Origin of the sequence: Paenibacillus sp. V4I5 (assembly GCF_030817255.1) — a bacterium.
Taxonomy (GTDB): Bacteria; Bacillota; Bacilli; order Paenibacillales; family NBRC-103111; genus Paenibacillus_E.
In genome coordinates this window covers 4985344-5100686 of the sequence record NZ_JAUSZB010000002.1, presented here as the reverse complement: position 1 = coordinate 5100686, position 115343 = coordinate 4985344, and the positions used below count along the sequence as shown (strand labels likewise).

The following is a 115343-nucleotide window of genomic DNA, read 5'->3' as shown; positions in this document are numbered from 1 at the left end:
CTTCGGAAAGCTCTTGACGAGTGGGATGAGAACATGCAGGAGACTCTTTCTTCTGTATCCGACTCCCAAGTGAAGGCATTACTGAGTGATAAAACCATACTTAAAACAGACTTCTTCATCGATACCGATAAACAGATTCGCAAAGTAAATGCAGAGCTTACACTCCCCATCACAGATGTTAGTGCTGGAGTCAGTGCGCTTAAATTTACTTACACCAGTGAAATATGGAATATCAATAAGCCTGTTACAGCTAGTGTAATTGATACCTCTGGCGGGGTATTGAACCTAAGTGAGGAACCAGCCAACACCGATTCCTTCTTAACCTATTTCAACAAAGATTCTAAGTTCTATTCATTTCTGAGAGAAGATTTGAAAATAGCCAAAAAAGACATTCACTTGCTGATGAATCAGGATAGCGATGACGAATACGAGTTCGATTCCTCCCATCCTTTTATCAATGAGGATCAAGTATCTATGGTGCCAGTTCGATTCATTTCGGAGAGGCTAGGCGCGGAAGTGAAGTGGAACGCAGCCTCAGAGCAAATCACTGTGAAAGACGAACTTAACGACAAGACGATTATTCTGACCCTTAACAGTAAAACAACGAGCGTTAACGGATCCCCTGTTCAATTGGACAGCGCCCCGATCCTGAAGAATGGCTCCACTTTCGTACCGCTTCGTTTTATCGCCGAGCAGCTTGGCTGTAAGGTTGGTTTCGATAATAAAACTGGTAGTGTAACCATTACAAGAGAATAGCCCTGCTCCTAAGCCAAAAGCTCGCTCTCATTCGGTCTATAAGACCGGTGCGGAGCGAGCTTTTCTCATTGCTGAATGAATCTTTCGAACGAATCCTGACATTCTCTCGCTAATTTCTCCTCGTCAGATGCAACTAGTTTGCCGTTCTCGACGACAACCTTCCCATTCACAATCGTATAATCAACCGGACGTTTGAGCCCTACCGTCCCTAGCCACGACTTCGGATCAGTCTGAGTCCCCACAGCGTCAATTTGATCTACACGTACCATGAACAGGTCAGCTGCTTTACCAACCTCCAGCGAACCAATGTCGCTTCTTCCTAATATTTCTGCGCCGCCTCTGGTTGCTACCTTCAAGAGATCATATCCGGTCGGCGCCTGACTGCTAGACTGAAGTCTGTGCAAGAGATACGAGACTCTGAGTTCCTCTAGCAGATTCGAGCCATCGTTTGATGCGCTGCCATCAACAGCTAAGCCCACGGGAATCCCCATCGCAAGCATCTCGGGAACCCTGGCTATGCCGGACGACAGCTTCATGTTCGAAATCGGGCAATGCGCGACTCCTGTTTTGGTATGTGCAAGCAGCTTCATTTCGTCATCGTTAAAATGTATCCCATGCGCATACCACACATCGGAGCCTAACCAGCCCAGACTCTCCATGTAGGCCAAAGGCCTCATCCCGAAACGTTCGAGCGTGTAGGCTTCCTCGTTCTTCGTCTCAGCTAGATGCGTGTGCAGCCGCACACCCTTCGACCTGGCGAGCATCGCCGATTCAAGCATGATATCCGCTGATACGCTGAACGGTGAACACGGAGCAAGCACTACCTGCCGCATTGAGCCTGTGCTGGCATCGTGGTAGAGATCAATTAGCCTCTCACTATCGGCTAGAATCGTATCTATGTCCTGAACAACGCTCATGGGAGGCAGCCCTCCCTGATCCTTGCCCAGCGTCATGGATCCTCTCGAAGCAACGAATCGGATACCAAGACGCTCCGCGGCTTCAAACTGTTTATCTACAAAATGGGCACTATTTTGCTGTGGAAACACATAGTGATGGTCGAAAACGGTCGTACAACCGTTTTTCATCAGATCCGCAATCCCCGTAAGTGAGCTATGATACACGGCGTCCGGCGTAATTCCTTTCCAAATTTCGTAGAGATAACGCAGCCAGTCGAATAACTCCAGCTTCTGCACCTGCGGCAGATTGCGCGTGAACGTTTGATACAAATGATGATGCACGTTAATGAGACCGGGATACACGAACATCTGAGACGCATCAATAACCTGATCTGCCTCATACAGGTCCTTCCCCATCTTCACGATCCGATTGTCTTCAATCAGGATATTCGCCTGTTCCAGCACACGATCCTCCTCATCCACCGTTACAATTGCTTTTGCATTGCAAATCAACAATGAACCCATCCTTTTCTTCCTCCTCAACGTAAATGAGGAAACCAAAAAAATCCTAACAACAAACACAATATATGAGCATATATTGTGTTCGTAGTTAGGATTTAGGTTCCCAGTAGAGCCCCCGAACCGAATTATCGAGGTTATACGAACTATGAAGTTGTGTCTTGCGGCTTATAATTAGCCCCAGTATAGAGCAGAGAATGGCGGCACGTCAATACTTATTGACGCAACGACTTTGTGATAAATTTTTCGATAAATGAATTTTTAGTAAAAATGGAATAAGCTCCCCTATAAATGGATATATTATCAAAGCTGCGTTAACAAGCTATCGGGATCTACGTGATCTTCGGAAACAGGAGCGCAGGCACAAATTATTTTTGGAGGTTTTTGTATACATGGAAACAGGCACGGTTAAATGGTTTAATGCAGAAAAAGGTTTTGGTTTCATTGAAATGGAAGGCGGCAAAGATGTCTTCGTTCACTTCAGCGCTATTACTGGGGAAGGCTTCAAAAGCTTGGATGAAGGCCAAAGCGTACAGTTTGAAGTTGTTCAAGGTAACCGCGGACCGCAAGCTGAAAATGTAGTCAAGCTGTAGTCCTTCACCACATATTGCTTTAACTGCTTGCGAGTCTGAGTCTATTATGACAAGGAGGAGTTCGATTGTACTTTTCAAAGAAATCGTTGGAACCTGTCCCCGAGGAGCAAACCAGCATCTGGACCTGCAGCACAGAACAGTGCTCATGCTGGATGAGAGATAATTTTTCATTCGCTGATAGTCCTGCATGTCCAATTTGCAATTCATCCATGGTCAAGGATTTAAAGATGCTCCCAACCTTATCGAACACAAGCAGCAGGCGATGAATGCAAGAAGGTAGCAATTGATTTCACAAGAAACCCTTGCGTCTCCGAATGGAGGCGTTCAGGGTTTTTGTTTTTATTTTTGCATGAGGCAAGGATAAACGACTCCGTCGTCCTTAGGGACGAGCGCGTTTGTCAAGGTAGATGCGATGCAAAAGTATAAAACTTATACTTTCTTATCTACACAGAAAAGAGACTCCTTGAAGGAGTCCCCTTTTTAACGTTTTCTTATAAAATAGTGCGTTGAAAATCTGCGCCGTCATAGTCTCTAACTTCCGTTGAAGGGGTAGCCAGAACAAGGATTTTCCCTTTATCCAGCTCGCCTTCCAAACGACCTGCCTCCACGTCAGGCACACCGAGCGCTCTCATCTTCGCCCGCAGCTCATCGCCGCGAGAACGGAACAGATTAGCGATCGACGTCAGCACACCCTCCTCCGCCATGGTGATCTGCTCAGCGCCCGTATAGTTAGCGACGAAATCAGTACCCTCAGCACTATGAGTCAGCACATAAATATGCTCTCGCTCAAAGCCTTCTCTGTACAATTGCTGCACTTTATTCTGTGCCTCTTGAAGATTCGATGTCACACTCACTCTGGTATAAGTATTCATGGTAATCCTCCTCTTTGGCTATTATTTATTGGGTTAGTGCATGATTAAACTTTTGCTAAAAGCCTCTTCGTCTTGAGAAAATCAAGGATACGACGAACATAATCAGGAATACGAAGAATAAGACTTTGGCAATCCCTACCGCTGCCGAGACAATCCCAAAAAATCCAAAAACACCGGCTACAAGTGCAATGATTAGAAACATAATTGCCCAACCTAACATAGGAAACACCCTTTCTTATCATCGAATATTGGTTGTTCTTGCTATGTCATCTATTAACCACATCGCCTAGTAATGAAACACATTTCAGCTGAAAAATATGAATTCATCCCTTGGCATCCCCTTGCTCAAGTTGCCGCGTTAAGCCCTGCTGTTCCATTCTTTCCAGCCTTTTATCCAGACGTTCGAGCATTGCCTTTAGCTCCATATTCTCTTGTTCGGCTCGGTAATTGATCGCGAAATCAAGGATCGCCTCCTGCTTATCTCGCGCCGCTTGACGATTCTGACTCATCAGAATGACCGGAGCCTGCAAGGCCGAAATACAAGATAGAATCAAATTAAGCAGGATGAATGGCGGTTTATCAAATGCGAAGCTCATCAGATTAATGATCATCCAAACCCCCAAAAACGAACAAAACAACACAATAAACGTCCAACTCCCGCCAAAAGAGGCAATATGATCAGCAAGGCGATCAGCCCTTGAAGACTTCTTTTCCTGCTGTTCAATCAAATGGGACTTAATATTCCCTTGATATTCATTCACCATGGCCGTTATGCGATCTAACTGGTCATTATCTAGTTTGGCACTCGGATCGTTGTCCAGTTCCTGAAACAACTTCTCAGGTGTACAATCGCCTGTAGATTTCTTTTCATCGATATCTTCTTCCATTGGCTTCCCTTCTTTCTGCGTCAAAGTACAATCTACTTTATATTTAAACATTCCACGCTGAGGATGAAACAACCCTTATTTTCACAACTTTAAATCCATAATTAGCATTGTGGGTTGGGTTGGGCTACTCGCCGCCTCCTCCCATATTCAAAACAAAAAAAACACTCTCCAAGGGAAAGTGTCCAGCAAAATTATCTCTTACGATAAATTCGTTCCAGTGGTACGAAATCATCATATTGCACCCCTTCGGGCACGAAAAGAATGGATTCTTTTTTTCCTAAGCCTAGATACCCACCTGGAATTAAACTGCCATGAAATAGGCTGTGCACTTTCTGCTGCAGCTTCGTATCGAAATAGATCATGACATTGCGGCATAGGATGACATGGAATTCATTAAAGGAGCCGTCCGTTACGAGGTTGTGCTGCGCAAACATCAGATTTTCTTTCATCAGCGGCTGAAAATAAGCATATTGATGGTCTGTTGTATAGTACTCGGAGAAGGCTTTGGTCCCGCCAGATTCCAAGTAGTTCTTCGTATAGACTTGCATCTGCTTCAGTGGGAAAGCGCCTTTTTGCGCGCTCTCAATCGCTTTCTCATTCATATCCGTCGCATATATCTTCGTTCTTTCGGCCAAGCCTTCTTCCTGCATCAGGATCGCCATCGCGTACACTTCTTCTCCGGTGGCACAGCCTGCATGCCAAATCCGTATCTCAGGATACTTCCTAAGCTCGGGAACTACCTGACTTCGAAAAGCGCTGAAAAAGCTTGGATCTCTGAACATTTCTGTCACTCGGATCGACATGTCGTTCAATAATTGTTCCACGAAGCCAGGTTTATGCAGGACTTTCTCTAGCAGCGCTGTGATGGATGGCAATTTCTCTGCTTTCATGCGATTGAGAATTCTCCTGCGTAAGGATGAACGCACATAATGGCGGAAATCGAAACCATACATTTGATATAAGCCTTCCAAGAGCAGATTAATCTCGATATTTTGCAGCTCATCGTGGGGCAGTTCTTCTAATTCGGTGTAATGATCCAAGGACTGGCGAATCAATGTTTCTTCACCTGCTTCGTCAACCATACCCGCATAAGGGAGAATAGTTGATCCATATTCAGCGGCTTGGTGATATAGTCGGAAGCGCCGGACTCCAGACATTTCTCTTTCTCACTCTTCATTGCTTTCGCCGTTAGTGCAATGATGGGTAAATCGTGCAGCTGCAGCTGACCGCGAATCGCTTTCATCGCATCATAGCCCCCCATGACCGGCATCATAATGTCCATTAACACAAGGTCGTAATCGGAATCTACGGATAAAAGCTCCAGGGCATGCTTGCCATGATCAGCAATCTCCACGGTAACTCCCTTCGTCTCAAGTGCTGTGACTAGTGCGAAAACATTACGCGCATCATCGTCTACGAGAAGCACCCTTTTACCGTGAAACAATTGCGAATCTGAGCTTATGGGCTCAGCCATTTGCTGCTCCGCTATCAAGGAACTAGGTTCCGTCGAAACGGTTACCATGGTATCGAGTTTCAATTCCTCGCTAGCTGCTGCAATTTCCCCTCGCGGATAATCGTTCTCTTGAACCTCAGGCTCAGATTCACACGCATTAGGCACATAGAGGGTGAACGTGCTGCCCTTATGAAGCTCGCTTTTCACGACAATGGACCCACCAAGCAAACGCGTAAACTCGCGGCATATCGATAAACCAAGTCCTGTTCCGCCGTATTGCCGGTTCGTTGTACCATCCACCTGCTGGAATGCTTCGAAAATAACCTGCTGCTTATCGATTGGGATACCTATTCCGGTATCTGTAATCGAAATAGCCAGTACGATTTCTTCCGGATCTCTATGAAGCAGCTCTTTGACTCGAGAAGGGTCAGCGAGCGCAATTTTCATGGTTACAGAGCCTTGCTCGGTAAATTTAAAAGCGTTAGATAACAGATTCTTCACGATTTGCTGCAGGCGTTGGCCATCCGTCAGAATCACATTAGGCACATTAGGCTCCAAAATGACCTCGAAATCCAGCCACTTCTTATCCGCTACAGGATCAAACATCAGCTTCATTTGTTGCGGAATTTCGGTCACGTTGACCTCATCCGTCATAATTTCTATTTTACCCGCTTCGACTTTGGATAAATCAAGAATATCGTCAATCAGCGCGAGCAGATCATTGCCTGCAGCATAAACGACACGTGAATAATCCACGACCTCCGACATTTGCATTTCCCCGTTATTTTCCGCAAGCATTTGCGACAAAATCATAATGCTATTGAGCGGTGTTCGCAGCTCATGGGACATATTTGCAAGAAAATCTGATTTGTACCTCGAACTTGTCTGAAGCTTAAGCGAGAACTCTTCCAGCTCATCTTTCGCTTTCTTTAACTCTAACGCTTTCTGCTCCGCGAAATGGTTCTGTTCCTCTAGGAACTCATTCGTCATCCGCAGCTGCTCTTGCTGCATCTGGAGCTCTTCTGACTGTGTTTGCAGTTCTTCCGATTGTGACTGCAGCTCTTCCGTCAACATCTGTGACTCCGAAAGCAGACGCTCTACTTCCATTCGGCTTCGCACACTCGTAATCGCCGTTCCGAATTTCTCTTGCAGCAAATCAACCAACGTAAGATGCCTCGATTGGAAGGGCTGAAGAGAAGCTAACTCAATAACTGCCTCGGCTTTGCCCTCCACAATGATAGGAGCAACCAGTAGGCTTTGAGGTGTGGAGACGCCTAAGCCTGACATTACTTTAATATGGTTCTCCGGGAGATTGTCCATCAGGAAAATCCGCTTATCTACGGCACATTGACCGACTAAGCCTTCCCCTAGTTGAAAGCTAGCAGATGAGGGATCTACCCCGGATGCCGCATATCCTGCTATTTTCACATACCGAGTCTCGCCCCCAACGTTATTACGGAGGTATACAACACCATAGACGGCATCCAGCATAGGAGCTAGCTTACTCACAAAGGTTTCACTCAATTCAGTGATATCGTTAATCCCCTGATACAAGATCGAAACTTCAGTTATATTGGTTTGAATCCAGTTTTGCTTATCTAAGCTTGCCAGCAAATCATTCGTTGCTTCCACCAACACTCTAATCTCGTCATTGGTTGTCACTTCGATTCTAGCATCTAGATTTCCTTCAGAAGCTGTAATATCTCGAATTGTCTTAATGACTCGATTGATCGTGCTAGTTATCGAATTGGACAAAAATAAAGCCACCAGAACGGAGAAAATGGAAGTAATACCCAAAACAATAAAAAGAACAACTCTAAGATTATAGTTGCTTTTCGCTAGTTGATCGACTCTTGCAGCCGTTAACTGCTGTTCAACCCTAAGAAAGGAATCAAACTGCGTACGCAGCTGATCCATCCATTTTCTTCCTGAATTTTGTTTAAATAAATCATTAATGGCTGCTGTATTGTTTTCTTTTTTCAACTTAACAACGTTTTCGCCAGCATTCTGGATCCAGTTCTGAATCGTTGGTTTAATCTGCTCCAAGCTTTTCTGTTGTGCAGGATTTTCACTTATTAAAAGATGAAGCTTATTATAATTATCGAGCCATGCTCGGCTTCCGGCCTCATAGGGATCCAAGTACTGCTCATCCCCTGTAATGACGTAGCCTCGCATCCCCGTTTCCATATCGATCATATTTTTCTGTATAACGTTTAGGAGATCGCGTACTTCAATGTCATGCGTGGATATGAAGTCTACTTCCTTCTGAAGAGAGGTTATTCGATCACTCACAACTAAAAGGGCTGCCCCTAAACATAGAATAATACAGACATATCCTAAAGTAATTTTAGCCTTTATGCTGACAGGAATAGATTTAAACATGTTTGCCTCCTAGTACAGTTCGTAGCGAATGTTATGTTAACATTCTACTATTCTCACTATACCACATTAAGAGAGCTAGAGAGATAGTTTGCGCTTGCTTCTATAATTGATCCAGCAACTGATCGAGCTCCGGATCGGATTCCGGATAAGCTAAATTCATGCTTTCCAACGCTTCTACAGCAATTTGTAGAACGGCCCAATCTCGGTACCAGCGATGATTAGCAGGCACGACATACCACGGAGCAGAAGACGAGCTGCACTGCTTAAACACATCTTCATAAGCCTTCTGGTATTCGTCCCAAGATTCTCGCTCCACGAGATCATTCTTGTCGAATTTCCAACGTTTGGTTGGATCCGTTAGCCGATTCCGCAACTTTGCAAGTTGGAAATCCTTCGAGATATGCAGGAAAATCTTAACGATTTTCACACCGCTGCTCTCCAGCAATTTCTCAAATCGGTTAATGTGCTTAAATCGACTCTTCGCTTCTGAATCGGTAATCGAGTTGTGTACTCGGGTTATCAGTACATCCTCATAATAAGACCGAATGAAAGCCCCGATCATTCCTTTCGCAGGCACAACCTTATGAGCGCGCCACAAGAAATCATGAGCGGCTTCCTCTTCGGTAGGCGTTCTGAAGCTGCTTACTTGAAAGCCCTGTGGATGCAGTCTTCCGAGCGCACGCTTAACGACGCCATCTTTGCCGCTGCAATCCATGCCCTGAATCACAAAAAGAACAGACTGCTTCTTCTCGGCGTACAGGATATTTTGCAAGGTTTCTAATCGCTCACTCAGAAACTCGATAGTCGGTTCGGCCTCTTCCCGATCGTGAAGGGCTCCAGTTTCATTAGTATCAATGCTTTCTAAGCGTACTTTCTTCCCGTATTCCAATTGAAAATGGTTGCCCGGCATCCGGTAGCCCCCTTACGTGCTCTGGTTTAAGACAGTCTTCAGCTTATCAATCGCCCGCTTTTGAATCCGGGATACACTCATCTGAGAAATCCCTAATTGGTCAGCAATGTGCCGTTGCGATTGTCCTTCATGATAGATAAGACCAATAACAGTGCGTTCTTCCTCTTTCAAACAAGTCATCGCCTCTTCAAGATCCATACGTCTCTCGAGGGTTTGATAGTCATCCGTTGGACCAGCGATCATATCGCCAATCGTCGCACTATCCCCATCACTCGTGAGCGGAGTATCCAGTGAAGTGTAATTATAATAATCGCGGCCTGCCAGAATCTCAATCGTTTCTTCCGGACTCAGCTCCAAATAAGCCGCAATCTCATCGATACTCGGCGAACGTTCAAACTTCATAGTTAGCTCATCCAGGGCACGCTGGACAAGCGAACCTTTCTCCTTAATTCGTCTTGGAACCTGTATGTACCATGACTTGTCACGCAAATAATTTTTCAGATGACCAATTAAGCTTTTCATGGCATAGGCTTCAAACGGAATCTCCATGGTGCTGTCATACTGTACAAAAAGCCGCAGCATCGACATCTGTCCAACTTGAAATAAATCCTCATATAAATCAGGACGGCTCCGCGACATCTTGCCTACGGCCATACGAACAATGGGTTCATAATGCAGTAGCAGCGCCGTAGCCGTCTCTTGACAAGCGGTTTCCTTATAGATCTTCATTTTCGAGTACATTTCATATAACGGTTTCGAGGATGATGCATTCGCATTCATACCATTTCCTCTTTTCTATTCAGCTGGCTTGCCAGTTGCTTCGTCAGAATAACCTCGGTTCCTTTACCGTTATGCGTCAGTACTTGTACATCATCCATTAAAGCTTGCATCAGGAACAAACCTAGTCCCCCCACCGTCGCTTCACTGATGGATTTATGGTGCAGCGAGGCTGCGTCGGCATCTGTTTGAACATAATTAAAGCTATTGCCTTCATCCTTCACAGAAATCCTCAAAAATCCGCTGCTGTGTTCAAATTGAACCTCCACGGTTCCTGACTGGTCATGAGAGTAAGCATGCAGGATCGCATTATTGCAAGCTTCTGCCACAGCAACCTTCATATCTTCAATATCTTCGAAGGAAAAGCCCGCTTTGGTGGCAACGCCATATAAAGTGAGTCGAACAATATCTAGATATTCTGCCTTTGCCGGTATCGTAAGGCCAATGTATGGGCTCATATGATTTCTTCTTTCCTTTCTGTTACACCTTTGTTTTGACTTTGGTCTTCACGACCTACCAAATAGCGGGCTATGCCAGTTAGTTCGAATAGTCGCTGGATTTTGGCAGGGATGTGATGTATACGGAAGGCTGCCTTCATCGCAGCTCTCACTTTAAGCACGGAAACAATCATACCAATTCCGGTACTGTCAATATAACGCAACTCTTTTAAATCTAACGTTAGAATCTCATTTCCTTTATGAACGACCGAGTCAAGCGCTGTGGCCAGCTCCGATGCAGCAGATAAATCGAGTTCTCCACTTAAGTATATGATATTTTCTTTCCCATTCGATTGTTTGTAGACAGTAAATTTACGTATAGCGTTCACAAGATGACCCCTCTCTATTTCGTAACACCGGTTTGCGGTGATTTCTTGGCTTTCATTTTTTGCAACATCTCATACGAGATGGCAACTCCTTGCAAGATCGTCTTCCATTTCGTACTAAGCGGCTGAGTTTGTTGGGTTAAATTCGTTTGTTTAACGGCTGAGATTAAACTCGTGGCTGATTGTTTCACCGACGATGTTAACTCGTGAATCACTTGTCCTACATCGTTAACCGAGCTGAACAGATGATTAAGCTTCGACAGCTTCACACGCACATCTATGGCCATCTCATTGGTATTGAGAATAACGTCCTGTACTTCCGAACTGATCTGTGTGACTTCATCCTTCATTTGGCCCATCGTTAATGTGATCTCATCTAATGAGTTTTTCAGTGATTTCAAAGTTTGAATCAAATAGAAGACAAGGAATACAAACGCAACGGCTGCAATGATCGCACTAATTTGTACTAACATTTCAATCACCCCTATCTGCTTAATTACTTATTGCTTACCCCCGTTCTTGGCATCTGAAACAATGTATGCTGAAATTTTCGATTTACTTTCCTTTCTGTTTCAAGCGGAATATGACAGGGTACTTATACGTAAGCACAACCATACTAATTAAGTGGAGGGATTTCATAATGGTCAAAACCGCAACGAAAGCAAGTCCGATTACGGAGATTCTTGACAAGCAGGTCGCTAACTTTTCGATTCTCTATATGAAGCTGCATAACTATCATTGGTATGTGAAAGGTGAGAATTTCTTTACCCTACATATCAAATTCGAAGAATTATATACAGAGGCTGCCTTGCATCTAGACGTCATCGCGGAGAGAATGCTATCACTTCGTACCATTCCGACAGCTACCTTGCAGGAACATTTGGCCACAGCGTCCATTAAGGAAGCTAAGAATGAGGATACGGCTGAGCAAATGGTGAAGCAGCTGGTGAGTGACTTTACCCGCATTTGCTCGGAGCTGACAGAGGGAATTGAACTTGCTGAAGAGCAAAAAGATCAACCGACAGCCGATCTGCTCATCGGAATTCGCTCATCGCTCGAGAAGCACAGCTGGATGCTGGATGCGTACCTTGGCAAATAGTTTGTAAAAGCACTCTTACGCCGTCCTTGCTCGAGAGAGTTGGTAACGGTTGGTGCCGCAAGTTATGCTGCCCAACACGTAATTGTTCTTCATTCGTTTGCTACCCGCGTACTTGTTGTACTTTGTACAACATTAAGCAAGCTAATCCGCGTTTCCAAGCGATTGTTGCAACAAATACAACAATTCCAGCCTAAAGTAGCTAAATAGCTTATAAAAGGGCTAAATTGTTGTATAACATACAACATCCTGAGTTTTTTAAGAAGAAATCAAGGGAATTGTTGTACGCTGTACAACTTGCTTTTCTAATTGTCCATTTCCCAAAAACCGGAAAACAAAAATGTAGGTGAACATAGTCTCTTACTGAGAGACTTCTTACTGAGAGATTGTACTTGTATATACAACCTCACTTCGCTTAGCAAAAAACCACGGATCGGCGGTTTCCCGTCAATCCGTGGTTTTGTTTTGGACATATTTGACGAGCGTGACTTCGGTTCCTCGGTCTATTTTCACGATAACTTCATCCATCAGCGCTTGCATGAGATAAATGCCAAGGCCTCCAGACTGTAGTTCACTTGGCGAAGCCCCAGACAAAGGCACCGTATGCTCGGGGCGTTCTTGATAATTAAAACCTGTGCCATCATCTTTCACTTTCACAGTCAACCTGTCGTCTCCGGGCTCATAGCTAATTTCAATTTGCCCACTGCCACTCTGCGGTTCCCCGTGAAGTACAGCATTGTTGCAAGCCTCCGAAACCGCTACCTTCATATCCTCGATATCTTCATAAGTGAAACCTAACTTGGTAGCAACCCCATAGAGACTGAGCCTTACAATATCCAAGTATTCCGCTGCCGCGGGTATCTGTAAACGAATCACATTCATGCGCTTCCTTCGATCCCTTCGTTCAGGAATCCTGAGATTCCCGTAAGATCAAACAACCTCTTAATGCCGTCCGGGATATTACTGACCGTGAACGGCGCTTTCAACTCATCCCGAATTTTCAAGGCTGAGACCATAATGCCAATCCCCGTGCTATCAATATACCTCAACTGCCCGACATCGAGGATTAACGCCTTATCCGCCCGATGAACAACCGCTTCGAGCGCATGACGGAACGTTAAGGCCGCAGCCAAATCGAGCTCCCCACTGATACGAAGCTGTATAGATTTCTCCAATTCTTCTTGATCAACTTGGAACTTCTCTGTTGACATTAGCCACACACACTCCCTTACGTTATTCTTTCTCTAAATAGTAACAAGCCTCTACCTTTTACACAAGCTTTGTCTAAAATAGGAAGATATCCCTACACAAGCCTTCAAGCTGACCACAGAGGCCAGCTGAAGACATTAGGTGCTTGAAAGATGATAATAATCGATGGATATCAGTTCTTGTGTCTCTGATTCAATAAAAAGCTTAATCAGTGCTTCTCTCCGCTGAAAGACGATACCATCCTCCGCTGCGTAATCGGGTTCCCCTAGCAGCCGCTTCACATCTGTTATCGTCAATGGAATCCGTTGATCATTGATTTGAACGTGCCCAGCCTTGACTGGAATTTGAACAAAAGTCACGATATCATCTTGGAAACCAATATTCATATCCGGATATTCATACGTAAGGGCTCCAATAAAGCGGGGATCTTGGACAATCGTTAGTGGATACCCTTTCTTAGCAATGACTGACTCTGTATCATCGTATAGTGATATTCCCTCTAAGCTATGTAGTATAAGCACCAAAGAATTAGCCTCAGCTGCCTGCATACTAGTACTAATATCATTGCTAGTCTCCGCTTGGGCAGCGGCAAGAGTAGGCGGCAGAACGGGTAGGAAAGTGTCATCTGATCCTTCCGGATTCAGACTGATGATCTCCGGTGAAAGGATGATCTCCGGTTCACCGATTTGTTCTGAAGTTGTCCATCTGACGACAATTATCGCTAGAATAAAGACTAAAAAGAACAAAGCTAGCTTATAGACACGGCTGCGGTAACCCGTTATGTGTGTTAGCAGCTTAGCACCTTTGTCACGTAACATTACGTTCATAACCGATCCTCCTACTCTCGCACCTTTGGATTAGATTACTTCACTTTTCTCAGCCACAAAAGGATGTGCGTACTGACCGCATAACACGGCCCCTTGCTCTACAACGACCTGCTTGTCCAAAATAACACGGTCCAAATACACGCTTGCTTCAATTGCACAATCATGCATGATGACACTATTCTTAACACTGGCACCTTTACTTACCGTCACACCTGGAAACAAGATGCTGTTCTCCACATAGCCTTCAATCCGGCAGCCATGAGCGACGAACGAATTACGGATCAGCGCGTCATGGTTACAGGCCGTTGCTTGTTCTACCTCTTTTCGCGTATAGACAAACTCTTGATTAATCATGAATTGCTTCCAACCTTGCGGTTGCAGGAGATCCATGCTGTGCACATAGTAACTGTCCACGGAATCCATAATCGCCATATACCCATGATTGGCATAGCCTTGTACATGAATATCGGCCAGATGAGCCCAGATGACCTCTTTCAGATAGATCTCGCTCCCGCGCTTCAAGCTCTTCTCAATGAGATCGATCAGTAGCTTCCGTTCCATAACCATCGTATCCAAATCGATATTTTGCGGTGTTAAGCTCGGCAGTGCGTGATAAGTCTGAGAGGCGCTAATCACGCGGCCTTGATCATTCATCTCCAAGTTGTAAGCGCGACCAATATGAGCATGACGGTCAATCTCTGTCAAATGTTTAAAAAGTACCGTAATTTCCGCATCACTGCTGAGGTGAAAATCGACCATATTTTCGAAATTAGAACGATAAATAACGCTGCTAGGCGCAAGCAAAATATAGGTTTCGGTGCACGACCTTAAATAATCGAGATGACTGTAGAGATGAAGGAGATCGCCATGGTCGAGATCTCGTGTATCACTCGCGGGATCTATCCACAGGGAGAAAGGCGGGAGAATAGAGAACCCTCCTGTATCCGAAGCATCTAACCCCCAGTGATGCCCGTCACCCACATGTTCAAGCAGTGAATCCGCCTTCGAATTAGCCAAAACGACGACTTTCTGAATGCCCGAATTGCTCATATTAGAAAGCGCAAAATCTACTAGTCGGTACTGACCCGCAAAAGGCACAGCAGCGACACAACGATTTCGGGTTAGCGTTGATAAATCATCCTGTTCATTCATGAGATTGATCATGCCAAGAACATCTTTCATCATACACTCCTCCTTAGAGCTTTGCTTCAGCAAAGCTATCTTCGTAAGCATTTACTACCTCAATTAACCGAAATTCAGCCTCGTATCCGTCAGCTTAGCAGGTATCTTAGCTGGATAATGACGTCCTACCACTGTTTTCTCACCTACTGCAATAATCTCTGCACCACCTGGCTTACCAACAATAGCTCCATCTTTGATAATGGATCCTTCTCCAATAACAGCATTAAGAATAAGTGCATTTTTTCCAATCTGTACACCTGGCATAATGACACTGTTCAGCACTCTACTATTTTCTCCAACTCTAACACCATCAAATAGAACAGAATGATTCACATGACCATGAATGGTTGCGCCGTCTCCTATCACTGCATTGTTCACTCTAGCACCTAGGGCGACATGGCTTTTCGGAAGATCACGCTCTTGGGTCAGTACAGGCCATGTATCATGATCCAAATGCAGCCTTGGCGTATAACCAAGTAAATCCATATGGGATTCCCATAGGCTTTCGATCGTACCGACATCTTTCCAATACCCTTTAAATGGATAAGCGGATAAATAGGCACCTGCCGCCAACAGTCCAGGAATAATATCATGACCAAAATCATGACTCGATGTCATATCTTTCGCATCTTGTTCCAGGCATGCCTTCAGCACTTCCCAATTAAATATATAAACGCCCATGGAAGCCAGATTGCTAACAGGTTTGAGTGGTTTCTCAGCAAATCCGGTAATCCGGTGATGCTCGTCCGTATTCATAATGCCGAATCGGCTCGCTTCTTCCCATCTCACTGGAATAACCGAAAGCGTTGCATCGGCACCAGAAGCTTTATGATGCTCGAGTATAGCTCTGTAATCCATATGATAAATATGATCACCAGAAATAATTAACACGTAGCTTGGATCATGTGCACGAAGGTAGGATATATTTTGATAGATGGCATCCGCTGTTCCCGAATAAGCATTCGGAGCGCTAACCTGCCTTTCCAGAATAGAGATGCCGCCGCTTTCATTCACCATGCCCCAGACTTCCCCTTTGCCAATATGGGCATGCAAAACAGCTGGCTTGTACTGCGTCAGCACACCGACCGTATCCATACCGGAATTACGGCAATTGCTCAAGGTAAAGTCGATAATTCTATATTTTCCGCCAAAATGAACAGCCGGCTTAGCGACATTTTTAGTTAAAGGACCCAATCTAGTTCCTTCACCGCCAGCTAATAACATGGCTACACATTCCCGCTTTTTCATAGTCATCTCATCCTTCCGAAGGAATATATTTGAGTACGATTGCTGCCAGGGGAGGTATCGATACCGTTATGCTGTGCGGACAATCCTGGCATGTCCACTCTTCGGAGACTAGCGTTCTGTCATTCGTCACGCCCGATCCACCGAATTCTTGCTTATCACTATTAAAGACCTCCTGATAACGCCCGGGCCTCATCACCCCTAGTCGATATCCCTCATGAGCCTCAGGCTTAAAATTACAGATGATGACGAGCTGTTCATTGCCGTTTTCCGAGTTTCGAATGAAAGACACAAGTCCATCGCTTTTATCCTCAGCGTTAATCGGTTCGAAGCCGATCGGTTCATAATCCAACTCCCATAAGGCTCTCTCCGCTATGTAGAAGTGATTCATATTTTTCACAAAATGCTCAAATTGCTGATGTTCTTCGAATTTCAATAAATCCCATTCCAGCGAAGCTTCCGAATTCCAATCATCGATCTGACCGAATTCATTCCCCATAAAAAGCAGCTTTTTGCCCGGATGACCCATCATATAGGTGTACAGCACTCGCAGATTAGCGAAACGCTGCCAGTTATCGTCACCTGACATTTTACCGAGAAGGGATTTGTTGGAATGAACCACTTCATCATGCGCATAGGGGAGAATATAATTTTCATCCCAAGCATTTAGCAGCGAATTCGTCAATTGATCTTCCTGACTTCTGCGTTCTTCCTGATTTTTCTTCATATACGTAAGCGTGTTCCACGTAAAGCCTAAGTTCCATTTGTAATTAAAGCCTAGTCCGCCATTCTCGACGGGAGCGGTTACGCCTGGATAAGAGCTCGTATCCTCTGCCATCATCAGTGCATTGGGATACCTGGAGAATACGACGGCATTCAGTTTCTGGAGGAAGGCAATTCCTTCGAGATTCTCATCGCCGCCCTTTTCATTCACAATACGCTCCTCTTCTTCTCGATCGAAATTCAGCGTTAGTATGCTATAAACCGCATCCACTCTTAACCCATCAATATGATAGACATCCATCCAAAATAGGGCATTAGAGATTAGGAAACTAAGAACTTCCGGCTTTGCGTAATCGAATACCTGCGTCCCCCAAGTAGGATGTTCACCTTTTCGGCTGTCTGCATATTCATAAAGCGGTGTCCCATCGAATCGGGTCAAGCCGTGAGCGTCCTTGCAAAAATGTGCGGGCACCCAATCCATAATGACCCCAATTCCCTTCTGGTGGCAGCGGTCTACGAAGTACATGAAGTCCTTCGGTGATCCAAATCGGCTAGTCACTGAGAAGTAGCTGGTTACCTGATAGCCCCAAGACGCATCCAGAGGATGTTCCTCTAACGGCATCAGCTCAATATGGGTATAGCCCCGTTCATGCACATAATCGACTAGCCCATCAGCTAATTCCACATAACTGTAGAATCCGCCGTCCTCCTTGCGCTTCCAACTGCCCAAATGCACCTCGTAGATAAGGAGCGGCTGTTGTAGGAATTGGTTTGACGTGTTGTTCGCCAACCACGCCTCGTCCTGCCATTCATAACCTTCCAGTGAGGTCACAATAGAAGCCGTTCCGGGTCGAAGCTCGGAATGAAACGCATAAGGATCTGACTTTAGATAGCATTCATCGTCCAAAGTGACGATTTCATATTTATATAGTGTGCCTTCACCTAGTTCCGGAATGAACAGCGTCCATACGCCATCTGCTAGCGACATCTCGTGATTGCTGCCATTCCATCCATTGAAGCTGCCTGAAACGTTAACCTGTTTGGCATTTGGCGCCCAAACTGCGAAGTTAACCCCCATCTGACCACTGCGCTCTTCCACATGGGAACCCAGAAAATGATAACTTTGATACTGCGTCCCCTCATGTAATAAATACAAAGCGTCTGAACTGGCTTCCGATGCCAATGTCGTCATCCCAATTCCTCCCAACGTGTTGGACTAATACTCCTTATTACACGCCTTCGGGTCTATTGAAACAAAAAAAGCACAAGTTTTATTCCCCATTTGGGATAAAACTTGTGCGTCCGTGACGTTTATAAACCACTTTCGCCAATCTGCTATCGGAGACGATATTTTTCGCCGCTAACTACTACGTTGTTATCATAACCAAGCACATATCGTCTTGCGGAGAACCCGTTTTGGCATAAGGATAAATGCGCTCAACCAAGCCGTCTGGATCGTGCGTCGTCGTCTCCTTCAAGCTTCCCATGATTTTGGTGATGCCGTCCTCTTGTTCATCATCTAGCCACTCCGACAGACCGTCAGTGAACAAGACAATTCGGGCTTCCTTCTCATAGGGAATAACACCTTTGGTAATCTCAATCCCCTCAAAAAAGCCGAGGGCACAACAGCCTTCTGTCAGCAATTTCACTTCACCGTCTAGAAGCGCGATGCCTGCGGGATGTCCGGCATTCACATACTCTATCGTGCGCCGTTCCGTATCCAGGACCATATAAATCGCTGTAAAATAGTAATTAATCAGGTTATCTGATTGATGCAGCTGATTCATCCGCCCATTCAGCTCACGCATCACGCCTTCCGGATCACAGATGTTCGTGATGGTATCCTTCAAAGCGGAATAAATATACATGCAAACAAGCGAAGACGAAATGCCATGCCCCATCATATCCAGTAAAATGATCCCATGCTGATTCGGCCCGATCGAATACCAGGCATAGAAGTCACCCGCAAGCTCAGAGGAAGGCTTATAGACCGCTGAGATCTGGATATGCTCATCCTTAAGGGGGCTGCTCAGCACACTAAGCTGGACTTGCTTGGCCAAATCAAGCTCATACTTAATCCGCTTGTCCCGCTCTTTGTGCCAATCCTTCTCATATTTCAAGCGGAGCGTAGAACGAATACGCGCAAGCAGCTCCACCTTATTGATCGGCTTCATCACATAATCGAGTGCCCCGGCATCCAGCGCTTCAGCCAGTTTATTGGAATCCCCCATCGCCGTCACGAAAATAATCGGAATATCCCGGAACCTTTCGTCGGCTTGAACTGTTCGACAAGCTTCCACCCCATCAATTTCCGGCATCATCATATCCATCAAAATCAAATCAACCGGTACTTCAACCGTACTTGGTGAATCCATATCCAATAATTGATACAGCTCTCTGGCAGAAGACACCATAACCAAATCGGTGTAACCGGCTTTAAGCAGGATTTTTTCAATAATAAGTAAATTCGTCGCGTTGTCGTCTACTATCACAATACTCATGCTCGAACCCCTTTCGGGTAAAAGATAACGGAAACCCTCATCGTAGTTTAACATAATTTATTATCAAACATGTTGATCGTTTATTTTATCTACTACCCATTTGAAAAAAATTCAATCACAATGCTGCTCGGGCTTCCTCGCTTCTATAATGAAACGGAAATAAAAATGGGTTTTTATGTTTCAAAAAAAAGAAAGAAGGTTACATTCTAGTATAAAGCATGGCAACACCACAACACCCAAACTAAAGGAGAGATGACTCATGAGTGAAGCAGTCGGAACAAACAAAGGCGGACTATTGTTAGGTTTAGTAATCGGCGGCGCTGTAGGCGCGGTAACCTCATTGTTATTAGCCCCTAAAGCCGGGTCGGAGCTGCGTGAAGACTTGTCGAATACGTATCGCACGTTCAATGATAAAACAAGCCAATTGGCTTCCGCTGTAGGTCAGAAAACACAGGATATTGTCTCAACCGTAAGTGACAAAACACAAGATATCGCATCAGCTGTTAGTGAGAAGACGCAGGAAGTTGCTTCAGCAGTTAGTGAGAAAACAAAGGATATGGCCAGCTCCGTTAGCCATCAAGCTTCAGAAGCCGCTGATAAGGCCAAAGAAAGCAAACAGCTTGCAGCTGAGTCTTTACAGGCTGCCAAAACGAATTACCAAAATAATCAACATTAAGTATCACATAGATTCGCAAGGACGGTGTACGCTTTTGACGTATGCTTGAATGGAGGAATTACAATGGATAAAGGCACTCTGCATCAACAGTTAACCGATCTGGGGTTAGATCGTATCGAATACACGGAGAAATCGGTCTATAAATTCGATATTTATCACGATGCCACATCAGCCGCCTACCCACTTACGTTAACCACATTCACCTCTGAGCACGGGAATACAACCGTTCATTTCCATGAAGCCGACTTTCAAGAAAACGAATTCGTTCCTCTGCAAGTTCGCCGGACGGCACTGGATAAATTAATTGAATTAGAGCGGATCTGTAACGGCTCAGCCGGCAAATCCATGGAAGCCAACAATGGCTCCATGGCGCAGGATATGGATGAGATGAAGAAGCTGGGTAATGAAATGAAACATATGAAAACGAATAGCGAACTGCTGGAAAAGAATATGATTCCTGATCCGATTCAGTAGCTCAAGGATAAACCGAAAGAGCCTCAATTCCATGAAGATGGAATTGAGGCTCTTTCGTGCTGTTTCACTTACCACTCGGCTACTGTACCATCGGCTTGACGCCAAACTGGATTTTTCCAGTTATGACCAATTGCAGCCATTTCTCTTACTTTATCTTCATTGATCTCGATGCCAAGACCTGGAGCTGTTAGATTGGCTACGAAGCCTTCTTCATACTTAAACACAGAAGGATCTTTCAAATAATCGAGTAAATCACTGCCTTGATTGTAGTGAATGCCGAGACTTTGCTCCTGAATGAAGGCATTCGGAGAGCACGTATCCAACTGCAGGCATGCTGCCAAGGCGATAGGGCCTAACGGACAGTGCGGCGCAATTGCAATATCGTAGGCTTCCGCCATCGCGGCGATTTTACGTGTTTCCAAGATGCCTCCAGCATGGGAAAGATCGGGTTGGATAATGTCCACGATTCCTTGGGCCAACAGCTCTTTGAAGCCCCAGCGCGTATACATCCGCTCTCCCGTGGCAATCGGACACGAGGTGTAACGAGCGATCTCTTTAAGCGCTTCATTATTTTCAGGCAAAACAGGCTCTTCAATGAACATTGGCCGGTACGGCTCTAGTTCCTTGACGATGATTTTGGCCATCGACTTGTGCACGCGGCCGTGGAAATCGATGCCGATGCCAACGTCCTTGCCGACGGCTTCGCGTACCGCGGCAATGCGCGCAATAGCTTCATCCACTTTGCTGATGGAGTCAATGTAGTGCATTTCCTCGGTGGCATTCATTTTCACCGCCGTAAATCCAGCAGCGACCTGCAGTTTGGCCGCTTGACCTACGTCGCTCGGGCGGTCCCCGCCGATCCACGAATAGACACGCGTCTTGTCGCGGCAAGCACCGCCAAGCAGATCATAGACGGGCGCATTATAGAACTTGCCCTTAATGTCCCAGAGTGCTTGCTCAATGCCTGAGATTGCACTGGTCAAGATGGGTCCTCCGCGGTAGAAGCCGCCGCGGTACAGCACTTGGAACATATCCTCAATCCGCATCGGATCCTTGCCAATGATCTGATCGCTCATTTCCATCACCGCTGCTGCAACAGTATCCGCCTTGCCCTCTACGACGGGCTCTCCCCATCCCGTAATGCCCTCATCCGTCTCGATTTTCAGAAATAACCATCTTGGCGGCACCTTAAACAGTTCCAACTTCGTAATTTTCATGATTATCGTCCTCCTCTATCCCTTGTTGAAATTCGCTGGGCAAGTCCAAATTCCTCTCACCAATCCGCACGATTTGTTCGCTACGAATATTGATCTCGGTACTCTTGCGGAGTCATGCCATAATGCTTCTTGAACGCATGATTAAAGGAATGTGGGCGTTGATAGCCAAGCTGTGTGGCGATTTCATAAATCTTATCCTGACCATTCTTCAGCAAATACGCAGCTTTATCCATCCGGGCATGATTGATGTAGTCGCTTAAATTTTCACCCGTTTCAAGTTTATAGATCTTCGATATATAAACCGGATGCATGTACACATGATCGGCAATCGATTGTAAGGAGACGTCGCTAGCCAGATGCTGATCGATGAAAGACCTAATATCCTTGATCAGCGTTGCACGGCTGTCCTGCCTTTCTTGATCCATATCCTCCTTCATGCGTTGTAAAGAACGAATCGACCATTCACGCAGCTGATTCACCGTACGAAAAGGTATACCTTCCATCATTCGTTCGTAATCACCGCCAATGAGCTGATGCAGCTGTCGGCCATTCTTATGCGCAATATAAGCAAAAGCGGATGCGATCGAGAAATAAACTTCTAATAGATGTTCCTGAGATTCAGAAAATCTAACTTCCATTTCATCAAAAATCAGGGACAGCTTCTCCTCTGTATCTTCCCATCTTGCTGCTTCCAATAGATGATTGAGCGTTGGCGGCTCATATAGCCGTTGCAAGGCTGACAGTTCGGTCTGAACAGACTCATCGCCAAGTCGCATGAACAGCTCGTGCTCACTCCCGATACGTTTGCGAAAAGCGCTAAGCGAGCTATTGTACAGCGCATTTATTTCGGCCGGGAACTCGCCCCAACTGCTCAGAAGGATGGAGATTTTGCCTTTCAAATAATTGCTCACGGCCGATTGGAGATCAGCAGCCGTACGTTCCAGCCAAGCAGCATCTTCCTTGTCGGGTGTTTCCTGCTTATGCTTCATCACAAATACCAAATAATCGTGAGCATCCTTCGTATGCCAGCTATCGAATTTCTCCGCAAATAATTCGTCGGCCATGTTGCTAATGGCATATTCTATTAACGATAAATGTCCGGTATCATATTCCAGAAAATCCGATTCCAACCGGACCATCATCAAAACGCAAGCATGCTCGTGGTAATCAGGGAGCTCTAGAATCTGCATTTTTTCTCGAAGTGAATGCTCCGATATTTTATGACCTTGAAGTAAATCATTCAATAAATTCCCCCTAAGCAAAGGGAGATTTTCCTTGAGAGTATACGTTAAACGCTGCGTAGAGATGACGGTCTCCCATTCCTTCTGCAGCTTCTCCATCACCCGGCTGACCGTAGCTAATAAAGCTTGTTCCGTGACGGGCTTGAGCAAATAATCCTCCGAACCCTGTAGAATCGCTTCTTTGGCATAGTTGAAGTCCGAGTATCCAGATAAGAGAATACATTTGGTCTTCGCCCAGCGACGGTTGATCTCAGCAATTAATTGCAAACCGGAGATACCGGGCATCTGAATGTCCGTAATCACGATATTAATCGACATTTGTTCGAGCAGCTCAAGCGCTTCTTTACCGGAATAAGCCTTAAACACCTGCTCAATCCCGATAGATGCCCAGTCAATCGTAGACTGAAGCCGATCCACGACATGCGCTTCATCATCGACAATCAATAGTTGAATCATCGTTTTATCACCTCGGTGGCTAGATCACTCTCCTGGGAGTTGTGTTTCCAAGTTAGCACTGCCCTTAAACCACCGTCATTTACTCGCTCAAAAGTAAGTCCGGAGCCTTCCCCGAACTGATAATACAAACGGTGGTGGACATTCCATGTTCCACAGCCAATCTCATCGGACATTGGAGCCTCCAGCTGTTTAAGCAGCTTATCTAATCCTGCTTCATCCAGCCCTCCGCCGTTATCTTCAACAATCAGTCGATTCCACCCATCTTGCTGCTCACCCGTGATCGTGATTCGATCACCCTCTGCGCTACGCTCAATCCCATGGACAATGGCATTCTCTACTAGCGGCTGCAAAATAAGTCGGGGAACCCGCTCATCTAACATCTCATCTGGCACAGATATCTCGTACTTTAACCGGTGTATGCGGAGATTCTGAATCGTTAAATAATGACCTACCAAATCCAGTTCTTCCTGCAACCGCACACTTTGTTTTTCCACTCTAGTGGTGTAGCGATAAAACTCGGCTAAATTCTGCGACATGGCCACGACTGATTCTTTATCTTCCATCTCTGCTGAATTGATAATGAAGAACAAGGAGTTATACAGAAAATGCGGGTGAATCTGCGATTGCAGCTGTTTCAAGGTTGCTTCACGTGAGCGTATTTTCTCCGCATAAACATCCTCTACAAGCACTTGAATTTGCTCGGCCATCTCATTAAATCGCTGGATGAGGAAATCAAATTCATTTTTGGCTCTATACGCGATCCGAGCCGATAAATCGCCTCGCTTCACTTGCTGCACACTTTGAATCATCTTGCCAATCGGAATTTGCACGTTGCGATACAGCAAGAAAGAAGCCAGAATGCTCATCCCAAGCAGCAGAGCAATAGAAACGTAAAACAATTTACGCGTCATCGTAATAGGAGAAAGTATCTTCTCCACAGGCACATAATCAACTAAGTACCAACCCAACTGTTCCGACTTCACAAAGCTGATCAAATACTGTTGATTTGCAATTTCAAATTGAACTTGGCCGGTAAGCGGTAAACCTTGACCAGCCAATCTTTCATGAATTGTATGCGTAATCGACGGATTCGACGAGCTGTTGAAAATCGCCCTATTTTGCCCATCAACCAAAAAAGGATCACTTCGTTTATCTTGCTTGTACACATCAAGCAGTTGAATCATATTCTGCACGCTGAACCTTACTTGATACAGCACATTAGCTTGACCGGCAACCTGGGCACGTATAGGCTCACTAATTTCCCTACTGAACGACCCTATCCCATTGTCACCCTTGCGTTCCTCATACGTCCACGTTCGCTTAATCGGGCTATCCCAAGGCCACGCATCCGTTCCGTTGACAAATATACTAGAGGACAGCACTTGCTTCCCTTTCGGTATGGCAATCGTCAGCTCATTGACCCATCCGCTGGAGACACTTTGAAGGCTAAGCTTCTGTATAATTCGCGACTGTTCTTTCAGCATGTCATAATCGGGCGACTCATTCCTGTCGATAAATTCCCTTATGTAAGGATCGCTGCCGAGAATGACCGGAGACATCGCTAATCGCTCCACGTCCGCATCCAATTGATGCATGAAGAAAGACAGCTGGTTTAAATTCGATGACTGAATCTGGTCTTGAACAACATTATTCGTTATCCGATTCGTATAGCTGTAGAGCAGTACAATAGGGATAAGGAGTAGAACTAATAGAACGAGAATTTTGCTGAAAATATTAAGTTTATACGGCACGCTGGGTTCACCTTCCATGCTTCTGCTAAGCTTTCTAACTTAGAATTAACGTTTGCGAGAGAAGTCATCCAAAGAAAAGGCGACGACTACCCTCGTATTCGTTATGTCTTCATTATTAGCCTTTCACTGCACCAGCAGAAAGTCCGCTTACCACGTACCGTTGAGACACTAAAGCAATGATGAGAACCGGAAGTGTAATGATGCAGGCAGCAGCCATCAGCGCGCCCCAGTTGATTTCGGAATAGGACATAAAGTTAAACACAGCGATCGGTAACGTTTTTGTTTTGTCCCCTGCCAAGATAACCGAGAACATAAAATTGTTCCACGAAAATATGAAGGAGAGTAACGAAGCTGTAATAACACCTGGTCCTGAGATCGGCAAAATAATGCGCAGAAACACTTGATGATGCGTACATCCATCGATAAGTCCAGACTCTTCGATTTCCGTTGGAAGTGCCTCGAAAAAGGAAATCATTATCCAAATAATAAACGGTAATCCAACAAGCATATGACTTAGAATTAACGCTGTATACGTGTCTACCAAATGGATCTTGGAGAACAGGATGAACCAAGGAATCAAGAATGTGATTCCCGGAATAATTCTCGCGACTAAGATAAGAAGCCCAAGCTTGTGAAGGTGATGCCTTGCAATGGCATAAGCTGCCGGAAGCCCTAAAACAAGGGACAAAAGCGTCGAACCAGCTGCTACAAGGAAACTATTCCAAATAAACTTCAGGAAGTCGTATTCTTTGAACACACTGACATAGTTATGAAAAGTTGGTTTGAAGATGAACATATCACCTGTCGATAAAATCTGTGACTGTGTCTTGAAAGAAGCCAGTAACATCCAAACAAATGGAAAACCAAAGGCGATTAGGACTAGGAACGTTAGCAGCATTTGTATAAATCTTAAGCCCTTCTTTGGCTTCATGATGAGGTTCCCTCCAATCGTTTACGCATCCATATCATAAATAAAGTCAGTCCCATCACCAGAGCAAAGAAGATAACAAGTAACGATGAAGCCATACCTAGCTTAAAGTATTGGAAACCAAGCACATACCCATACAAGTTCAATGTCTCTGAAGCAAAATTAGGTCCGCCTTGTGTTGTCGCATAAATAATATCGAACGTCTTCAACACATCGATTAAGCGCAGCATCGCCGCTACAATGATCGTTGGTTTCAGCAAGGGCAGCGTAATGGAAACGAATTTTCTCCATGCCGTTGCACCGTCTACATCCGCCGCCTCATAAGGATCGGTTGGGAGTGTAGCTAAGCCTGCCATAATAATCAGAGCAATCATCGGTGTCCATTGCCAGACGTCTACGATAACCAATGACGGTATAACCTGATTTGGCGAAGCTAGCCATAACAAAGGCTGCAAGCCCATCGATTTGAGCATCATATTCGCTACCCCAATCGTTGGCTCGTAGATAAGCATCCACACCAAGCCCATGGCTACCGGTGTTGCTACCATGGGCAGCAGGAATACCGTTTTTACGATGTTTTTTCCTTTGAATTCCCTCGACAGCAGCAAGGCAATCGCGATCCCCAGGATAACTTCAAGCCCAAGGGCCATGATCGTGAAGTAGAACGTTGAACCTGTTGCATGCCAAAAGCGCTCATCTTTGAATAAGGCGATATAATTCGACAACCCTACAAAAAGTGGCGGTGTTGTCGCGGACATGCTCCACTCATAAAAGCTGATTCGGAATGTATAAATGATTGGAAACAGCATCATCAACAGGACGAAGATGACCGCCGGAAGCGTATAAATCCATTTTAAATTGCGGTTAAACCAACTGTATTGCATGACTTCATTCACCCTTCCTGATGAAATTGTACCCTTATGCAAAGGGTGAAGAGGGCCACTTGAGATGACCCTCATTTGTTGCAATCGCGCTGTATTTATTTCGTTTTATCTTTATCCATAATCGCTTGCAGAGCTGCATTCGCTTTATCTGCTACCGGCTGAATGTTTGTTTCACCAGTCATCCATTTTTGTACGATTTCACCAACGGCATCACGAGCTTCACCTACGCTAATTACCGTTGGACGGTCGTGGTCTACACCGTTTTTAGAACTCTCTTTAATAATAGGAACGAGATCCGCTGGGAAGCCTGTCGTACCTTCTGGTTTATCCCAAACCGATGCGCGCGCGCCCGGGTTCCCTTTTTGCTGTGTTTTCAACACGACATCTTTGCTTGTTGCCCACTCGATGAATGCCCAAGTTGCATCTTTATTTCCCGATTTGGCGTTCATCGCAAGACCCCAAGATGTAATACTATACGGTTTGGAACCTGCTTTACCCGCAGGCATGACAGCAAAGCCAACTTGATCGGCAATTTGGGACTTCGCTGGATCTGTCGCATTTTTGTAGAGCGAGTTCGCATCCGTTAAGAAAGCAACTTTCCCTTGAGCGAAAATACCGAAAGCTTGCGGCCAAGACATATTGAGTACGCCTGGAGGCGCATAATCCTTAAGTAGAGTGCCGTACGTTGTAAATGCTTTGATCGCTTCTGGCGTGTTAATCGTTGCTTTATCGCCACTCGTGAAGTCTGCACCCTCTGAATATAAGAAGGAAGAAACTTGCGTAACTAGCGGTGAACGTTGGCCCCTAGCCACAAAGCCGTACATTTCGTTTTTTGGATCATGCAGCTTCTTAACTGCTGCTTGCAGCTCATCTAACGTTTTCGGTACTGCGATACCGGCCTTTTGCAACAAATCTTTACGATAGTACAAAATTTCTTGCTCGGTAATAATCGGAATACCAGCTAGCTTCGCATCAACCGTTGTGGAACCAACAGCTGATTTAGCAAAATCGGCGAAATCATAATCCTTTGCTTTTTGAGCGTAATCATCAAGCGGTTGAACCCAACCGTTTTTATAGAATAATTTACCCTCTTGAAGCGGACGGTACATGAAAACGTCTGGTGTTGCAGAACCGGATGTAAATTGTACGGTTAATTTTTGTGTCAGCTGATCCTCGAAAAAGCTCTCAACATTGACTTTGATGCCCGTTTCCTTCTCGAAGTCAGGAAGCAAAGGCTTGATCGCATCCGCCCAAGGATGGTTAGCTGCTACTAAATTGATCGACTTTCCTGCAAAAGGCTTTGCATTAGCCGTTGCGCCCGCTGCAGGCGTTGGCTGCTGCGTGTTCTCCGGCGTGCTCCCGCATCCTGCAACAACCGTTGCTGCCATGATAACTGTGGTACCAACACCGACCCATTGTTTCAATGATTTTTTCATCTGATATGTGACCTCCCAGGTAATCTTAAATGTATGTGCTTACATATCTAAGAGTACTTGATTCTTATATTCCGTTATATAACGAAAATTAAACATGCATAACTACATGTGAAGGGAAAAGGTCGATAGGTCCATTGATGGGACTATCTGTGACAGACAGCTGAAGACCTATGCAAATTACAGGTTAAAATTGATGTACTTTTTGCATCTTAATTACGTATGATGAGAAATTCACTCGAATTTGCTGCACTTTTTGCAGTTGGGTGTGGGTAGACATGTACAAAAAGAGGTTGAGCTGCAGTCTTTAACTGCGGCCCAACCTCTTTTGTGGTGGAGACACTCCGTCCCCGTAGCTATTCACGTTGTCTTCGGATGCACCATGTCTTGCGGACGCACGTAGCTGTCAAACTGCTCAGCCGTTAAGTAGCCGCTGCGCACGGCTGACTCCTTCAGTGTCAGCCCTTCTTTGTGGGCTTGCTTCGCAATGCTGGCCGCTTTCTCATACCCGAGATACGGGTTGAGCGCTGTAACCAGCATGAGGGATTGCTCAAGGTTGCGCTGAATGACCTCGCGATTCGGCTCCATGCCAACGAGACAGTTGTCATTGAACGAGCGCATACTATCAGCCAGCAGCCGCACGGACTGCAGGAAATTGTGTATGATCACGGGCTTGAACACGTTCAGCTCGAAGTTGCCCTGGCTGGCGGCGAAGCCGATGGCCGCATCGTTGCCCATCACCTGGCAAACGACCATCGTCATCGCTTCGCTCTGCGTGGGGTTGACCTTGCCCGGCATGATCGAGCTGCCGGGCTCGTTCTCCGGGATCGTGATTTCACCGATCCCGCAGCGGGGACCGCTCGATAGCCACCGCACATCGTTGGCTATCTTCATCAAGTTCGCCGCCAGCGCCTTCAGCGCGCCGTGGGCGTAAACGATCTGATCATGGCTGGTCAGCGCATGATACTTGTTCGCGGCCGAGACGAAGCGCGTGCCCGTCTCGCGAGACAGAGCTTCGGCGACGCGCGCGCCGAACTCGGGATGTGCGTTCAGCCCGGTGCCGACGGCGGTACCGCCGATCGCCAGCTCGCGCATCGTATCGACGCTGCTGCGCACCATGCGCGCCGTCTGCTCCAGCATCGCCCACCAGCCGCTGATTTCCTGCCCCAGCGTCAGCGGGGTGGCGTCCTGCAGGTGCGTGCGGCCGATCTTCACGATGTCGGCGAAGGCCGTCATCTTGCTGTGGAGCGTAGCCTGCAAAAGCTCCATCGCAGGCAAAAGCTCCTCCTCCACAGCGATGACTCCAGCGACATGCATCGCCGTTGGAAACGTATCGTTCGAGCTTTGCGAACGATTCACATCATCGTTGGGATGTATGCGTTCCACGCCATCCCCCAGCAGTTCGCTGCCTCGGTGAGCAATCACCTCATTGACGTTCATGTTCGACTGCGTCCCGCTGCCCGTCTGCCAAACGACGAGCGGGAACTCGTCGTTCCAGCGGCCCTCCACGATTTCATCAGCAGCCTGCGCAATCGCCTCCGCCTTCTCTGGATTTAATCCGGCTAGCTCTCGGTTCACCTGCGCGGCGGCCTTTTTCAACAAGGCAAAAGCCCCAATCAACCGCACCGGCATCCGTTCTGTGCCAATCTTAAAATTCTCATAGCTGCGCTGCGTCTGAGCCCCCCACAACTTATCCACAGGTACTCTGATTTCACCCATCGTATCCTTTTCAATACGATAATCTTGCGCCATTATGTACCGCCTCCTGGACCTAGCTTTATAAGCAGATAAAATAAGTTAACCAATCTAGTGACATCATCAAACACGCAAGGCATAGTTTGCCCACATTGTGGAGCAGTATGAGCCTTTTACTGGTTTTCACACCCATAGACGAGCTATAATGAACAAAAACACCTGCCCATGTCAGGTGTAAAAGAAGGAGCTCATTTTCATGGAATCCAAACTGGATATTATCGTCAGATCAACGGAAATTGATGTGAACGGACACGTCAATAATGCCAAATATTTGGAGTACCTAGAATGGGGGCGCGAGAAATGGTATGAGCAGTCCCAGTTATCTTATGAAACCTTTGGCACGATGGGGATTCAAACTGTTACGGTGAACATCACCATCAATTATAAAAAAGAATGCAAACAAGGAGATCACTTAACGGTCACCTGCCGCCCTGAAAAAATGGGGCGCTCCAGCTATATGCTGAAGCAAGAGATTTTCAACAAGCAAGGTGACCTATGTGCTGACGCCCTTGTCACCAGCGTAACAATGGATAGCACGACGCGTAAAAGCCGAGAAGCGCCGGAGGCGTTGCGGAAACATTTTGAATAAAAAAGTGCGATCTTACACAGTGTCTGTGGATAACTTTTGACCGATTGTCGTCTGCAGTCCGTCCATGCTCGTCATGTTTTTTTCTTGCCAATAGTTATTCAACCCTTGCTCTCCTTGTTTCGCTGCCCAGTTCTGCAGGGTATTCCGTTCTCCCTCATAGGTATAAAAAGGGACGCTGTAGCCGCATGATGCTTTGACCTCATGAACGTGGGCGACGATGATTTGCCGAGCTCCAGGCAGCAGCGTAAAACGCGAAGATAACTTCTCCCACTCCGGGGTCCCTGGCAGAACAACACGCCCCTTCCCATACAGTCGCAGTATCATAGGTGGCCCTTCCACAGCCGTGAACATCAATGTAATTCGTCCATTTTCCTCTAAATGCGCACTTGTCTCATTCCCGCTTCCGGTTAAGTCCAAATAGGCCACTTCATTCGCTGATAAAATACGCAGTACATCATGACCCTTCGGTGAAAGATTTACGTGCCCTTCCGCCGTTAGTGGTGCCGACCCCACAAAAAAGATGTGCTGCTTCGCGATAAAAGCCTCATGCTCCGGCAGCAGTGCTTCGAATGATTTCCCCATATGCCAATCATCACCTTTCCATTTTGTTCTATTATGCTCTCCCTTACGATATTTGTAAAATAGTTAAAATAGACATCCTTTATAGTCATTACCTATGATTTAGAGCTAGAGCATTCTAATATCAAATAAATAATCTGTATGTTTACTGGAAAATAGAGACATACTTAATTAGTCAAAGATAAATGGCTTACGCTGTCCCTTAAGGACAATTACGTTTGCCAGAGTTGATACAAAGTAAGTTAGCTTGCCTATTTATACTTACCGATCAACTGAAACTTAGAGGAGGTGATTTCAAATGTCAACGACCAACAGTAGTGATGATGTGGTGAGCCATGGCATTAATGCCGCACAGGCCAACGCGGAAGATAGCGAATCAAAACAAAAAGTGGAGGAATTAAACTCCTTGCTTCAAGGTACAGCAACAAACTCCACCGCCAATGAAGATATGTCATCACAGGAGTAACTGCTGCAAATTATTTAAGATGATTAAGAATTAGCACCATAAGATAACTATAAAGTACAACAAAAAGAGCTTTTCCTGCTGGTCTACCGAGACCGAGGAAGAGCTCTTTTTTGGGTATTATAGGATTTCGGGGCTGATGAGGCTGGGTAAGTTCTGCAGTAATCCTTGACTATTAGAGTGCTTAAGCTGCTCCATTTCTCCAAATTTCTGCTGCTCTGCTCCAAGTTGCACTACTCACTTCTAGACACTCCTACTTCTTCGATCCCTCTTGTGCAACCTATTCCTTTACTCTGCTGCTTCTCTACTCCCTCTTGTGCCGATCATTCCTTCACTCTGCTGCTTTTCTACTCCATAATGCACTACTCACCTCTACACACACTTATTTCTCACTTTCCTATTGCAGCTACATTCCTCCATCCTTCTACTTTCCACCCCCTCTTGTGCCGACCTTCCTTCACTCTACTGCTTTTCTACTCCATAATGCACTACTCACCTCTACACACACTTATTTCTCACTTTCCTATTGCAGCTACATTCCTCCATCCTTCTACTTTCCGCTCCCTCTTGTGCCGATCATTCCTTCATTCTACTGCTTTTCTACTCTGCTCCATTCCCTCACACTTCACACATCCACTTCCTCTTTACCGCTAAATGTAATAAGAGTCTCTAGAGACTGCTATTTCTCCGATTTCATCCTTAATGATACAAATAGAAGCCTTTGGAGACTCTTATTCTCGAAAAAATGGGGGGTTAAGTGGGTATATGGGGGAAATAGGAGTCTTTGAAGGCTTCTATTCCTCTGTTTGAAATGCTTTTTTCCGCAGTAGGAGCCTTTGGAGACTCTTATTCCACAAACATTCCCAAGAACGTTGAACCAAACGCCCACCCACGGAATAAATTGTAACAAAAACGTATGGGTGGATGATGAAGATGAACGGATTACATGAACCCGTTAGTATACAGACGTATAGAGTGCTTCGTGATAAATTAAACCTGCTGTACCCAGCAGTTGTGCAGCATACGCCTTACCCGGCAGAGCTTGCAATGAACACAGCGATTGTTAACGCGGTTAATAAACAGCTTCACGAGCAAGGCTATCCGCAAAATCCGCAGACAGATGTGACGGCTCATTACGAGCTAAAGACGAATGAACGAGGTATCCTTAGCTTAACCTTATGGAATTATGCTTTTTCGGGCGGAGCTCATGGACTAACGATCCAAAACGCACTGACCTTCAACACAGAATCAGGCAAGGCCTATGCGCTCAAAGATCTGTTTAAGCCCGGCAGCGATTACGTTGCCAAACTTAGTGCCATCATTAAGGCTGAGCTTAAAACACGGGATATTCCTTTGTTGGTTGAATTTAATAGTATTAGACCAGATCAGGATTTTTATATCGCTGATAAGGCTTTGGTGGTTTATTTTCAAGTGTATGAGCTGGCCGCTTATGTCTACGGATTTTTGTATTTTCCTATTTCTGTGTATGCCATCCAAGATATCATCGCTGAAGATGGACCGCTCGGTAACATGCTTTATTAGTGCTAGACGCAGACGATAATTTGTCTGCTGAAATTACCTTTATTGACGGTGCAGCGCTCTGAAATGCGAAATCCTGCTTTCGCGATGAGTGGATCGATCTGCTCCGTCGTAACGATGACCGCGCGCTTCGCTAATCGGCGTGCGCTTTGGAGCATTTGCAGCTGCTCGTCCTCCGGCAGCTTCGAACAGAGATTGTACGGCATGTCTAGGATGAGCGCATCGTAGCGGATCTGCGAGCTGGTCGGTGACTCCGCCACCTGCTCGCCTATGCGTTCAAGGCTGGTCGGTGACAAATTCACCTGCTCACCTACCAAGCCTAGGGTCCGCATATCCGCGATGCTGACCACATTCGGCATGCCGAAGTGTTCGAGATTCACCCGCGCGCCGCGCACCGCCAGCGGGTTGATGTCGCAGCCCACGATGTCGATCCCCATCGACATCGCCTCCACCAGTACCGTGCCGATGCCGCAGCACGGGTCAATGGCCTTCGTACCCGCTACGTCGGGCACGGCAATGTTCACCACCGCCCGCGCTACGCGCGTACTCAGGGCGGTGGAGTAGTTCTGCGGCTTCTGCTGATGCTGAAGCCACACGGCTTCGCCGTAGCTGCAGTGGCCGAACAACCATCGGCCTCCCAGCTCCGTCACGGCGAACCATTGCTCCGGCCGCCGCATCTCGGCTTTGCCGCGAAGATGCCGGCCTATTTCGCGAGCGACCTCGCGCTGGCGGTCCGTACTGACCGCAGCGTCTGTCTCCGCGAACGCAACCTTGAACGTTGACCCCTGTACGGTCAACGTCTCCACCCTCGAGGCCAGCTCCGGCAAGCTGCCGGCCTCGAATAACACATCCAGCCGCAGCTTCAAAAACGGGCTGCGGCTCGGCTCCACACGACGCGCGCTAATTGCGTAGCGTGCGCCAAGCATTGTCTCTGCGCCCAGCAAGGTGCGCAGTTCTAACTGGCACAGCGCCTGCTCGTCTTCGTGGCAGGCGTATACGTATATATGTTCCATACATCATCCCTCATTTTACATGTTAAATGCCTAAATCTGTTTTGCGTTTAAATTCCCGTTCTTTCCAGCACCTATCTGCTGCATCAACTGCTTCATAAACATATCCATCGTCTTACATAAAAACATATCCTTACGATAAATAATGCCTACGTCCTTCTGGGGAATCGGTTCTATAATCGGGATACTCCGGATGCCGCTGCTGCGGATACTGTCCACATAGGACTGTGGCAAAATAGCTCCGCCTACATTATTTTTGGCCATCTGAAGCAGTGATTCCAAGGTTGAGAGCTCTATCGCGGGTTTCCATTCAAAGCCGGACTGCTCACAACAATCATCCATCATTTGCCGAACATAAAATTTTTTCTGGAGCATAGCGATTGGAAGCTGGGCCAAGTCCGCCAAACGAATGGCTTTCGCCTGGGCTAGCGGATGCTTGTCCGAAATGACAAGCCGTAGCTGTTCCTTGTACATCGGGATGTAATGAAACTGTTCATCTTCATCAGGCAGGAAAACCACGCCTATGTCAAGCTGGTTGCTCAGCAGACGCTCCTTCGTTTCCTCGGTAGCGAGTTCCGTCACGGATAGCTCGATTTTCGGGTAGAGAGCATGGAAGGCAATAATCGTCGCGGTGAGCAAATGATTACCGGAGCAGCCAATACGCAGACGTCCCCGCTGCATGCCTTGGATCTCATTGATGGCCGCCTGCGCTTGATCCAACTCATGGAACATGTTCCTGCTGTGTTTATGAAGGATCTCGCCTGCTTCTGTGATGTAAATCTTTTTTCCGATTCGCTGAAAAAGCGGTGATCCTACCCGATGCTCCAATAGACGAATCTGTTGGCTAAGTGTGGGTTGGCTGATACCAAGCTTTTCCGCTGCCTTCGTGAAATGGAGTTCTTCGCATACCGCTAAAAAGTATTCCAATAATCGATGCTCCATCTTGGTATGCCTCCGATCATAGTTATTAACTATGATGGTAATTGATTATTCGCAATTGATCAATGATTGTTATTTATCTATAGTAACAATAACAAGTTAGAACTTATCGAAAAGGTGGTTGATGGCGATGTATGGACAGATTCGAATCGAACACAATCTGAGTTTTAAAACAAAGCCCCGGTTTGAAGAGGACTTAGGATTTGGTCGTCATTTTACTGATCATATGTTTATGATGGATTTCGAGGAAGGAAAGGGTTGGCATGATCCGCGTATTATTCCTTATGGACCCATTTCCCATGACCCCTCAGCGATGGTATTTCATTATGGGCAAGCCGTGTTCGAGGGGTTAAAGGCTTTTCGTACGGAATTGGATGAGATTGTTCTATTTCGACCTGACCAAAATGCACAGCGACTAAATCGTTCCTCCGACCGGCTGCAAATGCCTCAAATGGATGAGAATTTCGTCGTTGGCGCCATTCAAGCCCTCGTTCGTGTAGATGCCGATTGGGTGCCCAGAAAGAAGGGGTCCTCTTTATATATTCGTCCTTTTGTGATAGCTACCGAAGCCGGCTTAGGCGTTCGTGCCTCATCTCGCTATTCGTTCGTTATCATTATGTCGCCGGTTGACTCCTACTATGAGGAAGGGCTTAAGCCCATCAACATCCTTGTAGAAAGCCATTATACCAGGGCTGTTCAAGGTGGTACGGGCAGTGCCAAAGCAGCTGGCAATTACGCCGCAACCCTCAAGGCACAAGCCCTCGCCAAAGCACACAACTGCGCTCAAGTACTCTGGCTGGATGCCATCGAGAAAATTTATATAGAAGAAGCAGGCAGCATGAATGTCTTTTTCAAAATCAATGGGGAAGTTGTGACCCCAAGTCTTAGCGGCAGTATTCTGGATGGCATCACGCGAAACAGCATCATTCACCTGCTGAAGGAGTGGGGCATTCCGGTTACAGAGCGGAAAATTCCGATCGATGACATTGTTCTAGCCTATGAGAACGGAACCCTGGAGGAGGCCTTCGGTACAGGTACGGCTGCCGTCGTTTCCCCTATTGGCAGTCTCCTGTGGAACAGTACGCCCATGGTAATTAACCAAGGTAACATTGGTGATCTGGTTCGGAGGCTCTACGATACGATTACCGGGATTCAGTACGGAAGGATCGAGGATTCTCGCGGGTGGACGATTTCTTGCTGAATTCCAGCTTTCAATAAAAAAGACACCTCATGGGTGTCTTTTCTCATATGCAGGCTTAAGGCTCTCACATGTATAACCATGTATGCATGCTAACGTGCAGAGGCATTGTCAGTTCGTATCACTCTTACTTGCTTGGAGCAGCTAGCACTTCGCAAACGGCCCTCGAATAGTCAGACGTATCCTCCTATTTTACTCCTTGCTCGTCACTCTGTGGATCCTTCTCTTTCTGCTCTACAAGCTGCCCATCGATATCGATAATATCCTTGCTGTTCATCACATCATCACCAAGAAAATCCCTCAGCTTGTTCTTCGCTTTGCGCTTCACATCGTCATCGATACTCCTTGCGACAGATGCCAGCGCTAACCCCAAAGCACTTAAATCATCTACATATCCAACAATCGGCAGCAAATCTGGCAGGATATCCAGCGGCAAAATAAGATAACCCAGTGCGCCATAGATTTGAACTTTTGCTCTAAGCGGTGTTTTCGGACTTTCAACGGCGTAGAAGAGCAGCAGTCCGCTGTAAATGACTTTGCTGCCTGCCTTTTTGGCGCCCTTTTTCAGCTTCAGCCAGAAGTCGTCGGTAGAGAAATATTTCTGATATTTGGAAGAGTCCATCGAACGATCACTCCAATCATTTATTTATATATAACCCATATATAACAGAGATCAAGCATCCCTTTATGATACTCATATATGTTATGCCGTTAGTGTGCTCACCCCAACGCCAAGAAACTCCGTTTCCAAGCTTGCTTCTCATTCAGGAGTCTATGTTGATTTTGTCACAGAAGTGAGGACATTGGCAAGCGTCCTTGAAAGAAAAAAGAACTAGACCGGAGAGCGACTTCTCCCCGACCTAGTTCTAAGACGTGCAGCTACTCCCGTTTTTCTTCTTGGAGTAGACCACCGTAGTTCATTATTTTTTGGATGCTTTATAAGCATCTAGTTGTTTTTGATACTCAGCTATCACTTTATCAATACCAGCTGCTTTCAGCTTATCAATGGCTGTCTTGCTCTTCTGGTCATAATCCAGCACACCATCGTAGATAGGCATCACATCGGATGTATAGACAGCCTGAATATTGGACATCTCGGCTTTCACCGCGGTTGGATCGAAGAAAAAGTCTGCTGCGAAGAATGTTTTCGCATTCGGATCCGCGACGAATAATGCTTTGTTAGCGCTTAACGTATTCGGATCGATACGAATGAACTTCAGGTTCCCGATCATCCAGTCTTCCTGCTTATACAGATCTGTCTTGCCATCCGTATCTTTTAAGTATTCAATACCGCGTTCACCAATTTTCTTGTACGTTTTGCCTTCAATGCCATACATGAACAAATCATAATTTTCCTGTGAGGTGTATAACCAATTCAAGAACTTTACGGTAGCTTCAGGATGTTTGCTGTTTGCTGCTACGGCATTTACGTTTTTCGCGTTAAACATTCTGTAATGCGGTTTATCAGGATTTAATCGCTGAAGGGTGAAATCTTCGTCTTTCATGTTTGGATACGTCTTTTTCATTTCATTAATGTTATTAGGTGTACCGAATAAGAACGGATAAATGCCACTATTGATTTGCTTATCGATTTGCTCCTGCTTAATTACGAGAATATCTGGATTCGTAAGTTTTTTCTGATAAGCCGTACGGAAGAATGCCGCGTCCTTCTTAAACTCCTCTGTTTCTGCCCAGCTCTTCACTTTGCCGTCCTGATCAATGAAAGCAATTTTATCTTTCACTGCAAACGGATACGAATCATAAGCACGGTGCAGCACATCGGATGCATCACGCAATCCGCCGCGAATAGGAAGGTACGGCTTGGAAGCTCCATGATCTGTTGCCATTACCTTTTCCATAGCTGCCAGCATCTCTTCCTGGGTTTTAGGAACTTCCTTGACACCTGCTTGATTCAATAAGATGCGATTTGCTGTGAAGGAACCGTCAACAGCAGGTTCATACCAATAGGATGGAATACCGAACGTTTTCCCGTCTTTTTGTACGCCGCTCCATACTGAATCAGGTATAGCTTTCTTTAATTCAGGCCCATATTTTGCAACCTCGGGTCCAACATCTTTGACAGCTCCGCGACCAATATAATTGGCCAAAGAAATCCAGTCATTCATGACATGGAACATATCAAACGCTTCACCCGTTGAAAGCTTGAGGTTCAGCTTCTGTTCCCAGGCTCCCCAGTCGATATATTCTTTGATGATTTTCACATTCACGCCGTCAGCCTGCAGTTTCTTATCAACAGCATCTTTAACGGCTGCCCACTCTTTCGGTTCATTACCAGGTAAAACATATTTCAAAGTGACGACTTCTGCCGGTTTCGCTGATTCTTTGACACTCTTGTCTTCTGGTTTTGTTGATGCAGAAGCTTCAGGCTTTTCATCTGTTGTTCCGCAGCCTGCAATAAAGGATACTGCTAATAGACTGGATATTGAAACCATGGATAGCTTTTTCATGTGACCCTCTCCCTTTGAGTTAATCTTATATAAACCTCTTCCGAGGAAAATATCAACCTTTAACTGAACCTACGATAAGTCCTTTAACGAAATATCGCTGGAGAAATGGATATAAAAACACGATCGGGCCAAGTGTTATCACTACGGTTGCCATCTTCGCGGATTCTGCAGGAGCGGTATATTGACTGCTTGCACCTGCCGGAATCATGCTGAGCATTTCAATGTTGGACCGGATTTTAAATAAAACGTACTGAAGAGGGTATAAGCTCTTATCATCAACTAACATGATGGCATTGAACCAATCATTCCAGTAGGCCAGCGCATAGAAAAGAAGAATGGTCGCTAACACAGGGACACATAACGGCAAGTAAATCTGAAAAGCAATTCGCAGATCATTAGCTCCGTCCATATAGGCTGATTCCCTGAGCGCACCCGGCAGTGCTTCCATAAAGTTGCGTACTAGAAACATATTGAATGCATTGAATAACAGCATAGGAACAATAAGAGCAAACAGATTGTCTACCAATCCTAGCTTTTTGCACATGATATACCATGGAACCAAACCGCCATTAAAAAGCAGCGTAATGAAAAAGTATAAATTAAGTCCTGCACGGTATTTCACTTTTGGATTGGAGAGCGTATAGGCGGCCATAGCCGTGATAATCACAGCGATTAGGCTGCCGGCTACGGTTACCGTGATCGTCACCATATAGCTCTTGAGCAATACAGTCTTATTGTTGAGTAAAGTGCGATAAGCCTCTAGTGAAAAATGCTCGGGTATCAGCTGATACCCGTTCCGAATAATACTGTCTTCATCCGAGATGGATACCATCACCGTAAGAAGCATAGGCAGAATACATAGGAGGGCATAGATCGCCAGCACGATATAGATCAACATCCCCGCCGGATCGAAGCGTTTCAGTGTCTTCATCTCAATAAAGCGCCCCTTCCTTGAAATATCTGCGTGTAAACCAATTCGCAATGAAAACGAGCAGTAATCCTACTGTTGATTGGAATAAGCCTACAGCCGCTGCATTGGAAGGATCTCCAATTTGCCGAAGCGATCGAAACACATACGTATCAATGACATCCGTCGTCGGGTAGAGCACACCATTATCGCCGATGATGGCATAGATCATGCCGAAGTCCCCATAGAAGATTTTGCCTAAGTTTAATAAGGTCAATATGGCAATTGTCGGTGCCAAGAGAGGCATTGTAATCCTCCAAATTTTGTCCCACCTCGTAGCCCCATCGATTTCAGCAGATTCATAAAGCGAATGATCGATTCCCGTTATCGCTGCCAAGTAAATGATCGAGCCCATTCCCGCTTCTTTCCAAATCTTCATAGCCACGAGAATCCATGGCCAGGCCTCCGCTTTGGTGTACCAATTCACCGTTTCCATCCCGAAGAACGTAAGCATCTGATTGATCATGCCAAAATCGGTAGAAAAAAGTCCGTACATCATATAACTGACAATAATCCACGAAAGAAAATTCGGAAATATCATCGTTGTCTGTGCGAATCGTTGAAACAAACGGCTTCTTATTTCGTTAAATAAGATCGCGATGAATACGGCGCTAACTGTGCCAGCAATGAGAAACATGACATTTAACTTCACCGTGTTTATGGTAATTAACAGCGCATCGTTGGTCTTAAAGAAGAATTCAAAGTTTTTGAAGCCTACCCACTCACTGCGGAACACACCCTTCTGATAATTAAAATGTTGAAAGGCTATCAACAGGTAGGGGTAAGTGGCATACGAGAAGATAAAAACATATAGGAGGGCAGGGACAATTAATAAGTAGGAGAACCGATTGCTGAAAAGCTCGTGCAGTACTCCTGTTTTCTTCTTGACTTTGGAAACGCTCTCTTTTTTTAAGGATGTTCGTGTCTGCATGCAGCACCTCTCACTTTCGGGTTGACTTCAGCATAGGAGATTGCAGCGGTGCTGTAAATTTCGAGTATTGGTATTCCTTTCGATAATTCGTGTTGCGACTTATTAAAAATAAGAAATGCTATCAAAAAAGACGATTGAGTGCCCATTGAGGCCCCAATCGTCCTTATTTTTACGCATTCTTTTGATTTTGTTCTCGATAGCGGGAGGGCGTAACTCCGTATTTTTTCTTAAATACCGTTGAAAAGTAAGAGACATTATAAATCCCGACTTGTTCGCCAATTTGAGCAACGGTATCGCTCGTTCCTGCAAGCAGCGATTTTGCATGCTCCATGCGAATATGTGTAACATGATCATTAAAAGACGTACCCACCATACTTTTGAACATTTTACCGATGTATCCTGAAGTTAATCCTACCTGATCTGATACGATCTCCAGTGAGAGATTAGGGTCGTGGTAATGCTGCTCTAAGTACTGCTTAACCTCTTCAATCACCTTGGAGTTCTTCAAAGCGGCCAAACTCGTTTTATTTTCTTCGATCATATCTACAATTCGAAAGCAAAAAAGCTTCATCATGGTTTGAATTTCATCCAGCGTTTCTGCCTGTGGAAGTTCATTCATAGCCAAATATAGCTCCTTGGGATCAGCATCCCACCATTCCACGATACTTTCAAATTCTCTCGTTATAGCCAGATGTAAAAAGCTTGCATACTGTAAAGTTAGTGACGGAGAACCACATCGGGATAATAAGGCCGTCCATTCTGCGATCTCTTTTTGAATGGTCCTGGGCTGACAAAGTTTGATGGCATCGATGATCTTGCGCTCCATTGCTGCTGGGTAACGCGTATGTTCGTCAGGAAGGATAGATCTCGTCGCATCAAGCAAACTGCCGTACCCCCAAAACAGCTTCAATGCCATATACCGTTGCGTAGATCGATACGAGCGCTCTATGTCTCCTATAGCCGAAACCACATCACCAATGCTTACCGATATAGATGTCTTGTAATAGTCTTTAACAGCCGCCTGGATTTCGTTCAGGATGAAATATAACTGCTCGTCCGGTGCAGACTGATCCCATTGAACAATCATCGTAATTTCATTTTCCTCGAGAATAACCTCATCATTTCGATAGATCTTGCTAATCATCTCTTGTGCAATATTGCTTATGGCGAAACGAATGAGCTCCCTGTCAAGAGCGCTGTACGTGTTCTTAAAACTATGGTATTGATCGATTTGAAACTGAATAACAGCAAAATAAGGACCTTGCATACGAGAAAGTAACTGCTGTTCAATATCCCCCGTATAGCCAGATGACTGCGAACGTCCTTTCAGCATGTTGTACATATAGCCGTTTTTCAGTAAATCAGAAGACCGTGACAGCGTCATTTCCATTGATTTGGTCACCTGTATGGAGTTAGAGAATGCTTCCGATAATAGCTTGTACTCATCCAAACGAAGAAGAGGTTTGGTTTCAGAAGTTCCACTTTCCGTCACCTTATCTACTAGTGCCTTGATTGGGTTATACAGGTTGCCAGTGACAATTAATGATATGCAAGCTCCTGTAATGAAAAGAAATAGCGCAATAAGGAGCATCAAATTACGAAGCTCATAAAGTTTCGAAAGCAATTGATCGTAAGGGCGAGCACTAACAAACACCCAATCCAGTGTTTCTGACTTCACATAAGTAATGAGGAATTTATGATGTTCAAGTGATTGAACAAAGCTGCCCTGACTTCCCTCATCGGATAAAATGCGTTGAACATAATCGTTTTCCGAGAAATTCTTCATAAATTGTTCGGAATCCGAATGAGAGATCACCGTGCCTTTTGAGTCCATAACAAAAGTACTTGTATCGCTGGACGAACTGCTAATACTGCTCATCGTATTTTGAATATATGTCTCTTTTAAATCGAGTACGATGGCTGACTTCGTCGGCCCCGAAAAGACAGGTTCAGGAATAATCTTGAACGTTAGTAGTTGAAGCGAATGGCCATTTCCATCTAAAACTTTACGAGGATAAAAACCAAGATAACCGGTCTGTCTTCTTTCCGCCATTTGCGGGTCTGCAGGCAGAGAAGCGACATCAACATAAGCCATATTGGTGAAATTATAAATACTGATATTGGCTAAGAAAGGATAAACGCTTTGCATCTTCGTTAATAGAAGATTAGCGTTGTAATTTGCAACTTTATCATCCACATTAGCATTCATGAAGGTGATGATCTGGTTATCACTCATCAGTTGGTTCGTAATGTTCTGCACTTGTTCAAAAACGACATTCGCCGTATAGCTCACTTGCGAGAGCATTTCCCGAGAGGAGAGATCGATTTCTTTGACGGCTCTAGTCGAGAACATCGAATACAAGATGGTGCATAATAAGCTGATCGTCACCATTATTAAAAATAAGTAGGACAATATTAGTCTTCTATATACGCGATAATGTTGAATACGCTTTAAAAATCCCATGATGTAGTCCTCCTTGACTCCATCATAACTTATTCATCTTCACTAATGTATCTTAAAAAAGATGACTCAATTTCAAAAATCAGCAAAAAGCCCCGCCTGAAGACCAATCAGGTGGAGCCATGTATTCATCTATTTTCATATTCCACGAATGGATCATCAATAAGCAGTCTATGTGCCTCTGCATCACTTACACCTGCATACAACATTGCCTTGCCATCCTCCAAGCGATGAAGACCTCCGCTGAAAATGACATCGATGAGATCGATTCTCTTGGCAGGTCCTTGAGGAAATTGATCACGCGTGGCGATGATCTTAATTGGACTTCTTTCCGAAGTCTTCGGATCGAAAGCAAATGTCATGGCATGGTAATGGCGAATCTCGCCTTCTTCCATGTAAGAAATATGACCAAGAACACCCGCCAGCCCGTTCTTTAACACGTGTGCTTCATTCACGCCTCCCCATTCATCCTTCTGAAACTGATCCGTGAATACAGGAGCTGCATCGATCACAGCTTCATTCAAATCTTCGAGCTTTTCAAGCTCTGTATAACCAATGACAGCCCGGGCTCCTTCAACACCAAATGGCCGTGTAAATACACCTATTCGTCCGTTTGCATATTCGATAAGACGGATATCTTTCATGTGATCAGGACCGCAGGCAAAGTAAGTTAAATCTTGAATATCCTTCCCCTTAAACAACAAGGTACGCCATGTTTTGACCTGATTAGGATTCCCCGTATCAAAGACGACCTCGACACCACCGAAAACTAACTCTCCGGAAATAAACGTGAAAAAAGGATCCTGTAAATCAAAGGTAATGGTCCCTGCCCTCGGTATCCATGTGCCGCCGCGATTCACGAAAAACATAACCTCTGAACGTTCAGAATCACGGGACTCCACACGACCAGCAAGAACCATTTCTCCGCCGTCCATAAAAGGAGCCGCAATATTATAAACATCCTTATCGCCAACGCCTGCGAAGACAAGCTTTTCTGCACCGTAAGCTTTCTTGTTGAATGCCTCCAGCAGCTGCTTGGAGGACTTTACTTCATTACGCAAAGAAAGTGTCAATGTACCTTCTCCCCATTCCTATTTGTGATGTTTTTGATCATAAAGTAGGCATAGAGAAATGTAAATTTCGATTTTTAGGAATGAGTATTGAGAATTTGCAATCGTTGATTTTTATAGGAAATCACTATTTCTCTTTCCTTAGCATCTCGTAGCTAGCCAGCTATTCTCTGCCGTTTCCCTATGCTTTCACAGGGTACGTTTATCTAAATGCTTCACGTCACTCCCTTATTTCACCTCCGAAGGCAATATTTCTGTCAAAAATGGCAAAATAGGGTGTCCAGGTCCCCTTTACGCTCAAAAAAGCTGGAATTTGATAAATAGCACATCGTAATTCCGTTTGCCGCTTTCGAGCCCTGCTAGCATTCCCTAAATGAGCGGCTCCAACCACCGCTTTTGTTCGACAATGAAATCGGAGGCAGGCTTTCGGTTTGGCATAAAATCTAGTCAAAAAAAGAGCTGCTCCCCAAGGAGCAGCCCTATAATTACTACCAAACCAAACATGGTTAAAATACCGATAGGCCCGACCGGTGCAGTGATCGAAAGCCCCAGTAAAATCCCCTTCAACAACGGAATGAGCATCGTTATTACAGTACCTGCTCACCATCATACGTAGCAATTTTCTTGTAAAGATCCGGACGGCGATCACGGAAAATGCCCCACTCGATACGCTGAACTTCCAGCTGATCGAGGTCAAATTCGGCAACAAGCACCGTTTCCTCATTGCGGCCAGCTTCCTCAATCATATTGCCCTGCGGGCCTGCGATAAAAGACGAACCATAGAAGTTGATGCTGGATTCTTCATCTTCTTCCTTACCGATTCGATTCGACGCGATAACCGGCATCAAGTTCGCCGCGGCGTGGCCGCGCATGCACATTTGCCAGTGATCCTTAGAATCGATCGAACCGTCCTGCGGCTCGGAGCCGATAGCGGTCGGGTAGAACAGCAGCTCCGCACCCATCAATGCCATAACCCTTGCAGCTTCCGGGTACCATTGATCCCAACAAACGCCTACGCCAATTTTGGCATAACGTGTTTTCCAAACCTTGAACCCGGTATCACCAGGGTTAAAATAGAACTTTTCTTCATACCCCGGACCATCAGGGATATGACTTTTGCGATAAAGGCCAAGCACTTCACCATCTGCATCGATGACTGCTAACGAGTTGTAGCGCGCATAATTCTTTTTCTCATAAAAGCTTATCGGCAGTACGACCTGAAGCTCTTTAGCAATTTCGCGAAAGTGTTTGATCGCTTTGTTGTTCTCCAGCTCCGTCGCGTAATGATAATAGTCGGACTTCTCTTTTTGGCAGAAATACGGTGTCTCAAACAGCTCTTGGATCAAAATAATTTGAGCGCCCTTCGCGGCTGCTTGGCGAACCAAGGTCTCTGCTTGGCGAATGTTTTCTTCTATATTATCGGAACAGCTCATTTGCGTTGCTGCTACTGTGACATTTCTCAATGGAATCACCCTTTCTTGCTTGCTGGCATTTGTTGTGTCGTGCAATGGACGTTGCCGCCTTCTTTGATGATGGACATGCCGTTTATTGTGCGGATTCTGCGATCTGGGAAAGCTGCGCTTAGCACTTCTTCCGCCTTACGATCTGTCTCTTCTGCCGTTCCGCCGAACACCGGCAAAATAATGCCGCCGTTTACGAAATAAAAGTTCAAATAGCTCAGCGTCAGACGCTGCTCTTCAAAAAACGTTAAAGGAGGCTGCTCGATCTGGATAATTTCAAAAGAACGTCCTTTAGCATCCGCCGCATTGCGCAGAATTTCTAGATTCTCCTGTGTAATCGCGTAGTTCGCATCCTCTGGGTCGTTGCAAACCTGCAAAATGATTTTACCTGGAGCCGCGAAGCAAGCAATATTGTCGACATGACCGTCCGTTTCATCGCCGTCAAGCCCTTTGTTCAGCCAGATGATTTTCTCGACGTTGACGAAGTTTTTCACATACTCTTCGATTTGTTCACGGCTTAGGTCTGGATTGCGGTTCGTGTTCAGGAGACATTCCTCCGTTGTCAAAAGCGTACCTTCTCCATCCACATGAATGGAGCCGCCTTCCATGACGAGCGGAGCATCAAAACGCTTCACACCGTGATGCTCCAAAATTTGCGGAGCCACGTTATCATCTAGATCCCAAGGCGCATATTTGCCGCCCCACGCGTTGAATTTCCAATTCACAGCTGCGATTTCCTGCTGCTCATTTAACAAAAACGTCGGCCCGTTATCACGGAACCAAGCATCGTTATGCGGAATGATCAGAAAATCAACGTTCGTCTCATCAAACATTGCCTTAACTTGCTCAGCATCCACCGGGTTCACGATCACGGTCACTGGCTCGAACTCAGCAATGGCCTTGGCCAAATCAGCATAACCTTTTGATACAACGGCATGATCCTCCGGATAAACCATGGAAGATTGAACAGGCCAAGAAATAAAGGTACGTTCGTGTGTTGTCCACTCTGCTGGCATTCTATAGTGTAAATCATTAGGTTTCATCTCATCCATCTCACTTTATATAAATTTGTTGGCAGCCATATGAAGGGCAAATATTGAAGTCAAATGCACCGTCTTTCATCATATACCAAAAGGAGCTTAGGCTCAATGTACATAGGTTTACAAATTTAGCAATCGTTTATAAACCCATTTCTTCTGCCCCGTATATTTTACTTGCTTTTAATGAACATTATATATGCTTTACCACGCAACCAAATGAAAGGGCGGATCACATTGGCAACTGTTTTACACATCACAGCACATCCCCATGACCACCAAACATCATTCAGTATGGCTGTAGGAAAAGCCTTTATTGATACCTATCGGGAAGCTAATCCTAATGATGAGGTTATCCCTTTGGACTTGTACAGCATTCAATTGCCGCACATTGATGCCGACGTGTTCAGTGGATGGGGAAAATTAAGAGGCGGTCAACAATTCTCAGATTTGAGCAAGGAAGAACAAACAAAAGTAGGTCGAATCGGCGAAATAACGGATCAGTTTGTAGCAGCGGATAAATATGTATTCGTAACACCAATGTGGAATTTTTCTTTCCCTCCGCTTATGAAAGCCTATATCGATGCTATTTGTATCGCTGGCAAGACTTTTAAGTACACAGAAACCGGCCCCGTAGGCTTGTTACCTGATAAAAAAGCACTGCATATCCAAGCAAGCGGCGGTGTTTATTCGGAAGGACCTGCTGCCTCTATGGAAATGGGACATCGTTATTTAGGTATCATCATGGCGTTCTTCGGCATTACGGATTTCCAAGGAATTTTTGTTGAGGGTGTGGCTCAGACACCGGACAAGGCTCCACAAATTAAAGAGGAAGCGATTAGCCGTGCGCAAGCATTAGCTAAAACTTTCTAACAAAGATAAAAGAGGGTGTCCCAAAAGTCATAAAATGACTGAGGGGCATCCTCTCATTTTGTAAACAAAAAGAAACCGTTCTTTGGTAAAATGGAGGTACCACCCAACCACTTACAAAAGGAGACGGTTTCTTTGTACATTCAATATACCATGGATCAACTTTGCCTGCCAATGGACTTGGAGGAAGATATTCCTCAAAATCACCTCGTTCGCATTGTAAACGCCGCCGTGAATCAACTGGATGACGTCATTTTCGACGCAGCTTACCCTGGAGGCGGAAGAGATAGCTATCACCCTAAGATGCTAACAAAAGTGATCATTTATGCCTACACCCAGCGTATTTACTCCTCCCGACAGATCGCCAAGGCTGTCCGCGAAAACGTCATGTTCATGTGGATTGCAGGCAGACAACGACCCGACTTCCGCACCATTAACCGTTTTCGTTCTGAACGGATGAAAGCCCTGCTGGAGACCGTATTTACCGCGGTTCTTCAATTTTTGGCCGACGAGAAGTACGTTCAACTAGAGCACTATTTTGTTGACGGTACTAAAATTGAAGCGAATGCCAATCGGTATACCTTTGTTTGGGGTAAAGCGGTTGTGAAGCATAAGGCCAAGCTTCAGGAGAAAGTGCAGACGCTGTTTGCCACGATCGAAGAAGCTGAGAAGCAAGAAGAGCAGATGCATGTTGGCCAAGACCTAAGCGAACTGGGCGGAGCGTCTGAGATCACAAGTGAAAAATTAGAGATCGCTGTCAAACAATTGGAAGAAAGACTGCAGGAAAACCCGAAGGACAAGTCGCTAAAGAAAGCCGTGCGCACACTTCGAAAAGATCTTCTTCCTCGACTTCAAAAGTATGAAACACATGAAGAAATTTTAGGGAGTCGGAATAGCTACAGTAAGACCGACAAAGATGCTACGTTCATGCGGATGAAAGAAGATCATATGCGAAACGGCCAACTTAAGCCGGGTTACAATGTACAGATCGGCACTGAAAATCAATTTATCCTCGGCTACAGCGTACACCAACGGCCTACCGATACACGCTGCCTCATCCCTCATCTTGAAAAAGTAAAATCGCAACTAGGCAAGCTGCCGAGCACGATCATCGCTGATGCGGGATATGGCGGCGAAGAGAACTACGACTATTTAGAGCAAAATGAAGTCGAAGCCATCGTCAAATATAGCACCTATCACCGTGAGAAAAACAAAGCGTGGCAAAAGGATATTAGTAAAATCGACAACTGGACCTATGACGAAGAACAAGATACGTGGACATGTGCGACAGGACAACCCCTCATTTTCCGCAGAGCAAGCAAAGAGAAAACGGAGAGTGGATATGAAATCGAGTACCGCCATTACCGGAGTGCAAGCTGTGAAGGTTGCCCGCTGAAACCACAGTGTACGAAAGCCCAAGGTAATCGCGAAGTTAAAGTAAGCATGAACTACTTGCGATTAAAGAACCAAGCGCGCAACAAACTCCGTAGCGAAGAAGGTTACGCGCTAGCAGTACGGCGTATGATTGAGCCAGAGCCTGTGTTTGGTGACATCAAGAACAACCGCGGATTCAAAAGATTCCTGCTTCGAGGCTTACCCAAAGTAAGTCTAGAGGTCGGGTGGCTTTCGCTTGCCCATAACTTGCTGAAGAAAGCAGCGATGGACGCTAAAAATAAAGGAGCTAAGCACGTACAAGCCGCTTAGCTCCTTTTTCATTCAAATATTCACTTTTTCTAACGATCTGGAGTGTCCTACACACCAAGACTATCATGGCTTTTGGGACACCCTCTTTTTTTTGTTACTCTTTCGTCTTTTTCCCGCGATATTGACCCGTCCGCAATTCCAAGATATAGGCGTCTGAATCCGGCATTCGCTCATCCTTCGCTTGCTGTACAGCGAGTTCGATGTCGTAAGGCACTCTCACGTGCTGTAAATTGAACGTCGCAGGCTGTTTGCTGTGATAATTCCCCTCAAGAAGGACATAGGAAGCTTGTGTTAAATCCAGCGGATTCCCTACGCTTCCGGTATTGAAAAGCATTTTACCCCTAAGAACCTGCAAATAGGCGTTGTGAACATCACCATAGCCTGCCACGTCGGCTTGCAAAGGCTCCCCGCACAAGTCAGAGGACTCGAACATCGACATTCGTCTTTCCATCTCGTCCCACGGTTGAATACGTTCATAAACGCTTCTTGGCGAAGCATGAAATAACCTCACAAACTTCCCGCTCATCCAAAATTCATAGCAAAAAGGCAGCCCTTTCAAATAAGCCATCCGTTCGCGTCCAAGCCTAGCCTGCTGCCAAAGTAAAATCGGATCTTCGGTAGGGTTTCCGATGAAATCATCCCAGTTTCCCATAATGACCGCGTTGCAAACTTCCCGCACGTGATCAACAATAAGATCCGAATGGGGTCCCTTTCCTACTAAATCCCCTAGACAAATGATCTCTGTAACATGCCGATGCTGAATATCCTTCATAACCGCTTCGAATGCAGGCAAATTACCATGGATATCTGAAATAATGGCTAGTTTCTCCATCGACCCACCTGCCTTTATGTTAATATTTTTGAACACGTGAAATGGATGCTTCTCTCTCACCCGCTCTGCCAACCAAAAACGGATACATCAGATACAATCCAACCACATACAGCAAAACTGCTATATAAACAGGCAACAAATGAATGAAGTCCATATAGCCAATGTGAACATGTATCAGAAGACCGGCAGTAAATCCAGGAAGACCGCCCCAGAGAAACGTCCACCACAACCAGCTCTCACCTTGGTTGACCCCCCATAAAGCGGAGGCTGTAATCGCTACCGCTAATGAAAAGAGCGCTCCGCCGAATCCTGCTCGGTCATGAGCAATGAGCGGAATGATGTGATCGTTCCAAGCATCAAGCTGCTGGACTGTCAGGCCGAGATAGGCTAAATCAGACGGTACGAACACGGTAGTGATACCGACGAAAGATATTGTCAAGCCTCCGATTGCTAAACCAAATCCGAGTACAACGAAGCAGCATTGCCCCCACTGCGCTCTGAGCCAAACAGAATCATTCAACACGCCTGGCTTTTTCCGAGAGGGATGATCTTTCAATCCGCGTAAGGTCAGCAGCAACATTGGCAGCAACACGGCAGCAGCTGCGGCATGAAGAGGATCAAAATAACCATAGCCGAGATAAAGGAAAAAGCTGCTGAACCCCACCGCACACGAAGTAACTACCGCAGTTCGCGCCCAGTGAAGCCCGCAACGCAAGCCATGACGGGCCAGTTGATAATAAAAGATCCCTATCGAAATCATCGTTCCGGCTAAAGTAATGCGGTCGTGGGACATGAAATGTATAATATGCCCATTAAAACGATTTATGACACTTCGGCTCACGCCAAGAAAAGTTTCGTCGTAAGGCAAGAGGACGCTTGTGGACGCAATAAACCATGCGAGTACCCCACCAATCATCATGCCGATACCCAGCAGGCTCATCCAGCCCCAGTTGGCCCAGAATGAAGGCGTTTGGGGCTCAGCTGTTTGCTTGATGCGATCATGAATGATCGCTTCGTTGATACGCTTGGGCAGCCCTGGCCCCGCGTACACCAGCCCGCTATGCAGCTGGATGCTATTCGCTCCGGCTGCCAATAGCTCTAGTGCATCCTGCGGCTGATGAACGCCGCCGGCCGCAACAATCGTGCTCCGCTCGCCTAACGACTCGCGGAGCAGCCGAACCTGGCTCAGCTGCGCCCCCAGCGCCTCCGCACCGCCGCCTATGCGTTCGCGGCGGGTGCCCGGCTCGCGCAGCGCTTCGCCGACGACGACACCGCTGAAGCTCTTGGCGGTGTCGGTGAGTTCACGCAGCATCCCGATGGGAGTTGGTTGCGGCAGGTAGAGCAGCAGCGGCTTCCCCGGGGCCGCTGCTAGTGCTATAAGGCGTACCTCGCGGAGGTACGCCAGGGCTTCTTCCGCTGGCCAGCCTTCGGCGAGGCCATCGATGTAGAACCCCGCCGCGTACGGCGCCAGCTTCGAGAGCAGCTCCTGCTGCTCAAGCAGCGCCTCGCGCGGCGAACTGCCCGGCATCGGCCGCAGCCGCACGAAGTGCGGCAGGCGATGCCCCGTGCCCTTGCGCAGGCGCTGGACGATTGCGTCCGCGCCGTCGTTGACGCAGCCATCGGGGTACACGATGGCTTCCTGCATCACGTCACGTTCGATCAGCGCGTCATTATGCACTTCTCGGACCGTCACAGGTCCGATCTCGATGAAACCAAACCCGAACTGGGCCAGCGCCTTTTGCGCAGTGCCGCTGAGGCCGATGGGACACAGAATCGGCACCACCGCCAGATTATCCTCGAGGATCGGCGACAGCTCCATGTGACCCATTGTTTTGATCACGAATGTTCCGCCTGGGACACGGCTTAATCCACCTATTGCATGTAGGGTCATGTTCCGGGCTAAGCGCCCCGGCAGTCGAAATAACAACGGACGAAATATCGTGTGATAAGACCAATCAGGCATCGATATGTACTCCTGTATTTGTTTATTTTATCCAGTATACCGCGTATTCGGCATCGTGCCTACGTCACAGATTGTTGCTATTCCCTGTGATTATAATCACACAGTCTCCACACTCTTTTCACTATACTTAAGGCATCAAGTTAATCTATGTGAAGTGAGGCGATCCTTTATGTTAACCGAGCAAACCATCCGAGTTATTAAATCGACAGTCCCCGTACTGGAAGTTCACGGTGTAACGATAACTAAACGTTTCTATGACAGGTTGTTCACAGCTCATCCCGAGCTGCTGAATCTATTCAATCATGCGAACCAAAAACAAGGCCGGCAGCAAACCGCTCTAGCCAACGCTGTGTATGCGGCAGCCCTCCATATTGATCGGCTCGAGGCCATTTTGCCTGCAGTGAAACAAATTGCCCATAAGCATCGCAGCCTAGGCGTTAAAGCGGAGCATTATCCGATTGTCGGCCAACATTTGCTTGCAGCCATCAAAGAAGTGCTTGGCGATGCAGCAACTGACGAAATTCTTCAAGCTTGGGCTGAAGCCTATGGGGTCATAGCAGATGCTTTCATCAGTATTGAAGCCGAGATGTATGATACGTCTGCGCAACAACCCGGTGGTTGGAAGGATTTCAGACCCTTCCGAGTCGAACGCAAAAACAAAGAAAGCGACGTCATCACTTCCTTCTATCTGGCACCCCAAGATGGGGGCGCACTCGCAGCATTTGAACCAGGGCAGTATGTGAGTATCCGAATTCAAATTCCAGGGGAAGATCATACCCATATTCGGCAGTACAGCCTTTCGCATGCACCCGGGGAGATTTACTATCGGATCTCAGTAAAACGCGAGGATCACAATCCTGCTATTCCTGCAGGCAAGGCTTCGGTCTATCTGCACAACCAGATGCAAGAGGGCGATGTGCTCTGGTTGTCCGCGCCAGCTGGTGATTTTACACTGGATCAAAAGGATACTCGGCCTGTCGTACTTATCAGCGGTGGTGTTGGGCTGACACCAATGGTCAGCATGCTTCATAGCCTTGCAACCACGTCGCCGAATCGTCAGGTTACATTTATCCATGCGGCTCAGAACGGTCAGCATCACGCGCTGCGCAGGGAAATGGAAGAACTTGCCAAGCAGCAACCGCAAGTGACTGTTGCCTGGTGCTATGAGCAGCCGACAGAAGCCGATGCAGCGGAACAAGCTTTTCATAAAAAGGGATATATCGATTTGCCTTGGATCCAAAGCGTTGTACCGACTGTGGAAGCTAGCTTTTATTTCTGCGGACCCGTACCGTTTATGAAAGCAGTGAACCAAGCGCTCCGTGAATGGGGTGTTCCCGACTCGGACCGCCATTATGAATTTTTTGGTCCTGCGGGCACCCTGTAAACGGAAGGGCGGTTGGATTTCTACTTTTTACAGTTTTATGTTCTCCCTCAGTAGACGATTCACTGTCTCCCGGCGAAGCCCGATGAACTGACCGATTTCCTCCTGCGTCAGCACGTCTGTCAACTTCGAGGCTCCCAGGTAGTGTTGGAACCAGCTTTCCATCTTCATCAACTTGGCAGCGGGAGTCACTTCCGTCAGTTGATCGATACGCTGGTGCATCATGCGCAGTTTATCCTGCAATTGACGCGCAATCACGCGGAAATGCTCCGGGCTGCGCTCCAGCTCCTCGTACCACTTCGCAGCAGGAAGCACTTCTATGTCACAAGTGATAAGCGCAATTGCAGTTCCGTAGTACGGACTTGGACTAATGAGCGAATGATGTGGAATCGTTTCGCCTGGCACTATGATATTCACGAGTGTCGTATTCCCGTCCTCATGGGCACGAACAATTTTCAACAGACCGCTTTGAAGCTGGTACAGCGGTCCCGTGTCACCTTGGCGGAATAGTATTTCTCCTTTGTGCAGTTTCATATTTATTCTCCTTCATATGAGAAAACCTCTATCGAGGCCTTTCGAAGATGAGCGACCGCGTTTAACGAGGAGAGACTTTGGTCTACGACCAAAGATCCCTATATTAGGTTTTATCGCCAATAAGAAAGTCAATTTTCTCTGTTAGAAAAAACTTATACTTTCTTATGTGGTGAAAAAAAAGCGACAGCATTCACCTGCTGATCGCTTTTTTTATGATTGCTAGCTGCTGACCAGCTACATCTCTTTTTTTAACGGTTCCAGCTTCGTACGAAGCTGAGTAAGTGCCAGTGTCAATCTGGCAACCCAATTCAACTGCTCAACCTTGCCAATGAGCCAAATCGACCCCATCAGTCCCAGGAGAGAAACGAGGACAGCTGCAGGCAGCGCCCAGAATGAGACTGGATGCGCAAAATATGGAATGAACGAAACGGCGAGAATTGGGGCCGCGTTCCATTTGAACCACTGAATGAGAGTGATGGTAAAAATAGCTGTTATGAAAAATGACATTGCACCGTGGCTAATCGCATACATCACACTGCCAATTGTCACTGCAATGATGGCACCCATCGTGATACGTCCTATGTCCTTAATTTGGTCCACCCGATGCATAAAAAGAAAACTGAATGCCCCAAGCGTCGGATAAAATACCATCTTCATTGATGGGAAATGGTAGGAAGCCCAATAAGCTCCCATGAGGTAGCAGCACATCACTAGTGAACGTAGAAACATCGTTGGTTCCCGTCCTTTATTCTCTTATTCTAAGACACTTTTCTCATTGTACAAAAGGGAGCACCCTTCGGTCAACCAGATGGCCGAAATCGCGGCTGAACTTTCTTATTTAGTTCCGCTCTACCGAAACCGTTGTTTCCACGAAGAATGTGGCCACCGCAAAAGATGCCGCCCCGAGCACCGTCGACCGATCGCTCAGCTCGCTGAACGCCACTTTCAGCTGCTTTCGCGGATGCGGCAGGGAACGCTTCTCGAGCAGGGCCAGCAGCGGTTTCATCAACCATCTCTCGGCACTTGCTAAGCGGCCGCCGAGAATAATATATTCGGGATTGTATCCGTTGATAATATTAACTACGCCTACACCGAGATAATATCCAAGGCGCTCAAAAAGCGCTATCACAGTTGGATCTCCGGCTTCGGCTTTGCTCAGCAAAACCTCCAGATCCGCAGCGTCATCGTTAAGCTCGCGGCGCGCCTGCGTGAGGAGCGCATGCTCAGACGCATACAGCTCCCAACAGCCTAAGCTGCCGCAGCTGCACTTGGGCCCGTCGTGCTGGATCGAGATGTGCCCGATCTCACCAGAGAAGCCGGTCGCCCCGCGGTACAGCTCGCCCTTAATGATGATCCCAGCACCAATCCCGATGCCGATCGACACATACACCAGATTCGCCGTGTCTTTACCGGCTCCGAACTGCTTCTCCCCTACAGCTCCGGCGTTCGCTTCGTTATCGATAACAACCGGAATGTTGAACGTCTCCTCGATTTGCTGCTGCAAAGGCACGTTCTCCCAGCCAAGATTCGGCGCGAACAGCAGATTGCCGCTCTCGTCACAAATACCCGGCACTCCGATGCCGATTCCTATAATACCGTAGACGCTCTCCGGCGCGTTTTCTATCAGTCCGCGGATGGTCGTTTTCAACAGCTGGACAACCTTTTCTACGGAAGAATTGTCATGCTGCACTCTTATCTCCCGGATGATCTTACCGCTTAAATCCGTCAGCACCGCGAGAATATCAGTAACCCCTAGATCGACCCCAATGGCATAGCCAGCCGTTCCATTAAAAAGCAGCATCATCGGCTTGCGCCCTCCGCTTGATTCACCAACGCCAATCTCTTCCACGACACTGCTCTCGATCAATTCGTTAACAAGACTCGAAACTGTCGCCTTTGTCAGCCCTGTAATTTCTGCAATCCGTGCTCGGGATATTGGAGAATTCGTGCGAATATGGTGTAGTACGATGGATTTATTTATTTTTTTAACGAGATTCAAATCGCCTGTTTGCTTCATGTTTGCCCCCACACTGCTCTAATTGCTTGTCGCTCTTTTCTAATGAACTGATTTTAACATGAAAGACATTTTCACGCATTAACTAAGTTTGTTTAATGAATTTACAAACTATTCATTTGGTGCTATGATGACTGCATAAGCAATTATTCCTTAATTTATGGAGGCTGAATTCATGAGCTACTTTGACAACATTCAACCAATTAAGTACGAAGGCCGCACATCGACGAACCCGCTTTCTTTTAAATTTTATAATCCCGATCAAGTCATTTTAGGCAAAACTATGCGTGAACATCTACGTTTTGCAATCGCTTACTGGCATTCTTTTTCCGCTAATGGCTCCGATCCATTCGGCAGTGGCACAGCGATCCGCGCTTGGGATCAATACTCCGGCCTTGAGCTGGCCAAAGCTCGCGTTGACGCTTGCTTCGAGCTGCTGAACATTCTGGATGTCGACTACTTCGCTTTCCATGACCGCGATATCGCACCTGAGGGCAGCACGCTGCAAGAAACGAACAAGAACCTCGACGAGATCGTTGCCCTGATCAAAGACAAAATGAAATCCAGCGGCAAGAAACTGCTCTGGAACACAGCTAATATGTTCACTAACCCGCGCTTTGTTCACGGCGCCGCTACGACGAACAATGCAGACGTATTTGCTTACGCTGCTGCCCAAGTGAACAAAAAGCATTAGATCATGCCAAAGAGCTCGGCTCCGAAAACTACGTTTTCTGGGGCGGACGCGAAGGCTACGAGACTCTGCTGAACACGGACCTCGGTTTGGAGCTTGATAACCTTGCTCGCTTCCTGCACATGGCGGTTGATTATGCCAAAGAAATCGGCTACGACGGTCAATTCCTGATCGAGCCTAAACCAAAAGAGCCATCCAAACACCAATACGACTTCGATGCGGCAACGACGCTATCTTTCTTACAAAAATACGATTTGCTGCCGTATTTCAAATTAAACCTGGAAGCGAACCATGCCACGCTTGCTGGTCATACCTTTGAGCACGAGCTTCGCGTCGCGCGCACCAACGGTGTTCTTGGTTCCATCGATGCGAACCAAGGCGATCTGCTGCTCGGCTGGGATACCGACGAGTTCCCGACAGACCTGTACTCGACGACACTCGCGATGTACGAAATCCTCTTGAACGAAGGCGGCATCGGCCGCGGCGGCGTGAATTTCGACGCCAAGGTTCGCCGTACTTCCTTCGAGCCAATCGATGTCGTCTACTCCCACATCGCAGGCATGGACGCTTTCGCTCGCGGCTTAGAAGTCGCTGCCAAATTGATCGAAGACCGCGTATTCGACAACATCCTCGACACGCGCTATGCTTCCTTCAAATCCGGCATCGGCGCTGACATCGTGTCCGGCAAAGCGGATTTCAAGTCGCTTGAAGCTTATGCACTTGAGAACAACAGCACCATCGTGAACCAATCCGGCCGTTTGGAATTGATTAAAGCCACAGTTAACCAATACCTCATTAACACGTAATCGTCAAAAATCCCGCTCCAGCCATTAGGCGTGAGCGGGATTTTTTTATTTGTCTATTAGCATTTGTGGATAACGCCCCTTCCATCTGTAACAATGTTTTTCATCGCTAACAGATGGGGAACACGGAAAATTGCCTCCTTAGCGCTTTAAAACACGCTTACCCCCACCACCAAGCTCACTATCTCCGCTCCTCCGGGAGCGACAGCCAACGCTTCAGCTTCACGACTTCTGTCCCAGCCAGCATCATAATGCCAACCCCGTGGTTATCATTGGTTACGGTGAGCAGGTCCTTTTTATAATAATCAGCGGTAAAGGCATACCGCGAGCCGCTGCAAACGCCATGCACATTGCCCTGGGCGTCGATGGCCAGACGGGTCAAACCGTCCCATGCTTTCAGCGAAGCATCGACGAACCGATTTGGTTCCTTGAGCCAGCCGAATCGCACGCCTCTCGCAAAGGCATAGGCAAACATTGCCGTACACGAGGCTTCCTGATAGGCGTCAGAATCGTTCAACACCTGATGCCACAGCCCGCTTTCAGCTTGCAAATCGGCATATCCCGTGCAAAGTTCGTTAAAGAAATGTACTAACTCCGGGCGAGCTTCATGGTCTGCAGGTAGAACCTCCAGCACTTCTGTCAGCGAGAAGAGTGTCCAACCATTCCCACGTCCCCAAGGAATGCCGGTAGCCATGCCGTATTTGAAATCAAATACATGCGACATAATGCGCTGATCCGGCATGTACAAATACTTGCGGAATAACAGAAATTGCTTCGCTGCTTCATCCAGTGCCTCGCTGCTGCCGGTTATCCCCGCATAGCGGCAGAGAAACGGCGTGCTCATGTATAAATCATCGGCCCACATCGTATTTTCCGAATATTCATCCTGACATATCCGATAAAATGCCCCGTCTTCCTTACGCTCCAACCGCGTGAGTATGAAGTCGGCAATTCGCTGCGCAATCGGCAAGAAGCCCGGATCCTTCTCTTCCTGATAGGCTTCCAACATCGCGGAGCCAAAGGAGCCGCAATTATCCAGCATTTTCATCATGACCAATTGTTGATTGATCGCAGGGAACCCGTACTGCTCTCGATCCCATAGCGAGTAGTCGAACATGTCTGTGCAGCTTTGAACATGCCCAAGGGCGTAACCGATAATATCAGACCGCTCCAGCAACCGACCTGCTTGCAGCAGTCCATAAATGGTCACACCAAGCGGATAATCCCAGCGGGCATAATTCGTAACATTGCCGACAGTCCATTTATTGCTCAGCATGGCATTCTCATAATAAGGACGTATCCAGGCGTCAGGACGGTCTAACTGCCAGTACGTCTTGTCACCTGTAGCACCTGACTCTGAACCTTTAGCATAAATGCGATCGGTTCTTAATAATTCCTCATATGCAAGCTCAACACTTGCATCCAGTGGTCCAACATAGAACCACGGCTCAGCTGATCCGTGAACCTTCTGAGGAGCGCTTAATGGGACAACCTGTCCCTTAACATAAGCATGAAGTGTGAAACCCCAAGCGTTATTTCCACAAATACTGCGGATTAACAGATCATGTTTGCCAAAAGATAGCGGGACTTCCACCTGAAAGCCGCCTTCTTCCGCGAGCTCCAATACCTGCCTCCCATCCAGCCAAACGGTCAACGGGCCTGCCGTATAGCCCTTCAGCAGACAAGATTCTTCACCTGAGCTCACTTTGTCCAGCTTCGTCCACGCGTACGCTTGCTTACCAGGCTGTAAGCCGAATAAACGCTCGCAAACAGGCTTCGCAAGATCACCTTCACTCCACTCACAGGTCGGCAGCCAGCGCAGCCCGTACTCTTTCTCTGACGCCAAACCATCAGGCAGTGGACTGCCCTCGAATATATCCGTGTCAGTCGGTGCAGAGTACACCCATCCCGCCTGTCCTTGCCTTTCGGCAAATGGAGTAAGCACATTCAGAATCCGTACTTTGGCTTCATCAGATCCGAACAAGCAGCCGAAGCCCGCAGCCGTATGCTTGGCTTTGATAAAAAGTCGGTTCCAGCCTTTCACAAAGTTCAGATTAAGCTTAACGCTGGCATCTGGCTTAATTTCATCTATTACGTTAGAACGATAGGCACGTTCATCATTGAAATAGAACTCAATCGGCCCCAAACAGCGGAACAACACATCCAGGTTTCGTTCACCATCGCTCCATACTAAACCATAGGCATATGAAAATTGGCCTGGTCTTGCTTCGGGAAATCTCCGTCCCAGATTCAAATCAAACATCCCTTCCTCGTTCTGCAAAATACCAGATCGGTAAAAGGCCCGGTAAGCAAATGGGACGGGCGGATTTGCCCCAATGTAGCGGTCCGCAAGCACCTTCAATGTTCGGTTATCGTCGTCTCCTAAGCGGGACTGTATACTCTCTTGTTCATTAAAATAAGTCGTCATCTCGGCCTTCCTTTCTACAGTAGACGTACCGTAAATGTCCGGTCGAACGGCGTCACCAGGTTCACATGGACGTATTTGCAACCGGTCGGATGTTGGTCTTCACGAAGCACTGGCAGCAGATGCTCGTAGGCGCCTGTTGAAATCTCAATTGCATCTTCATCCACCGTATATTTCATAGATCCATTTTTCAAGAAATATTTTCCTGCCTCGGCTTGAGCGAGGTCACTGCCGCTAACCGTACCCTCATCTCCAAAAATAAAGGATAACTGCGTGAAAACATCTTCTCGCTCATCGGAAAGGATACGAATCGTCCATTCCCCGTCTCCTTGCCTAATTTCCGCTTGAAACTCAAGGGTTTGCAGATGTGTCATCGGACGATGCTGATGTGGAAGCAAGTACCACGGACTGAGCGTCGATCTCTCCGCTGACTCCGGCAAAAATTGACGCGGAATCGGTCCGTTATATCCTTTTTCCAATACAACTCCTAGTTTATAAACGCCTTCCTCAGCAGTTAGGTGTGCGAACTTCACAATTCCTGGCGAGAAGGATGTAGACAGCTTAATGCCCAGCAGCCTTACTTTGCCATGACGAAGGGAGAAGAATGACGGTGTCTGCGGCATAATCGTCACGCTCTGATCAAGCTCCCGTATGCGTACAAGCGGGGCACCAAAAGCTAGGTGCATGCTGCTATGCTCGATTTTCATATGGTGGCCCACGCCATCGATTTGCGCCAAATGCTCATTGATCGGATGGTGCTCATTGATAACTTGGACATAACGATCGGGAAGCGGAGTGCGCTCCAAACCGGAAATATCTGCTTCGGGATACAGCAATAAACCCAAGAGCGCATTGTTATTTACCGCTTCAGGACGCTTAATAAAGGTGCCAGCGTAGTCTGACATCGCAGCGAACAATGGATCTTTATCATGTGCAGCCATTAAGTGATAGATTAGGAAGTAAGTAGCCATATCAAACGTCTGTCCGAAATCCTGGCGTCCCGAATAATCGGTTACCACCTCACCGGATGGATGGATCAAATACACCATCATGCGCAGATTGCGACGCACACATTCAAGTAACTCTGGACGGTTAAGCACACGTCCTGTATGGTATAAAGCAATATCGCTGACGGCATTATAGATGCCGTTGCTGCGCTCTGTCCATTCGCCGTCCTGTGTGATATCCATACCTTCTGCCAACCATTCATCCGCTCTAGCTATGAGCTCAGGCATTTGGAAAATCTTATACAACAGCGAAAGTGCTGCTGTGATAACCCAGCGATGGTTCGGTGTATGACATCCGCCTGTCAGCATCGCAGGGATCGTACGCTCCAGGAAGAGCTTCAGCTTGGCGGAAGCAGGCTTCACAGCCGCCCAGTCATGCGCCTCAAGCAATTGGTAAACTTGCGTAATTCCACCTACGACAAAGGCTGTATCTGGAGGGGAATTATAGTTTGTTGAACCTAACGATATCGTGCCGTCGGCATGCTGGCGGTTCAAAATAAAATCCGCTGCTTTGTCGAAAGCGGACAAAAGTGCCCCATCATGATAGTAACGTGAATCTGGATTAACTAATGCGGAAGCCCAAACGGCCAAAACGCTCGGCGTGCTGAGATGATTGACACGGGCGATGCCCGTTTCATCAATAATTCCACCAACATATTTCGATGTAGGATCAAGCACCTGCTGCTGCAGCATAGCTGCTGTATGTTCATCATAAATGTGTACCAACTGTTTATAAGTAGCGTCCATGCTGATCACCTTTAACCTTTCATAGCTGCAATTTTACTTGTAATGAGTCTGTGGCTCTCATCAATCTCATCTGGTTGGCATAGAGCCTTCAATTCATAGACTTTGACTTTGGCGAAATCAATCGCTTCAAGAAAATGATCAAAATATTGCAGATCTTTACTGTGCACATAAGGACACCAGTGATCGGACAGCTCAAGTGTTTCATGGATGTGTACGCCATAAATATAGCGTTTCACTTCCTGCAGCTCCTTGAGATTATCGTACAAGCCCATTCGATCCATCATCATGGCATGGCCGATATCGTACCACAAATAAACCGGACCACCCTTCAGATTTTCGCAAATGGTCTTCGCTTCCATTAAGGTCGGCATCTGGTACGATCTTGAGCGTGTTTCGATGCCAATGGCTACAGACCATCCTTGTTTGGCTGCATGCTCGCTCACTTCCTCCAGACTGTCTTGAATCCGTTTGGTATAGAGCGGACTCAACCGTTCCCGTCTTTCGGACATGTCCTTCCACAGCTTTTGATATTCCGGTGAATCCTTCCCGTGATCCCTGTAAAGCTTTTTCAAATCCAAATCAATGTTATATTCAAAAGGCACTTCGCCTGGATGCACGACAACGGCCTTCGCTCCATAGCGGTTCGCATATTCCATAGACCGGATCAACAGCTCCACGGATCGCTTGCGCTTCACCTCATCATCGAAACCGAGCATGACGGAGTCCGTATCATAATCCTTATCATTAATGAAAGGAAATACATTATGCACACTGGATACGCCAATTTCCCCTTTTTCGATCATCGGCTCTATCGTCTTCATCATCTCTTCCGTCACGTTATAGTTCAATTCCACCTGACGAAAGCCGAGTTCCTTGATCTCCTCTATCATGTTCCGCCCAATCGTGTGTTTCTTAATGTTCCAGCAGGTAGAAAATGAATATTCCCCTTTATCCAGCATGTCTGTTCCTCCTTAGAACTTAGTTGTCAGCCTATCCCTTAATAAAGAAAAGCCAGATTACCCTTGTTCCTTTGCAGGGGATGGTCTGGCCTTTCCTTAAGGAAGTTCCTTATTCCGCAAGGTCACTCAGCCTACATACAGCACCTGAGCGTGCCGATAAAGTCGAAGCTTCCATTAAACGGGTCAAATCAAGGGCTATTTGTATATTTTCAGAAGCCGTTGTTCCACATGTAATATGGGAGACCCATTGTTCAAAAGCCGAAGGCAGACTTGGCAGATCCGTCACTTCTTGCCACCCTTTTGCTGCCTCGCCTTCCAGCTTAGCGCTGCGTATCAACAGTTTGTCATCTGTTCTGGTGTACATCAGGCTGCCCTTGGTTCCTTGAACCTCAATATCAAATTGTGAATAGCTATTTACAAATCCCGCTTCAACAATGCCTATAGCCCCATTTGGATAACGTAAGATAGCTACCGCACTATCCTCTACCTCTCGCTCCGTGATATAACCGAAGCTCGCACTAACACTTTCCGGTAAACCAAGGAACAGTCGGGTCAAGTACATCGGATGGCAGCCAAGATCCATCAATGCTCCTCCCCCGCATTCCTCTAAGTTGAAGAAATGGGATGGGAGCGAACCATTTGGATGTTTTTCTGTTCGCAGTGCGCCGTTATGAGCAAGCCGTATACGAACCGTTGTTATCGTTCCAAGCAGCCCCTCCTGAATGAAGCTTTGTGCAGCTTGCGTAAATCCCATATAGAGACGCGGCAGAGATACGGTTAATTTAACCCCAGCAGCCTCTACAGCAGCCAATATCTCCTTACATTCCTTCGTCGTGGTAGCTATAACTTTTTCTGTGAAGATATGCTTACCCGCTTCAGCCGCTGCGATGATGACATCACGGTGCCGATTCGTTGGAGTATCCACAATAACACCGTCGATATCAGGTTTTGCCAAAAGTTCATGCAAATCTTCGTAAAACTTGATGCCGTATTCCTCAGCTTTCTGTCGTCCTCGTTCTGGAACTTCATCCCATACAGCAACGATTTCGGTACCCGGGTGCTCGACAGCCAGACGTGCATAATCCTTTGCATGAACATGCCAAAAACTCAACATCGCTACTCTAATCATGAAAGAATGGCCTCATTTCCGGTTTTTAGTCAAAATAGACCGCTTTTCCCGTTCTATTGGATTCGTAGATAGCCTCAAGAATTTCGGAAACCACACACGATTGCTCGGCCGTTACAATAGGCTGCTTATCGTTCATTACAGCATCAATCCATGTACGGATTTCTTTATCCGACATGCTCTCTTTTTTACCCTCGTAGAAATCTGCGCCTTTGGCATCGAACTGTAGCTGATTGACGTATAAACGACTATGGTTTTCACCATTTATGCGTAAGCCATCCTGCATGTCGGCTCCGCCTTCTGTACCGCAAAGCGTACACTTTGCTTCCTTCGTATCCAATGTATTTAAGGCCCAACTCGCCTCCACCATCACAGTCGCGCCGTTTTTCATCACGATCATCGCAAATGCGGAGTCTTCCACTTTGAATTTCTCAGGATCCCAAGGACCCCAGGAATTAGCGGCATTTTCTTTCCGTGAAAGCTTATGATAAGCGGTGCCAAGCACCACCTTAGGTTCGTAGTTATTCATCATCCACAGCGTTAAATCGAGAGCATGTGTACCGATGTCGATCAGCGGACCTCCGCCTTGTTTGTCTTCATCCAGAAATACACCCCAAGTTGGAACCCCACGCCTGCGAATGGCATGCGCTTTGGCAAAATAAATCTCGCCTAGATCACCGTCTTCAACCACTTTCTTCAAATGCTGACTATCCGCACGGAAACGATTATTGTAGCCAATGGTCAGCTTCTTACCTGTACGATTAGCTGCTTCAACCATACGCCGAGCATAGGCGGCTGTTTTGGCCATCGGCTTTTCACACATGACGTGCTTGCCTGCTTCCATAGCTGCGATCGAAATCTCCGCATGCGAATCATTCGGGGTACAGATATGAACAATGTCAATCGAAGTATCCGCAAGAAGCTCTTGATAGGTTTCAAACACCACTGCTCCAGGAGCACCAAACTTCTCAGCAGCTTGCTGAGCACGTTCAAGCATGACATCAACAAAACCAACAATTTCGACCTGCTCTATCTTTGCTAAGCTGGGTAAATGCTTACCAGTTGCAATACCGCCGCAGCCAATGATGGCGACTTTCACCTTGTTCATTCCTATTTCCCCCCATGATGTGAATCCATCGATCCGATGATACGAATGAGAAAGAAGCTGGACATCCAAGCGTTGTCTGCATGGCAGGCAAACGCATATCCATGTCCAACTCCTCCTTCAAAATCAGTTACTTCACTTGCTCCATTTGTTGTCTAGCAATTGTCATAATATCTTTGGCAAGGAACGCTTTATCTTTATTTTCCGCATACCATTTGTTCATAAAGTCATCAAGCTGCTTGCCGCCGGCTTTATCCCATGCCGCTTGTGCGTCTTTAATCGCTTGTTCCGGGCTGTATTTCGCACCGCTGATGATGGCCTTAACAAATAAGTCGGTTTGCTCTTTTAGAATTGTTGCGTTAATCGTTTGGAGATCAGCAGGATAGACCGGCATATGTTCCCCATGGGTCAATCCAGGGTATTGTCTTTGCGGATCGAAATAAATTTTCTGAAGTTCTTTATACATGTCCGAACCGGCTTTCTGTTCAGGTACCGCAGTATTAAATCCGTTTAGAGTAAAGAAACACTTATCTGTTCCTGTAGAGTAGAACATTTCATAGTCTAAAGCGTAGCCGACTTCATTTTTCGATTTCAATGGATCGATGGTCTCACGGCAGCCATTGGCGCTCTTCTTCCAATGTGTCCCTTCGTCTCCGTTAATAACCTTCGAAGCGGTTTCCTGTTTCATCATGAAGTCCAGATAGCGACCGACAGCTTCCGGCTCCTTCGCCTTGGCGTTCACAACAGTCGTCATTTGCACTGGATTATCTAATACACCGGTAAATGTCCCCAGCGGTGATTTCGGATAGCCTAACGGAGCAATTTCCGCACTTGCCACATTTTTCTTCAGCGTAGCAAAGTCGTTCATAACAAAGTCAAACATGCCGCCGGAAAATTTAACGTAAATGCCGATTCTGCCGTTCAGGAAGTCTTGTTTGGCCTTTGCGCCGTCTTTATCATTGATATAATCTTTATCGATAAGGCCATCGTCATAGAGCTTCTTCTTGAAGGTCAGGGAGGCCAGCTGATTGTCCCACAGAGGGATTATTTTTCCATCCTTAGTTCCCCAGGCAATCAAATCCTTGGACGAATTTTCACCGAAAATCTCGTTGATGGCTTGTTCAGAATAGTAGCTCATGTTCATCCCGTACGTATCTTTCTTACCGTTGCCATCAGGATCTTGTTCAGCAAATGCCTTGGCTACTTTCATAAGCTCTTCCGTTGTTGTCGGCATGCTCAAATTCAGCTTTTTCAACCAGTCGGTACGAATTATTAACATGTGCTGTATTGTAGCTTCTTTTACTTTACCGACTTCATACATCTTGCCGTCCGGCTTCGTCCCCGCTTTCTTCAACTGAGGATACTGGTCCAGCAGCTTCTGGTATTCAGGCATGAATTTTAAGATGTCGTCAATGGGAAGCAGCTGCTTCTGATCGTACAGACTGTTACGGAACGGCGTGTTGTACTCGTTCACAATATCAGGCGCAGAACCGGAGGCAAAAAGAACATTCATTTTTTTCGTAGACTCGCCTCGGAGGACTGGAACGTATTTCACATTCACAGGACCGTTTTGATTGATCCATTTGGTCCAACGATTTTCTTCGTAGTTCCCCTCCGACGCAGGTACACCACCTCGATCATACATGGAAACGGTAACATTTCCTCGTTTGGCTGCCGCTGTCTCCTTCGGAGCATTCGTAGCCGTAGTACCGGCTGCCGTTCCTTCTTTCTTGTCGCTGCTGCAACCAACAAGCGTTGCCCCTAATGCTACGACCCCAATTGTCATACCCATCCACAACTTTCTTTTCATGCGCAAACCCTCCTGTTTATATTGAAAAGTTTTGGTAAACGTGGAACTCCATTTGGTTTAACCCTTTACAGAACCAAGCATAACGCCTTTGACAAAATATTTTTGCAGAAACGGATAAACGACCAGCATCGGAACCACCATAACGACAACGCCGACAGATTTGACCATTTCAGTAGCAACCATTAGCTGCTCCTCTGGTGCTAGGGAAGGTGAATTCAGGATGTCGTTTTTTTGCAGCATCGCTTGGACAATGACCGTCAAATTCTGCATGTCACTCTTATTGATGTACATCAGAACGCTCATAAACGCATTCCAATAGTTAATCCCATAGAACAGGGCTAAAGTGGCCAGCATCGGAAGCGATAGCGGCAATATGATTCGAATGAGGAGAGATACGTCGCTGCATCCGTCAATTCGCGCTGCTTCTTCCACTTCATGAGGAATATTCTCAAAGTAGCTTTTCATGAGCAGCATATTGTAGGTACTGATAAACCCCGTGAGCCACAGAGACCAATAGGAGTCGATTAAAGACAGGTTCTTTACGACGAGATAAGTAGGGATCAACCCTCCTGAGAACAACATCGTAAACACCATGGCAAGCACAAACTTGCGTCGTCCTATCAAATAGCTTCTCGACAACGGATAGGCTGCCAATACCGTCCCCGCCATACTAAGTGCAACACCGACAAGCGTAATGATAATGCTATTTTTAAATGCTGAGAAAGCCGGAGTTGTTAGGAAGAAAACCTTATATGCCGTAAAATCCAAGCCTACCGGCCAGAAGAAAACATGTCCCGAATCTACGGCCGAACGCTCGCTCATCGATAGCGCTATAATATGAATAAATGGCAGTATACAGGTTAAGGCAATTGCCCCGAGCATAACATAATTGACTGCGTAGAAAATTCTTTCACCTTTTGTCGCTTTCATGCGGACGCCCCTCCTCGTTATCAGAATAAAGCTTGGTCGAATTTGCGGGCGATCCTGTTAGCTACCAGTACGAGCGCACAGCCAATGACGGATTCGAACAGCCCCATCGCCGTAGTTACGCTAAATTGCGCATTTCCCAAACCTATTTTATAAATATAAGTACTTATGACCTCTGACACATCAGCAACCGCTGAGTTCTGAAGGTTATATATCTGATCAAAGCCGACCTCCATCAATTGACCCATAGCCAAAATGAGCAGCAGGATGATCGTGTGACGAATGCCCGGAATCGTAATGTGCCAAATTTGCCGCCACTTCGAAGCGCCGTCCATACCTGCTGACTCGTAAAGGGCAGGATCTATGTTCGTTAGAGCGGCCAAATAAATAATTGTGCTAAACCCCATCTCCTTCCAAACCCCCGAACCAACGAATACGGCAACCCAGGATTTTGACTCGTAAAGAAAGGTTATAGGTTCAATATTGAATAGCATGAGTACCTTGTTGATCGAGCCGTAATCGGTTGCAAATAAGGATAACACGAGACCTCCGACGATGACCCAAGAGAAAAAATGCGGCAGATAGACGATCGTTTGAACCCATTTCTTGAACCATGTCTTCCTCACTTCATTAAGCAGAATGGCGAGGAAGATGGGTACCGGGAACCCGACAAGCAAATTCAAAAAGCTGAGCCAAAAGGTGTTCCATATAATCTGGAGCGTACTGGAGCTGGAAAATAAAACTTTAAAATTTTTCAGGCCAACCCATGGACTGTGCAAAATACCATCAGCAAAATTGTAGCTTTTGAAAGCGATAATAAGTCCGCCCATTGGCCAATATTTGAACAGAATGTAGTAAGCAAAGACAGGGACAAGCATGATAAAAAGCGGAATGTTTTGTTTCAATCTTCTTCTTCGTCTCAGCTGCAAAGCTTTATGCTCAATTGTCGTTATGGGTAGTCTAGGAGCTTCATTGGTATTTCCGTTCAAGGCTGCTTCACTCCTTACTTCAATGTTATAAACCTATAATAAAAGTTTTGATCCAAAAAACCCTTAAAAAATTATAGGAAAATCTATAAATTCATTGGGTATGTGTCCAGATAAAAAAAAGACAGCTTACGCCATCCTTAGTTCTAATTCTCCAATTCTCTCAAAAACCTGAACACAAAACACCAGGAAAATATAGTAAATAAGCATCTCCCTTACCTCCTAACCCAAAAAATTTTCATATAAAAAAGACTATTTCATGTACGGACTCGTCATCCGCTTCTGAAACAGTCTTTTTTCTACAATTTTCATAGTTGTTCAAAACTAATTGTAACGATTTCTGCTGGACGAACGGATACGGACAAACGCTCCGATCCCTCCTGCTGCAGACGATCCAAACGCCGTTCCAGAATATCGCTTTTATACGCATTATGGAACTTCTCAGAGAGATCTATCTTCAGAACTCTCTCCTGTGCAGAGATATTATACCAACGCTCAATCAAATCTCCTGTCTCCTCGGAAACTTTCATTGTGGAGAAGACCATAGCTTGACCTTCCCAGCCCCCAAAAGCGTATGTCGGTGGCAGTTCTCCGTGATGAACCTCAGTTTGCTTTACAGACCAAGGAACTTGATATTGATGGGCAGCCTGTATAGCACCGGAGCCATGAACTAGCGGATCTTCTTCCATCGTTTCGATAGGTACCGCATAAGGGATAACAGATAGGTGCACAGTATGCTCGCCGATACACTGTGCTTCTGGCGTTGGGAAGTACCCCCAGTCGCCTAATTCCCCTACAGCTCGAAGCAGTGTGACCGCGATGGTTTGGCCGCTATCTTCTCGAACGATCTCATATTCGTTCAAACCGCGGTTGGCGATAGTAAGCCCCTGCCGCGCACCTGCAATGGTTACGAATGCTTGCTGGTGTTGGCAGTTGCTCGGATTTTTCCATTCGGCTGTCGTTGTATTGCTCCGCTCCGGCACTTCAAAGATGGAATCAGCATAATGGGTTTCTGCTTCCAATCCAGTAGGAAACAGCATTCGCAAACGGTGATCTTTGGCATGATTGTTATAGGTTGACGCAATATCAACGCGCTTTCCGTTTTTATCCAAGGATACCACGGTCGTGATTTTCAAAACAATCTTTGCATCAGATCGCGCCGACTTGCGCCCAGTAAACCAGACCAGTTCCTTCCTTTCCATTTCCAGCAATTCCTCTGCAGATGCCGGTATTTCTAACTCGTGAACGATCTCTATGCTAGCTCGGTAAGGCGTATCTTCCTGAATACGAATGGATGCCGGTATACCTCGTGTAGTCACAGTCGTGTCTCCGCAAGCTTGGCGGTACATATACTCATTGCCGATATCTCCCGTATTTTCATAAACGCCCAAGCCTTTGTAGACCGTTCCTTCAAGCTTCTCCGTTACCGTAAACGAGCCGTCATCAGCGACTTGGACACTCAAATATTCGTTTTCCATCGCGTGTGTACCAACGATTAACGAAGTCGGCGAAAGCAGAAGCTTTAATGAGGCATCACGGGTCAATGCATACGTTTTGTACCCCAAAGCAGGCACATTAGCTGCTTCGAAGGTCACATGGACGGCACGCGCGAAATAAGGCTGCCTGAACTTGTCGTCAGGTAAATCGTACCCAAAGTGAATTCCCATATCCTTTAATCCAAAAGGAATAGGTTTCCCATCCACATCAACCAACACATAATCGTCCAAGTTCTTATGCTTCAAGTCCTGTCTCATATCCCGGAAATCCCTGCCATCACGGAAATAGATCCTGTTTAATTCCAGCTGTACAGTTACGGTGCCACTGCGTTCCCACCCTGTCGTATTCGTTACCAGAAAAGGCGCCGCCTCTTTGCCGTAACCGGAAAACGCAGATGTATCCACTCGTTCCGCCAACCAAGTCAGGCTATCCTGAACGATAGATTCGGCTACATGCTTGCTTTTCTCAAAACGCGTCATCATTTCGGCATGCACTTCATCAACACTGCACCCGCAAATACTGTCATGCGGATGGTTCTGCATCAATGTTTTCCAGGCATAGGTAAACAGATGATGGGGATATGGGCATCCTGCTTGGTATGCAAAGGCAGCCAAAGGCTCCGCCACTTTTTCCAAGAGTGTCTGGCCTTCTTGATTTTTTTGCTTGATATAAACGCGGGAAGATGCCGTATTTACGAGCGTAGACCAGCCATCTGTATGCTGGCTTCTCAGCTCTCCGCGAATGACGGATAGGTCACTCGGGATCGTCCGGTTCACTTCATTTAAATAATCTTCAAAATTGGCGTGGATGAATCGGATGTCCGGATACAACTTCTCAGCTGTGCCGATCGCATCCGTGAGATCGGTCTGCACAGGCTGATGATCGCAGCCGTTCATGAACAACCAATGCGGCGTAGAAGCATATTGGGATACTTCTGCTAGCTTTTGATCCCAATACTTGGATGCCGCTTCTGGATTCACAGGAATCTCATTCCCGTTGCTGTACCAATTGGCAAATAAAATGCCCAGCACCTTGGAGCCGTCAGGCGCTTCCCAAAACATCTCAGAGTACGGTGATTCATATGCCTGAGATTCCGATACTTCATTGTTAAATCCCGTCGGCTTCACACCGCGTCCGAACACGGCGTTCTCAATGTCTGCTTGCCGCAGCAGCTGCGGCGCCTGCCCCATGTTGCCGAAGGAATCCGGGAAATAACCCAACTTCGAAATGACGCCATAAGCTTTAGCATCACGGTGCCCAATTAGCAGATTACGCACATTCGCTTCGCTGCTCGTTAGAAATTCATCCTGCAGTATATACCACGGGCCGATGTGGATGCGCCCTCCGCGAATCAATTGCTCTAACGTCTCCTTCATTTCCGGCCGTATCTGCAAATAATCCTCTAAGATGATCGTTTGACAGTCCAGATGAAAGCTGCGGTATCCGTCATCCTGGCTGAGGGTCTGAATCAGCGTATCCATTAACTTGATCAGCAATACGTGATGCTTTTCATAGGGCAAATACCATTCCCTGTCCCAATGTGTATGCGAAATGATATGTACGGTTTTGGACTGTGTCATGGCGTTGTCTCCATTTCTATGTAATGTCAGCTCTTTGCTTCAAGATGCTCTGTCCGTAGTCAGAGCGCCTCCATGACCGTTTTCAGCGTATCTGCAATGCCCTTAATATCGTCCGTATCTTCGCCTAAGTCCCCATCTCCCAGCAGCGCTGTCACCAGCTTGGCGCCGTTGGCATTCCAGCCGGTCACCAACATGCCGGGCATGCGGTCAATCGCCCCTCGCTCTTCCGCTTGGCGGATAGACTGCTCGAGCAGATCAAGGGCCGCTTCTGGTGTTTTCCAGCAGCTGGGCCACACTTCAAATCCTTTGTCGAGCAAATGCCCGACAGATGGATAAGCATCCAATTTATCGTAGTGCCAATCGCACAATATAATATCCTTCGGAATAAGATCCACAGCCGGCCAAATGCCGTAAATGTCACCATCCCACTCTGTATACCCCATGCCTTTGGCGTCAATCAACCGATCAGCCCACATGAGCATCTGCACCTTACGATTACGGACCAAATGCTCGTAATAATCGGTAGTTGCTTTTGCAAACAGTTTCGCCTTATTTTTCCCACGACATCGAGGGCACCCATCATCCGCGATGGCGAACACTTCGTCCATGCCAACGTGCAGCGCATCCGCTTCAAAAGCATCGATCAGCTCATCCATTAGATCAAACACAATCGGATTAATGTCCGGATGGGTAGGACACCAGCTCGGGCAGTAAAATTCAGGCCACTTAGCATCCGTCGGCACATGCGGGGTTTCGTCGAACTCCGGATACGCCCGCAGGAACGAATTCCTCGCTCCTCCCCAGCCTTGGTGCCCCAAACAATCAAACAAAGGGATTAACTGGATGCCGTACCGCTTACATAAGCTGGACAGTTCCCTCGCATCTTCCTTCGTCAAGCTGCCGCCTGATACTTCCGGATGAGATTGGAACTGAAACGAAGTGTTGCATTCCAATATCAAAACATTCACACCCATAGGCGCCAACGCTTCCTCAATCACTCGCTTTAGATTACCGACATCCTCATGCGATCCGAAGCGCATATGGAATCCTTTCAGCTGCCATCCATCTTTGTTCACTGTTTCTCCTCCACCCTGTCTTTATCTTTATTACCCTACTAAACCGGTACGCTCTACGCTTTCCACGAAATAACGCTGAACAAACAAATACAACGCAATCAAAGGTCCCATCATCAGCAGTACGCCTGTGTTGAGCAGCATAGACTGGTATACCGGATCCGGCTCTTTGCCTAGAGCTGGCCCCATATCCGTCAGCTGTGTCGAAAGCACCTTCACTTTACTCAAAAACAGGGATACATAATAGCTATCGTTCCACTGCCATACAAACGAGAATAAAACGACAGTGACTACAGCAGGTATGGCGTTAGGCAGCATAATCCTGTAAAAGGTTTTGAAAATTCCCGCTCCGTCCGCGAGGGCGGCTTCTTCGATTTCTTTGGGAATACCCCGGAAAAATTGACGGAAAATATAAATGTAAAGCCCGTTTTTCAGCCCCATCGCTGTGCCAGACGAGATAAGGAACGGCCAGAACGTGTCGATCAGATTGATACTGCTCTTCCCTGAAAATAGGCCAACTAATCCGAAAAGATCAAAATACCGGTATGTTAAATAGAGCGGAATCATGATCGTTTGAGGCGGCACGACGATGGTGAAAATGACCAGACCAAACAACAGTCCGCTGCCTTTAAATTTCAACCTCGCAAAAGCGTATCCCGCCAACGCGCAAGAACAAACCTGAATCAACGTTGTCGTAGACGAGATAAGGAACGTGTTCCATAAAGCTGACAAATAGTTTGTTGCTGAGATGGCAATCTCCAAATTTTCGAGTGTAAAATGCCGGGGAATCCACAGCACAGTTGGATCATAAATGTCGACTCTGTCACGAAAAGCAACCGATAGTCTTAAAAATATGGGAAACAAAATAATATAACAAAAGCCGATCACCAAGATGGCGCGTATGATCTGCCATGTCCAATTTTTCGCCTTTTCCAGCGGATTGCGCCTGCTAATCCATCCGTCCATACGTACAGCCTGCGATTTCATAGTCCGATCCCTCCATCAGTCGTAATAAAATACTTTTCTTGAGACAAGCGCAGTGGAGATGACAAGGATGATAGCCACAACAACGAAGTACACCCAAGACATTGCCGCACTTAAACCGAAATCGAAGGTTTTGAACGCCGTTTGCGAAATGAGCGTATTGATTTTATTTCTGCTGAAGGAATCAATAATGGAATAGACCAGGTTCGTTAATATGAGCGGGGACATCATCGGAAACGTCACTTTCCAAAAAATCTCGTATCCCGTTGCCCCTTCGATTTTGGATGCCTCGTACAAGGAAGGGGAGATCGATTGAAGCCCTGCCAAGAAAATCAAAATTTGCACACCAGAAGAGCTGATAATTTCATAAATCCGATCTACAGCACTCGTGATGTAATTGACTACGATAGGAGCCATGCCCGAATCCAGCAGCATTTTTTTGAGTTCAAAGCTTTGCAGCATATTAGAACCGTCTCCGCTTCCACTCAGAGCCGAACCTCCCACAAAGCTGCTGATATCTAGATTAGCGAGGGCGCTCGACGCCAGAATGACCGGCAAAAAGAAGATCGCGCGCGCAAGGGCGCGCCCTTTAAATTTTTGATTCAATAGCACCGCTGCGAACAAGCTGAAAATAATGATGATCGGCACATTCACAACCATGTTAACGACACCTTCCACCAATAACCGGGGGTAATCCGGATTGGAGGCAAATAAGCTGACGTAGTTTCTAAATCCAGTAGGCAGTACGGCAAAGCCGCCCTCTACCATTTGTATGGTACTTAAGCTGAACCGGAACGACTGAATGAGCGGCAGCAGAAAAAGCATGACCATCCCCAGGATGAGGGGAGATACGAACAATACGCCGTACCACGCTTTCGTCTGTTCCAACGATAATCTTTTTTTCCGCAAATCACTCACCTCCTACCCAGTAGCTCATGGCCTCTAGCTGTTTATTATTCACCTGTACCGTAGTAGCGTTATAATTGATAACAATCTTCTTCCCATTCTCGAAGGTCGTTTGAACCACACCCTCTGCCAATTTGCGATGATCGGTAATCACATATGACCGAACCTCATTCAGCACAGTGCCAGCCTCTTTGTAGAAACTGGCCGCTTGATCCAGCCAATCCCCGTAATGCAGCGCATATAGTTCGTTATAATCCGAATCCTTAACCGCTGACGAATCGCTGTAGTACCACTGGTAATAAATATTCGATCCAGTCTCCAGCGCTTTCAGCAGGGAAACGCGTGAATTGGTTACGCCCTGCATATTAAACGGCTCTCCGGCGAGATCATAAAAACCATGAAGTGCGATTTGATAAAAGGGTACGTCTTCGTCGGTCAGATTCAAGCGACTGCTCTTGGTCGGAGCATTCACAATGATATTGGCGTACGGCAGGCTGTAGGCATTACCGCCATTCACCATTAGGTTATTGGCCCGCTGCTCCAGCTTGCCGGTTCCGTCAACGGCAATGTGTAATGCTTCCTGCCGGTTAATAGGATGATCCGGGTTAAAGTCTGAGTTCACTTCATTCCCTAAATCCCTAAGAGACAAGCCTGTAAGGCCAAACTTCGCGTAGTCGGAGGCAAATCCGTCCACTGTTTTGGCCAGCGCAGACGGCGATAATAAGTAATGTGAAAATTTCGTTGTATCTTTGACATACATCACGGGGTCATACTTGTAAATTTTGGCCTTCTGTCTGTCTAAAAAGGAAGCTGCGTTTGAAGCTCCTTTATATTTCTCAAGAAAAGCTACATCGGGGAATAGATGGATGTTTTCCTTTGACATATAATCGATCAGCTTGCGGAACCCCTTCTTACCGCCTAACTCACCGACTACGTCAACGTTCGATGGAGACGTATGCCGAATCCCGTCATTAAACCAACCGACATAGCGGAGCCCGATATCCTTGACTCCTTTTTCTTTCAGAGCTGTTAACATTGACTGCGTTTCATCAAAGGTGGTCAGCGCTTCCGTTGATTGATACGGAACACCGACAAAAGACGCTTGTTTCTGGAACGCCCCCTCCACCTCAAGCAGGAAAGGACTTGCCTTAGCAGGCTCCAGCTTTTTCAGACCGTATTTATTCACCAAATACTCCCTATATTTACCTGCCATAGCTGTATAGTCGGATGAAGGTCCTGACAAAAAGTCATATCGAATCTGATAATCCCCTTGAAAAGGCTTCTGCCCGAACATCGGTACGGAGCTCGTTTTGGTTCCTGACGTTAACGTATAGAAGTCCATGTCCATGACTTTAAACTTCCCGCCAACCGTGTTATAAGAATCGTTTCTGCCGGAGATGTCTGCCGTGATATTGGCCATCGCGTCTCCGCCTTCAATCATGCCAAGCATAGCGTGATCATTCTGCTTTATGCCAAAGACGGGCAGTCTCGTGGTCTCATTCGTTTGAATCTTTTCTTTGACGTCGTAAGTGCCATCGGAACCGTAAACCGGAAGGTTGTATGCCTCCGCGTTCTTTTTGTTGTTATTCAGATGAATCAAGGCGCCAGACCCGTCAGGGACGAACATGTAACCGTCTTTTTTATCATCGGCAGCCCCGAAATATTTGAGCAGCTGCAGCATGGCAATCGGATAAGCATTTGTATACTGAAGCTCCTCGCCAGCTGTCTTGACAACAAGATGCTCTCCATCCAAGGTGATCTCCAGCGGAACCGTAAACCTTGGACCTTCCTCTTGGGCACTGCTTCCCGCCCCATTGTCCTTATTGTCCTTAGCGGCTTCTTCGTTTGTGTAACCAATTGCCTCTAGTTTTTGGGACAGTTCCTCCGCCACAAAATCCTGCAGCTTTCGAACTTCATATACTTGCTTCTGTTCGTCCAATCGGAATTTGAAAGCGACATCTTCACGGGTGTCCTTGTCCGGCAGCTTCCCCAGAATACGCTCCTCAAACCGCTGTTTACCGATTACCTTAGGAATATTGCCGTAATCTTTTGGAATATTTCCCAGCTGGTATACGATTTTGATGCCTTTATCCACGCCGCTGATTTTAAATTGTTTCTTTTTTACGCTATCGTCGTAGCTGTTGAACGTATTAAGCTGCCCTTTTTCGTTGTAATAGGTAACTAACAGTTGGGACGATAGTTCTGATTTATACAAAGGAGAAGCCTTGGGATCTTTCTCTCGATCCACTGGATTAGAGAACCAAATATAGCCATCTCTTTTGTCCTTGACAGCAACCTCGGCCGTCTCGCGTTTGACGTAGAGCATCAGAAATTCGTTCTGGGTTATTAGCTCCATGGCTTCAAGAGCCCTCTGCTCCTCCGCTGTGTTGGATGATACTGCAACCGCTCCACTTGCAGCACGAACCTCCGCGCTTGCGGCAGTTACGGAATTATTTGAAAGGACTGATTTGACCTGGGATTGAGCTTCCGCCATGCTTATAGATTGATCCTGCGAGTAGATCACGGTCAGACTGCAGGCCACCAAACCGGCGCTCAGGATGCCAAGGGATATTTTCATCATGCTGGACACCTTCATCCCTCCTTAGAGTTTTCCAATGGAAAACTTTCTTCGTAAGCATAATCTTAGCTAATTTATCGTGTTCCGCTAAAATCTGAATGAGAGTTCGCGGTAAATGGAAGTGATAAAATTGATCATTTGCTGCAGCATGCTGAAGAACAATACGCCGAGGAAGATGATGATACCAATAACAACAAGCGTCAGAATCATCGTGACCACCGTCTTGGAAGCTGAATATTGATGAACCGTCATGGTGCCTACAAACAGCAGCCAGATGAACCAGATGTATGCAATCGCATCGAGCAAATAATAAAACGTGCTTTCACTTCCAGTAATCACATTGCTGTAAAGCGTCTGCGGCAGATAGATCAGGATGAGCGGCATCAGCGCATAGCCTGTTGCCATGACGATTTCTTTAAACTTGCCTTCCCCATCCATTAAAGTAGTCAATGACCAATTCGCCATACACCAGAGCAGAAACGGAAGAACGATGAATTTCAGCTCATTGAGACTGTTCAGCTCGAGTGGATTGTTCATATTGACAACAAACCCGCTGTACTGTCGTTTCAAAATGGTGAATAGCACGAGGAGGAGTAAGCAGATGACCACAACCTTTAACCTGCCTTTTTGTTCGTACTTCATCTCCCAAAATCCGTTGAACGGATGCAGCATCGTATAAAAAGGATTTTTCAACACACCGATTTCCGTATAATGCTTTCCACGCATTCTTCTGCCAGCAAGCTTCACAGCTGTATAACCAAGACCGAAGACAAGCGCAAAGCCGAATACGATGGTGCCAAAATGTGCGAACACAACTTCTTTCCGGTACCGTTTGAAAGCTTCTGAATAATAGTCACGGTTATTTCCTAATTTGAAATAGCTCATCGCCCCGCGGTTATCGCCATTTTTCAATAACGATTTACCGATCCCGATGTAGGCTACCTCAAAGTTGCCATTCATTTGAAGCACTTGCTGCCATGAAGCGGTAGATGCATCCGTTTTCCCGTTATAGAGCGATTTAACTGCTTCACGTATCAGGCTTCCGTAACGTGTAGGCTGGAAGACAGACAAACGGTTGTTGTCTTTATCGAGCACCAGCACCTTGTCCCCGAGCATCGCAATCGCCGAAGGCGTACGGAATTTCCCCTGTTCGCTGCCAAGTCCGCCGAATTCGTACAGCAGATTGCCGTCTTTGTCATAAGTGAAAATACGGCCCCTTTTCAAATCCATTGCGCTGTACATGCCGCCTTCATCCTTAGTAATATCGATGAAAATGGAGCTTCCAGGCGCGCTACCGACTTCCAGCGTTTGGATATCCCCTTTAGGCGGGAAATACCCTTTATCCCTTAAAATATCCACACCAGACGGGTTCAACCGTTTGATCGGGCGATCCGATTTTTCCTCTGAGGTGGTCGTATAAATAAAACCGTCTTCATCCATGTCCAAGTTATTAAATTCAAGCGGAATGAACAGCTGCATTTGCTCGCGCTGCGCTTTAGTTGAGATCCGTTTCCAAAACAAATCTACGGGATTGAACTTCACGCGATTCGTGCCGATAAACCCATTGAATTCGCCATCGGTATCAAATTCCATAATTCCTTCGTAGGATCCGCGACTAATGACATAGATCCGCTGTGCCTTGTCGACAACTAACTTAGTTGGCATGTATTGAAATCCTTCGCGCAGCAGGGAAGACTTCGGCTCCCCCATTACACGCACCAACGCTCCCTGACCGTTCAATTCCACCAGCCTTTTGTTTTGCGTATCCGCGATAAGAAGATGACCGTCGGTTCCGTTGTAGAACACGCCTTCCGGCTTGTTGAACGTTTCTTTGCTTCCGTTATTTTCGAACCCGGAAATCACCTGAACTTCCCGAAACTGATCATTCAATACGACGATTCGATCATTTCCGGTATCCGCAATGTAGATTCGACGATCACTGCCGATGAATAGATCCTGGGGTGACAACAGATTGCCCGTTTTCATGTCTGTTCCATACATGACCCGCTCCAGCTCATAAGGACTCGGAGCCGGGACGCTCTGTCCCCAAAAATTATAATTGTACGTATCGTTGTTAGGTGCGGCAATCACAGGAGCGGCCATACCGATGAAAAGCACAACGGCGAACATCATGATAAGTATTCTTTTCAAGTGGCTCCCCCCTGTTTACTCTTTCAGACCAGAAGTGGACATGGTTTGGATGATGTTGCTTTGCGTCACAATAAACACGGTAATCGGCACGGCCATCATTAGCAGGGTAACGGCTGACACTGGTCCCGTTCGCACCAATCCACCGCTAGCTATTTGCCCGAACACATAATCAACGGTCTTCAACTGCTCGCTGTAAATATATTTATGGCTCGTCACGGAACCATTCGTCCACAAATTTTGCAGCGAAAAAATGACCAGCGTCAGCCACGCAGGCTTAACGATTGGCATAACGATCTGCCAAAAAATCCGATATTCGCTGGCCCCATCGATTTTCGCTGCTTCCAGAAGAGAGTCTGGAACTTGCTCCATAAACTGTTTCATCAGATATAATCCGAGTGTCATACCGAAGGACGGCAAGATGATCGCCCAATAGGTATTAATTAGATGAAGCCAAGAAATGGTCATGTAATTGGGCACCTGTGTCACATAAGCCGTAAACATAAGCGACATAACGACCATATTGAACAGGATGTTCCTGCCTGGGAACTTGATTTTGGCCAGCGGATAAGCAGCAGCGGATGCGATGATGACATGACCCACAGTGCCTACGATGGCAATAAAGAACGTATTGAACACATAGCGAGAGAACGGCACCCATGAATCGGAAAAAATGTTCACCAAATCGGTAAAATTTTTGAATGTAGGATTTCGCACTAATAGCTTTGGTGGAAACACGAATATTTCATCGATTGGTTTAAACGCATTGCTAATGGTAAAAACCAGCGGCAGTGCCATAAAGAAGGCTATGCCGCCAAGCAGCAGGAAAAGTAAAATATCAACCGCCCAAGAACGGTTCAAACGCTTTGGCATCTTTAATGTCAGCTTCATTCCGGTCATTCACCCACTTTTCCTAGCAGCTTACGCGTCAAGAGGTTTGTTACAAACATGATGGTAAACAAAACAGTCGCGATCGCGGAGGCGTACCCCATCTCGAAACGGATCGAACCATAGTCGACTAAGTGGGTCACAATCGTATGTGCTGCGTAATCTACACTCGGGAAGCCAATCATGTAAATAGAAATCTCAGCCACGGAGAAAGCGAGCGTGATTTGAATAACCGCGCCGAACAGCAGCTGTGGCCGCATGGCCGGCAGTGTGATAAACCATAGCTCCTGCCAACGATTACGTACGCCATCGATGGCACCGGCTTCATACAGCGTACGATCTACATTTTGCAGACCAGCGATAAAGGCTAGAAAGGATGTTCCCAAACTGAGCCACAGCTGTACGAGGATTAGAATCGCGAGAACGAACCTCGGATCCTGCAACCACTGGATCGGCTCCAGGATCATCCCCCATTTGATCAAGAATGAATTGGCATACCCGTAAGAATCACTGGCAAACAGGGTTTGCCAGATCAGGTACGTATTACCCGAAATCGAAGGCGCATATAGGATTAGCGTGAGCACAGCGCGCAGCTTAGGCCGCAGCTCATTGATCAGCCAAGCGAACAGGAAACAAGCCATATAGCTGATCGGCCCCGTAATTAATGCAAATAGGAGCGTATTTTTGAGTGCGATCAAAAAGATGTCATCCTGTACGAACAATCTGGCGAAATTTTGCCAGCCAACCCATTTGGGCGGTTCAAGCATATTGTAGCTCGTGAAACTTAAACAGACGGACATTAATACAGGAAATACCGTAAATGTAAGGAAAATAAGAAAGTATGGCGCTATTAACATATAGGCATGCTTATGTTTTTTGACATCACTACCCAATCGGCCGAATTTACCTTGGAACGCCGAGTTGGTTTTCATTGCGGATGTTCCAGTATCACGTGGCATGCTAGGGTTCACTGCAGGCTGTTGTTTCATGGCGCCCCCTCATTTCTCGTAGGGAAGATTAAACTCTTTCCGTTTTAAAGCAATTTCGTCGTTGATATAACGGACGTAATAATCCATCGTTTCGCGTGGATCGTCGCCTTGTACGACGACTCTACGAAAGGCATTATCAATGTTGCGTCCCGTCAAATAACCGCCCGGAACCTCGGGTATCCCTTTTACCCACTTCATCTGCTCCTTCAATCTGTCGAAATCTCTAGAAGGCCAAGGCAGCGCAGCTAAAGCTTCCATGTTGGCCGTCGGATACCTAGCCGAAGATCCCATGCGAATTTCCATTTGACGTCCAAACGCAATTTGCGTCTCTTTGCTGGTCCACCATTCCATAAACTTCCATGCGGCATCTTTATTTTTCGTACGTTTGAACATGACAACGCCCGATCCCCCACTGCCGACATCGCGACGAAGGGAGCCATCCGGCTTTTTTGTTCCAGGAACAGGTGCAAATTCCCACAATCCTTTAATCTCTGGGGCAAAAACTGACAGCTTGTTGTACATCGTATAGTCTGCGATGCCAATAGGCATTTCCCCTGTACGGAAACGGTTGGCGAAATCCGCTGCGATCGGAATTTTATAATTCACGTAAAAATCGGTCCACTGCTTGAACTCCTTGATCGCCGTTTCCGAATCAAGACCGCTGGTGGCTCCGTCATTAGTATAAAACTGTCCATCATGCTGGTATAAAAACATGGCTAAAGCTGGGTTCGGCGGAAGCGTGATGATATTGGTCGTTTCCAAATCATTCCCAAATGTGTTCAACGGTTTTTGCGGCAGCCCGAACTGCAAGTTATGCTTCTGTAGGGCAGGCAGCATATCATACACGTCTTCCCACGTTTGCGGAGGCTTCATCTTTAGCTCATCTTCCAAAATGTCTTTCCTATAGAAGAGAACTGGGAAGGTTTGCGTTTCCGGCAGCGCGTAATAGCTTCCTGAAAACTCATACGGAACCATCGCACTCTCGTTAAAGCGTGATTTCACGCTGTTGAAATCTGGAAACACCGATAGATCCTGCATCGCATTGCGGGTTGCATAATTGACAGGCAAATCGTTGGGAGCTTGCAGCGCTACATCCGGCCCTTTACCTGCTACCGTAGAAGGCAGCAAAATGTCTGCTGATACCAACTTCAAATTGATTTTTATTCCTGTCTTTGGTGTGAAGGTTTCGTCAATCAATTTCTTGATGGTCTGCGCTTGGTCACGTGCTGAGGTCACCCATACTGAAACCGAATCAGCTCCCTCTTTAGTGTTCGATAACTGATCGTAATTCACAAAGAAGGAAGCAAAGAAAGCTGCTGAGCTGCTTTTGAATTTCTCCCACGCAGTCGCTTCCGGATTCGGCAGCTTGGCTTGCGGCGAGCTTAGCGTCAGATAATCGATGGCGAGCGGTTGTTCATTCACCGAAAGCAGCCACGCCCCGAGTCCCCCTACATTGGTTTTGAACTGATCAATCCGAGATGGCACCGTATCCGGTCTGTCTGCCATATCACTGAGCTGGTAAGCCAGCGTATTCAATATCGCGGTACGCTCATCGTTCTTTCCATTCTGTCCTTGAATCAACTTCGTAATTTTTTGGAGCAAGTCGCTTTGTTTGCGAAACTCCCCAGCCATCTCGGGAATTCTTTGCTCGAGCTGATAATCCCGAAACGAATCGGGCACCGTCCCCGTAAAGCTAATAATTTTACGATACAGCGCATTTAAGTCCAAAATGCTCGTTTCCACCGCATTCAGAATCGGGGCCAAATCCCCCAATGTCACTTCGAGCTGGACTTTGTGTTTACCCTTCGTGAAATAAAACAAGTACGGATGCTCAGCATCTTGGCCGATCACCGTCGTCTGCCATTCGCTATTGAACGGAAAGCCGACATGCTGAAGCTCCTGAAAGGGCATTTTGCCGTCGATGTACATCGTTCGAAGCGAAGCCATCCCGCGCAAATAGTTTTGATGATTTTTCACCGCTATTTGATACAATCCGTCGTCCGGTACATCCAGTTCCCATTCGATCCATTGGCCAGGAAGCCGCCAAGCCCACCCGCCCATTGCATTGTTCCGCAATTTAGATACGTGATACGGCTCTACCGCAGGACTGGAACGATCATTATAAGGCAATAGTGTTGGAGAAGATTTATATAAGGCGTGTTCGCCTTGAACTTGCAGCATCACATCTTTCGCAAGCTGATAACCTTTTTGCGTATACGTGCTCGCCAACGTATCATACGAAGGCGTTGTTGCCGAGTTTGTAAGTCTAAGTGAATGAATAATGAGCGGTTCTCTTACTGAAGTAAACATGATGGAGTGCTTGCCTTTTGAAAAATAAAACAAATAAGGATCTTCATTAAATCCGGTCGCATCCTTTAATAACGATGCCTGCCACATCGGTTCTTCCACTTGCGATGGAACCAAATCGTTGCCCTGCTCGTCACGCTCGAACTCATTTTTATCGTTCTTCCATATTCGTTGGAACGTCATACTTTTTGCCTCGGCAAATGGTACCGAACCGTCAATCCGCAATTCTCTTTCTATATCCGAATCTTTCCCGCTTACTGTGTAGTAATGGATGCCAATGTTGTACAATCCCTCTTGCTCGACTGTAAATTGCCATTCAATGGACCCCGTATCCGAAGTCAGAATGGACTTCCCGTTTTCCCCTTGATAATTGTCTAGAACAGAAACGCTCATGCCTTGGGTCGAACTGAATTGTTCGGTGGGAATGACGGTTTCAGCGCTTGGGCGCACCGATTGTTTATACTTGGCCAAATATTCCGCATAGCTGCCTTTTTTATATGTATCTGCCAATGCCGATAACGCTGTACCGCTTATTGGACTCTCTTCCGCTGTAACGATTTGGCGGGAACCGCCGCCGAGCCACTGATACGGTGCGAACCCGGTTGCAAAAAACAAAACGAATATGAGGAACACTTTGGCGAATGCTCGGCGCATGGGTTTTCCCCCTTTTCTTAACTTTGCCCCTAATCCCTGCTAGCATGGAATTAGGGGCATGGCATCATAACTGTTTATTTGCTTTCCTCGAGCAGTTTACTGATCTTCGCTTCGAATTGAGGCTTCACTTTGTCTACCGCCGTTGCCGGAGAAACTTTACCTTCTGTGATGTCCTTCACAATACCTTCGAACAATTTTTCTCCGTCCGGAATCCCATAGTAAGAAATGTAATTAATGCTTTTATCCATTTGCTTACGTGTATCCATGGACTCTTTGTTCGGGTATGACTGCTGCCAAGATTGCTCGGAAAGCTTTCTGCCTTCTTCATTCAAGCTGATTTCGTCCATAATATGCAAAGCAACTTCCGCATTCTTCGAGTACTTAGATACCATCCACATGTTGCCAAATGGCGTGTAGGACACATACTTGTCGGCCTTCGGACCTTTCGGGAAGAACACATAGCCGAGTTCTTGGCCCTTCATGTTGTCCTTCAAACCACCGAGTTCCCAGCTGAAGCCCGCGTACATGACGCCTTTGCCCGCTACAAACTCTTTGCTGGCATCTTCTGGAATCGGCTGTTCGATTGATTTGTCTACGTTGAATAGATCAGATGCGTATTGCAGCGCTTGTATGGCATTTTCACTGTTCAAAGAGAACTTGATGGCTCCGCTCGAATCTTTATCCACAGCCCCTTTGTTCGTGTAAACTAATTGCTCCGCGAATGCTTTCACTTTGCCATAAGCGCCAGTGATGCCCCATACATCGGTTTTACCGTCACCATTTGTGTCCTGTGTCGCTTTTTTGGAGAACTCGCGGAATTTCTCCCAATTCCATTGGCCTTTTTGCTGCAGTTCGTACGGATCTTCCAAACCAAGCTTCTGTACCAACGTTTTATTATAGAAGATACCGTACGGGGACGGAGCGGAATCAATCAACCCGTATTGATGGTTATTGTAGCTGCCGCCTGCTTTCATCCAATCGATATATTTAGGGATCAGATACTTTGATCCATTGATCGATCGGCTGGACAAATCCTTTATTCGCAAGCTGCGGGAACGCCCAAAATAATTCCATGCGCACGATATCCGCAAACGGCTGTCCGGATAGAGAAGTAGTCGTGAAATTCTCTACGTATTTGTTGTAATCCCCGAATTTAACAAACTCGATTTTGCAGTTGTATTTCTTTTCAGCAGCTTCAATTAATTTGATTTGCGCTTCTTCTGCCGGGCCTTTCTCTTTCGCTGTTCTCGGGTCGGCTCCGTCATACCAGACACCAATTTTAATGCTTTGACCATTCAAATCGACTTTCTTTTCGTCTGGTTTCGCACTTTGCGGCGCCGCTGTTGTTTGTGCAGTTGGCTGTGGTGTCGGCGATGATGTCTTGTTGTCCGTACCCTGTGAACAACCAACTACACCCGCGACCATCGTAAGAGCTACTGGAATTGCAAGTAATTTAAACGCTTTCATTCGAACCCCTCACTATCCTTTGGATTTTGAAAAAATTAAAACGCTTACAAAACGATCTCTTTACAAGAACAAGTTGAATCCCATTGTGAACACCCGAGTTATGTATGCCAACTAAAATAGTACAATGGATGTTTAATCCTCCTTAATCAGGAGAATCGACACAATTAGATATATCTTTAACCTCGTTCTTTAATAAGATTATAGCGAAATGACCTATCTTTGTAAATAGTTAATATATCTTTTGTTAAAACCAATAAATTTGGTTATACTCAATTCGTCCGTTGTACAACCGGCTTGCGCGATCCTTGGTTGAGCTTGTTTATCTGATGCAAAGCAAGCTATGCCTAAGTGACCTAATGCTTACTTGAGCATGTAAAAGTTGTCTTTGTTCAACTTTAGGTAAGCTAATCCGCGTTTTCCACGCGATTGTTGCATGAAATACAACATCTATACTTTACCAGAAGAAATCAAGGAAATTGTTGTACGCTGTACAACTTGCCTTACGTCACCTTACTCCCCAAAATGCCGTGTAAATATAAAACCTTCCCATAGGAAGGCATGATACCTGGGAAGGTTCGCTGTTTATAGTTGTATGGCTGGCAGATCCGTCGTATATGGATTCGGGCGTGGCCCAGTGGATTCGCGTTCAACCCATCGTACCGGAGTTTTAATTTTGTATTGTTCGGTATCGGCGTTCTCAATCCTCCGAATGATGATTTCCGCCGCTTGGCGCCCAATCGAGTAATAGTCTTGGCCGACCGAAGATAATGGAACTTCGACATGCCTGGCTATTTCATGGTCGTCAAAGCCTGCTATGGATAGCTGTTCGGGAACGCCAATCCCCATTTCCAAAGCTGTTTTGAGCAGTTCGACAGCAAGATGATCATGCTCAACCTGAAGAGCGGTAACCTTCATATGCCTCAATTTCGCAATCAACGATTTGTAAAATCCTTTCGCGTTTGCCCCACTCAGCTCACGATAGAAATCCGTTAGCACGAGATCAGAATCGATTGACATCTTATGGTCTTTTAGCGCTTTACAATAACCTAGGTACCTGTCTCTTACAGAACTGCGGTATTCAATGCTGACACTGGAAACAAAAGCGATCCGTTCGTGCCCGAGTTCAATCAATCTTTTGGCCGTCAGATACCCACCTTCAAAGTTGTCGGATACGACACTGCTGATAGGCAAGCTATCGAAATATTGATCGATCGTCACAATCGGATAATCGTTCCAATAGAGTGCATTGATCACATCGATGTTGCTGATGGTGCTAATTGGATACAAGATGATACCGCTCAGGCCGCTTTTCGGCACCTTAGCAAGTATCTCTTTTTCTTTTTCTTTTCTCCAGTTGCTGTTGTGTATGCTCAAATAATAACCTTTGGAGTCCAAGTAATCGTGGGCACCTTTGATATAATCAAGCTCACTTGTAGCCATATAAGGCAAAATCATCGCGATGATGGGGTTCGTTGCGTTTGGAATACCCGTATCAACAACCTCTTCCGGATATTTCACGTAGCTTCCGCTGCCACGTTTGCGGTAGATCATGCCTTCCCGCTCCAACTCGATCAAGGCGCGTTTGGAAGTAATCCGGCTGACGCCGTACTGCATCGCAAGCTCTACTTCGGTCGGAAGCTGCTGTTCAGGCACATACTCCCCTGATCTAATCTTTTCTTTCAAATCGCTCAAAATTTTCATATAAAGCGGTTTAGTATCCAATTCCAACACATCACTTCCAGTTGTCCATGCATCTCGTAGACTATTTGATATAAAAATATATACCAACATTGTAAATTAAATATACCAAATTATCAAGCGTGCTTATTGGGCCCAAACGACTCTTCATCCGACTGCCTTACAACTTGCAGCGCCTCTTTACCGATACCCAGCTTATAGCCGGCAGACAGATACCGGATGCGGCACTCGCGGTCTACCACAAAAACAAGCGGATGATTGGGTTGAAGCCCCGACTGGATGCCAGACAGCACGAATTGCAGGCCTTCGCTGGAGACGTCTTCTGCAAAACCTGTTTTGGCAGGTAAGCCTTCGTAAGCGTTCGGCTGAAACGCAGCAGTCACTTTATCATCCTCAACAACTAGGCAAATGGAGCCACCCCAATCATCATACTCCTTAGAAACCTCTCGGAGTTCCCTAATTAAATGCTTCGTAGGTTCCCTATCCGGATCAATCCAAGCCATGAGTAGACCGCGACGTTCGGCCAATTCGCCTAGCGTACTTCTTTTACCATTGAAAAAGGAGAAAGACATATCTCGATCGACCGATCCCAATACAGGTGCTTGAACGGATTCCTTGGAAAAAGCAGGTATAATTTCCGTTGTTTTATCTGGTAATACAGTAAACATCGCGAATTGGACCCTAGCCGTCCCATCCGGCAATCGCGTACCTGTCGTTAATCGGTAACTGCCGGACTTCACAACAAGGGGCTCCTCATAGAAGTCCTTTTGGCCAGCTGTGAATTGAAGCGTCTTGTACTGGCCATTTTCAAAGCGAGCCAAAGAAAAGTTACGGAAATATTCCAAATCATTATCGGCTGAGGCATTGGAGATGAACCTTATGCTCCCTATTTCCTGGTTATCCGTTAAGTCCACCCGTTCTTGGTCGCCCTGGTGTAAAAATACAACGTCCTTCCACGACTCACCAGCCCGAAATTGAGGACTCCGTTCGCTCGGTTCAAGACGCGCAGGGATCCCTAGGCTTCGTGCCAACGCTACGAAAAGAATATCGCGGCTCAAACGGTCGCCTTTTTGCAATCGAAAGCTCCCTATAGGTGTAGCCATTCCCTGATAATAATTCAAATCTTCCACAATCTCAAAGTGCTCCGAAAGCCAGCCAACCAACTTAATTGGATCCTCCCGGAAACTTCGCTGCTCCGAATCTGTGAATTGTTCCAGTAAAAATTTCCTATAAGACCGTATCATTTCAAAATGAACTCTTGGACAAAGGATGTAACGTATAAACGTTTCTTCATCAAACTTTCCTTTAAACATAGCGGACTGGATAAGATGGTCTGCAAGCGTTGACCCGATTGTATCCGTCAAGTCTTTAACATTCAAACTCTCTAGCAGTTTCAACGTCCATTCGCCGTATTTCGGCGTATATTCTTGTATAAAAGCAGCGATTTCGTGACTGTTACCACGCGCTTTCTCCAATATGTCCCTGACCCTGCTCGCGGGCAAAGACAACTTTTTCGCTAATACTTCTGCCTGAAGGGCATCCACGAAGGAAGCTTCATATTTTTTCCTGATGCTCGCGCCCTCTTGAATACGACGGTTGTTCTCTTGTTTTTCGGCTTCGGTGATAGCGGCTCCATTGGCATCTGCTTGTTCCTGCGGGGGAACCATATCGAAGACGCTGATCCCATTCTGCGGCAATTTATCGGACAATTGAATGTCAAATACATCGGCATCCTTCACACTAATCTTTTTCGTCCCCCAAAGATTTCCCGAGACCGAATGAATCAACAAATCACCAAGGCCTGCGGTTAAGAATGCTTCCCCTCGCTCATCTGCTGGTATAGTAGCAATAGGTGAAAAATCAGCATAATTGTATACTTGGAAAATGACAGTGGCGCCAGGCACCGGGTTTCCCTTATCGTCTCTAACCCTGATTGTAATCTTTTTGCTTGGAGCGTAAGGGCTCAATAAATTGATTTCAGAGTACCAAGGATGTGCTAATGTAAGCTCCTCCGGACCTGGATAGTTGGCTGCAACGCGAGTATTGACGAGCATCGCCCGCTTAGCCGGCCCACGAAACCACCCCTCATTCAGTCGAGGCTCCGGCTCGCATGCGCCAAGGAAATACCATTTCCCATCGGCCCAGGCCTCCACCCAAGCATGATTGGAATCACAATGTGCCCATCGCGGTGTATAGCACTGGCGAGCAGGGATGCACAAACTCCTTAGTGCTGCCACCAATAGAGTCGACTGTTCTCCGCACCTTCCCAGCGTATTGCGGACCATCGTCAGTGGGGAAACCGTTCGCGGGTCGCATCCGACATAGGTCGCTTTCTCATGACACCAGTGATTGATTTCCAATACGGCCTGTTCCATCGAAAGGTTCTTGACCCGATCAACTAATTGTCCGAAGAACCATCCCCTGCTGTCCTCAATGTTTTCATTGTTTACTCGGTATGGAAGCACAAAATGCAGAAATTCATGATCGGGCACACGACTTCCCCATTGCACATTTTCACGGATTTCAAGAGTTGTTCGCACGTGGCTTAAAAAGAGACATCCCTCATAATCCGCCAAATCATTCAGCGGCATGTACGCGTATAAAAATTTAAGAGCCCATGCTTCTTCTTCACTCATTGGCTTCTCAAAAATGGCAAAAAGCTCCTTCTCCCTCGCTTGCGCCACCCCTCGTTTGAATCGCATCTTTTCTTCGATTCTCGTGATCGTAGTGCTGTCTAACGAAAAAACATTCGTCATCGTTGTGCCCACTCCCTTAGTAATTTTTTAAGTGTCACATCCATAATGATATATCTTTTGAATTATATATTACAATATAGTATATCTAATTTAAATATATTTTTTAATACCTCTCTCAGTAGTTTATTTAGGAGCTGCTGCTGAGATCTGTGACTCTGCCAACTCAAACGTGGTTATTACATGAACGTGGCAGCCAAGTAGATATATCTGGATACCTGATAATACGGAATAATGACTTACGCCGTTCTTGAAAAACAAGTACGTTCAAGACGTATATGTTGAAGCATTCGCTTGCTTCTCCATGTAATGTTGTACGTTGTACAACATTTGGCGAGCTAATCCACGGTTTCCACGCGATTGTTGCAAAAAATACTCCCCCCCCCCCCCTAACTCAAAAAAGTACGAGTTCTTATAAATGCAAAAAAACTGCTTCCCACAAAGGGAAACAGCCTGTTATAGCTACACATATATTAATTACATTCCGTTGGAGCCGCAGTGGATTGCCTAACAATCAGCTCGGGACGCATCACAACACGTTGCTTGGCTTTCGATTCTTTCTTCAGTTCCTGGATCAGCAAATCGACAACCATTTTCCCCATCGGCTCGATCGGCTGAGCGACTGTCGTAAGCGGCGGATCTGTCACTGAAGCCAGAATCGTGTTATCGAAACCGATCACAGACAGATCCTCTGGCACGCGCAAGCCAAGCTGTTTAGCTGCCTGAAGCGCACCGATTGCGAGCAAATCGTTACAGCAAAACAGTGCAGTCGGCCGATCAGGGTTCGATTGTTCCAACAGTTCAAGCGCTTCACGCTTTCCATCCGCTACAACGTAGTGGCAATTGCGTACGTTGTTTTCCGGCAGATGAACTCCCGCTTCTTCCAGCTTGCTCTTGAAGCCCCGCACCCTTTCACGGCTGCTGCTTACTTTCGAGTGCTCAGCCAGGATGGCCATGCGCCGATGACCCAAATCGAGCAGATGCGTTGCTGACAACGCACCTCCGACAAAGTCATCCACCACGACAGTATGAACGTCGATATCAGGCATTTCCCTTGCAATCATAGCAATGGGGATCGCTCTCTCCATCAATGGAGTCAGCATCTCTTTATTGTCCATCCCCGTACCAATAATCATGGCATCCACACTTTTTTGCTGAAGCAAATTCAGATATCGCTCTACCCGTTCATCTTTATTGTCGCTGCTGCAAATAACCAGACTATAGCCCATTTGATGGCCTTGGTCCTCTACAGCTCGAGCAATTTCCGCAAAAAAAGGATTGGAAATATCGGGCACAAGCAGACCTAATGTATAGGTCTTTTTACCAGTCAGCGCTGACGCGATCACGCTAGGCTGATAATTGAGCCGCTCCATAATTTTTATGATTTCACCGCGCCGTTCTTCGCTTATTTTTCCTTTGCCGTTCATGACCTGCGAGACCGCCGCAATGGACACACCGGCCTCTCTAGCCACATCATAGATGGTTGCCTTCATTCCTACTACCCCATTTTTCTTGAAGGATACTTTTTTTCTTCCATTATGAAGGGGCTGACGGGAACTTGCAAACCGGTTTACGCTTCGCGCGGCTTCGTCATGATCCAGGCATGTTCCGGATCATTATGAAACTTCCATGTTCGGGTAGGTCCCGCCATAACATTCAGGTAATACACATCATAGCCTGGAGGGGCCGAAACAGGGTGATAACCACGCGGAACGAGCACGGTTTCGCCATTCTTAACAATCAACGTTTCATCGAGCGACCGATCGTCCGTGTACACACGTTGAACCGCAAATCCGTGCCCCGGATCGACGCGATAATAATACGTTTCTTCCAGAAACGATTCGTCCGGAAGCGCATCGCGATCATGCTTATGAGGCGGATAGCTCGACCAGTGCCCATTCGGTGTGAAGACTTCAACCACTAGCAAGCTATCCGCTGGCTCCTGCTCTGGCAAGATGTTATGAATTTGGCGCTCTATATTGCCATAACCACGCGTCTCTACCCCCACCTGATCAGGTGCAATCAGACGTGCCTTATGGTTGCCAGCACCAGGAGCAGTGCAAATAGCAAGCTCCACTGCAGTCAGCGCGGTGACCTCGTAGCGATCATCATTAGGTACATAGACGGAATATGGCGGTATTTTCTCAAATACGTTCATCCGCTGCCCAATATTTTTCCACTCCGCTTGCTTGGTAGCCACATCGGCTTTGCCGCTAAGCAGGACCAGACAAACTTCCAGCCCAGCTGTCTCGCGACTCAAGGATTGCCCCTCTGCAAGCTGTACAACTTCGAAACCTACATACTTCCATCCTGCTGACTCCGGAGTCACTTTCAAAAGGCTGCCTTCCTCATTCGGGGAGGAAGCCGGCGTTACAATCAGTTTGGACCTGTTCATGTTAACGTCTCCCTCCCTTACTGAGTTACCGAGGTCTGTTTAAGCAAATCTAACGCCTCGCTTACTTTCACCGGCCGGCCCAGACGGGAAGACAGCTTAGCGGCTAAAGCGATCCGCTCCGCCTGCATACCGTCATAGCCACTCACGGGTACAGGCTTATCATTCAATAGACAATCGATGAAAATTTGTGTTTCTTCCATATAAGCAACTTGATAGCGTTCTAGGAAGAAATGCAGCGGCTTATCGCTAACAATAGCATCCGCTGTACTAACTACGGCCGTAGTAGGGTGATCGTTGGCAACCGCTACACTGCCTTTGGAGCCAAATACCTCAACTCGTTGGTCATAGCCGTATACCGCTTGACGGCTGTTATCGATGACACCGAGAGCACCGTTCTGGAACCGCAGTGTTACGATTGCGGTATCGACATCGCCGTGCTCAGCGAAAACCGGGTTAATGAGCACATTGCCCTGCGCATACACTTCCTCAACCTCGCTTCCCGCTACATAGCGAGCCATGTCGAAGTCATGGATCATCATATCCATGAAAATGCCGCCCGACACCTTGATGTAATCAGCGTGTGGTGGATTCGGATCACGGGACGTGATTTTCACGATATGCGGATCGCCAATTGTTCCTCCTTGAACAACCTCGCGAACGCGCTTGAAGTTGTGGTCAAATCTGCGATTGAAGCCGATTTGCAGCTTCACACCTGCCTGATTAACCGCAGCAATGGCCGCTTCAGTTTGAGTGATATCCATACTGATTGGTTTTTCGCAGAAAATATGTTTACCCGCCAGTGCCGCCAGTTGAATGAGCGGGACATGCGTATCCGTGGATGAGCAAATAAAGATGGCGTCGATGTCTGGGTTATCAATAAGCTCATGGCTGTCTTTTGTAACCGTCTGAATTTGACGAGAAGCAGCCCATGCCTCTAACTCAGGACCTGCAAATAAATCACTCACCGCAACGATTTCAACTTGAGGTATTCGCAGCAAATTATCTGCGTGGATTTTACCAATTCTGCCAGCACCAATAATACCGATTTTAATTTTATTCATCCTACGTTCCCTCCCGCTTTGCCTGTTGAACCGAATAATTGAATTTTGGCTCTAACGGAGGCGATGATCGCTTCCCGTGCCGGCACTAAATAGTTCCTTGGATCGTATGCTTCCGGATGCTCATTCAAGAACGAACGGATAGCGGTTGTACAAGCGATTTGATTATCTGTATTTACATTGATTTTGGCTGTTCCGCAAGCGATCGCTTGACGGATCTCTTCATCTGGCAGACCGCTTCCGCCATGAAGCACAAGCGGCAGTTCAGTCAGTGTTCTAATTTCCGCCATTCGATCGAAACCGAGCTTAGGCTGTCCCCGATAAGGACCGTGAACGGATCCAAGGGCAGGAGCTAAACAATCGATCCCCGTCTCCCTTACTAAACGAACGCAGTCCTCAGCAACAGCGTACATGCCTTCGGCTTCATCTACGACTAAGTCATCCTCGCGTCCGGTGATCCGGCCCAGCTCGGACTCCACCGATACACCCAGCACATGTGCGGCTTGTGTCACCTGACGAGTGACCTCGATATTGTGCTCCAGCGTATGATGAGAAGCATCGATCATAACAGAGGTAAAACCGGCATGGATCGCTCGAATACATAGGTCATAGCTAGTTCCATGATCTAGATGAAGAGCTACTGGGACGGTTATCCCATAGTGCTCTATCAGCGATTTCACCATTCCTACAATACAAGGCAATCCACCCATATAAGGAATATAAGCTTCACTCACGCCTAGAATGACAGGTGCTTGTTCCTGCTGAGCAGCCTGTAAGATCGCTTGTGTAAACTCTAAGTTATTCAAATTAAACTGACCGACAGCATATTTGCCTGCCAAAGCTTGCTGCAGCATCTCTTTCATTGAAACGAGCGTCATGAAGTTCATCTCTCCTGTCGATAAGGTCTAACCCGCTGTTACCAGCGAGCAGTGACCATTTTCTTACGCGTATAGAACTCCACGCCGTCCGTCCCATTCGCATGCAAATCGCCGTAGAACGATTTTTTCCAGCCAGAGAAAGGAAAGAAAGCCATCGGTGCGGGAACGCCTAGGTTAACGCCGAGCATACCGGCATCGATATTTTCACGGAATTGACGTACATTGCTGCCATCCTTTGTAAAGAGGCATGCGCCATTGGCAAAATCGGAGCGATTGGAAAGCTCGATCGCTTCTTCAAGAGTAGCCACCCTAACGATGGAGAGAACAGGAGCAAAAATCTCGTCCTCCCAAATTTTCATACCGCACTCAACTTGATCAAAGATCGTAGGTCCAACGAAATAACCTTGTTGCTCAGAAGCAGCGTCCTTACGTCCGTCACGGACCAAAAGCGCTCCTTCGGTTTCGCCGATTTCGATGTATTTTAGCGTTCTTTCTTTATGCTGACCGCGGATAACAGGCCCTAAGAAAATGCCTTCCTCCAAACCATTGCCAATCGTAATCCGATCAGCGGCTTCAAGCAGCTTGCCCACAAGCGTATCGCCCACTTCTCCGACTGCCACCACGACAGAACAAGCCATACAACGCTCGCCAGCAGAACCGAAGGCTGCATTAACGATTTCCTTCACAGCAATGTCCAAATCGGCATCCGGCATAACGATCGAGTGGTTTTTAGCGCCAGCGAGTGCTTGAACGCGTTTCCCATTGGCAGAAGCTGTTTTGTAAATATATTCGGCAACCGGCTGGGAGCCAACGAACGAAATGGCTTTAACTTCTTTATGCTCAAGAAGACCATTAACCACATCATGCGCGCCATGAACGATATTCAGCACGCCAGCTGGTAAGCCCGCTTCATGGAACAGCTCAGCCAAGCGGTTTGCAAGATGAGGTGTGCGTTCAGACGGCTTCAACACGAAAGTATTGCCGCAGGCAATCGCAAGCGGGAACATCCAGCAAGGCACCATCATTGGGAAGTTGAATGGTGTGATACCACCAATAACACCGATTGGATAACGGTACATGCCGGATTCAAGATTGGACGCAATGTCTGGAAGCTGTTTGCCCATCATCAACGATGGAGCCCCAGCGGCGAATTCTACACACTCAATGCCCCGAAGTACTTCTCCGTAAGCTTCGTTGTAGCTTTTGCCGTTTTCTTGCGTAACGATTCGCGCCAGCTCATCCCAATGCTCCACCAGAAGCTGTTGGTATTTGAACAAAATGCGGGCTCTCCGTGGTACAGGTGTGCGGCTCCAGGTCTGGAATGCCTCTTGAGCCGTACGAACCGCCTGATCCACATCTGCCTTCGTTGAAAATGGAATATGAGCAAGAATTTCTTCTGTTGCAGGGTTATACACCGGTTCTGTTTGTGTGGATGTTGAAGCGACCCATTCGCCGCCGATCCAGTTTTTCAAAGTTGTTGTCATATGTGGATTCTCCTTAGTTGTTCAATTTAGTTAAGATGCTGTAATTTCACCGCGGTTGCAGCGCTCGATATAGTCATTTACTTGATCGGTTGTCGGCATCGCATCAGAGCAGCTGTGACTGGAGATTACGATACAAGCTGCGGCACTGCCGTATTCCATACTTTTCTCAATCGTCCAACCTTGCATGATGCCATAAATAAAGCCGGCTGCATAAGAATCGCCTGCACCAAACGTCTTGACCACCTTAGCCGGAAAACTCTCTTGGCACGATGACCAACACCATCTTGGGTATAAGCGATAGAGCCTTCCTTGCCATGCTTAATAATGACAATTTTCGCTGAGTAGTCGAACCATTTAGCAGCCGTGATCCGGTCATTTTTCTCTGGATTGTTCTCAAAGCGTTCCATCATATCGAATTCTTCGCGGGTACCTAAAATAATGTCACATTTCTCGGCCGCCAGATTGTAGTAAACGGCTGTTTCTTCTGATGTCTTCCAAGTATATGGACGGTAATCCAGATCAAAAATGATAACGACCCCATGCTTCTTCGCGTATTCTAACGCCTGAAAGACAGCTTCGCGGGACGGGCTTTGCGCAAGTGCTGTACCAGAGATTAGAAGTACCTTCGCTTCAGCGATCAGTGATTCTTGTACTTCGGCTGGTGTTAGCAGCAGGTCAGCCACATTGTCGCGGTACATAAGAATGCTGCATTCCGATGGGCTTTTGATTTCTGTAAAGGCTAGTCCTGTAACCGCGCCGGTATTATCTGTCACGACATTCGTTGTTTCGATGTTGTTACGCCCTAAATAATCAGCGATGAAACGTCCCATTTGATCGTTGGCGATTTTACCAATAAAGGCAGTTTTCATGCCCAGTCTTGCCATGCCAATCGTAATGTTAGCGGGAGAACCCCCTACATATTTGGTAAAGGTCATGGTCTCTTCCATGGGACGATTAATTTCATTCGCATTCAAATCAATACATAGTCTACCAATGGCTACAAAATCCAGCGGCTTCGCCTGTGGAAAGGAAACATAGGTCATAGGATCATTACCTTCTTTCTTGTGGAATAAGGGATTCTATATGTTGAAGTGCTTTCTTAGCGTATTCATAAGGGTTGTGTGCAGCCGGATCCTGCTCGCCTTCCAGCATCGCCCAACCCGCATATCCTTGAGATAGCAGCTCCTCAAATATAGGAGCGAAGTCGATACAGCCGTCACCAGGAACGGTGAACACCCCTTTGCGGATACAAGTCACGAAGTCGACCTTCTCGGCGCGCGCTTCATCTAACACGGCTTGGCGAATATCCTTTAAGTGAATATAAGCAATCCGATTCTCATGCTTACGCAGCACAGTGAGCGGGTCCGCTCCTCCGTAATAGGCATGACCGGTATCAAAGAGTAGGTATACCAGAGAAGGATCCGTGAGCTCCATCAGCTTATCGATTTCCTCCGGACTTTCAACAACCGTTCCACCATGATGGTGATACGTCAGCTTTAGGCCGTACTCCTGCGCGATTGCTCCCGCAAGGTTCAGTCCTTCGGCTAAGCTTTGCCAGCCAGCTTCGTCCAGACGCAGCACTTCCTTCTCGTTCGGGGAGCGGCGCGGGTCGAAGTGGAGCGAGCCCCCAACTTCTGCTGTGCTGATGACCGTACTGCCCATTTCCTTGAGAAACTGGGCATGCTTCCTGTAGGCTTTCAGTTCCTCGTCCCGGTAAGCAGGATCAGAGAATAGCACGGATTTCCACTGAGACACGAGGCTTATTCCCCGCTTATCCAGCTCCTGCTTCAGCACCTCAATATCGGTCGGATATTTGCGGCCCATCTCGGTACCTTTCAGACCCAACGCCTGAATATCATCTAGAATTTGTTCATATGTGGTATCCGCGCCATGTTCTTTGACGTCTTCTCCCACCCAATTTATTGGATGAATACCTAGCTTAAATGGCAGATCTTTCATAGATATGTGCCCTCCCCTATATCGTTAAATGGGTCTCGCCGCTTGTATGTTTTTCTTCATCTCTTCGTGCGCTGCAATCACTTTCTCGCTCTCAGAAACTTCAGGGACACCAACCTGCCACCAGGATTCATAACCCTGTGTGTTGGTTCCAGGAACAACAGGAATCTCGATCAGCGTCGTGACTGTTTCTTCCTTCGCTTTAAGCAGCGCTTCCTTTAGTTCTTCAGGTGTGTTTGCTTTATACGCCTTCGCACCTAAGCTGCGAGCATGCGCTGCGAAATCAATTGGCATATATCCGCCTGTCAACTTGCCCGTAGCGGCTTCACGATATCGAAACTCATTCCCGAACCCGTCGCTGCCGTGACCCCTTTGCAAGTTATGGATGCATTGGAAGCCATGATTATCGAACAGCAGCACAGTGAATTTCCGGCCCTCTTGGAGGCTTGTAACCATCTCGGAGTGCAGCATCAGGTAACTTCCATCACCGACCACAGCATAGACCTCGCGATTCGGCTCAGCCAATGCTGCCCCGAAAGCGCCGCTAACTTCATAACCCATACAGGAGAAGCCGTATTCCATATGATAGGTCTTAGGCTCCGATGATCGCCATAAGCGGTGTAAATCACCCGGCAGGCTTCCTGCTGCACAAACGATAACAGCTGAAGGATCAATCGTTTGATTAATCACACCAAGCGCGCGAGTTTGGGCAAAGCCCTCTTCACATTCCGCATTGTACAAACGGTCAACCTCGCTATCCCACTCTGCCTTCAAAGAACCTATGTAACCGTTTTCGTAACCGCTAACATAGTGCTGTGTCGTCAATGCATCTTTCAGTGCACTTAACGCTTCCTTCGCATCAGCGGTAATGCCAATTCCGCTCAATTTCGAAGAATCAAACCCACTGACATTTATATTAATAAACTGCACCTTCGGATTTGCAAAAGCCGATTTAGATGCCGTTGTAAAGTCGGAATACCGCGTACCTACGCCGATAATCAAGTCTGCTTGCTTCGCCAGCACATTCGCTGCGAGTGCACCCGTAACACCAATCGCACCAACATTAAGCGGATGGTTCCAAGGCAGCGAGCTTTTACCTGCTTGCGTTTCTGCTACAGGAATCCCAAAGGCAGCTGCAAATTCCATTAATTCCTTCGTCGCATCTGCATAAAGGACTCCGCCGCCTGCAATAATCAACGGACGCTGTTTGCCTACCATGCAGGCCACAGCACGATTCACTGCTTCTCTTGCTGGTGGACGTCTATCTAGATAGTGAACTTTCTTATCGAAAAAGGCTTCCGGATAATCGTACGCCTCAGCTTGCACATCTTGGGGTAAAGCTAGCGTAACCGCTCCTGTTTCTGCTGGGTCAGTTAACACGCGCATCGCCTGTACAGCCGCGCTCATCAACTGCTCTGGGCGAACAATCCGGTCCCAATATTTACTGACTGATTTGAAAGGATCGGTGGCCGACACCGTATAATCGCCCACAACCTCAAGCTGCTGAAGCACTGGATCCGGCTGTCTTGTGGCAAAATTGTCTCCTGGCAGCAGCAGCACCGGAATCCGGTTGACTGTCGCTGTTGCCGCGGCGGTCACCATATTCAGAGCACCTGGTCCAATCGATGTGGTGCAGGCATAGATTTGCCGACGGTTTTGCTGCTTGGCGTAAGCCGCAGCTGCATGAACCATCCCTTGTTCGTTCTTGCCTTGTATATAAGTAAGGTCGCCTGCGCTCCGTTCCAAGGCTTCTCCAAGTCCTGTCACATTGCCATGACCGAAAATCCCCATGACACCACGTACAAACTTGGTCTCTTGTCCATCCACTGACACGTACTGTTGGTCCAGAAACCGAAGCAGCGCTTGTGCCATCGTTAGTCGAATCGTACTCATGACCATCTTCCTTTCACGATAAAGGTTAAGCGCTTAATCTCTCGAGGTTAAGCGCTTAATCCGATAGTACAACATATTTATTTCGACCGCAATGCCTTTTACAAAAAAAAAACTCATAGACGAAGAAATGGCAATGGCACAGTGTCATCCTATAGCTCTTAACCTTATGATGACGCTCTGCCATTCCTGTATTCCTTAGGTGACATTTGGAACTGCTGTTTGAAGACATTCGTAAAATAATTCGGCTCATCAAACCCGATTGCAGAAGCGATCTCGAATATTTTCATATCGGTATTTCGGAGCAGCAAAGCTGCCTTATCCATACGGAAACGGGTAACGAAGCGCGTAAAGCTTTCCCCTGTAGCTTTCTTAAATACGACACTGAAATAGCTTGGATTTAAATGAATATGCGATGCCACATCGGTCAAGCGGCATTCTTCATTGTAGTGCTCCTCAATGTACTTGACGGCCCTCTCGATTAGATTGTCACTTTTGGCCGCCTGCCAGTTGTTAAATTGCTGCAAGAAGTTCTTCACTTGCTCGGCAGCCCATTGAAGGACTTCCTCCGATGTCCAATGCGTCTGCGGCATTTCGTTAGGGATCCTAGCTAGCGCATTGTTATCATCGGGATCGAATTGCTTCTGTATCGTTCCAAGCATAGCAATGGAGAGAGATAACGCCCCTATTCGCATTTCCTCTGGCGATGAAAAAGGCAGTTCTGCAAGCACCCGATCCAAAAGAAGCTGAAGGCTGTCCTCCTGTCCGATTAGAATGGCAGACATCAGTTGAACTTCCATCTCTCTAACCCTCGCCTGGTTCAGCGACAGCATAATCCCGGATCCTGTCTCACTTCCACTCTCAGGAAGGCTGGCAACAGGTCCGTAAACAATCCCTTTAGTCAAGTTATACAAATCCGCTAACTCATTGGCAGAAGGAGCGAGCCCCATTGAAACCAAATGTAAGCGAATTTTCAAATACTCGAAGGAAGCACTTTGAATGGCTTCTTGCAAGCTCTCTTCGACATCATGTTGTGCCGAAACCAATACAAAGCTGTCATGCTCTACCAAAAGCAGCTGCGCCTCCAGCCCCGCTCCATTCAGCAGCTCCTCTACGATATTGGAGAATGCAAACTGCAGCAGGCTCATATCGCTTTTCCCATACGCTTTATTTACCAAATCCTCGCTGTTCATTTGCAGAAGCCATAGCTCCTTACCAGCCAGACCATCAGTGAGCCTTGCTGCTATGCTCTTCTCATAAGGCAAGTCCAATAAAGCCGCTCGAAGCTCCTGATCTTGCTGGAGCCGCAGCTGCACTTGCTGCTTCTGCTGCAGCGCATACTTAACATAGAACCGCTCGGATGCCTTATTCATCACCTGACGAACATCTTGTTCCGTGCATGGTTTGATCAGAATATCCAGCGCACCATGTCGAACGGCTGCTTGTGCATACTCAAAATTTTTGTATCCCGTCAAAATGATGACAAGCATGTCGGGATGGTTCTGTCGCAAATGCCCTACGAATTCGATCCCGTCCATGATGGGCATTCGGATATCGGTCAACACCAAATCAGGCTTAAGCTCATCCAGCAGAGCCAATGCATCCTGCCCGTTGCTAGCTTCGCCAACCACTTCCCAGCCCAATTCTCTGCCCTCTAACATCTTCATCAGCCCTTTTCGAAAATTCGGCTGATCTTCCACAATTAATACTCTCCCGATTCTCATGCTACTGAACCTCCTGTCTCGACGTTGTTTACAAAAGGCAAAACAAGACGCATGGTGGTACCGCTTTCAATCACACTATTAATTTCCAAACGATAAGGCGTACCATACACCAGCTCGATTCTCCTAACAACACTGCGAACCCCGAGACTTTCTCGCCCATCTGAGCGCTGCGGCAAAGAGGAGCCCTGGAAGCCCAGTATTTGCGAAACGGCCACTTCGTCCATACCGCAGCCATTATCCGTAACTTCAATCTCAAGAAAGCCATCGCGACTGCTCGCTTTAATCAACAGCACTTTTTGCGACACTTTGTTGCGAAAGGCATGCATGAACACGTTTTCTACCAAGGGTTGGAGAAGAGAACGCATAACCTGGCCATTTAGGACATCATCATCCGCTTGAATAATCGTCTCCAAGTCCGTTTCAAAGAGCTCCTTCTGCACCTTCAAATAGTTACGGATCTGCTGAAGTTCTTCCCTCACAGTAGTTAGGGTACGCACAGGCATCAACGAATACTTGAGCATCTCCGATATGGCCGCGATCAAGGCCGCTGTTTCGGTCTCGTCTTGCAGATAAAGCTTCCAATAAATTTCGTTAAACATATTATGCAGAAAATGTGGATTCAATTGGGCTTGAAGAGCTTTAAGCTCCGCTTCCTTCTCACTTAACTGCGTCAAATACACTTCCTTAATTAGCCTGCCGACTTGCTCGGCCATTGCGTTAAAGCTCTCTCCGATATAAGCCAGCTCATCTTTGGTTCGAATCTCAATGCGCGTATCAAAATCGCCAGATCTTACTTTGCGCAGACCCTGCAGCAAATCCTTGAGCGGCCGCAGCAGATTGCCCGTGGAGAGTACGATCAACACACTGGTGAGAAAAATGCTGATCAGACCAGAGTATACGATTTTCTGAAATAATTCCCGATTCTTGCTTTGAATAGCCGCAAGCGAAGTTCCGCTGACCAGCTTGAAGGAAGTCACCTGCGACTGTCCTTGAACGAACAAATGCTGATCCATGGTCTGAGTTTCATTTAAATTTTTCAGCCGTTCCCGTTTATCTACCGAACTCTCCGGCGAATTGCTAAATAACAGCTCATTATTCTTATTGAACAAATAGACTTCGCCCTCTCCATTCTTCGTTAGTTCCTTAAGAGAACCTGAGAAAAACGACTCGTCAAAAGCCATCACGAGCACACCATACGTGTTCAAATCACTATTTTTCATCCATCGGGCCACAATGATTGTGTTTCTGAACCCGCTTGGTTCAACGGAAGATGAGAGCGGCATGCTCATCCATACGAGATCCCCATAGGTTTCGTTGATTTTAGAACGAATGACGCTGAATACATTCTCATCCGGCACATTTATTGACGAGGTGGTATAGCTGAAATAAGAAGGATTCCCTTTGAGGTCATATAAGTACATACCGGTAATGTAGGGCGCATCGGATTTAATCTGGAAAATCTGTTCTTCGATTTGCCTTTTATTATAATACAGATTAAATGGATCGGAATCTTCACTTGTATTGATCCGTGTAATAACCTTTTCGATTTCAGGATTAAATACAACCGTTTGTGAGATCCGTACAACCTCTTGCACTTTTAGATCCATCTTCGCCAGTGCCTCTTCGTTCGTACTCGAGAACTGCTTACTGATTTCTTCTTCAAACAGTGACAAGTTATAGCGATAAGTTAAATAGCCTGTTACACCGAAGGTCAGCAATATGATGACGGATAGGCTCAGAATCAGTTTTACCCTGAAGCTGCGGTTAATGCTTAGTAAAAGTCGACTCCATGATCTCATCTCATTAACCCCTATATCTTAGTATTGGCCAGTCCCTTGACGACATTATAGCAACAACATTCGTGTTCCTGCCATCCTTTTAGTCACAAAGGAAGAAATTGAAAAAAGTTTAGTTCATCGATCATGAACTAAACTTCTTGGTAAAGTGTTGTGTGCTACAGCTCTTCGAATTTATTTTCGGATTTATTTTCAATCGGCTGCAGGAGCTCATCATCGTTATTGTCACGCACCGTTTTTTGGAGAACAAAGGAAGACATCGTCAGGAACAAGGCCGTAACAGCGTAATAGCCTTTGACAGAAAGCAGCTGCTCTAGATTAATTATGCCGATAAACATACCCAGAAGCGCTAGAGCGAAAGAGCTCCATGCCAAGAAGGTGAAAGCCGCTGTATTGCGTTTGCGTGAACCGTAGCCATCCTCCAAATTATCACGAATGACCTTCTGTAAGACAAAAGCCGACATCGTGAGAAATAACGCGCAGACGGCGAAATAACCTTTGACACTCAGTGATTCTTCCAATGTATAAATCCCGATGAACATCGCCAGGAATGCCCCAATGAATGATGCCCATGCCATAAAAGTGAATGCTGTCGTATTCCGTCTCCGATTATCCATCATCTCAGAAAGCCCCCTGTGGTTGCTGCCGCAACGCTTTAATGTCTTGCTCTTGTTCTTAGTATATGAGATAGCTTTCCTCCCAGATAGTACTATTTACCAATAGTACCCAATGCTTCATCTAAAACACGGGTTACATCTTTCTTGAGCAGAGTGCTTGTAAGGATTGATGCAAAGCAGGTTACGCCGCTCAAGACGTAGAAAGCATCCACTGGCTTATCCGGGTAATGTTGTACGTTGTACAACTTCCGCCTTCCCCCCTACCCCAACATATCAAAAATAACCCGTTTGAGTGTTGACTCAGCACGGGTTTTCTTCTGGTTTTTTCCCAGCAAAAATTCATTCACATATGGCTACACCAAAGGCATGATGCTCCCAGAAGACAGCCTGAATGTGCTTGGTTTCCTCTTTCTCGCAGGCGACAAGCACAATAACCTCCGTCATTTTATCTCGGGATGGGAGAAGATTCGCTTTCTTCCTTTTTTTATGAACAATATCAATTAAGACTCCAATGGTGAAACCCACAACAGCGCCAATAAAGCCCCAAAGAATGGCCCCTCCTTTTAAAATAAAGCCATAGGAAGAGCCAATTACAGTAAGCGCCGTTGCCAGGGCAGTCCCGGCATCAAATAAACTAACGCCATCGGAGCGATGGATCGTGTCGAACATCTTCGGTTTATTGGGTCTCCCCTGCAATGAAACCGCATAAATGTGTTCCTTTAGGATACCCGCCTCTTCAAGGGACGTTATCGCCAGCTCCAAATAGATCGAATGTTCAAATGATGCGATTACATGCATGGTGTCACCCTCATTTTCGAAGCGAAGATTTAGGAAATGGAAATTGGGGATGCTGATAGTCCTCTTGCAGCATGCAAACCTGTTCGTGATCAAATAGCTTGTTATATTCTACCGTATTTACATAAGCATCATAGGCGGAAAAACCGTAAAGAGAGGGTAAAAATATAATCCAATGCATATTCACTACACGACCCGACTGCGTTAAATCCCACATGAGTAAATAGTGAATTCCTTCGAGCAAATGAGACCAATAGGAAAGCAAAATCCAGGTCCCCAGTATAAAAAAAGCATTGATAATCCGATGGGAGTAAAGCTGACCCATTCCCGGCATTAACAGAGACCAGACCATCGCTAACCATGGCGAGCGTTTATCTAGGTAGTTAATTTCCATACCAGCCATTTTGAAAGAATTAATCGGGGCATTCTCCCTTTTGGCCAAAATAAATTGATGATTCAAATCCACGGAAGTTCGATAGCTGTCGTAGATCGCAAATAAATAAACAGGTGCATAAAGTGACATCCACCGAATATTGAGCACCTCATTCGCTTGCTCGAATTGACCAGTGAAGGTGTATACGATCGCTTCGTTCAAATGCATCTGGGTATTAATGAACATTTCCCATCCAATGAGGATAAAGCCGCGAAAGTACTTAGATAGCAGTAAATGACCAAAGCCCGGAAAGGCTGCGGACCACCATACAATAATGAGTGGATTGCGTGAATGCAACTGGGTAATCCCTAATAAACCGACAAAAGCAATTTGACGGCGTGGCTTGGTTCTCATGTGCAGCATCCTTATGAATCAGTTTCCAATAATGCTATTATCTTCTTTCAAATGTAAGATATACATTTCGGATTTGACAATTGATTTTTAGTACCGTATAGTACTATTTATGAAAAAACAAAAGAAATTAACCAACCGTGATCTTGTGATTCAAGTGGCAACAGACTTGTTCTTGACGAAAGGCTATTTAGCAACCAGCATGGACGAAATCGTCGCAGTGAGCAAAGTATCCAAAACGAATATTTATTATTATTTCAAACGTAAAGAAGACCTGCTAGCAGCAATTCTTGAACAGCTTATACACACCTATAACGAGATGATCCAGAAGACCGTGTCACGTTCGGAAATAAGTGTGCAGGAGCGCTTCACCGCTCTACTACAAGTGCTGACAGGACTTGAATGGACTTCATTAGGCGGGTGCCCGTTTCTCACTCTCTATACACAGATGCCGCAGGATGCAGACGTACTGCGGGATAAAGTGAGCGTTTTTTTTCGGGAACAAATGCTTACAGTGGAAGCCCTGCTCGTCGAGGGCGTTCGTAACAAGGAGTTTTCATCCACCCTCCCGACAAAAGCCACCGCTCAATTGATCGTTTCGACGATTGAAGGCGGGCTGTTCCTACAGCATGCAAACCAAGATCCAGCCATGTTGGATCAAACTCTTTCTACTTTAGCCATGTTGCTAAAGTAATTTTTTTAACCACAATTAGTACTGATCAGCACTAATTAACAATGAAGGGCAGGCAATTAAAATGACACATATTTTCATCACAGGCGGTACAGGGTTCATAGGAACACAAACATTAGAGCAGCTATCCCGTGAGGATCATACCGTTTCGGTGCTCGTTCGTTCCAAAGCTCGATGGGAGCAGATCCGCAAACAATTAGGTTGGCTCAGCCGTGATGGTCAGAGGGAAACTAGCGTGGGAAATGAGCGATTTTCCCCGGTTATAGGAGATTTAAGCTTACCCGGCCTTGGATTAAGCGCACCTGACATGGCGTCAGTGCTAACGGCAGATGTAATCATTCACGCGGGTGGACCGATGGATATTCGGATCGGGGAGTCCGAGGCCCGTGCGGTTTTCCTGCAAGCCGCCGAGGAATTGCTAAGTTTGGCTTCGCAAATTCAAACTCGCAAGGGTTTGCAGCATTTCATCCATCTTGTCGGCTTCAAAAGTCCCTTTACAGATGATAATTTCCACGATCCAGCACCTATCATCGCTAGTTTAGAGCAGGAATCTCCTTACGAGACCATGAAATTTCTAGCTGATTTGCGCATTCGCCAAGGAGCGAAGCAGCTCAGTTTTCCTCTATCTGTCATCCATCCAAGCATTGTCATTGGCAGTTCCGAGCACGGGGACACCCCGCAAACAGGCGGACTAGGTATTCTCGTACGAGCCACTGGGCGTAGGTTGATGAGCGTCGTACCCGGCGGTAAATCCCATTGGCTTCCACTTGTTCATGTTAATCACGCCGCCGAGTTCATTAGCGCTCTGGCGAAGGAATCGAATCCCGTTAGCCAAACTTACTACTTACTGGATGATAAGAAGCAAAGTCCCTCGATGACAGAGCTCGTGTCAGGCATAGCCAAGGAACTGCGTGTCCGTAAACCATGGGGAGCAATCTCACCTAAATGGTTATCAAAGGTTCTTGGGAGTCCGCTTGGACGGAAAATCGGAATCCCTAAGGAGTCCCTCGATTTTATCGTAAACGTCAATCAGGCTTATCCCCTAACTGCCGCACAAGACATGCAGCGGAAGTACGGATTGGAGCACGCGATAAACGCCTCGATTATGCCCTATACCATCTCGGATCTTGACTTTCGTCTCGTTCATTCCCACTCTCAGGCAGATGGCTATATACGGGGTAAAAGAGGGCCTTTGGCCACACTGGAACGACTGGGATCAGACAAGGGGAAGCCTCCGATCTTGTTCGTTCACGGCACTCTAAGCGGAGCTGATTGCTTGCTCCCGCTAGCTGAACAATTCCCTGAGTCTTCCGTCTGCCTGGTCGATCTCCCAGGCTTCGGTCGTTCGCCCTATCACCACGGTGCGGACGTGATAGAGGGGCATACCGAATCGCTTGTCCAGGCGATTCGGTCTTTCAAGACCCCGGTTACGCTCGTGGGGCACTCGCTGGGCGGACTGCTTGCCGCCCACGCCTATGCTCGCGTACCGGAACAGATCCACAGGCTGCATCTGCTGCAGCCTGTACTGCACAGCGCTGCGCGGAGGTTCCGCAGCGCGCGAATCAACGAAGCCGCGCTGCGCATGCTGCGCGCGGCTAACTTGCGGAAGCAGCTGCTCGCGCAAGGCTGCTTCACGGACATAAGTGACATATCGCCTGCGTATGTCACTTATGTCCTGGCCGAGCTGCAGTCGCCGCGTGTGCGGAAGACGACTGCGGAGACCCTCTCTGCGCTGACGCGCGCAGAGAGCTTCACACTGCAGCAGCAGGGTGTGCCGCTGCAGTGTGAGCCCTCGATCCTGTGGGGAACCCAGGATCGGGCGTACCACCTGCCGGAGCGCTTTCGCTCCGCGCGCACGACGGAGATAGCGACTGCTCACTACTTCCCTATCTCGCATCCGGCGCTGACCGCTCAGCTCCTGAGGCAGCAAGGTCTATAATCTTTAATCACAAGAACTCGATTCTTCCTACCGCAGTGCGGCATGGTTGTCAGGGTTCTTTGCTTTTCCAGTAGACATTTTCAAGTAGACATACACCCAATTCCTTTCCTTGGAATAAGGTAAAGAAAAAGTAGGCTCGGATGTAACGCCTTTGCTTACGAAGAAAGGGAGGAACCCCTATGCAAATTCACGTTATCCAGAAGGGACAGTCGTTATACCGCATTTCGCAAACGTACGGAGTGTCGGTGGATACAATCGCAGCAGCCAATGAGATGACCCCCAGCCAATCCCTGGTCATCGGACAGGCATTGGTCATTCCGATTGTTGGCTCGTACTACTGGGTACAGCCCGGTGAAGGGCTCTATCTGATTGCCCGAAAGCTCGGAATCGACCTGCAGACCCTCGCCTCTGTCAATAGACTAACCTTGTATCAATCTTTACCTGTAGGCTTTCGCCTCTATATTCCGCCAACGCCTCGTACGCAGGCAGAAGTGAATGCTTATATAGAGCCTCGCGGGACTGACGTATCGCCCGTTCTCATTCAATCCGCCAAGGAAGCCGCTCCTCATCTTACGTACTTAGCTCCATTCAGCTTCCGCATCAATCGGGATGGCACCCTTCAAGCCCCACCGCTGGACGATCTTCGTGGGATTGCCTCGCAGCACGGCGTGACCTTGATGATGGTTGTGACCAATCTGGAAAAGGACCAATTCAGCGCTGAGCTCGGGCATATCATCCTCACCAACGATACCGTTCAGAATCGTCTGCTTCAGACCATTAAAAGCACCGCCAAACAATATGGATTCCGCGATATCCATTTCGACATTGAGCATCTGTTCCCCGATGATCGCGACGCCTACACGCGCTTCCTTCGGAAAGCAGCCGCACAAATTCATCAAGAGGGCTACTTGATGTCTACGGCGCTCGCGCCGAAAACAAGCGCCGCTCAAACCGGCGCCTGGTACACTGCGCATGATTACAGAGCGCATGGCCAAATCGCCGATTTCGTCGTCATCATGACCTACGAGTGGGGCTACAGCGGCGGCCCCCCTATGGCTGTCTCCCCCATCGGCCCCGTGCGCAAAGTGCTAGAGTACGCCATAAGCGAGATGCCTGCTTCCAAAGTTATGATGGGCCAAAATCTGTACGGTTACGACTGGACGCTGCCCTTTGTCCCAGGGGGTGCTTATGCTAAGGCTGTTTCTCCGCAAGCGGCTATTGACCTGGCTCGCAAGCATAATGCGCAGATCCTATATGATTACACGGCGCAAGCCCCGCACTTCAACTATTGGGACGATGCTGGCAAGGAACACACCGTCTGGTTCGAGGACGCACGCTCCATTCAAGCGAAATTCCGTTTAATGAAAGAGCTCGGCTTACGCGGGATTAGTTACTGGAAGCTTGGTCTTAAATTTCCGCAAAACTGGCTGCTCCTAGAGGAGAATTTCAAAGTCGTGAAGCGATCTTAGCATCGGATTGAAGCGAAGCACTCATAAAGAAAGGAGGATCCCTTGGCGGACCCTCCTTTTTGTAGTCTTCGCCTGCCTCCGTAAATAATAACAACTTGCTGCAACCTTTATTCGCAGCCCCCCGTCTAAGCTTAAGTAATTTTTACCAATTACATAGATTGAACTTATTTTTATCAGTTATCCTTATGATCATCCAAATGGGAAGGGCGTGACGCACAAACTTGCTGGTAAGTATGGAAGTAAAACTATTGGATGTATTTGGGTATTTATTGTGACATCTATTCATTTTAAACCCCTAGCTTCCGATAATAGTAGCGTTCCATAATTTACATTTTTAAATCGTAGAGGAACAACAATGGAGGGAACGAGAGAAATGAAGTCTAGACACAGTAAGTGGTTATCCATGGTATTTATCTTTATTCTAGCTACGCAATCCTTAGTAACAGGAACCGCTTTTGCAGCTGATGAGATTTCTAAACTCGTCCTAAATAAAAACGAGCTTGCCTTGCAAGTCGGAGATACAGCCAATCTGACGGCAACCGCCATTTTCGTAAGCGGCTCTACCGAGAATGCGACCGTCAAAACCGATTGGAATTCAGGTTCTACCGATGTTGCCTCCGTCTATGCGGGTGTGGTAACAGCCAAAAAAGAAGGCAAGGCCGTGATAACTGCCACGTATATGGGTAAGACCGTAATCGTGAACGTCGATGTTAGCAAAAAGGTGAAATCATTAACCAAAGATAAACAGTCCATGGCTCTTCGCCTTAATGCGACTGAGGAAGTTAAGATCACAGCCTTTTACGATGACGGCACTTCCGAAGATGTAACGAGCAAGGCTGATTACACCGTCGATACGAGCTCTATTGTGACGGTAACGAATGGTTTAGTGAAGGGACAAAATCCCGGCAGTGCAACGATTACGATCAAATACATGAATCAATCCCTGACATTGCCAGTCGATGTTGAAGTTGTACGACGTATTGATGCTGTGAAATCCAGTATATCCTTACTGCTTAATGGAACGGAACCAATCGTACTGAACGCTACCTACCCAGATGGTACAAATGCTGACGTATCCGCTAAAGCAGTATGGACCACTGACAAACCGAACGTTGCTGATGTAATAAATGGATCAGTTAAAGGTTACGGTGTAGGTACAGCTAATTTAACTGCTACATACGGTACTAAGTCGACAACGGTTAAAGTTGATGTAGACAGTACTTTGAAACTCACATTAGATCAACCAAATGTCTTAATGAAGAAAAATGCAATGAAAGATCTGAAATTAGAAGCTACCTATATCGACAACGCTACACCGGTTGACTTTACAGATCGCGCCGAATGGGCTTCGAGTGATGAAGATATCGTCCAAGTCACCAAAGGTAAGCTAACTGCCATATCCATTGGTGAGGCGACGATTTATGCCAAATACGGTGATAAAGTAGTTACAGCTAACGTTGACGTTGAAGTTCCTCGTCGTTTAGTCGTTAGTACCGACCTACTCTCTATGCAAGTAGGTCAAGTGCTTCCCGCCCTTACTCTGACTGCTACTTATGCCGATGGTACAAGCGACAATACCATCGCAGATAGCGCGACTTGGAGCGTGGATAACGACGCCGTTGCATTTGTCAGTAAAGGTTTAGTTAAAGCTTATAAATCCGGTGAAGCCACGGTAACCGCTAAATACGGCGGCAAAACAACGACAACCAAAGTCGAAGTCGATATCCCTACGACCATCAAAGCAAATAAAAAAGCTGTTAATTTACAAAAAGGCGGGTCCGATAAAGTCACGTTGACCGCTTATTTCAAAGACAACAGAGAATTGGATGTCACATCCCTGGCAGAATGGACGACCAGTTCCAAAGATATCGCCGAAGTCCGCAACGGTGAAATCACAGGGATCTCTACCGGCACAGCAACGATTACAGGGAAATATGGTACACGCACAACCAGCATTCAAGTATCGGTTGGCGTACTGAAAAGTTTGACAGTCAGTCAAGAAAAGCTAGTGATGAAAAAAGGCGACTCTGTTACTTTGACAGCAGAAGCTATTTATACCGATGATACAAAAAATAGCAATGCAGCCGCAGATGTCATCTGGACAAGCAGTAATCTCAAAGTTGCCACGGTTGACGGAGGTAAAGTAAAAGCTATAGCTTCTGGAGAATCGACCCTCACTGCTCAACTAGATAGCAAGACAGTTACAATCTCGGTCACAGTGGATATGGCCAGTGATCTATCGGCGAATGTCGCCAATCTAGTTTTTGACATGAATGAAACAAGATCTATCGTGCTGACAGCAACAGATGCTAGCGGCGCAGCTCGCACTGTCACCAATGAGGCTGAGTGGAAATCAAGCAGCAGCTCGATCGCGCTAGTATCCAAGGGTGTTGTAACACCGGTTTCCCGAGGTAAAGCAACCATAACGGCAACTTATGGCGGTAAAAGTGTATCCATTCCGGTTGAAATCGGCGTGATTCAGACACTAGTCGCTGATAAAACTTTCATCGTCACCAAACGCGGTGATCAAGTTCAAGTGAAATTAACCGCTACTTTAGCGGATGGCACGACCAAAGATGTCACGGAAACAGCAACTTGGAAAGTCATGGCCTATAAGCTAGGAACCGTTACGGATGGGCTTTTCACAGCAACTGCTTCAGGTAAAACAACGATCACCGGGTCCTTCGGCGGTAAAATGGTCGCTATTCCCGTGGAAATCGATTCGTTGAAATATTTGAAAACCGACGTCGTCAAAATCGAGCTGCAAGAAGGCAAAACGGCTAAGATTGAGGCTTTGGCAACCTACACAGACGGGTCTGAAGAAGATGTAACCAAGCCTGCATTATGGACATCATCAAACATCATGATTGCTGATGTGAAGGATGGTATCATCCGAGCAACAGGTAAAGGGACTGCTAGAATTACGGTCACGTATTCCAACATGAGAACGACCGTACAAGTGACAGTTACGAAGTAATACCAATGAAACCGTTGTTCCCAATTTGGGGGACAGCGGTTTTTTTCAATTTTACAGAAAGCAGCATAAGTTCTTGCACATAGGGGAATATATCCATACCTACACTTACAGAACCCATTCAACAAATCTTGGAGGTATGGATCATGGTTTCTAGATTTATGAAGTTGGGGATAGTTTCTTTTTTGTCAATCACAGCCCTCCTTGGGGCTCATCAGTATCGTATGCATTCTCATGACCAGCAAATGATTTCGCAAGCAGATAGTTGGGAAGCAGCCAAACAAGGCTCACCAACTTTCTTTGAAACGAATCCTTTCGGCATGCCTGGCGCGGATGCTCATTTACGTACAATGGACAACATGAACAGTCATGCAGCGGCATATGGACTTACACCGCCAACGTCGATGAAGGCTTTAACGGTCCATGCCCAGGCAGCAAGTGGAGCGAATGACGAAGCTCCGCCCTGGTGGAATTACTTCGGTCTGCTTGGTTTACTCGGACTGCTCGGACTCCGCAAACGTTCCCGGACTTAATGTGAAAATTTGAAGGTTGGTTAAAGAGGCCTTGTTCCCGGTTTAGGGGAAGGCTTTTTTCTGTTCCGTTAGATTGTTTGCGGACATTTGTTTATTACATAGACATTTGTTTTTGTTTGCATTAAACTAAAGGCAGTTCTTCGTTTGAAAGGAGCTTTTCATGGATCGTGAACAGCAAATTTTAGCACTCATACGTCAAAATCCATTCATTTCCCAAATTGAAATAGCCAGTATGATAGGTATTTCACGCTCTGCTGTTGCCGGCTATATCGCTGCGTTGACCAAGAAAGGGACGATCCGAGGCCGAGCCTATGTCACATCTGATGAACTTACAATCATGTGTATCGGCGGCGCGAACCTCGACAGCAAAGCGGTCAGCAAGCAGACCATTCGACTGGGCTCCTCGAATCCGGTCACGGTCACCGAGTCCTGCGGCGGTGTTGCGCGCAATATCGCAGAAACACTAGCTGGTTTATCCTGCCGGACAGCACTCCTAACGGTTGTCGGTGACGATAAGGCTGGCCAGTGGGTGCTTGAAGAAACACGAAAACGCGGTGTCGACGTTAGCCAAACGATTGTCCTGCAGGGCGAGAGCACGGGAACCTACACGGCTGTGCTCGATACCACGGGCGAGATGTTTTTGGCTTTTGCCAACATGGAAATTTACGATAAATGTACCCCCCAGCTTTTGATGGACAAATGGTCCCATATTGCTGCTTCCCAGCTGGTTATTGCCGATACAAATTTGCCTGCAGGTACGCTCCAAGAATTAATTAAGCGCTGTAAGGACGAAGGCATCTCGCTATTCATAGATCCTGTCTCTTCCGAAAAAGCGAAAAAGCTCCCGCAGGAGCTTCATGGTGTTACAGCGATCTTCCCTAACCTTGAGGAAGCCTGTCAGCTTGCCGGTGCCTCGATAGAAATAATAGATCAAGATTACGACAAGCTGGCTAGAGCTATTCAGGCACGGGGCGTGAAACACGTATTCATTACACTCGGCAGCGCGGGTGTGATGTATGTTGGCGAAGAAGGCGAGCAGCTTTTCCCTCCTATTCCTACCAACGTCGTGGAAGTAACCGGAGCAGGCGATGCTCTCGTCGCTGGAATCGCTTATGGTGTGATGCATCAACATACCTATATGGACGCCTGCTCCTATGGTCTCGCTGCGGCACAGATTACGCTTCAAACCGATCAATCCGTAGCTAGTGAGCTAACCGAAGAACGACTGCAACAAACCATACAATCGATAACTAAAGGAGTCTGATCCCTATTATGAATACTTCCTACCTGACATTTACCGACGAAGTGAAAGATGCACTGGCGAACAATAAGCCAATCGTAGCCTTGGAGACAACGATTATTTCCCACGGGATGCCTTATCCGCAGAACATTGAAATGGCTAAAAAGGTTGAGCAAATCATCCGCGACAACGGCGCTGTTCCAGCAACGATTGGCATTATGGATGGCAAAATCAAAATCGGCTTAAACGAGCAGGAGTTAGAAGCTTTTGCGACAACGGCCAATGTAGAAAAAGTCAGCCGTCGTGACTTCCCTTACATCCTGTCATCCGGCAAAATCGGCGCAACGACCGTAGCGGCAACGATGATCGGCGCGGCGCTTGCTGGCATCGAAGTGTTCGCTACCGGCGGTATCGGTGGTGTTCACCGCGAAGGTGAAGTAACGATGGACGTCTCCGCCGACTTAACGGAGCTGGCACAAACGAACGTCGCCGTCGTCTGCGCAGGCGTGAAGTCGATCCTCGATATTGGCCGTACGC

At 46.8% G+C, this 115343-nt stretch carries 96 protein-coding genes, 3 pseudogenes and 1 riboswitch (2 of these 100 only partly in view); of the genes and pseudogenes, 21 read left to right on the top strand and 78 right to left on the bottom strand.

Annotated features, from left to right (window positions below; translation table 11 throughout):
* On the top strand, nucleotides 1-756 hold the end of the coding sequence (locus QFZ78_RS25290) for a copper amine oxidase N-terminal domain-containing protein (protein ID WP_307551640.1). It extends 846 nt beyond the left edge of the window; the window shows 756 of its 1602 coding nt (coding positions 847-1602); its start codon lies off the left edge, out of view; its stop codon occupies nucleotides 754-756.
* A 65-nt stretch (nucleotides 757-821) separates the two neighbouring features.
* Here QFZ78_RS25290 and QFZ78_RS25285 read toward each other — a convergent pair whose 3' ends face one another.
* Nucleotides 822-2177 (bottom strand): 8-oxoguanine deaminase, encoded by a 1356-nt coding sequence (locus QFZ78_RS25285; RefSeq protein ID WP_307551638.1) that lies wholly within the window; start codon nucleotides 2175-2177, stop codon nucleotides 822-824.
* 62 nt (nucleotides 2178-2239) lie between these two features.
* Nucleotides 2240-2336: riboswitch (purine riboswitch) on the bottom strand.
* A gap of 227 nt (nucleotides 2337-2563) precedes the next feature.
* On the opposite strand from QFZ78_RS25285, the gene QFZ78_RS25280 reads away from it, so the two are divergent.
* Together QFZ78_RS25280 and QFZ78_RS25275 are read left to right on the top strand one after the other, a co-directional pair.
* On the top strand, nucleotides 2564-2764 hold the full coding sequence (locus QFZ78_RS25280) for a cold-shock protein (RefSeq protein WP_029196201.1): 201 nt from the start codon (nucleotides 2564-2566) through the stop codon (nucleotides 2762-2764).
* A gap of 65 nt (nucleotides 2765-2829) precedes the next feature.
* Entirely contained in the window at nucleotides 2830-3030 is a 201-nt protein-coding gene (locus QFZ78_RS25275; protein ID WP_082562262.1) for a cold-shock protein, read from the top strand.
* Between the two features lie 225 nt (nucleotides 3031-3255).
* Here the strand turns inward: QFZ78_RS25275 and QFZ78_RS25270 are convergent, their stop codons facing one another.
* The 10 genes from QFZ78_RS25270 to QFZ78_RS25225 all read right to left on the bottom strand — a co-directional run bounded on the left by QFZ78_RS25270 (nucleotide 3256) and on the right by QFZ78_RS25225 (nucleotide 11341).
* Nucleotides 3256-3636 carry a YflT domain-containing protein gene (locus tag QFZ78_RS25270; RefSeq protein ID WP_307551636.1) on the bottom strand — a complete coding sequence of 127 codons (381 nt, stop codon included), beginning with the start codon at nucleotides 3634-3636 and terminating at the stop codon, nucleotides 3256-3258.
* 55 nt (nucleotides 3637-3691) lie between these two features.
* A complete protein-coding gene (locus tag QFZ78_RS25265; protein ID WP_307551634.1) occupies nucleotides 3692-3856 on the bottom strand; it encodes a DUF1328 domain-containing protein in 165 nt (54 codons plus the stop codon).
* Between the two features lie 103 nt (nucleotides 3857-3959).
* Entirely contained in the window at nucleotides 3960-4523 is a 564-nt protein-coding gene (locus QFZ78_RS25260; RefSeq protein WP_307551632.1) for a DUF1003 domain-containing protein, read from the bottom strand.
* 191 nt (nucleotides 4524-4714) lie between these two features.
* On the bottom strand, nucleotides 4715-5605 hold the full coding sequence (locus QFZ78_RS25255) for a CheR family methyltransferase (protein WP_373461137.1): 891 nt from the start codon (nucleotides 5603-5605) through the stop codon (nucleotides 4715-4717).
* Nucleotides 5575-8358, bottom strand: coding sequence for a CHASE3 domain-containing protein (locus QFZ78_RS25250; protein ID WP_307551630.1), 2784 nt, complete (start codon nucleotides 8356-8358; stop codon nucleotides 5575-5577). Before QFZ78_RS25250 ends, QFZ78_RS25255 begins: the two co-directional genes overlap by 31 nt.
* 100 nt (nucleotides 8359-8458) lie before the next feature.
* A complete protein-coding gene (locus tag QFZ78_RS25245; RefSeq protein WP_307551629.1) occupies nucleotides 8459-9268 on the bottom strand; it encodes a PPK2 family polyphosphate kinase in 810 nt (269 codons plus the stop codon).
* Nucleotides 9269-9280: 12 nt separating this feature from the next.
* Nucleotides 9281-10048: a sigma-70 family RNA polymerase sigma factor gene (locus QFZ78_RS25240; protein ID WP_307551627.1), complete on the bottom strand. Its 768-nt coding sequence runs from the start codon at nucleotides 10046-10048 to the stop codon at nucleotides 9281-9283.
* Nucleotides 10045-10503, bottom strand: a complete 459-nt coding sequence (rsbW, locus tag QFZ78_RS25235) for an anti-sigma B factor RsbW (protein WP_307551625.1) — start codon at nucleotides 10501-10503, stop codon at nucleotides 10045-10047. Before rsbW (QFZ78_RS25235) ends, QFZ78_RS25240 begins: the two co-directional genes overlap by 4 nt.
* Nucleotides 10500-10871 (bottom strand): STAS domain-containing protein, encoded by a 372-nt coding sequence (locus QFZ78_RS25230; RefSeq protein WP_057304436.1) that lies wholly within the window; start codon nucleotides 10869-10871, stop codon nucleotides 10500-10502. Before QFZ78_RS25230 ends, rsbW (QFZ78_RS25235) begins: the two co-directional genes overlap by 4 nt.
* 14 nt (nucleotides 10872-10885) lie before the next feature.
* Nucleotides 10886-11341, bottom strand: a complete 456-nt coding sequence (locus QFZ78_RS25225; protein ID WP_307551623.1) for a DUF948 domain-containing protein — start codon at nucleotides 11339-11341, stop codon at nucleotides 10886-10888.
* Nucleotides 11342-11508: 167 nt separating this feature from the next.
* On the opposite strand from QFZ78_RS25225, the gene QFZ78_RS25220 reads away from it, so the two are divergent.
* Entirely contained in the window at nucleotides 11509-11967 is a 459-nt protein-coding gene (locus tag QFZ78_RS25220; RefSeq protein ID WP_307551622.1) for a Dps family protein, read from the top strand.
* Between the two features lie 444 nt (nucleotides 11968-12411).
* Here the strand turns inward: QFZ78_RS25220 and rsbW (QFZ78_RS25215) are convergent, their stop codons facing one another.
* The 7 genes from rsbW (QFZ78_RS25215) to QFZ78_RS25185 all read right to left on the bottom strand — a co-directional run bounded on the left by rsbW (QFZ78_RS25215) (nucleotide 12412) and on the right by QFZ78_RS25185 (nucleotide 19651).
* Nucleotides 12412-12846, bottom strand: coding sequence for an anti-sigma B factor RsbW (gene rsbW / locus QFZ78_RS25215; protein WP_373460216.1), 435 nt, complete (start codon nucleotides 12844-12846; stop codon nucleotides 12412-12414).
* Nucleotides 12843-13175, bottom strand: coding sequence for an STAS domain-containing protein (locus tag QFZ78_RS25210; protein WP_307551619.1), 333 nt, complete (start codon nucleotides 13173-13175; stop codon nucleotides 12843-12845). Before QFZ78_RS25210 ends, rsbW (QFZ78_RS25215) begins: the two co-directional genes overlap by 4 nt.
* Nucleotides 13176-13310: 135 nt before the next feature.
* Nucleotides 13311-14000 (bottom strand): hypothetical protein, encoded by a 690-nt coding sequence (locus QFZ78_RS25205; RefSeq protein WP_307551617.1) that lies wholly within the window; start codon nucleotides 13998-14000, stop codon nucleotides 13311-13313.
* Between the two features lie 30 nt (nucleotides 14001-14030).
* On the bottom strand, nucleotides 14031-15185 hold the full coding sequence (glgD, locus tag QFZ78_RS25200) for a glucose-1-phosphate adenylyltransferase subunit GlgD (protein WP_307551615.1): 1155 nt from the start codon (nucleotides 15183-15185) through the stop codon (nucleotides 14031-14033).
* Nucleotides 15186-15245: 60 nt separating this feature from the next.
* Nucleotides 15246-16430: a glucose-1-phosphate adenylyltransferase gene (locus QFZ78_RS25195; RefSeq protein ID WP_307551614.1), complete on the bottom strand. Its 1185-nt coding sequence runs from the start codon at nucleotides 16428-16430 to the stop codon at nucleotides 15246-15248.
* Between the two features lie 7 nt (nucleotides 16431-16437).
* Nucleotides 16438-18342 (bottom strand): 1,4-alpha-glucan branching protein GlgB, encoded by a 1905-nt coding sequence (gene glgB, locus QFZ78_RS25190; protein ID WP_307551612.1) that lies wholly within the window; start codon nucleotides 18340-18342, stop codon nucleotides 16438-16440.
* Between the two features lie 175 nt (nucleotides 18343-18517).
* Nucleotides 18518-19651 (bottom strand): PP2C family protein-serine/threonine phosphatase, encoded by a 1134-nt coding sequence (locus tag QFZ78_RS25185; RefSeq protein WP_307551610.1) that lies wholly within the window; start codon nucleotides 19649-19651, stop codon nucleotides 18518-18520.
* Nucleotides 19652-19910: 259 nt separating this feature from the next.
* On the opposite strand from QFZ78_RS25185, the gene QFZ78_RS25180 reads away from it, so the two are divergent.
* Entirely contained in the window at nucleotides 19911-20327 is a 417-nt protein-coding gene (locus QFZ78_RS25180) for a YtxH domain-containing protein (protein ID WP_307551608.1), read from the top strand.
* A 63-nt stretch (nucleotides 20328-20390) separates the two neighbouring features.
* Nucleotides 20391-20801: a hypothetical protein gene (locus QFZ78_RS25175; RefSeq protein WP_307551607.1), complete on the top strand. Its 411-nt coding sequence runs from the start codon at nucleotides 20391-20393 to the stop codon at nucleotides 20799-20801.
* A gap of 68 nt (nucleotides 20802-20869) precedes the next feature.
* On the opposite strand, the gene dgoD is transcribed toward QFZ78_RS25175, so the two are convergent.
* The 7 genes from dgoD to fumC form a co-directional block, all read right to left on the bottom strand.
* Nucleotides 20870-22018 (bottom strand): galactonate dehydratase, encoded by a 1149-nt coding sequence (gene dgoD, locus QFZ78_RS25170; protein ID WP_307551606.1) that lies wholly within the window; start codon nucleotides 22016-22018, stop codon nucleotides 20870-20872.
* A gap of 80 nt (nucleotides 22019-22098) precedes the next feature.
* A complete protein-coding gene (locus QFZ78_RS25165; RefSeq protein ID WP_307551604.1) occupies nucleotides 22099-23715 on the bottom strand; it encodes a response regulator in 1617 nt (538 codons plus the stop codon).
* Nucleotides 23712-25466: a sensor histidine kinase gene (locus QFZ78_RS25160; protein WP_307551602.1), complete on the bottom strand. Its 1755-nt coding sequence runs from the start codon at nucleotides 25464-25466 to the stop codon at nucleotides 23712-23714. The genes QFZ78_RS25165 and QFZ78_RS25160 overlap by 4 nt, the downstream gene beginning before the upstream one ends.
* A 115-nt stretch (nucleotides 25467-25581) precedes the next feature.
* On the bottom strand, nucleotides 25582-26397 hold the full coding sequence (locus QFZ78_RS25155; protein WP_307551600.1) for a carbohydrate ABC transporter permease: 816 nt from the start codon (nucleotides 26395-26397) through the stop codon (nucleotides 25582-25584).
* Nucleotides 26394-27278 (bottom strand): carbohydrate ABC transporter permease, encoded by an 885-nt coding sequence (locus tag QFZ78_RS25150; RefSeq protein WP_307551598.1) that lies wholly within the window; start codon nucleotides 27276-27278, stop codon nucleotides 26394-26396. The genes QFZ78_RS25155 and QFZ78_RS25150 overlap by 4 nt, the downstream gene beginning before the upstream one ends.
* A gap of 95 nt (nucleotides 27279-27373) precedes the next feature.
* A complete protein-coding gene (locus QFZ78_RS25145; RefSeq protein ID WP_307551596.1) occupies nucleotides 27374-28714 on the bottom strand; it encodes an ABC transporter substrate-binding protein in 1341 nt (446 codons plus the stop codon).
* A gap of 357 nt (nucleotides 28715-29071) precedes the next feature.
* Nucleotides 29072-30463: a class II fumarate hydratase gene (gene fumC / locus QFZ78_RS25140; RefSeq protein ID WP_307551594.1), complete on the bottom strand. Its 1392-nt coding sequence runs from the start codon at nucleotides 30461-30463 to the stop codon at nucleotides 29072-29074.
* A 199-nt stretch (nucleotides 30464-30662) separates the two neighbouring features.
* Between fumC and QFZ78_RS25135 the strand changes: the two genes are divergently transcribed.
* Entirely contained in the window at nucleotides 30663-31055 is a 393-nt protein-coding gene (locus QFZ78_RS25135; protein ID WP_307551592.1) for an acyl-CoA thioesterase, read from the top strand.
* A gap of 12 nt (nucleotides 31056-31067) precedes the next feature.
* Here QFZ78_RS25135 and QFZ78_RS25130 read toward each other — a convergent pair whose 3' ends face one another.
* Nucleotides 31068-31637 carry a pyridoxamine 5'-phosphate oxidase family protein gene (locus QFZ78_RS25130; protein WP_307551590.1) on the bottom strand — a complete coding sequence of 190 codons (570 nt, stop codon included), beginning with the start codon at nucleotides 31635-31637 and terminating at the stop codon, nucleotides 31068-31070.
* Nucleotides 31638-31932: 295 nt separating this feature from the next.
* On the opposite strand from QFZ78_RS25130, the gene QFZ78_RS25125 reads away from it, so the two are divergent.
* Both QFZ78_RS25125 and QFZ78_RS25120 read left to right on the top strand, forming a co-directional pair.
* A complete protein-coding gene (locus QFZ78_RS25125; RefSeq protein ID WP_307551588.1) occupies nucleotides 31933-32100 on the top strand; it encodes a hypothetical protein in 168 nt (55 codons plus the stop codon).
* Nucleotides 32101-33030: 930 nt separating this feature from the next.
* Nucleotides 33031-33639 carry a DUF3298 and DUF4163 domain-containing protein gene (locus QFZ78_RS25120; protein WP_307551585.1) on the top strand — a complete coding sequence of 203 codons (609 nt, stop codon included), beginning with the start codon at nucleotides 33031-33033 and terminating at the stop codon, nucleotides 33637-33639.
* Between the two features lie 2 nt (nucleotides 33640-33641).
* Here the strand turns inward: QFZ78_RS25120 and QFZ78_RS25115 are convergent, their stop codons facing one another.
* Complete coding sequence (locus tag QFZ78_RS25115) at nucleotides 33642-34649, bottom strand: TRM11 family SAM-dependent methyltransferase (protein WP_307551583.1); 1008 nt, start codon at nucleotides 34647-34649, stop codon at nucleotides 33642-33644.
* A gap of 30 nt (nucleotides 34650-34679) precedes the next feature.
* Nucleotides 34680-35588: a LysR family transcriptional regulator gene (locus QFZ78_RS25110; RefSeq protein ID WP_307551581.1), complete on the bottom strand. Its 909-nt coding sequence runs from the start codon at nucleotides 35586-35588 to the stop codon at nucleotides 34680-34682.
* 127 nt (nucleotides 35589-35715) lie between these two features.
* Here QFZ78_RS25110 and QFZ78_RS25105 point away from each other — a divergent pair, with 127 nt between their 5' ends.
* The gene (locus tag QFZ78_RS25105; RefSeq protein WP_307551579.1) at nucleotides 35716-36786 is read left to right on the top strand and encodes a branched-chain amino acid aminotransferase; all 1071 of its coding nucleotides are present in this window, start codon (nucleotides 35716-35718) and stop codon (nucleotides 36784-36786) included.
* A gap of 184 nt (nucleotides 36787-36970) precedes the next feature.
* Here the strand turns inward: QFZ78_RS25105 and QFZ78_RS25100 are convergent, their stop codons facing one another.
* The 8 genes from QFZ78_RS25100 to QFZ78_RS25065 all read right to left on the bottom strand — a co-directional run bounded on the left by QFZ78_RS25100 (nucleotide 36971) and on the right by QFZ78_RS25065 (nucleotide 47183).
* Complete coding sequence (locus QFZ78_RS25100; protein ID WP_307551577.1) at nucleotides 36971-37405, bottom strand: YkvA family protein; 435 nt, start codon at nucleotides 37403-37405, stop codon at nucleotides 36971-36973.
* 298 nt (nucleotides 37406-37703) lie between these two features.
* Nucleotides 37704-39251 (bottom strand): extracellular solute-binding protein, encoded by a 1548-nt coding sequence (locus QFZ78_RS25095; protein ID WP_307551574.1) that lies wholly within the window; start codon nucleotides 39249-39251, stop codon nucleotides 37704-37706.
* A 52-nt stretch (nucleotides 39252-39303) separates the two neighbouring features.
* Nucleotides 39304-40182, bottom strand: a complete 879-nt coding sequence (locus tag QFZ78_RS25090; protein ID WP_307551573.1) for a carbohydrate ABC transporter permease — start codon at nucleotides 40180-40182, stop codon at nucleotides 39304-39306.
* Between the two features lies 1 nt (nucleotide 40183).
* Nucleotides 40184-41149 carry an ABC transporter permease gene (locus QFZ78_RS25085; protein ID WP_307551572.1) on the bottom strand — a complete coding sequence of 322 codons (966 nt, stop codon included), beginning with the start codon at nucleotides 41147-41149 and terminating at the stop codon, nucleotides 40184-40186.
* Nucleotides 41150-41318: 169 nt separating this feature from the next.
* Nucleotides 41319-43613 carry a helix-turn-helix domain-containing protein gene (locus QFZ78_RS25080; protein ID WP_307551571.1) on the bottom strand — a complete coding sequence of 765 codons (2295 nt, stop codon included), beginning with the start codon at nucleotides 43611-43613 and terminating at the stop codon, nucleotides 41319-41321.
* Between the two features lie 125 nt (nucleotides 43614-43738).
* The gene (locus QFZ78_RS25075) at nucleotides 43739-44683 is read right to left on the bottom strand and encodes a DUF1861 family protein (RefSeq protein ID WP_307551570.1); all 945 of its coding nucleotides are present in this window, start codon (nucleotides 44681-44683) and stop codon (nucleotides 43739-43741) included.
* Nucleotides 44684-45267: 584 nt separating this feature from the next.
* The gene (gene aguB, locus QFZ78_RS25070; RefSeq protein ID WP_307551568.1) at nucleotides 45268-46143 is read right to left on the bottom strand and encodes an N-carbamoylputrescine amidase; all 876 of its coding nucleotides are present in this window, start codon (nucleotides 46141-46143) and stop codon (nucleotides 45268-45270) included.
* Between the two features lie 5 nt (nucleotides 46144-46148).
* Nucleotides 46149-47183: an agmatine deiminase family protein gene (locus QFZ78_RS25065; RefSeq protein ID WP_307551565.1), complete on the bottom strand. Its 1035-nt coding sequence runs from the start codon at nucleotides 47181-47183 to the stop codon at nucleotides 46149-46151.
* 231 nt (nucleotides 47184-47414) lie between these two features.
* Between QFZ78_RS25065 and QFZ78_RS25060 the strand changes: the two genes are divergently transcribed.
* Nucleotides 47415-48050, top strand: coding sequence for an FMN-dependent NADH-azoreductase (locus QFZ78_RS25060; protein ID WP_307551563.1), 636 nt, complete (start codon nucleotides 47415-47417; stop codon nucleotides 48048-48050).
* Between the two features lie 132 nt (nucleotides 48051-48182).
* Nucleotides 48183-49751 carry an IS1182 family transposase gene (locus tag QFZ78_RS25055; protein WP_307551562.1) on the top strand — a complete coding sequence of 523 codons (1569 nt, stop codon included), beginning with the start codon at nucleotides 48183-48185 and terminating at the stop codon, nucleotides 49749-49751.
* Between the two features lie 94 nt (nucleotides 49752-49845).
* Here the strand turns inward: QFZ78_RS25055 and QFZ78_RS25050 are convergent, their stop codons facing one another.
* Entirely contained in the window at nucleotides 49846-50583 is a 738-nt protein-coding gene (locus QFZ78_RS25050; protein WP_307551561.1) for a metallophosphoesterase family protein, read from the bottom strand.
* 19 nt (nucleotides 50584-50602) lie between these two features.
* Nucleotides 50603-52423: a beta/alpha barrel domain-containing protein gene (locus QFZ78_RS25045; RefSeq protein WP_307551559.1), complete on the bottom strand. Its 1821-nt coding sequence runs from the start codon at nucleotides 52421-52423 to the stop codon at nucleotides 50603-50605.
* 292 nt (nucleotides 52424-52715) lie between these two features.
* On the opposite strand from QFZ78_RS25045, the gene hmpA reads away from it, so the two are divergent.
* Nucleotides 52716-53930 carry an NO-inducible flavohemoprotein gene (hmpA, locus tag QFZ78_RS25040; RefSeq protein WP_307551557.1) on the top strand — a complete coding sequence of 405 codons (1215 nt, stop codon included), beginning with the start codon at nucleotides 52716-52718 and terminating at the stop codon, nucleotides 53928-53930.
* Between the two features lie 27 nt (nucleotides 53931-53957).
* On the opposite strand, the gene QFZ78_RS25035 is transcribed toward hmpA, so the two are convergent.
* The 3 genes from QFZ78_RS25035 to QFZ78_RS25025 all read right to left on the bottom strand — a co-directional run bounded on the left by QFZ78_RS25035 (nucleotide 53958) and on the right by QFZ78_RS25025 (nucleotide 56478).
* Nucleotides 53958-54461 (bottom strand): Crp/Fnr family transcriptional regulator, encoded by a 504-nt coding sequence (locus QFZ78_RS25035; protein ID WP_307551556.1) that lies wholly within the window; start codon nucleotides 54459-54461, stop codon nucleotides 53958-53960.
* 234 nt (nucleotides 54462-54695) lie between these two features.
* A complete protein-coding gene (locus QFZ78_RS25030) occupies nucleotides 54696-55190 on the bottom strand; it encodes a hypothetical protein (protein WP_307551555.1) in 495 nt (164 codons plus the stop codon).
* Between the two features lie 109 nt (nucleotides 55191-55299).
* Nucleotides 55300-56478: an ROK family transcriptional regulator gene (locus QFZ78_RS25025; RefSeq protein WP_307551553.1), complete on the bottom strand. Its 1179-nt coding sequence runs from the start codon at nucleotides 56476-56478 to the stop codon at nucleotides 55300-55302.
* 172 nt (nucleotides 56479-56650) lie between these two features.
* Here QFZ78_RS25025 and xylA point away from each other — a divergent pair.
* A pseudogene (xylA, locus tag QFZ78_RS25020) lies at nucleotides 56651-57972 on the top strand (xylose isomerase).
* Between the two features lie 178 nt (nucleotides 57973-58150).
* Here the strand turns inward: xylA and QFZ78_RS25015 are convergent.
* From QFZ78_RS25015 to QFZ78_RS24835, 37 genes and pseudogenes are all read right to left on the bottom strand, one after another.
* Nucleotides 58151-60397 carry a glycoside hydrolase family 88/105 protein gene (locus QFZ78_RS25015; RefSeq protein ID WP_307551551.1) on the bottom strand — a complete coding sequence of 749 codons (2247 nt, stop codon included), beginning with the start codon at nucleotides 60395-60397 and terminating at the stop codon, nucleotides 58151-58153.
* Nucleotides 60398-60411: 14 nt separating this feature from the next.
* Complete coding sequence (locus tag QFZ78_RS25010; RefSeq protein ID WP_307551550.1) at nucleotides 60412-62148, bottom strand: hypothetical protein; 1737 nt, start codon at nucleotides 62146-62148, stop codon at nucleotides 60412-60414.
* Nucleotides 62149-62159: 11 nt separating this feature from the next.
* Nucleotides 62160-63107, bottom strand: coding sequence for a sugar phosphate isomerase/epimerase family protein (locus QFZ78_RS25005; protein WP_307551547.1), 948 nt, complete (start codon nucleotides 63105-63107; stop codon nucleotides 62160-62162).
* 109 nt (nucleotides 63108-63216) lie between these two features.
* Complete coding sequence (locus QFZ78_RS25000) at nucleotides 63217-64236, bottom strand: Gfo/Idh/MocA family protein (protein ID WP_307551545.1); 1020 nt, start codon at nucleotides 64234-64236, stop codon at nucleotides 63217-63219.
* Nucleotides 64237-64261: 25 nt separating this feature from the next.
* Nucleotides 64262-65341: a Gfo/Idh/MocA family protein gene (locus QFZ78_RS24995; RefSeq protein WP_307551544.1), complete on the bottom strand. Its 1080-nt coding sequence runs from the start codon at nucleotides 65339-65341 to the stop codon at nucleotides 64262-64264.
* On the bottom strand, nucleotides 65289-65444 hold the full coding sequence (locus tag QFZ78_RS24990) for a hypothetical protein (protein WP_307551542.1): 156 nt from the start codon (nucleotides 65442-65444) through the stop codon (nucleotides 65289-65291). The genes QFZ78_RS24995 and QFZ78_RS24990 overlap by 53 nt, the downstream gene beginning before the upstream one ends.
* Nucleotides 65445-65468: 24 nt before the next feature.
* Nucleotides 65469-67148, bottom strand: coding sequence for a type 2 periplasmic-binding domain-containing protein (locus QFZ78_RS24985; protein ID WP_307551541.1), 1680 nt, complete (start codon nucleotides 67146-67148; stop codon nucleotides 65469-65471).
* Nucleotides 67149-67205: 57 nt separating this feature from the next.
* Nucleotides 67206-68078 carry a carbohydrate ABC transporter permease gene (locus QFZ78_RS24980; protein WP_307551539.1) on the bottom strand — a complete coding sequence of 291 codons (873 nt, stop codon included), beginning with the start codon at nucleotides 68076-68078 and terminating at the stop codon, nucleotides 67206-67208.
* A 20-nt stretch (nucleotides 68079-68098) separates the two neighbouring features.
* Nucleotides 68099-68953: an ABC transporter permease gene (locus QFZ78_RS24975; protein ID WP_307555885.1), complete on the bottom strand. Its 855-nt coding sequence runs from the start codon at nucleotides 68951-68953 to the stop codon at nucleotides 68099-68101.
* 416 nt (nucleotides 68954-69369) lie between these two features.
* On the bottom strand, nucleotides 69370-72138 hold the full coding sequence (locus tag QFZ78_RS24970; protein ID WP_307551536.1) for an alpha-mannosidase: 2769 nt from the start codon (nucleotides 72136-72138) through the stop codon (nucleotides 69370-69372).
* A gap of 59 nt (nucleotides 72139-72197) precedes the next feature.
* Nucleotides 72198-73214, bottom strand: a complete 1017-nt coding sequence (locus tag QFZ78_RS24965; protein WP_307551534.1) for a family 20 glycosylhydrolase — start codon at nucleotides 73212-73214, stop codon at nucleotides 72198-72200.
* Nucleotides 73215-73244: 30 nt separating this feature from the next.
* Nucleotides 73245-74198, bottom strand: coding sequence for a carbohydrate ABC transporter permease (locus QFZ78_RS24960; protein ID WP_307551532.1), 954 nt, complete (start codon nucleotides 74196-74198; stop codon nucleotides 73245-73247).
* A 15-nt stretch (nucleotides 74199-74213) separates the two neighbouring features.
* Complete coding sequence (locus QFZ78_RS24955) at nucleotides 74214-75104, bottom strand: carbohydrate ABC transporter permease (RefSeq protein ID WP_307551531.1); 891 nt, start codon at nucleotides 75102-75104, stop codon at nucleotides 74214-74216.
* A 1-nt stretch (nucleotide 75105) separates the two neighbouring features.
* Nucleotides 75106-77682, bottom strand: coding sequence for a DUF5696 domain-containing protein (locus QFZ78_RS24950; protein ID WP_307555883.1), 2577 nt, complete (start codon nucleotides 77680-77682; stop codon nucleotides 75106-75108).
* Nucleotides 77683-77766: 84 nt separating this feature from the next.
* Nucleotides 77767-79830: a YIP1 family protein gene (locus tag QFZ78_RS24945; protein ID WP_307551529.1), complete on the bottom strand. Its 2064-nt coding sequence runs from the start codon at nucleotides 79828-79830 to the stop codon at nucleotides 77767-77769.
* A gap of 15 nt (nucleotides 79831-79845) precedes the next feature.
* Nucleotides 79846-80718, bottom strand: a complete 873-nt coding sequence (locus QFZ78_RS24940) for a carbohydrate ABC transporter permease (protein ID WP_307551527.1) — start codon at nucleotides 80716-80718, stop codon at nucleotides 79846-79848.
* A gap of 5 nt (nucleotides 80719-80723) precedes the next feature.
* A complete protein-coding gene (locus tag QFZ78_RS24935; RefSeq protein WP_307555882.1) occupies nucleotides 80724-81647 on the bottom strand; it encodes a carbohydrate ABC transporter permease in 924 nt (307 codons plus the stop codon).
* A gap of 66 nt (nucleotides 81648-81713) precedes the next feature.
* Complete coding sequence (locus tag QFZ78_RS24930; RefSeq protein WP_307551525.1) at nucleotides 81714-84665, bottom strand: extracellular solute-binding protein; 2952 nt, start codon at nucleotides 84663-84665, stop codon at nucleotides 81714-81716.
* Between the two features lie 74 nt (nucleotides 84666-84739).
* Nucleotides 84740-85711: an ABC transporter substrate-binding protein gene (locus QFZ78_RS24925; protein WP_307551523.1), complete on the bottom strand. Its 972-nt coding sequence runs from the start codon at nucleotides 85709-85711 to the stop codon at nucleotides 84740-84742.
* On the bottom strand, nucleotides 85653-86132 hold the full coding sequence (locus QFZ78_RS24920; protein WP_307551521.1) for a type 2 periplasmic-binding domain-containing protein: 480 nt from the start codon (nucleotides 86130-86132) through the stop codon (nucleotides 85653-85655). Before QFZ78_RS24920 ends, QFZ78_RS24925 begins: the two co-directional genes overlap by 59 nt.
* Before the next feature lie 582 nt (nucleotides 86133-86714).
* Nucleotides 86715-87863: a GntR family transcriptional regulator gene (locus tag QFZ78_RS24915; RefSeq protein WP_307551520.1), complete on the bottom strand. Its 1149-nt coding sequence runs from the start codon at nucleotides 87861-87863 to the stop codon at nucleotides 86715-86717.
* 83 nt (nucleotides 87864-87946) lie between these two features.
* Entirely contained in the window at nucleotides 87947-90586 is a 2640-nt protein-coding gene (locus QFZ78_RS24910; protein WP_307551518.1) for a transglutaminase domain-containing protein, read from the bottom strand.
* Nucleotides 90587-91056: 470 nt separating this feature from the next.
* Nucleotides 91057-92076 (bottom strand): LacI family DNA-binding transcriptional regulator, encoded by a 1020-nt coding sequence (locus QFZ78_RS24905; protein WP_307551517.1) that lies wholly within the window; start codon nucleotides 92074-92076, stop codon nucleotides 91057-91059.
* 77 nt (nucleotides 92077-92153) lie between these two features.
* Nucleotides 92154-92978 (bottom strand): 5-deoxy-glucuronate isomerase, encoded by an 825-nt coding sequence (iolB, locus tag QFZ78_RS24900; protein WP_307551516.1) that lies wholly within the window; start codon nucleotides 92976-92978, stop codon nucleotides 92154-92156.
* Nucleotides 92979-92995: 17 nt separating this feature from the next.
* On the bottom strand, nucleotides 92996-94039 hold the full coding sequence (gene iolG, locus QFZ78_RS24895; RefSeq protein WP_307551515.1) for an inositol 2-dehydrogenase: 1044 nt from the start codon (nucleotides 94037-94039) through the stop codon (nucleotides 92996-92998).
* Nucleotides 94036-94914, bottom strand: a complete 879-nt coding sequence (fba, locus tag QFZ78_RS24890; RefSeq protein ID WP_307551513.1) for a class II fructose-1,6-bisphosphate aldolase — start codon at nucleotides 94912-94914, stop codon at nucleotides 94036-94038. Before fba ends, iolG begins: the two co-directional genes overlap by 4 nt.
* Before the next feature lie 38 nt (nucleotides 94915-94952).
* Complete coding sequence (locus QFZ78_RS24885) at nucleotides 94953-96398, bottom strand: CoA-acylating methylmalonate-semialdehyde dehydrogenase (RefSeq protein WP_307551511.1); 1446 nt, start codon at nucleotides 96396-96398, stop codon at nucleotides 94953-94955.
* A 30-nt stretch (nucleotides 96399-96428) separates the two neighbouring features.
* Nucleotides 96429-97441 (bottom strand): annotated as a pseudogene (gene iolC, locus QFZ78_RS24880) (5-dehydro-2-deoxygluconokinase).
* A 7-nt stretch (nucleotides 97442-97448) separates the two neighbouring features.
* Nucleotides 97449-98357 (bottom strand): myo-inosose-2 dehydratase, encoded by a 909-nt coding sequence (gene iolE / locus QFZ78_RS24875; RefSeq protein WP_307551509.1) that lies wholly within the window; start codon nucleotides 98355-98357, stop codon nucleotides 97449-97451.
* A gap of 24 nt (nucleotides 98358-98381) precedes the next feature.
* On the bottom strand, nucleotides 98382-100247 hold the full coding sequence (iolD, locus tag QFZ78_RS24870; RefSeq protein WP_307551507.1) for a 3D-(3,5/4)-trihydroxycyclohexane-1,2-dione acylhydrolase (decyclizing): 1866 nt from the start codon (nucleotides 100245-100247) through the stop codon (nucleotides 98382-98384).
* Between the two features lie 164 nt (nucleotides 100248-100411).
* Nucleotides 100412-101968: a response regulator transcription factor gene (locus QFZ78_RS24865; RefSeq protein ID WP_307551505.1), complete on the bottom strand. Its 1557-nt coding sequence runs from the start codon at nucleotides 101966-101968 to the stop codon at nucleotides 100412-100414.
* A complete protein-coding gene (locus QFZ78_RS24860; protein WP_307551503.1) occupies nucleotides 101965-103767 on the bottom strand; it encodes a sensor histidine kinase in 1803 nt (600 codons plus the stop codon). Before QFZ78_RS24860 ends, QFZ78_RS24865 begins: the two co-directional genes overlap by 4 nt.
* Before the next feature lie 155 nt (nucleotides 103768-103922).
* Entirely contained in the window at nucleotides 103923-104138 is a 216-nt protein-coding gene (locus QFZ78_RS24855; RefSeq protein WP_307555880.1) for a YiaA/YiaB family inner membrane protein, read from the bottom strand.
* A 42-nt stretch (nucleotides 104139-104180) separates the two neighbouring features.
* Nucleotides 104181-104381 (bottom strand): annotated as a pseudogene (locus QFZ78_RS24850) (YiaA/YiaB family inner membrane protein); the annotation flags it as partial.
* 92 nt (nucleotides 104382-104473) lie between these two features.
* Nucleotides 104474-104626: a hypothetical protein gene (locus QFZ78_RS24845; protein ID WP_307551500.1), complete on the bottom strand. Its 153-nt coding sequence runs from the start codon at nucleotides 104624-104626 to the stop codon at nucleotides 104474-104476.
* Between the two features lie 94 nt (nucleotides 104627-104720).
* Nucleotides 104721-105179, bottom strand: coding sequence for a hypothetical protein (locus tag QFZ78_RS24840; RefSeq protein WP_307551497.1), 459 nt, complete (start codon nucleotides 105177-105179; stop codon nucleotides 104721-104723).
* A 10-nt stretch (nucleotides 105180-105189) separates the two neighbouring features.
* On the bottom strand, nucleotides 105190-105963 hold the full coding sequence (locus QFZ78_RS24835; RefSeq protein ID WP_307551493.1) for a hypothetical protein: 774 nt from the start codon (nucleotides 105961-105963) through the stop codon (nucleotides 105190-105192).
* Between the two features lie 109 nt (nucleotides 105964-106072).
* Between QFZ78_RS24835 and QFZ78_RS24830 the strand changes: the two genes are divergently transcribed.
* The 7 genes from QFZ78_RS24830 to QFZ78_RS24800 all read left to right on the top strand — a co-directional run.
* Nucleotides 106073-106654 carry a TetR/AcrR family transcriptional regulator gene (locus tag QFZ78_RS24830; RefSeq protein ID WP_307551491.1) on the top strand — a complete coding sequence of 194 codons (582 nt, stop codon included), beginning with the start codon at nucleotides 106073-106075 and terminating at the stop codon, nucleotides 106652-106654.
* Between the two features lie 61 nt (nucleotides 106655-106715).
* On the top strand, nucleotides 106716-108590 hold the full coding sequence (locus tag QFZ78_RS24825; RefSeq protein ID WP_307551489.1) for an alpha/beta fold hydrolase: 1875 nt from the start codon (nucleotides 106716-106718) through the stop codon (nucleotides 108588-108590).
* A 179-nt stretch (nucleotides 108591-108769) separates the two neighbouring features.
* A complete protein-coding gene (locus tag QFZ78_RS24820; protein WP_307551487.1) occupies nucleotides 108770-110059 on the top strand; it encodes a glycoside hydrolase family 18 protein in 1290 nt (429 codons plus the stop codon).
* 373 nt (nucleotides 110060-110432) lie between these two features.
* Nucleotides 110433-113036 carry an Ig-like domain-containing protein gene (locus QFZ78_RS24815; RefSeq protein ID WP_307551485.1) on the top strand — a complete coding sequence of 868 codons (2604 nt, stop codon included), beginning with the start codon at nucleotides 110433-110435 and terminating at the stop codon, nucleotides 113034-113036.
* A gap of 143 nt (nucleotides 113037-113179) precedes the next feature.
* Nucleotides 113180-113566: a hypothetical protein gene (locus QFZ78_RS24810; protein WP_307551483.1), complete on the top strand. Its 387-nt coding sequence runs from the start codon at nucleotides 113180-113182 to the stop codon at nucleotides 113564-113566.
* A 160-nt stretch (nucleotides 113567-113726) separates the two neighbouring features.
* Entirely contained in the window at nucleotides 113727-114830 is a 1104-nt protein-coding gene (locus QFZ78_RS24805; protein WP_307551481.1) for a carbohydrate kinase, read from the top strand.
* Nucleotides 114831-114838: 8 nt separating this feature from the next.
* On the top strand, nucleotides 114839-115343 hold the 5' portion of the coding sequence (locus QFZ78_RS24800; RefSeq protein ID WP_307551480.1) for a pseudouridine-5'-phosphate glycosidase. It continues 410 nt past the right edge of the window; the window shows 505 of its 915 coding nt (coding positions 1-505); it begins with the start codon at nucleotides 114839-114841; its stop codon lies beyond the right edge, outside the window.

Coding starts and splice junctions, on each gene's coding strand:
- QFZ78_RS25285 (WP_307551638.1), bottom strand. CDS start 2,177: ATGGGTTCATTGTTGATTTGCAATGCAAAAGCAATTGTAACGGTGGAT.
- QFZ78_RS25280 (WP_029196201.1), top strand. CDS start 2,564: ATGGAAACAGGCACGGTTAAATGGTTTAATGCAGAAAAAGGTTTTGGT.
- QFZ78_RS25270 (WP_307551636.1), bottom strand. CDS start 3,636: ATGAATACTTATACCAGAGTGAGTGTGACATCGAATCTTCAAGAGGCA.
- QFZ78_RS25265 (WP_307551634.1), bottom strand. CDS start 3,856: ATGTTAGGTTGGGCAATTATGTTTCTAATCATTGCACTTGTAGCCGGT.
- QFZ78_RS25260 (WP_307551632.1), bottom strand. CDS start 4,523: ATGGAAGAAGATATCGATGAAAAGAAATCTACAGGCGATTGTACACCT.
- QFZ78_RS25255 (WP_373461137.1), bottom strand. CDS start 5,605: ATGGTTGACGAAGCAGGTGAAGAAACATTGATTCGCCAGTCCTTGGAT.
- QFZ78_RS25250 (WP_307551630.1), bottom strand. CDS start 8,358: ATGTTTAAATCTATTCCTGTCAGCATAAAGGCTAAAATTACTTTAGGA.
- QFZ78_RS25245 (WP_307551629.1), bottom strand. CDS start 9,268: ATGCCGGGCAACCATTTTCAATTGGAATACGGGAAGAAAGTACGCTTA.
- QFZ78_RS25240 (WP_307551627.1), bottom strand. CDS start 10,048: ATGAATGCGAATGCATCATCCTCGAAACCGTTATATGAAATGTACTCG.
- rsbW (WP_307551625.1), bottom strand. CDS start 10,503: ATGAGCCCATACATTGGCCTTACGATACCGGCAAAGGCAGAATATCTA.
- QFZ78_RS25225 (WP_307551623.1), bottom strand. CDS start 11,341: ATGTTAGTACAAATTAGTGCGATCATTGCAGCCGTTGCGTTTGTATTC.
- QFZ78_RS25220 (WP_307551622.1), top strand. CDS start 11,509: ATGGTCAAAACCGCAACGAAAGCAAGTCCGATTACGGAGATTCTTGAC.
- rsbW (WP_373460216.1), bottom strand. CDS start 12,846: ATGAATGTGATTCGTTTACAGATACCCGCGGCAGCGGAATACTTGGAT.
- QFZ78_RS25210 (WP_307551619.1), bottom strand. CDS start 13,175: ATGTCAACAGAGAAGTTCCAAGTTGATCAAGAAGAATTGGAGAAATCT.
- QFZ78_RS25205 (WP_307551617.1), bottom strand. CDS start 14,000: ATGAACGTAATGTTACGTGACAAAGGTGCTAAGCTGCTAACACACATA.
- glgD (WP_307551615.1), bottom strand. CDS start 15,185: ATGATGAAAGATGTTCTTGGCATGATCAATCTCATGAATGAACAGGAT.
- QFZ78_RS25195 (WP_307551614.1), bottom strand. CDS start 16,430: ATGAAAAAGCGGGAATGTGTAGCCATGTTATTAGCTGGCGGTGAAGGA.
- glgB (WP_307551612.1), bottom strand. CDS start 18,342: ATGACGACATTGGCATCGGAAGCCAGTTCAGACGCTTTGTATTTATTA.
- QFZ78_RS25185 (WP_307551610.1), bottom strand. CDS start 19,651: ATGAGTATTGTGATAGTAGACGACAACGCGACGAATTTACTTATTATT.
- QFZ78_RS25180 (WP_307551608.1), top strand. CDS start 19,911: ATGAGTGAAGCAGTCGGAACAAACAAAGGCGGACTATTGTTAGGTTTA.
- QFZ78_RS25175 (WP_307551607.1), top strand. CDS start 20,391: ATGGATAAAGGCACTCTGCATCAACAGTTAACCGATCTGGGGTTAGAT.
- dgoD (WP_307551606.1), bottom strand. CDS start 22,018: ATGAAAATTACGAAGTTGGAACTGTTTAAGGTGCCGCCAAGATGGTTA.
- QFZ78_RS25165 (WP_307551604.1), bottom strand. CDS start 23,715: ATGATTCAACTATTGATTGTCGATGATGAAGCGCATGTCGTGGATCGG.
- QFZ78_RS25155 (WP_307551600.1), bottom strand. CDS start 26,397: ATGAAGCCAAAGAAGGGCTTAAGATTTATACAAATGCTGCTAACGTTC.
- QFZ78_RS25150 (WP_307551598.1), bottom strand. CDS start 27,278: ATGCAATACAGTTGGTTTAACCGCAATTTAAAATGGATTTATACGCTT.
- QFZ78_RS25145 (WP_307551596.1), bottom strand. CDS start 28,714: ATGAAAAAATCATTGAAACAATGGGTCGGTGTTGGTACCACAGTTATC.
- fumC (WP_307551594.1), bottom strand. CDS start 30,463: ATGGCGCAAGATTATCGTATTGAAAAGGATACGATGGGTGAAATCAGA.
- QFZ78_RS25135 (WP_307551592.1), top strand. CDS start 30,663: ATGGAATCCAAACTGGATATTATCGTCAGATCAACGGAAATTGATGTG.
- QFZ78_RS25130 (WP_307551590.1), bottom strand. CDS start 31,637: ATGGGGAAATCATTCGAAGCACTGCTGCCGGAGCATGAGGCTTTTATC.
- QFZ78_RS25125 (WP_307551588.1), top strand. CDS start 31,933: ATGTCAACGACCAACAGTAGTGATGATGTGGTGAGCCATGGCATTAAT.
- QFZ78_RS25120 (WP_307551585.1), top strand. CDS start 33,031: ATGAACGGATTACATGAACCCGTTAGTATACAGACGTATAGAGTGCTT.
- QFZ78_RS25115 (WP_307551583.1), bottom strand. CDS start 34,649: ATGGAACATATATACGTATACGCCTGCCACGAAGACGAGCAGGCGCTG.
- QFZ78_RS25110 (WP_307551581.1), bottom strand. CDS start 35,588: ATGGAGCATCGATTATTGGAATACTTTTTAGCGGTATGCGAAGAACTC.
- QFZ78_RS25105 (WP_307551579.1), top strand. CDS start 35,716: ATGTATGGACAGATTCGAATCGAACACAATCTGAGTTTTAAAACAAAG.
- QFZ78_RS25100 (WP_307551577.1), bottom strand. CDS start 37,405: ATGGACTCTTCCAAATATCAGAAATATTTCTCTACCGACGACTTCTGG.
- QFZ78_RS25095 (WP_307551574.1), bottom strand. CDS start 39,251: ATGAAAAAGCTATCCATGGTTTCAATATCCAGTCTATTAGCAGTATCC.
- QFZ78_RS25090 (WP_307551573.1), bottom strand. CDS start 40,182: ATGAAGACACTGAAACGCTTCGATCCGGCGGGGATGTTGATCTATATC.
- QFZ78_RS25085 (WP_307551572.1), bottom strand. CDS start 41,149: ATGCAGACACGAACATCCTTAAAAAAAGAGAGCGTTTCCAAAGTCAAG.
- QFZ78_RS25080 (WP_307551571.1), bottom strand. CDS start 43,613: ATGGGATTTTTAAAGCGTATTCAACATTATCGCGTATATAGAAGACTA.
- QFZ78_RS25065 (WP_307551565.1), bottom strand. CDS start 47,183: ATGAAACCTAATGATTTACACTATAGAATGCCAGCAGAGTGGACAACA.
- QFZ78_RS25050 (WP_307551561.1), bottom strand. CDS start 50,583: ATGGAGAAACTAGCCATTATTTCAGATATCCATGGTAATTTGCCTGCA.
- hmpA (WP_307551557.1), top strand. CDS start 52,716: ATGTTAACCGAGCAAACCATCCGAGTTATTAAATCGACAGTCCCCGTA.
- QFZ78_RS25035 (WP_307551556.1), bottom strand. CDS start 54,461: ATGAAACTGCACAAAGGAGAAATACTATTCCGCCAAGGTGACACGGGA.
- QFZ78_RS25030 (WP_307551555.1), bottom strand. CDS start 55,190: ATGTTTCTACGTTCACTAGTGATGTGCTGCTACCTCATGGGAGCTTAT.
- QFZ78_RS25025 (WP_307551553.1), bottom strand. CDS start 56,478: ATGAAGCAAACAGGCGATTTGAATCTCGTTAAAAAAATAAATAAATCC.
- QFZ78_RS25015 (WP_307551551.1), bottom strand. CDS start 60,397: ATGACGACTTATTTTAATGAACAAGAGAGTATACAGTCCCGCTTAGGA.
- QFZ78_RS25010 (WP_307551550.1), bottom strand. CDS start 62,148: ATGGACGCTACTTATAAACAGTTGGTACACATTTATGATGAACATACA.
- QFZ78_RS25005 (WP_307551547.1), bottom strand. CDS start 63,107: ATGCTGGATAAAGGGGAATATTCATTTTCTACCTGCTGGAACATTAAG.
- QFZ78_RS25000 (WP_307551545.1), bottom strand. CDS start 64,236: ATGATTAGAGTAGCGATGTTGAGTTTTTGGCATGTTCATGCAAAGGAT.
- QFZ78_RS24995 (WP_307551544.1), bottom strand. CDS start 65,341: ATGAACAAGGTGAAAGTCGCCATCATTGGCTGCGGCGGTATTGCAACT.
- QFZ78_RS24990 (WP_307551542.1), bottom strand. CDS start 65,444: ATGGATATGCGTTTGCCTGCCATGCAGACAACGCTTGGATGTCCAGCT.
- QFZ78_RS24985 (WP_307551541.1), bottom strand. CDS start 67,148: ATGAAAAGAAAGTTGTGGATGGGTATGACAATTGGGGTCGTAGCATTA.
- QFZ78_RS24980 (WP_307551539.1), bottom strand. CDS start 68,078: ATGAAAGCGACAAAAGGTGAAAGAATTTTCTACGCAGTCAATTATGTT.
- QFZ78_RS24975 (WP_307555885.1), bottom strand. CDS start 68,953: ATGCTTGTCCCTGTCTTTGCTTACTACATTCTGTTCAAATATTGGCCA.
- QFZ78_RS24970 (WP_307551536.1), bottom strand. CDS start 72,138: ATGACACAGTCCAAAACCGTACATATCATTTCGCATACACATTGGGAC.
- QFZ78_RS24960 (WP_307551532.1), bottom strand. CDS start 74,198: ATGAAATCGCAGGCTGTACGTATGGACGGATGGATTAGCAGGCGCAAT.
- QFZ78_RS24950 (WP_307555883.1), bottom strand. CDS start 77,682: ATGATGAAAATATCCCTTGGCATCCTGAGCGCCGGTTTGGTGGCCTGC.
- QFZ78_RS24940 (WP_307551527.1), bottom strand. CDS start 80,718: ATGAAGCTGACATTAAAGATGCCAAAGCGTTTGAACCGTTCTTGGGCG.
- QFZ78_RS24935 (WP_307555882.1), bottom strand. CDS start 81,647: ATGAAAACCAACTCGGCGTTCCAAGGTAAATTCGGCCGATTGGGTAGT.
- QFZ78_RS24930 (WP_307551525.1), bottom strand. CDS start 84,665: ATGCGCCGAGCATTCGCCAAAGTGTTCCTCATATTCGTTTTGTTTTTT.
- QFZ78_RS24920 (WP_307551521.1), bottom strand. CDS start 86,132: ATGAAAGCGTTTAAATTACTTGCAATTCCAGTAGCTCTTACGATGGTC.
- QFZ78_RS24910 (WP_307551518.1), bottom strand. CDS start 90,586: ATGACGAATGTTTTTTCGTTAGACAGCACTACGATCACGAGAATCGAA.
- QFZ78_RS24905 (WP_307551517.1), bottom strand. CDS start 92,076: ATGAAGGCAACCATCTATGATGTGGCTAGAGAGGCCGGTGTGTCCATT.
- iolB (WP_307551516.1), bottom strand. CDS start 92,978: ATGAACAGGTCCAAACTGATTGTAACGCCGGCTTCCTCCCCGAATGAG.
- iolG (WP_307551515.1), bottom strand. CDS start 94,039: ATGAATAAAATTAAAATCGGTATTATTGGTGCTGGCAGAATTGGTAAA.
- fba (WP_307551513.1), bottom strand. CDS start 94,914: ATGACGCTCGTTTCAATGAAAGAGATGCTGCAGCAAGCTTTGGCAGGC.
- QFZ78_RS24885 (WP_307551511.1), bottom strand. CDS start 96,398: ATGACAACAACTTTGAAAAACTGGATCGGCGGCGAATGGGTCGCTTCA.
- iolE (WP_307551509.1), bottom strand. CDS start 98,357: ATGAAAGATCTGCCATTTAAGCTAGGTATTCATCCAATAAATTGGGTG.
- iolD (WP_307551507.1), bottom strand. CDS start 100,247: ATGAGTACGATTCGACTAACGATGGCACAAGCGCTGCTTCGGTTTCTG.
- QFZ78_RS24865 (WP_307551505.1), bottom strand. CDS start 101,968: ATGAGAATCGGGAGAGTATTAATTGTGGAAGATCAGCCGAATTTTCGA.
- QFZ78_RS24860 (WP_307551503.1), bottom strand. CDS start 103,767: ATGAGATCATGGAGTCGACTTTTACTAAGCATTAACCGCAGCTTCAGG.
- QFZ78_RS24840 (WP_307551497.1), bottom strand. CDS start 105,179: ATGCATGTAATCGCATCATTTGAACATTCGATCTATTTGGAGCTGGCG.
- QFZ78_RS24835 (WP_307551493.1), bottom strand. CDS start 105,963: ATGAGAACCAAGCCACGCCGTCAAATTGCTTTTGTCGGTTTATTAGGG.
- QFZ78_RS24830 (WP_307551491.1), top strand. CDS start 106,073: ATGAAAAAACAAAAGAAATTAACCAACCGTGATCTTGTGATTCAAGTG.
- QFZ78_RS24825 (WP_307551489.1), top strand. CDS start 106,716: ATGACACATATTTTCATCACAGGCGGTACAGGGTTCATAGGAACACAA.
- QFZ78_RS24820 (WP_307551487.1), top strand. CDS start 108,770: ATGCAAATTCACGTTATCCAGAAGGGACAGTCGTTATACCGCATTTCG.
- QFZ78_RS24815 (WP_307551485.1), top strand. CDS start 110,433: ATGAAGTCTAGACACAGTAAGTGGTTATCCATGGTATTTATCTTTATT.
- QFZ78_RS24810 (WP_307551483.1), top strand. CDS start 113,180: ATGGTTTCTAGATTTATGAAGTTGGGGATAGTTTCTTTTTTGTCAATC.
- QFZ78_RS24805 (WP_307551481.1), top strand. CDS start 113,727: ATGGATCGTGAACAGCAAATTTTAGCACTCATACGTCAAAATCCATTC.